Genomic DNA, 111,364 nt, shown 5'->3' with positions numbered 1-111,364 from the left:
ACGATGTCGGTGAGGACGGGCTGGCGGTCGACGATCGTCTCGTTGACGTAGGCGTGGGCGACCTTCAGGGCGAAGCCGGAGCGTTCGTCCAGGCCGTGGCCCATGGCGACCTCGATGATCGTCCGGAGCAGCGCGAGCTGGCCGGTCGTGGTGATCGCCGGGTCGAGCGGGTTGAGCCGGATGCCCATGTCCAGGGCGGCGGTCGGGTCGAGGCGGATGGGGGTGAGTCCCAGCGCCTGGGCGATGAGGTTCCACTCGCCGACCCCGTCCTCGCCCTGGGCGTCCAGGACGACGACCTGGCGGTCCTTGAACCGCAGCTGCCGCATGACGTACGTCTTCTCGAGCGCCGACTTGCCGTTGCCGGACTCGCCGAGGACCAGCCAGTGCGGCGCGGGGAGCTGTTGTCCGTACAGCTGGAAGGGGTCGTAGATGTAGCCCTTCCCCGAGTAGACCTCGCGGCCGATGATGACGCCGGAGTCGCCGAGGCCGGGGGCCGCGGTCGGCAGGTAGACGGCCTGGGCCTGGCCGGTGGAGGTGCGTACCGGCGGGCGGGTCGTCTCGACCTTGCCGAAGAGGAAGGAGGTGAAGCCCTCCGTGAGGACGGACAGCGGATCCCGCATAGAGTCCTACCTCCGGATGCCGGTCGCGAACGGGAGTGTGTTGACGAAGGCGCGGTGGTGCTCGCGGTCGCACCACTCCAGCTTCAGGTACGACTTTCCGGCCGAGGCCCTGATCGTCCGCTTGTCGCGGGCGAGTGCCTCGGGGTTGCGGGACGAGACGGTGATGTACCCGACGAGGTTGACGCCGGCGGCGCCGCTGGCGAGGTCCTGGCCGCGCTGGTCGACGCGGTTGTGGGAGGCGACGTCGCGGGGGTCGACGGTGCGGTTCATCTTGGCCTGGCGGTTGGCCTCGGCCTCGTCGTTCGTCTTCTCGGTCAGCATCCGCTCGATGGCGATCTCGGTGGGTTCGAGGTCCATGGTGACGGCGACCGTGCGGATGACGTCCGGGGTGTGGACGAGCAGCGGGGCGAGGAAGTTGACGCCGACCGGGGTCATCGGCCATTCCTTCACCCAGGCCGTGGAGTGGCACCAGGGGGCGCGGGTGGACGATTCGCGGGTCTTGGCCTGGAGGTAGGTCGGCTCCATGGCGTCGAGCTCGGCCGGCCAGGCGTTGCGCTTGGTCATCGCCTGGATGTGGTCGATGGGGTGGTCCGGGTCGTACATGGAGTGCACGAGGGAGGAGAGCCGGCCCTGGCCGAGGGGCTGGCGGACCCGGATGTCGGCCTCCTGGAGGCGTGAGCAGATGTCGGTGAGCTCGCGGGCCATGACGACGGCGAGGCCGGCGTCCTTGTCGAGCTTCTTGCCGCCCTTGGGGCGGGCGGCGCGGGCCATCGCCTGGCCCTCGGCGGCCAGTTCGCGGGAGTAGTGCATGCAGGCGACGAGGTAGGCGCGGTGCTGTTCGCTGCTCGTCGACACCATGGACTGGAGCTGCTCGTACGATCCCTGGAGCCAGCCGGGGGCCCGTTCGTCGCCGCGTACGGAGACGTCCTTGGCGTGGGCGTCCGGGTCGGCGGGGAGGGTGCGGGCGAGCATCTGGATGCGGGTGACGAAGCCGTCGCCGTTGGCGACGTGCTTGAGGAGCGTGCCGAAGCGGTCGACGAGGGCTTCCTGGTCCTCGCTGTCGCGCAGACCGACGCCGGGGCCCTCGATCTCGATGGCGGCGGTGACGGTCTTGCGGTCGGCGTGCAGGAGTACGGCGATCTCGTCCGGGCCGAACGGCGCGGCGAGCCAGGTGATGCGGCCGATGCCCGGGGGCGGGCCGACCTCGACCTCGCGGCCGTCGGCATGGGTGCCCGACTCCATGACGTTGCTGCGGTAGGCGGTGCCGCGGCGCAGGCTGCGCTTGTAACTGCGGTTGATCTCGAACCACTTGTAGAAGGTTCGCCGCTTGTACGGCACGTAGACCGCGGCGAGCGCGAGCATCGGGAAGCCCATGAGCAGCACGATGCGCAGGGAGAGCACGGGGACGATCAGGCCGCACATCATGCCGAGGAACGCGCCCACGATGATCAGGCCGATCTCGCCGGACTCGCGGTTCCGGCCGACGATCGCGTTCGGCCGGGCGCGGCCGATCAGATATGTACGGCGGGGCGTGACCGGATGGGACGTATGGGCCACATGGGAATCAGTCGTCAACGCCCTTCACCTCCCGTGCGGTTGTTGCTGCTGGTGCGGTTGTTTCCGGCGTGGGGGGTGTTCACGGGGCTGGAGCGGGGCGGGGGTGCGGCGGGGGGGACGGATCCGCCGCCGCCCTGGTTGCCGCGTGAACTGTGGGCCGCGACGCCCCCGGAGAGGGGGTTGGACGGGCGTCCGCCGCCTCCGCCGCCGCCGCCTCCGCCGCCGCCTCCTCCGCCGTTCTCGGCCCTGCTGCTGTGGGTCTTGATGCCCTGGGCGACGAGGGTGGCGGGGGAGCTGATGACGGCCGCGGCCTTGCCCTCGGCGCCCTGCATGATGCGGTTGTTGCGGCCGCCGGCGATCTCGTCGCCGAAGCCGGGGACGAAGCGGTAGATCATCGCGCTGGCGAAGATGGCGAGCAGGATGATGGCGAGGCCGGAGACGACGGCGGAGAAGGCGTCCGGGCCGTCCTCCGCGGACAGGGCGCCCGCGAGGCCCAGCACGATCACGATGACCGGTTTGACGAGGATGACGGCGATCATGATGCCCGCCCAGCGGCGGACGTGGCCCCAGAGGTTCTTGTCGACCAGGCCTGCGTAGACGACCGTGCCGAGGAGCGCGCCGACGTAGAGGAGGGCGGCGCGGATCACCAGTTCGAGCCAGAGGACGCCGGCGGCGAGGATCGACACGAGGGAGACCACGATCAGCATGATCGGGCCGCCGCCGATGTCCGTGCCCTTGTTCAGGGCGCCGGAGAAGTTGCCGAAGAAGGTGTCGGTCTGGTTGCCGGTCGTCTTGGCGAGGACCTCGGCGACGCCGTCGGTGGCCGACACGACGGTGTAGAGGATGAGGGGGGTGAAGGCCGAGGCGAGGACCGTCAGCCAGAGGAAGCCGATGGCTTCGCCGATGGCCGTGCCGAGGGGGACGCCCCGCACGGCGCGCTTGGCGACCGCGAGCAGCCACAGGAGGAGGGTGAGGATCGTCGACGCGGCGAAGACCACGGCGTACTGCTGCAGGAACGTGGTGTTCGTGAAGTCGACGGTCGCCGTGCTCTGGACCGCGTCGCTGAGCTTGTCGATGGTCCAGGAGGCGGCTTTCGCGCATCCCTTGGCGAGGGAGGCGAGGGGGTCCAGGGCGGTGGTGGGGTCGTCCAGGGAGGGGCCGTTGCGGTTGCTCTTGCCGGTGTTCTGTTCGCAGTAGTCCCTGGCGGGGCCCGAGATCTGTGAGCAGTTGTTCTCGGAGGGCGTCGGTGTCGGCGTCGGAGCTGCGTGGGCCTGCGAAGCCAGCAGTACGACCGTGGTCTGTACGGCTGCTACGGCGCCGGTGAGCTTGAGTGCGCGCTGCGGGCTACCGGGCATACGTGAACCCTCCGAACTCGTCGACCGCCTTGCCGATCTCCTCGGTCCCGGAGACCGGGTTGTCTCCATTGACGGGGGTCGGGCCGGTCTTCTGGCTGGTCTCCAGGACCTTCCAGTCTCCATCGGCCCAGTTCAGTTTCATGGTCACGGTGAACCAGCCGTTGGTCACGGGCTTGGTGGATGTTTCCCCAGTGAGCCCGAAGAGGCTGTTGCACCACACTTCGATCGTGGCCGCGTCCGCGCTGCTGGACGTGATCCTGGTGCCCACCGGCAGCGTGCGGTTGACGAAGGTGCTGCCGGAAGGCGCGCCGCCGTCCTCGCCGAGTCCGATGTTCTTCAGAAGCCCTGCCGAGTAGTCCGCGTCGAAGCCGGACTGGAGTCGTTCCACCGTGCTGCGGTCGGCGACGGTCTGCACGATCTCGTGCCGTTTGGCGGCGTTAAACATGCCGTCGGACCCCAGTGCCACGGCGTAGTTGGCCGCCGCGCTCTGCGCACCCTGCTCGGTGTGTGCGTATCCGGTCGGGATGCCGGCTGCCTTCGACTTCACCGGGGCGTCGCCGGACGCCGCCGTCGAGGCCGTTTCCGGTTTGTCGCCCGTGCCGGTGTCCGACGCGGAGTCGCTGTCGCCGCGGTTCGCGAAGGCGATGGCCGCGATGAGGAGGACCACGACACCCACCACCGTGACGAGGCTGCGGGAGGACGAACGGCCGCCGCGTCGTGGCCCGCCGTGGACGTCACCGGTGCTGTCGGGGAGCCGGGTGCGGGTCTGGCCGGTGCCTCCGTACCCGCGGTCCTCGCCGCGCGCTCCGTGCTCGTCACCGAGACTCATGCCGCGTACGCCCCCTCGACCTCTTGCTGAACCGCCTCGTACGACGGTAGCTCCGCTGGTTTCCGCGCAGGCACGGTGTGGTGACTCGACATCAGGGAAACGCAACCTCAGCCGGTGGGCGCGACGGACGGATGGGTGGACGGGGGATCGGACGTGCCCGGCCGGATCCGAGGGCACCGGGCCGGCGGCCGTCTACACGGCCATGCCGTACACGATGGTGAAGAGCGTGCCCAGTGAGCCGATGATGAAGACTCCGGTGAGGCCCGCGATGATCAGGCCCTTGCCCTGTTCCGCGCTGAAGGTGTCCCGCAGGGCAGTGGCGCCGATGCGTTGCTTCGCCGCTCCCCAGATCGCGATGCCGAGACACAGGAGGATGGCGACCGCCATCACGACCTCGATCATCACCCGGGCCTCGTTGCCCAGGGTGCCGAACGGGCCCCAGTCCGGAGCGATCCCGCCGATGATCGTGTTGATGTCGCCCTTTTCGGCTGCGAAAAGCATGTAAGTCACCGCCCCTAGTGGGTTGTTCTGCCTCCCCTGCCACTCTGCGCAGAGGTCACCGCCATTGTCGCTGACAATGACGCTCTCGCATGTCGACTTGGCGTCATTGGTTGGCGGATTTCGTACGAATCCCTTGTCACCGGCGTCCGCGGTACCCCTCGGGGGGCGCAGGGACGGTATACGAGGAGGGTCATCGTCACTCTGTGTATCACGGCAGGTCACGCCGGGCAATGAAGTGGAACCGGAACCTGTGGTTTGTTCCGTCGTTAACCCCTCTTGCGCGCCTGCCGCCCGATGATGGCCGACTCCGCCCGTCCATCGAGCCCGACTCCGTCCCGTGTGCGCCGGTCCGTCGTGCCGATGTCCTCCGGTCGTACGTCTCCTGGTGGGTAGACGTCATCCCTTTTGTGCTTGGTGAAGGCTATCCCGGACGGGGTGGTGGGGTGACGGGGGTGCCGGGGAGGGGAGGGGCGGGTGCGGACGGTGGGTAGCGGGCGGTCGGTGGGGTGCGGTGGTCCGCGGTGCCCGTTCGGTGTCGAGGCGCCTTCCTGGCGGCTGCGGCTACTGTCCAGTAACCTCGCTCCGCAGACTCCGCAGACTCCGCAGACTCCGCAGCCCCGCCGGTCCTCAGGGACCCCATGAGGAGGAACCCGTGCCCCGGTCGGAACGCTCACCCCTGTTGCTCGCGGGCCTGCTGGCCTCCGCCGCGGTCGCCCACTTCGCGGTGCCGCGGCAGTTCGACGCGACCGTCCCGCGTGCGCTGCCGGGCGAGCCCCGGACCTGGACGTACGCGAGCGGTGTCGTCGAGCTGGCGCTGGCGGCCGGGGTGGCGGTGCCCCGTACGCGGCGGGTGGCCGCACTGGCGACCGCCGCGTTCTTCGTCGGGGTGTTCCCCGCCAACGTCCAGATGGCCGTGGACTGGCGTCACCGGCCGGCGCCCCAGAAGGCCGCGGCGCTGGCCCGGCTGCCGCTCCAGGTGCCGCTGGTGCTGTGGGCGCGGCGGGTGGCCGAAAGCGGCTGAGGGCGGATGGGGACGGGGTCGGCGGGGCGGGCGGCTAGGACTCCTCCAGGCCTTCGACGCCTTCCACGAAGTGGTCGAACTCGCCTGCCTGTACGCCCAGCACGAAGGCGTCCCATTTCTTCTGGGTGGTCGTGACGACGGTCTCCGGGTCGCTGGTCTCGCGGATGTGGACGAGGCCGTCGTCGCCGAAGGCGAGCTCGATCCAGGGGCCGGGTCCCGTCGCGCCCTCGGGGGCGGCGCGGGTCCAGACGAGGTCGGGGGGCACGTCTGCCACGCTGCGTCTCCTTCTTGTGCTTCTTGCTTGTTCTTCTTGTTCTTCCCGGGTGCCGGATGTCCGGGGGTCAGGGATGGTTCCGGCCGAGTGTCGCAGGTCGGTGAGTGATCGTTCCGTGCCGGGGGCGGCACCTCTACACTGACGTTCGGATTACCGTGCGGCGAGGGGCGGTTGACGGTGCGTAAGGCCTGGATCTTGGCGACCGCCGCCGTGGGGGCGGGGCTCGCCTTCGCCATGGTGCTGGTGGTCGGCGTCTATCTGGTCGCCGGGAACCTCGCCAACGGGGTGGGGCAGGGAGCCGTCGGCCTGGCCAAGGGAGCCGTGCCCGCGAGCTACCAGGCGCTCGTACGGAAATGGGGCAATCTGTGCAGCGCCATCAATCCCGCACTTCTCGCCGCACAGCTGTACCAGGAGAGCGGGTTCAATCCCGACGCGAAGAGTCCGGCGGCCGCTCAGGGGATAGCGCAATTTATCCCGGGAACGTGGGCCACGCACGGAATCGACGGTGACGGGGACGGCGACCGCGACGTATGGGATCCGAATGACGCGATTCCATCGGCCGCCAAGTACGACTGCACGCTCGCGAAGTACGTCAAGGACGCGCCCGGCGATCCGACGGAGAACATGCTCGCCGCGTACAACGCGGGGGCGTACGCCGTCATCAAATACGGGGGCGTCCCGCCCTACAGGGAAACCCGGAACTACGTGAAGACGATCACGACGCTGGAGCAGAGTTTCGCCGCTCCGGTCGGTCGTGTGCAGCCCTCCCAGCAGGCCGCGGGCGCCATCGACTACGCGCAGAAGAAGCTCGGCACGCTGTATCTCTGGGGCGGCAACGGCACCCCTGAGCAGGGCGGACGCTTCGACTGCTCGGGGCTGACCAAGGCCGCGTACGAAAGCGTGGGGATCACCCTGCCCCGGGTGGCCAACGACCAGTACAACGCCGGTCCGCACCCCGCGCGCAGTGAGCTGCTGCCCGGGGACCTGGTCTTCTTCTCGGACGACCTCACCAACTCCCGGGCGATTCGGCACGTGGGCGTCTATGTCGGTGGCGGATACATGATCAACGCGCCCCGGACGGGCGCGGTGATCCGCTTCGACCCCATCGACACGCCCGACTACTTCGGGGCGACCCGGGTGACCGAAGATGGCGCGAAAGCATTGCCCACCGCTCTGTGAAACCCTCCCCTGAGCTGCGGCGATGTATCTCTCTTCGATAACGTCTGCGTGATCATTCGGTGGAGGGCGGAACGTATGGACGGGGAATGTGCGTTCCTGTTCGTGTAGCCGACGACGGGGGTTGATGGCGCGGCGCATCCGATGGGATGCGTCGGAAAGATGACGACGAAGGGCCGTAGCACCATGGCTGGACTCGCCGATTCCGGGTCGAACCCAGACGTCGACTTGCTTTACGACATCAATGGTCTCGCCAAAGACGCGCCGCACTGGTTCGACCGCGTCATGGAGTTCACGGGCGAATACGGGCTGCTGCTCGTCATGGTCCTGCTGGTGCTCGGGTGCTGGCTCGGCGTGCGGCGGCGGGGCGGTGACGACGCCGCGTCCTCCGTCGCCTCCCTGATCTGGGCGCCGCTCGCCGCCGGGGTCGCCGTACTCGTGAACGTGCCGATACGGGGTTTCGTGGAGCGGCCCCGGCCCTTCGTGGACCACGAGGGGCTGGAAGTCCTCATCGGCGGCAAGAGCGACTACTCGTTCGTGAGCGACCACTCGACCCTGATGATGGCCATGGCGGTCGGGCTGTTCGTGGCGAACCGGAAGGTCGGGCTCGTCGGGATAGGGCTCGCGCTGCTCGGCGGGTTCTGCCGGGTCTACATGGGCGTGCACTATCCGACCGATGTCGTGGGGGGATTCGCGCTCGGGACCGCGGTCGTCCTGCTGCTCTCGCCGCTCGCCGTCGGTCTGCTGACGCCCGTGGTGAAGGCCGTGGAGAGGTCGCCGCGGGTGGGGTGGCTGGTCCGGTCCCCCCGGGCCGCCGGGGCGCGGGAGAAAGTGATTCCGGGAGCGCGCAGTGAGGGTGATCCGGCGGAGCGGGATCTCGCCGCGTAGTCGCTCCGCGTAGTCGCTCCGCGTGGGCGCTCCGCTTGTGGGGTGGCGGGGTGGGGCGTTCGTGGTCGGGTGCGGGGCGGTGGGGGCTGGGTGCGCAGTTCCCCGCGCCCCTGAGGGGGCTTCTGCTGTGGGTTCCCGCGGGTGGGATCGGGCCGAGCGCGCAGTTCCCCGCGCCCCTGAGGGGGCTTCGGCTGTGGGTTCCCGCGGGTGGGATCGGGCCGAGCGCGCAGTTCCCCGCGCCCCTTGGGCCGTGCTCCTCAGGCCGCGTTCCCAAGCCGCGCCTCTTCAGCCGCGTTCCTCAAGCCGCGCCTCTCAGGTCGCGTTCCTCAGGTCGCGTTCCTCGGTCGTTACAGCGACTGGGGGGACTTGAAGAATTCGTTGGGGTCGTACTTCGCCTTCAGGGACTTCAGGTGGGCGGCCGCTGAACCGTAGTACGCCTTGCGCCAGTCGGTGAGGGTCGGGTCCGTGTAGTTCTGGTAGGCGGATCCCGAGGCGTGGGGGCGCATCGCGGTGTGCGTCTGCGTCAGCCAGGATTCCGACACCCTGCCCGAGGTGGCCGGGCGCCAGGCCGCTATGTACTGGGCCAGCATGCGCGAGCGGCGGTGGACGAAGGCCGTCGCCGTGGGGTCGACGCGGTTGACCGCGCCGCCCAGAGCCGTGAGCGCGATGCTGCCCGTACCGCCGCGTACCCCGGAGATGCGGGAGAGCAGCGTCCGTATGCCCGCCGCCGATATCGAACGGTCGAAGAAGTCCGAGCGGCCCGCGTACGTCTCCCGGCCCAGCGCGCCCCGCGCCGAGCGGCCCGGGGTCCCGCCCGGGAGGTGGCACTGGGCGTCCTCGGAGAAGCTCGAGCAGCCCGCGTACACCTCCATCGACTCCTCGTAGGAGCGGCGCCTGAGGGAGACGCTGCGGGCCGGGGCGCCGATCCGGTCGGCGAGGCGGTCGACGGCGTTCTGCAGTTCGCCGTACGTGCCGAGCGAGAACGCGGAGACGGAGACCGTCGGAGTGCCGCCGTCCGCGTTCTCGACGTGGACCGAGGACCAGATCTCGTCGGGCTGGTCGGGGCCCCACTCCTGCCAGGCCGCGAGGACCGCCGCCGCCCTCGGCCACGGCCAGGACATGTTCGCCGAGACGCCCTGCGGCGCCGGACGGGTCCTGAAGCGCAGTTCGGTGACGACGCCGAAGTTGCCGTTGCCCGCGCCGCGCAGCGCCCAGAAGAGGTCCTTGTGCTCGGTCGCGCTCGCGGTGAGCCGCTTGCCGTCGGCCGTGATCAGGGTCGCCTGGGTGAGGCTGTCGCACGTCAGCCCGTACGCCCTCGACACCACGCCGTGGCCGCCGCCCAGCGTCAGTCCCGAGATGCCGACCGTCGGGCAGGAGCCCGCCGGGACGGTCACGCCCTTCGCGGCGAGCCCGCGGTAGACGTCGATGAGCTTGGCGCCCGCGCCGATCACCGCCTCGTCGCCGGACGCCCGTACCCCGGACAGCTTCGACATGTCCAGGATCAGCCGGCCGTCCCCGGAGGACCAGCCGGCGTACGAGTGGCCGCCGTTGCGGATCGAGACGCGGACGCCGTGGTCGCGGGCGTACGCGAGCGTCGTGCGGATGTCGTCGGGGTGGGCCGCGTACGCGACCGCCGCCGGTTTCAGGGCGTCGAAGCGGGTGTTGTAGAGCTGGCGGGCCGCCGCCCAGTCGGTGTCGCCCGGGCGGACCAGGGGCCCGTCCAGGTCCTTGGCGAGGGCCTGCCAGTCGGCCGGCGCGGTGCCCTTGGCCGTCGTGCTCGCGCCGGTCGGTGTGCGCGGTGTGCGCGGTGTGCGTGACGCGTCCGTCCCGGCGGCCGGCCGTGGCCCGGAGTTCCCGCCGCCGCACGCCGAGACCGCCGCTGTCACCGTGACCGCGGCGCCGCCGCCGATGAACGTCCGCCGTTGCATGTGCGCCTCCCGTTGCCCCCGTGGTACGAGACGGGTCAACCGCCCGGCGGGTTCCACCGGCGGCGGCCGGCAATCCCACGAGGACGTAAAGGGCGAGGGCGCGTTTCGGCCAGGGAGGGGGCGGGGGCACGGAGCGGGGCATGCCGGGGCGTCGCGGTTGCGTAGGGGAGGCTTCCGGTCGTCGGTACCCTCACGTGTTCTCCCCGTGAGCGTTCCGTGACCTCACCGCACTGACGGCAGGGGTTCACCCTCCGTTCACTCATGGCAATCGGTGCCTTCACCTCATCTGCCTAATTTCGGCCTTACCCGGTGCGTGGTGCGGACGGAAGCGAGCGCCCACGCCGGTCGACGGACAGCACGACGAGCAGGACCCACTACATCGCACGCCGCCGGCAACGGCGGCTTCTGGAAGGAACACCCGAAAGTGAAGCTTCAGCGCAAGAACCGGCTTCGCGCCCTTTCCCTCGGTGCTGTCGCCGTCTCCGGCGCCCTGGCGCTGACGGCGTGCGGCTCCGACGACACCGGTAGCAGTGGGAACGGCGAGAGCACGACCGCGGCCAACAGCTCCATCAAGTGCGACGACGCCAAGGGCCAGCTGCTCGCCAACGGCTCCTCCGCGCAGAAGAACGCGATCGACGCGTGGGTCAAGGCGTTCGCGACCGCCTGCAAGGGCGTGCAGATCAACTACAAGTCCGAGGGTTCGGGCGCCGGTGTCACCGCGTTCACCCAGGGCCAGGTCGCCTTCGCCGGTTCCGACTCCGCGCTGAAGCCCGAAGAGGTCACGGCCTCCAAGGAGGTCTGCAAGGACGGCCAGGGCATCGACCTGCCGATGGTCGGCGGCCCGATCGCGGTCGGCTACAACGTCCCCGGTGTCGAGGGCCTGGTCCTCGACGCGAAGACCCTCGCGGGCATCTTCGACAGCAAGATCACCAACTGGAACGACGCGGCGATCAAGAAGCTGAACCCGGACGCGAAGCTTCCCGACCTCAAGATCCAGGCGTTCCACCGCTCGGACGAGTCCGGCACCACGGACAACTTCACCAAGTACCTGATCGCGGCCGCGCCCGACCAGTGGAAGTACGAGGGCGGCAAGGCCTGGCAGGCCAAGGGCGGCCAGTCCGCGGCCGGCTCCTCCGGTGTCGCCCAGCAGGTCAAGCAGACCTCCGGCGCCATCAGCTACATGGAGCTGTCGTACGCCAAGGACGGCATCGGCGCGGCCAAGCTGGACACCGGTGCCAGCGAGCCGGTCGAGGCCACCGTCGAGAACGCCACCACGGCCATCGCGGACGCCAAGGTCGTCGGCACGGGCGCGGACCTCGCGCTCGAACTGAACCGCGCGACCAAGGCCGACGGCGCCTACCCGATCACCCTGGTCACGTACGAGATCGTCTGCGACAAGGGCAACAAGGCGGAGACCCTGCCCGCCACGAAGGCGTTCCTCACCTACATCGCCAGCGAGGAGGGCCAGAAGATCCTTGCCGAGAACGACTACGCCCCGATCCCCGAAGAGATCATCGCCAAGGTCCGTACGACCGTCGCGAGCCTGAGCTGACCTGAGCGCGCGGTCCGGCCCCGCCCCGGGGCCGGACCGCGCGCCGTCCGGTGCACCGCCGCCTGGAGCCGCACGTCGCGTGCGGCTCCGCAGACCGGAGAATCTCATGGACATATCAACGAAAATCTCTGACGCGCCCCCCTCCTCCCCTCCTCCCCCCACGGCCGACCAGAAGCGTGCGGCCCGCGGGGCCACCCGTCCCGGTGACCGGGTCTTCCTCGCCCTGTCCCGCGGGTCGGGCATCTTCCTGCTCGTGGTCATGGCCGCCATCGCGGTCTTCCTCACGTACCGCTCCGTGCTCGCGATCAGCAAGGACGAGAGCAACTTCCTCACCACCCTCGAGTGGAACCCGACCGCCGCCGAGCCGAGCTTCGGCATCGCGGTCCTGGTCTACGGCACCGTCGTCTCGTCGATCATCGCGATGGTCATCGCGGTCCCGATCGCGGTCGGCATCGCCCTGTTCATCACGCACTACGCCCCGCGCAAGCTGGGCGGCACCATCTCCTACGTGATCGACCTGCTCGCCGCCGTGCCGTCCATCGTGTACGGCCTGTGGGGCGCCCTGGTCCTCGCGCCGCAGCTGGTCGGCCTCTACGGCTGGCTGGACGACTACTTCGGCTGGACCGGCATCCTGGACTGGCAGGGCGGCGCACCGCGCTCGCTGTTCACCGTGGGCGTCCTGCTCGCCATCATGATCCTGCCCATCATCACCAGCGTGAGCCGCGAGGTCTTCCGGCAGGCTCCGCTGATGCACCAGGAAGCCGCACTGGCCCTCGGCGCCACGCGCTGGGAGGTCATCCGCATGTCGGTGCTGCCCTTCGGCCGCTCCGGCGTCATCTCCGCCTCGATGCTCGGCCTCGGGCGCGCGCTCGGCGAGACGATGGCCGTGGCCACGGTGCTCTCCTCGAGCTTCGAGATCAACGCCAGCCTGCTCGACCCGGGCGGCGGCACGTTCGCACAGAACATCGCCAGCAAGTTCAGCGAGGCCAGCGAGATGGGCCGGGACGCGCTCATCGCCTCCGGTCTGGTGCTGTTCGTCATCACCCTGCTGGTCAACGGCGCGGCCCGCATGATCATCGCCCGTCGCGCGGAGTACTCGGGGGCCAACGCATGAGCCAGATCACGGACGCGCCGCGTCGCAGCTCCCTGCAGGGCGCGACGCTGCCCAGGTGGGCCCCGTGGGCTCTCGCCGCCGGCTCGGTCGCGCTCGGCCTCGGTATCAGCGCCGCGGCCGGACTGGACAGCGACATCCAGTGGGGCCTGATGGCCGCGGTCTTCTTCGTCGGCGGGACGTACGCCCTCGCCGCGCGCGTCGAGGGCCGCCGGCAGGCCAAGGACCGGGTGGCGACCAGCCTCGTCTGGGTCGCGTTCCTGCTCGCCGTCGTCCCGCTGGTCTCGCTCATCTGGGAGACCGTCGAGCGCGGTGTGAAGGTCCTCGACGGCTACTTCCTCACCCACTCGATGGGTCTGATCACCGACACCGAGCCCGGCGGCGGCATCTACCACGCGATCCTCGGCACCCTCGAGCAGGTCGCCATCGCCAGCGTCATCTCGGTGCCGATCGGCATCCTGACCGCGATCTACCTCGTGGAGTACGGGCGCGGCAAGCTCGCCAAGGCCGTCACCTTCTTCGTCGACGTCATGACGGGCATCCCGTCCATCGTCGCGGGCCTGTTCGTCCTCAGCTTCTGGATCCTCATCCTGGACATGGGCCCCTCCGGCTTCGCCGGCTCGATGGCCCTGACGATCCTGATGCTGCCGGTGGTCGTCCGCTCCACCGAGGAGATGCTCAAGCTCGTACCGAACGAGCTGCGCGAGGCCTCGCTGGCGCTCGGTGTGCCGAAGTGGCGCACCATCATGAAGGTGGTCCTGCCGACCTCCATCGGCGGCATCACGACCGGTGTGATGCTCGCGATCGCCCGCATCACGGGTGAGACCGCGCCGGTGCTGCTGCTGGTGTGGGGTTCGACCTTCATCAACACGGACCCCTTCGACGGCCCGCAGGCCTCACTCCCGATGTACATCTACCAGCAGTACACGAACAGCGGTGGCTCCGGTGCGGCGTACGACCGGGCCTGGGCGGCGGCTCTCACGCTGATCGCGTTCGTGATGATCCTGAACCTGGCGGCCCGCGGCATCGCCCGCTGGAAGGCCCCCAAGACCGGTCGCTGACGCGGCCACCCGGCGACCAGTCGTTCCCCCCGAAAGAAGCAGTGATCCCATGGCCAAGCGAATCGACATCAGCGGTCTCAACGCCTACTACGGCTCGTTCCGTGCCATCGAGGACATCTCGATGGCGATCGAGCCCCGTTCGGTGACGGCCTTCATCGGCCCTTCCGGCTGCGGCAAGTCCACCTTCCTGCGCACCCTCAACCGGATGCACGAGGTGACGCCGGGCGGCCGTGTCGAGGGCAAGGTCATGCTCGACGACGAGAACCTGTACGGCGCCGGCATCGACCCGGTGTCGGTGCGACGCGAGGTCGGCATGGTCTTCCAGCGTCCGAACCCCTTCCCCACGATGTCGGTCTACGACAACGTGGCGGCGGGTCTGCGGCTCAACGGCAACTACAAGAAGTCCGAGCTCGGTGACATCGTCGAGAAGTCGCTGAAGGGCGCGAACCTCTGGAACGAGGTCAAGGACCGTCTGAACAAGCCGGGTTCCGGTCTCTCCGGTGGTCAGCAGCAGCGGCTGTGCATCGCCCGCGCGATCGCGGTCGAGCCGAAGGTGCTGCTCATGGACGAGCCCTGCTCGGCGCTCGACCCGATCTCGACCCTGGCCATCGAGGACCTGATAGGTGAGCTGAAGGAGCGTTTCACGATCGTCATCGTGACGCACAACATGCAGCAGGCGGCGCGGGTGTCCGACCGGACCGCCTTCTTCAACCTCTCGGCGGTGGGGCAGCCCGGGAAGCTCATCGAGATCGACGAGACCGAGCGGATCTTCTCCAACCCGTCCGTGCAGGCCACCGAGGACTACATCTCGGGGCGCTTCGGCTGAGCCGGCGTCCTTCGTACACCTTCCGGACCCCTCGCGGTGCTGCATGGCGGTGCCACCGCGGGGACCGATAGGGCCCGCCTCCCGGTCAGCCGGGGGGTGGGCCCGTTGGTTTTTCTCGCGCCTCCGCCTCTGCCGCTGCCTCGGGGGCGGGGGCAGTGGCGCGAGGAGGTTTCTACAGGAACGCCACGTTCACGATGTAGAAGCTGACCGCCGCCACCAGCCCGGCCGCCGGCATCGTGATGAACCAGCCGAGGATGATGTTCTTCGCGACGCCCCAGCGGACCGCGTTCACCCGCTTCGTCGCTCCGACACCCATGATCGCCGACGTGATGACATGCGTCGTGGAGATCGGCGCGTGGAAGATGAACGCCGTGGAGAACATGATCGACGCCCCGGTCGTCTCCGCCGCGAACCCCTGCGGAGGATCCAGCTCGATGATCTTCCGCCCCAGCGTGCGCATGATCCGCCAGCCGCCGGCGTACGTACCCAGCGACAGCATCACCGCACACGCGATCTTGACCCAGACCGGAATCGGGTCGCCCGCGTCCTCGACGTCCGCGATGACCAGGGCCATCACCACGATGCCCATCGTCTTCTGGGCGTCCTGCAGACCGTGGCCGAGCGCCATGCCGGCCGCCGAGACGGTCTGCGCGATACGGAAGCCGCGCTTGGCCTTGTGCGGGTTGGAGCGGCGGAAGAGCCACATGATCGCGCACATCACCAGGTAGCCGGCGACCAGGCCGACGACGGGGGAGATGAACATCGGGATGACGACCTTCTCCAGGACGCCGGACCAGATGACGTCGATGCCGCCCGCGAGGGCCGCGCCCACCATGCCGCCGAACAGCGCGTGCGAGGAGGAGGACGGGAGGCCGAAGTACCAGGTGACGAGGTTCCACACGATGGCGCCGACGAGGGCGGCGAACAGGATCCACATGCCCCGGTTGCCGTGCGGTGTCTCGATCAGGCCTTCGCTGACGGTCTTGGCGACCCCGCTGCCCATGAAGGCGCCGGCGAGGTTCATCACCGCGGCCATCGCGAGCGCCGCCCGCGGGGTCAGCGCCCGCGTGGAGACGGAGGTGGCGATGGCGTTGGCGGAGTCGTGGAAGCCGTTGGTGTAGGTGAATCCGAGCGCGACGCCGATGGTCACGATCAAGGCGAAGGTGTCCATGAAAGGGTCAGGACTCCTTGACCGCGATGGTCTCCACCGTGTTGGCCACGTGCTCGAACGCGTCGGCGGCCTCTTCGAGGACGTCCACGATCTGCTTGAGCTTCAGCACCTCGATGGCCTCGTACTTGCCGTTGAAGAGCATGGCCAGCAGCTTGCGGTGGATCTGGTCGGCCTGGTTCTCGAGCCGGTTGACCTCGATCCAGTACTCGGTGAGGTTGTCCATCGTGCGCAGGTTCGGCATCGCCTCGGCGGTGAGCTCCGCGGCCCGGGCCAGCACCTCGATCTGCTGCTCGACGCCCTTCGGCAGCTCCTCCACGTTGTAGAGGACGACCAGGTCGACGGCCTCCTCCATGAAGTCCATGATGTCGTCGAGGGAGGAGGCGAGGTTGTAGATGTCCTCGCGGTCGAACGGCGTGATGAACGAGGAGTTCAACTGGTGGAAGATCGCGTGCGTGGCGTCGTCACCGGCGTGTTCCGCGGCCCGCATACGCTCTGCGATCTCGGCTCGGCCGGACGAGTCCGCCCCGAGCAGTTCCATCAGGAGCTTCGAGCCCGTGACGATGTTGTCCGCGGAAGCGGCGAACATGTCGTAGAAACTCGTCTCCCTGGGGGTCAGACGAAATCGCACGTGGGGTCCTCGGATTGCTTCGGTGTAGGTCAGGCTGATGCTAAGCGCATCATCCGGCCACGGCTAACCGGCCGCCCCCCAGTGTCGCCCATCGTGCACAGTGATCAGCACGGGGTCCCGCAAGGCCTTGGCCAAGGGCCCTATACCCAGCGAAGTTCGTTACCATATACCCGGTAGGGGTATCAGTCAGCAGGAGGACGCGATGACGACCACCGAGGCCGGCGCGACGGCGCCCTCCGGCAGGACCGCGCGGACGAGTACCGCGCGGGATACCGGTACCGAGACGGACGGCGGCGCGGCGGACGGCGCGGCGGCCCGGTTCGACGTGGAGGGTGCCGCGCGGATCGTCACCGACCACGACCGCGGGATCCACGGCTACCACCAGCAGAAGGACGAGCACCTCAAGCGGCTGCGGCGGATCGAGGGCCAGGTCCGCGGCCTGCAGCGCATGGTCGACGAGGACGTCTACTGCATCGACATACTCACCCAGGTCTCGGCCTCCACGAAGGCCCTGCAGTCCTTCGCCCTGCAGCTCCTGGAGGAGCACCTGCGCCACTGCGTCGCGGACGCCGCGGTCAAGGGCGGAGCCGAGATCGACGCCAAGGTGGAGGAGGCGACGAAGGCGATCGCGCGGCTGCTTCGTACGTGATCCCTCCGGGGGCGGGCGGAGACGTCGAGGTCGGTGTGCCGGTCCCGTTGCCGGCCGGTGGGGGCCGGGTGCGCAGTTCCGCGCGCCCCTTGCGGGGCGCCGGGTATCGGCCGCTGCCTCGTGTCATCTGGCCGCGTCGGCGCCGTGTTCCTCGAGGAAGCGTTCCTCCGCCGCCTTCAGGACCTCGTCGATGCGGTCGGGGCTGAGCCGGTCCTCATGGGCGGCCGAGGCCGCGATGATCAGGTCGCCGCACAGCTCGATCTCGGCGAGGGCCACGTGGTCCTGAACTGCCGTACCGCGCGCCGGAGCCACGTGCGTCACCTCTTCCTGCCGTCACCGACTTCCTAGAGTAGGGAGAGGCCGACGGACAGCGCATGGCACCAACGGACCATTTCCGACCCCGCACGTTCAGGTCTTCCGCCGTCCCGCCCGTGGTCCGCTCCGGATCTCCCGTACTCCTGCGCCGTTCCCTCACTCCGCGATCCGCCCGGCGTAGATGTCCCGCGCCTTCGGCAGGCGTACGTGCACGGCGGCCCCGAAGTCGTACAGCAGCGTGGTGGAGAACACCGCGACGGTGCCCTGCCGCTGCCCGTTGACGAAGCTGAACCGGTGGCGGACCTTGCGGATGCGCCCCTGGTCGTCGAGGTAGACGTCGAAGGGGACCGCCGCCGTCGCGAAGCCCTTCGCCGCCGCCCGCAGGACCGCCCGGTTGTGCCGGGAGGCGTCGCGCGCGGCCACCGTGAGGTCGGCGGTGCCCCGGTAGTGCCGTACCGCGATGCCCGCGACCGACGTCCGCCCCAGGTACGTCGCCCGCTGTGCGCCCAGCAGCAGTTCGGCGGCGGCGGACGGGTCGGTCGCGCCGCCCGTGACGAGGTTCCCGTCGGAGAGCGTGGCCGTGTCGACGCGCACCCACTTGTCGGCGGGCACGCCCGCACCGCGATTCTTCATGTAGAGGGCGCCCGGCGCGAGGAGTTCGGTGATCGGGCGGCGGTCGACGCCGGCCGGGTCCTGCGGGAGGAGCACCTTCAGCCGGCCCTCCCGGCCCCCGAAGTCGTAGACGCCCTCGCCCCGGATGGTCACGCGGGTGCCGCCGGTGGCCATCTCCATCGACGTGCGGACCTTGGAGGTGCCGGCGCGGACCAGCTTCCCGGCGGCCCCGTGGAGCACCCCGACCGGTTCGTCGGCGGCCCGGGCGTCGTCGGAGGCGGCCCCGCCGCCCGAGCAGCCGACGGCGCAGAGCAGCAGCCCCGTCGCCGCGGCGGCCAGGGCGACCGCGCCGTCCTTGCGTGTTCGGTGCCGCTCCACCATCGCCTGCTACCCCCAGCCGGGACGTCCTTGGGCGGGCTTCTTGCCCCGCCTAACGACCGGTGGGAGGTGTTGTCACGCCGGTACGCGCCATGGGGAATCGTTTACCCGGCATCGGTACCGTGGGGAGAGTGGCACAGCCGGAAGAGACCAGCGCCCAGGAACACCGCACGACGACGGCCGAGCAGGGTCGTTTCTGCGTGGCCCGCTGCGCCTGTGGCTGGAGAGGCCCGGCCCGCCGGGCCCGCAGCTCGGCCCGCCGGGACGCGGAGACCCACGAGACCGAAGGCGGCCTCTGAGGGACGCCCTCCGGGCACGCGGGAGCCGCTGGACAAGCCCTCAAGCACCAGCACCGGCACCCGCACCGGCACCGGCACCTGCGCCGGCACCTGCACCCGCGCCAGCGCCCGCACCCGCGCCGGCACCCGCACCCGCGCCGCCGGCACGTTCCGGCGGGGCGCCCGGCGCTAGACCCGCTTCAGCACGGCGAGAAGCTCGTCGACCAGCTCCCGGTCCCGGAGCTGCGTCACCCGCTCACGTGCCGCCGCGGGAGCCAGCCACAGCACCCGGTCCACCTCCCGGTTGGGCACGAACCGGCCCCCGGTCTCCTCGGCGGTCCAGTAGCTGACCTGCTTCGGCCGCCCGTTGGCCACGTAACGAAGGGTCGACAGGCCGGGCCCGGGGGCACAACGGTGCCCGGTCTCCTCCTCGACCTCGCGGAGCGCACCGGCGAGCGCGGTCTCCCCGCGCTTCAGCTTCCCCTTCGGGTGCGACCAGTCGTCGTACTTCGGCCGGTGGACCAGGCAGATCTGCAGTTCGCCGTCGTCGGGCGAGCGCCGCCACAGCACGCAGCCCGCCGCGAGCACCGGATCTGCGTCCACGAGCACGGGGTCTCCGTTCGCGTGCACGGGGCCTCCCTCCACGAGTACCGGTCTGCGTCGGTCACGCAGTGCCGACCGTCTCCCTCGTCCAGGTCCGCTGAAACGTGAACCTGGCCGCTTCCACCTCGTGCCGCTGGTCCGCGTGCAGCACCCCGAGGGCGTACGCCGTCGCGGGGGCGATGCGCGGCGTGCGGGCCGCGGCGGCGGCCGCCGCGGCCGCCTCCGACGCGTCACGGTGCCGGTCCAGGGCCTGTCCGGCGTTCAGCAGGCGGACATCCACCCGGACTTCGTCGCCGAACACCACCTCGCGCGCGTACCGGTGCAGGCGCAGCAGGAGGCGTACCTGGTGCCAGGGGGCGTCCTGGGGCTGCGGGGCCGTGTCGGTGGAGAGGCCGTGGACGAGGGCCTGCGAGTTGTAGGGGTGGCCCGCGGTGACCAGGGGCAGCCCGGTGACGGCGTCGCAGAGGCGGTCCTCCGCGGCGGCGGCCAGCGGCTTGAGTCCGGTGGCGGTGGCGGTGGCGACAGCGGTGGTCGTGGTGGCGGTGGCCGCGCTCGCCGTCGCGGCGGCGGACAGCGGGACCTCGCTGGCCAGCACGGCGACGTTGTCGGCGACGGCGTGGAAGCGGCTGGAGCCCAGGGCCTGTAGCGCGGCCGAGTGGGCGCGCGTCCGGGCGAGGGTCAGCTGGCGCTCCAGCAGGGCGCCCGCCCTGGCCGCGCCGACGGTCAGACCGCCTTTCTCCGTGCGTACCCCGGAGGTGACCTGGGCGGGGAACGCGGCCGAGCCCGACAGCCGCTGCAGCGCCGCGAGCAGCCGCTCCAGACGGGCCCCGTACGCGTGTTCGCGGGCCAGGGTCCCTGACAGCCAGGCCAGTTCGGGGCGCATGCCCTCCGACCAGTCCTCGTCGAGCAGGGGCCGGAAGGTGTGCAGGGTGCCGCTGATGCGGCGGGCCGAGCGGCGCAGCGCGCGCGCCGCGTCCACGGCCTCCCTGGAGCCGTTCCCCCCCACGCTCGACTGCGCTCGCGCGAGGGGACCCCCACCCGCCGCGCCGCCGGTCTCCCGGTGCTGGCGCAGCGCGCGGAGGAACTCCGTGGCCTGGGAACGGAGATACGCCGTGAGGACGTCCCCGGCCACGGGTCCGGCCGTCGGGTCAAGGTGTCGCTGTGCCACGCCGGCGCCTCCGGGCGTCTATGAGCATCTCCTGGACGTTGCGCAGCGGCTGGCCTTCGGCGTCGGCCGCGTGCCGGGTCCATTCGCCGTCGGGGCCGAGGTGCCAGGAGGAGGTGGAGTCGGACATGCCGGTCTCGAACAGGCGGGCGAGGGCCGACCGGTGGGCCGGGTCGGTGATCCTGACCAGGGCTTCGATACGGCGGTCGAGGTTGCGGTGCATCATGTCGGCGCTGCCTATCCACACCTCGGGCTCACCGCCGTTGCCGAAGCCGAAGACCCGCGAGTGTTCGAGGAAGCGGCCGAGGATGGACCGTACGCGGATGTTCTCCGACAGGCCCGTGACGCCCGGCCGCACCGCGCAGATGCCGCGCACCCACACGTCGACCGGCACACCCGCCTGCGAGGCGCGGTAGAGGGCGTCGATGAGTGCCTCGTCCACCATGGAGTTGACCTTGATGCGGACGTAGGCGGGACGTCCGGCACGGTGGTGCTGGACCTCCTTGTTGATGCGCGCTATCAGGCCGTCGCGCAGGGACTTGGGCGCGACGAGCAGACGGCGGTAGGTCTCGCGGCGGGAGTAGCCGGAGAGCCGGTTGAAGAGGTCGGAGAGGTCCGCGCCCACCTGCGGGTCGGCGGTCAGGAGCCCCAGGTCCTCGTACAGCCGGGCGGTCTTGGGGTGGTAGTTGCCCGTGCCGACATGGCAGTAGCGGCGCAGGGTGTCGCCCTCCTGGCGCACCACCAGCGACAGCTTGCAGTGGGTCTTCAGGCCGACGAGGCCGTAGACCACGTGGCAGCCGGCCTCCTCCAGCTTGCGGGCCCACTTGATGTTGGCCTGCTCGTCGAAGCGCGCCTTGATCTCGACGAGGACGAGGACCTGCTTGCCGGCTTCGGCGGCCTCGATGAGGGCGTCGACGATGGGCGAGTCGCCCGAGGTCCGGTACAGCGTCTGCTTGATGGCCAGCACGTCGGGGTCCGCCGCCGCCTGCTCCAGGAACGCCTGGACGGAGGTGGAGAAGGAGTCGTACGGGTGGTGCAGCAGGACGTCGCGTTCGCGCAGGGCCGCGAAGATGTCGGGCGCGGACGCCGACTCGACCTCGGCGAGGTCGCGGTGGGTGCCCGCGATGAACTTCGGGTACTTCAGCTCGGGCCGGTCGAGGGCGCCGATGCCGAAGAGGCCCGTGAGGTCCAGGGGACCCGGCAGGGGGTACACCTCGGCCTCGGAGATCTTCAGCTCGCGTACCAGCAGGTCCAGTACGTACCGGTCGATGGACTCCTCGACCTCCAGGCGCACCGGCGGCCCGAGGCGGCGGCGCATGAGCTCCTTCTCCAGGGCCTGGAGCAGGTTCTCGGCGTCGTCCTCCTCGACCTCCAGGTCCTCGTTGCGGGTGACGCGGAAGGCGTGGTGCTGGAGGACCTCCATCCCGGGGAAGAGCTCCTCCAGATGGGCCGCGATGACGTCCTCGATGGGGACGAAGCGGTCCGGGGAGGCCTCCAGGAAGCGGGAGAGCAGCGGCGGGACCTTCACGCGCGCGAAGTGGCGGTGGCCGGAGACCGGGTTGCGCACGACGACCGCGAGGTTCAGGGACAGCCCCGAGATGTACGGGAAGGGGTGCGCCGGGTCGACCGCGAGGGGGGTCAGGACCGGGAAGATCTGGTGGCGGAAGAGCGTGAAGAGGCGGGCCTGCTCCTTCTCGGACAGCTCGCTCCAGCGGACGAGGTGGATGCCCTCCTCCACGAGCTGGGGCGCCACGTCCTCCTGGTAGCAGGCGGCGTGCCGGGCCATGAGCTCGCGCGAGCGGGCCCAGATCATCTCCAGCACCTCGCGGGGCTGCAGGCCCGAGGCCGAGCGGGTGGCCACGCCGGTGGCGATGCGCCGCTTCAGGCCGGCCACCCGGACCATGAAGAACTCGTCCAGGTTGCTGGCGAAGATGGCCAGGAACTTCGCGCGTTCGAGCAGCGGCGTGCTCGGGTCCTCGGCGAGTTCGAGGACCCGCTCGTTGAAGGCGAGCCAGCTGCGCTCCCGGTCGAGGAAACGGCCCTGGGGAAGCTGGACGCCGTCCTGCACGGTGTCCTCGTACGCGTCGAGGTCGGCGTCGAGGTCGGGTTCCAGGTCGGAGACGTTCGCCGCCACGGTGTGCGGGCGGTGCGCGGCGATGGATCCGACGGACGGCTGCGGGTGCTGTGCCTGTACCTGTGCCTGTGCGTTGGGCTGGCTCATGAACCCATTCTTCCGTGCCGGGCCGGAAACAGGCGCGTCGGAGGCGGCGGGCGTGAGCGCCGCGCGGAGACGCGGGCCCCCGTTCCCCCTCTCGGGGGAGGGCTCGCGCTCGGGCGGAGGCGAGGGCTCGGGCGGGGCGGGGTTCATTGCCCGAGGGTCGCAAGCCAGTCTGAATCACTGGTTACGGAGACATGACGTGCGGGATATCGCAAGGCGGATCCCATGCGTCCGCGCGGGCGCCGCGCCGTGCCGTGCCGTCCTGACCGTGCGGTCGGGAGCTCCGGCGGTATCGGTCACCTGTTCGAGCGACAAGGTGCGTGATGGCGACGCCGATGACCGATGGCGACGCCGATGACCGATGGCGACGGCGATGCCCGGGGGCGACGGCGATGCCCGGGGGTGACGGTGAAGCCCGGGGGTGGGGAGCGTGCGGCTGTCGGCCAGGTCCGCGAGGGGTGTGCGGCCGTCGAGCAGGTCCGCGAGGGGCGGTGCCGGAGTTTTTCCGGGGGTGTGAACCGATCGGTGGGGCTCGTGCGATGAGGGGGTGTGAGGGAAACGAGAAGCGACGGGGATCTGCTGCGGGCCATCGCCGCGGACGGTGACCGGCGTGCCTTCGAGGAGCTGTACAGGCGGTATGCGCCCTGGCTCGGAGCGAGGCTGCGCGGCCGCTGTTCCGACGCGGGGACCGTCGACGACGTCGTGCAGGAGACCTTCCTGGCGGTGTGGCGGGGCAGCGCCCGCTACCGCGAGGAGGGGGACGTGGCCGGCTGGCTGTGGCGGATCGGTTCGCGACGGCTGATCGACACCCTGCGCGGCGACGGCGCCCGGGGAAGGCTGCGGCAGGCGCTCGGCCGGCTGCGGCACCGGGAGGAGGCGTCCGCGGAGGAGCGCGTGCTCGCGGGGGTGGAGCACGGGGACCTCGCGGGCGCCCTGGTCCGGCTGTCACCGGAACTGCGGTCGGTCCTGCAGGCCACGGTCATCGACGGGCTGACCACCCGCGAGGCGGCCGTCCTGCTCGGCATCCCGCCGGGGACGGTCAAGACACGGGCCCTGCGGGCCCGCAAGCAGCTGCGGGAGGAGTTGGCATGAGCGACCCGAACGAGATCCGCGACCCGGGCGTCCCGGCCTGGCACGTGGCGGAGGAAGACCTCCGGGCGTACGGGCGGGGCGAGCTGGCGCCACCGGTGCTCTGGTCGGCCGACACCCATCTGATGGCCTGCGCACGCTGCCGGGCGGTCCTCGCCGAAGTGAGCGACCCGGTTCCGCTCGACGATGGCTGGGAGCGGCTCGACGCCGAGCTGGACGCGCCGCGCCCCGGTCTCCTGGAGTCGCTGCTCGTACGGATCGGGGTGGCCGACCACACGGCACGGCTTCTCGCGGCCACTCCCGTGCTGCGGCTGTCCTGGCTGGGCGCGGTCGTCGCCGTCCTGGCCATGACGGTGATCGCGGCCAACTCCGTCCGGGCGCCGGGGACCATCTCGCTGTTCCTCGCCCTGGCCCCGCTGCTGCCCCTCGCGGGGGTCGCGCTGTCGTACGGTCCCGCGCTCGACCCGACCTACGAGATGGCCGTGGTGTCACCGATGCACGGGTTCCGGCTGCTGATGATCCGCACCGTTCCCGTGCTGGCCGTCGCTCTGGTGCTGAACGGCCTGGCGACGCTCGCGCTCCCCGCGTACGGGCTGCGGGCCCTGGCCTGGCTGCTGCCCGCGCTGGCGCTCACCGCGACCGGGCTCGCGCTGACGCCCCGGCTGGGTCCGGTCCTCGCGCCCGGGCTGGTCGGCGGGGCGTGGATCACCGTGCTGATGGTCGCCCGGGGGGCCGACGACGGCACCCTCGCGCCGTACACGGTGCCGGGGCAGGGGGCCGCCGCCGCGGTCGCCGTGCTGGCCGCCGGGTTCTTCTACCTCCGCCGCGACCGCTTCGACGCGGTCTCCGCGCATCCGCCGTTCACGGGCCTGCCGGGCGGGGGTGCGATGTGATGCCGATCGTCCGGTGCAGGCGGTTCAAGCTGTTCAGGGCGGGGCTGCTGATGACGGCCTCGGTGCTGTTGAGAGCGCTGCACGTCATCGGCGTGCTCCTCTCCAACTCCTCCGGCGGACGGGGTTCGTCCTCGTCCTCGTCGTCGTCCTCTTCCTCCGACGGAGGCGGCGAATGAGAGCCGCTGTCCCTGCCCGCACGCCGAAGCCGGAGCCGGAGCCGGAGCCGCGTCCCGGCCGCCGTCTCCTCCTCCGCTCCCTCCCGCTCCTCGCGTCTTCGCGCTCTTCCACTTCGCGCTCTTCCACTGGAGTCACGCATGTCTGACCTTCTTCCGGCGCCGACGGTGTCCGCCGCCGGGCTCACCCTCCGCTACGGGAGGACGGCCGCGCTCGACGACGTGTCGCTGCGGCTCGGCGAGGGCGTCACCGGGCTGCTCGGACCCAACGGGGCGGGCAAGACGACCCTGTTGCGGGTACTGGCCACCGCCGTACCGCCGGACCGCGGAGAGTTCTCGGTCCTCGGGAACGACCCGGGCACGTCGGCCGGCCGGCAGGAGGTGCGGCGCGTGCTCGGCTATCTGCCGCAGGCGCCCGGATTCCACCCGGACTTCTCGGCGTTCGAGTTCGTCGACTACGTGGCGATCCTGAAGGAGCTGACGGACCGCACCACCCGGCACCGCGAGGTGCGGCGCGTCCTGGACGCCGTCGCGCTCTCCGACGTACGGAGCAAGCGCCTGAAGAAGCTGTCCGGCGGGATGCGCCAGCGGGTCGCCCTGGCCGCCGCGCTCGTCGGCGACCCCGGATTCCTGGTCCTGGACGAGCCGACCGTGGGTCTCGACCCGGAACAGCGCATGCGTTTTCGCGAGCTGATCGCCCGGGCGGGGGAGGGGCGGACCGTCCTGCTGTCCACACACCAGACCGAGGACGTCGCGATGCTCTGCCACCGCGTGATCGTCATGGCCGGCGGCCGTATCCGCTTCGAGGGCACCCCGGCCGAGCTGGCCGCGTGCGCGGCGGGGCGGGTGTGGAGCAGCACCGAGCGCGACCCCGGCGCCTGGGCCGGCTGGCGCACCGGTACGGGGTCCTTCCGCAACGTCGGCGAACCTCCCGAGGGCGCCGACCTGCTCGAACCGACGCTGGAGGACGGCTACTTGCTCGCCCTCGACGGCGAGTCCCCGGAGGTGGCGGCGGCATGAGCATCACACTGGAGACACCCGCGTGGGCCTCCCTGGCGCCGCCCCCGCCGCGCTCCTGGGCAGCCGTGTTCGCCCTCGCCCGCGTCGAGGCGCGCGAACTGCGTATGACCGTCTCCTCCCTCGCCATAGCGGTCCTGTACGTGGCCTGGATCGTCTGGCAGGTCACGGAGCGCCAGGGCGACTACCCGATACTCCAGAACGTCGACCGCGGCACGCAGGCCATGCCGATGCTGGTGGGGCTCGCCGTCATGCTGGGCGTGAACCGCGCGGTCCTGCGCTCCCGGCGGCGCGGCACGGACCGGCACTTCGACGTCCTGGTCGTCGAGCCGTGGCGGCGCACGGCCGCCCATGTGCTGTCCGTCGTCCCGGCGGTCCTGTTCACGGCGGTCTGCGTCACCGCCGAGTTCACCTGGGCCGCGCTCAAGCCCGGTGCGGCGGGGCACGGTTCGCCCGCCGAACTGGCCGTCGGCCCGCTCACGGTGCTGCTGTGCGGTGCCGTCGGCGTGCTGCTGGCCCGGCTGGTCCCTTTCGTCACCGCCGCGCCGCTCTTCCTCGTCGTCCTGCTCTTCGGGCAGGTCTTCGTGGTGGCCCCGTCCGACTCCGACTGGACGACCTGGCTGATCCCGGTCGTCACCGAGACCGGCGGCAGTCCTTTCCCCTCCGACCTGCTGGGCCGCCCCGCCGCCTGGCACGCCCTGTACCTCGTCGGGCTCGCCCTGTGCGTGGCGGTGCTGGCGGTGCTGGTCGGCGGCGGACGTACGACGGCCGTCAAGGCGGCCGTCGCGGGGGCGCTCGCGCTGACGCTGGTGGGCGCGGTCGGTCAGTCCGGCGGCACCCCGGCCGCCACGACGGCGGCCCGCGAGCGGATCTCGACCACCCCGGAGAAGGTCCGCTCGTGCACCGAGCACGGCAGGTCCTCCTACTGCGCCTTCCCCGAGTGGACGGGCCGCGCCGCCGACTGGGCCGCCGTGGTCGACCGTGTCCAGGACCTCGCGGGCGGCGGGGCCGGCGGTGCGCGGCTGACCGTGGAACAGCGCATCGACGCCCGCTACGGGCCGTCCGCCGCCACCTCGCTCTTCCCGTCCACCGAACCCGGCCATGTGACGGTCGGCACGGACTGGGGCGGCAACCGTGTTCCCGAGTTCGCGGTGGGCGCCGCGTCGGTGCTGGTGGCGGGCGACGAGAAGGTGGGCAGTCAGGTGTGCGGCGCCCGCGTGGTGACGATCATGTGGCTGGCGCTGGGCGGGGAGTCCGACCCGATGGCCGCGTTCCGTGCCGTCCGCCTTGACGACAACGTCTCCGGTTCCTCTCTCATCCTGTCACCCACCGAACCCTTCCTCATGAGTGCCGAACAGACGCGGATCGTCGCGGAGTTGTTCCAGAGGCCGCGCTACAGCGTGGCGGGCAAGGTGAAGGCCAGGTGGACCCAGCTGACGTCGCCCGGGACCTCGACCGCGCGGGCGGCGGAACTGCTCGGGGTGCCGGCCTCGGCCAAGTCGGCTGCGGCGGAGACGGACGACGACTCGTGCAAGGAGCGACGGTCATGACCCGTGCCCTGCTCCCGGCCGTGTGGCGCACCCTGCCCCGGCGCGCGCTCATGGCGGCCGCGGCGGCGGGGCTGCTGCTGGCCTGCGCCCCGCGGATGCGGTCCGGCCCGCCCGCCCCGTGGCTCGGCCTCTTCGCACTGCGGGCTGCCGCACTCGCCTTCGCCCTGGGGCTGGCGTTCCTGCTGGACGACCCGGCCCGGCACCTCACCGCGGCGGTGCCGGTCCGCCGCCCGGTGCGCATCGGCCTGAGGGTGGCGCTGGTCGCCCCGTGGGCCGTCCTCTGCTGGACGGCGGCACTGCTCCTCGTACCGGCCCGGGCCCGTCCACCGGTCGGCGCCCTCACCCTGGAGGCGGCCGCCACCGCGGTGCTGGCCCTCACGGCGGCGGCTCTGGCGACCCGGCGCAGGCTCACCACCGAGCCGGGGGCCACGATATCGACCTGGCTCCTGTGCACGGCGGCCGCCGCCCAGCTCCTGCTCCCCCACGATTGGACCCTCCTGGTGACCCCGGACGATCCCCGCTGGTCAAGCACCCACACCCACTGGGCCCTGCTGCTGGCCGCGGTGACGGCGGTGGGCGCGAGGGCATGCACGGAGCCGATACGGGCAGGGCTCAAGCCGCGCCCCTCCTCTTGAGGGCGCAGCCCGAAGAGGAGGGGCGCGGGGAACCGCGCGACCGGCCCCCGCCGGGCCGCACTCCACAACGGGCCGCACGACCTCGTCTCCGTCCGTCTCCGTCCGTCCTCGTACGTCCCCGTCCGGTAAGGACCCCGTCAGGACTCCGTGCGATACATGAGGTCCGTCTCGTGGATCGCGAACCCCAACCGCTCGTAGACGGCCACCGCGGCCAAGTTGTCCGCATCGACGTACAGCATCGCCACCGGCATCCCGGCCTCCGCCAGATGCCGGAGGCCGACCGTGGTGAGGGCCTTCCCCAGGCCGCCCCCCTGCGACCCGGGCCGCACCCCGACGACGTACACCTCTCCGAGTCCCTCGGCCGCGTGCACCTTCGTCCAGTGGAACCCGACCAGTTCGTCCCCGCGGAAGGCGAGGAAGAACCCGGCCGGATCGAACCACGATTCGGCCTTGCGGTCGTCGAGGTCCCGCTGGGTGAGCGATCCCTGCTCGGGGTGGTGCGCGAAGGCGGCGGCGTTCGCGGCGAGCCAGGCGGCGTCGTCCTCGCCCGGCACGAACGTCCGCACTCGCACCCCGTCGGGGAACGTGGGCTCGGGCAGGTCGAGGCCGGTCAGGGGCCGCCGCATCTGGCGCAGTTCGCGGAACAGCGTCAGACCGAGGACCTGGGCGAGGTGGCGGGCAGCCGGGTGCCCGCCGTGGGCCCACACCCGCAGTCGTTTGCCGGACTCGGCGAGCAGCGCGTTGCCGAGCGCCCGGCCGTGGCCGTTGCCGCGGTGCGCGGGGTGGACGACCAGTTCGGCGGCCGGCGCTTCGACGGGGTCGGTGTCCTCCAGCTGGGCGTACCCGACGAGCTGGTCCTGGACGCTCAGCAGCAGGTGCCGTACCCCGGCCCGGGCGTCACCGCGCAGGCGCAGCCGGCCCTGTTCGGACACCGCCTGCTGTCCGTCGGCCCGGGCGGCCTCCGCGAGGAGTTCGAGCACGGACCCGGTCTGCTCGGGGCTCGGCGTGGCGAGGATGTCGATGGTGCGGGCCGTGGGGGTGCCGCCCTGGCCGAGCGAGGCCGAGAGCCTGCGGGCAGCCGGTGCGGTGTCGTCGCTGGTCATGGGTACGAGGGTACGGCGTGTCCGGTTCATGGCGAAGTGGCCCGCCGAGGGGAGTCGTGAGGGGTACGGGGCCCGTGCGCGGTCTGTCCGGTTCATGGCGGAAAACCCCTGGAGGCAACCAGTCCGTAACCCTGAACCCCCTGTCGCGCTACGCGCGTTGACTCTAGGCTGCGCCGGGACGGGGCCCACATTTCAGCCGACCCACAGGGGGGCGCATGTCAGCCACACCTCAGCCGTACCGAAGCAGACGCCGCACCACCCGCCTCCTCACGGCGGCCGCGGGTGTCGCCACCGCCGGCGCTCTGGTCGCGGCGCTTCCCGCGTCCGCGGGCGAGCCGGCGGGGAAGAAGCCCGGCCACCAGCAGCCGGGCCGCTACCAGGACGTCCAGCTGCTGTCGTTCAACGACCTGCACGGCAACCTGGAGCCGCCGTCCGGTTCCTCCGGCCGCGTCACCGAGAACCAGCCGGACGGCACCACGAAGACGATCGACGCGGGCGGCGTCGAGTACCTGGCGACGCATCTGCGCCAGGCCCGCCAGGGCAACACGTACTCGGTCACCGCGGCCGGCGGCGACATGGTCGGCGCCTCCCCGCTGATCTCGGGCCTCTTCCACGACGAGCCCACCATCGAGGCGCTGAACAAGCTCGACCTGGACGTGACGAGCGTCGGCAACCACGAGTTCGACGAGGGCGCCAAGGAGCTGGGCCGCCTGCAGAACGGCGGCTGCCACCCCACGGACGGCTGTTACGTGGCGGGCAAGAAGTTCAAGGGCGCCGACTTCCCGTACCTCGCGGCGAACGTCCTGGACGAGAAGACCAGGAAGCCGGTCCTGAAGCCCTACTGGGTGTGGAAGAAGAACGGCGTCAAGATCGGCTTCATCGGTGTCACGCTGGAGGACACCCCGGGTGTCGTCTCCGCCGAGGGGGTGAAGGGCCTCAAGTTCAAGGACGAGGTCGAGACGATCAACAAGTACGCCAAGGAGCTGGAGAAGCAGGGCGTCAAGTCGGTCGTCGCGCTGATCCACGAGGGCGGCCTCCCGGCCTCCTCGTCGTACAACTACGACTGTGACTCGCCCGGTGGCGGCGACGGGATCTCCGGCCCCATCGTGGACATCGCGAAGAACGTCACGCCGAAGGTCGACGCGCTGGTCACCGGCCACACGCACGCCGCGTACGCGTGCACGATCGACGACCCGTCGGGCAAGCCCCGCACGGTCACCTCGGCGGCGTCCTTCGGGCGGCTCTACACCGACACGACGCTGACGTACGACCGCCGGACCGGGGACATCGCCCGGACCGCCGTCGCCTCGGCGAACCACGTGGTGACGCGTGACGTGGCCAAGGCCCCGGACATGACCGAGCTGATCACCAGGTGGAACACCCTGGCGGCGCCGATCGGCAACAAGCCCATCGGGTACATCTCCGGTGACATCTCCAACGCCGGCACCGAGTCCCCGATCGGTGACCTGATCGCCGACGCGCAGCTCGCGTACGGCAAGGAGCTGGACCCAGGGACCGACCTCGCGCTGATGAACCCGGGCGGTGTCCGGGCGCCCCTGACCTACGCGGCCAAGGGCAGCGAGGGCGACGGTGTGGTGACGTACGCGGAGGGCTTCACGGTCCAGCCGTTCGCCAACACCGTGAACCTGCAGAGCTTCACCGGCGCCCAGCTCGTCCAGGTGCTCAAGGAGCAGGTCACCGGCGTGAACGCGGCCTCGCCGAAGGTGCTGCAGATCTCGTCGGGCCTCACCTACACGCTCGACCTGACGAAGAGCGGCGCCGACCGTGTCGTCACCGACTCGATCAAGCTGAACGGCGCCGCGATCGACCCGGCCGCCACCTACCGCGTCGCGACGAACAGCTTCCTCGCGGGCGGCGGTGACGGCTTCACCACGCTGGGTCTGGGCACCGACGACCTGGTGGGCGACGACGACCTCGCGGCCCTGGAGAAGTACCTGCTGGCCAACTCGTCGGCGACGAACCCGCTCGCGCCGCCCGCGGCGAACCGGATCACCGTCGTCCGGTAACCCGCCGGTCCCCGGCAGTCGCCGAGGGGGGTGCGCACGGCCGAACAGGCCTGCGCACCCCCCTTTCCGTAATAAGACCTGTGTGAAGAGGCAATTGGTTCCCGAACCCGTCTGAAAACCGTCTCAGACGCAATTCATCGAGGTCTCAGCGGATATGGCGATTTCTGCCTCTGCGCTCCCGTAGTGTTTTCCATGTCGAAGCCTGACAGGGCTTACGACGAAACGGAATCACCCGCAGAGGAAAACAGAGGAAAGAGGAAATCCCATGAGCTTCCACAAGGTCACCCCCGTCAAGAAGTCCCGCAAGCCCGCCCCGGCCGCCAAGAAGCAGGCCGCGAAGCCCGCGCCGAAGCGTGCCGCCAAGCAGCAGCAGCGCCGCCGCCCGGTCGGCAACAAGTAGGCGACGCCACGAGGCGGGGTTCCCGAATTCGATTCGGGAACCCCGCCTCGGCCATTTCTTGAACTTCCTGAACTTCTTGAAATTCTTGAGCTTATTGAAACGCGGAAGAACCGGGCGCGGAAAGGGGACGGAACGCCATGCGGGAAGTGAAGGAGGCGTTCGCGCGTTTCTGGCCGTTGACGCGCGGCGACCGCAGATGGCTGCTGCTGATCATCGCGTGCGTGATCGCGGCCGCGCTGGCCGAGACGGCCTCCATCCTCCTCTTCGCGGAACTCACCGACCACGCGCTGCAGGCCGGTTCGCTCTCCGCCTTCTGGGGCCCGGCCGGCGCCTGGCTCGCCGTTGCCGTGCTCGGCGCGGTCGTCGGCTACCTCGGCAACTCCCTCGCCGTCCGTACGGCCGAGAGATTCGTGCTGCGGCTGCGCGCGGGCGTCTTCCGCCACGTCCAGGACCTGCCCCCGGACTTCTTCCAGCGGTACCGCCGGGGCGACCTGGTGGAACGGCTCACGGGTGACGTCGAGGCCATCGAGCAGATGGTGGTCTCGGGCGCGGTCGGGGCCGTGTCCGCCGCGTTCTCGGCGGTCTTCTACTCGGCCGCCGCTCTCTGGCTCCGCTGGGACCTCGCTCTCGTCACCTTTCTCCTCGCACCCCTCTTCCTCGTGGCGGCCCGCCGGTTCGCCGGCCGCATCAGGTCGGCGGCCCAGGACGAGCGGACCGCCGACGGCGCGATCACCTCGGTCGTCGAGGAGTCCCTCGGCAACATCGTGCTCACCCAGGCGTACAACCGGCGCGGCGCGGAGGAGGAGCGCCTCGACCGCGAGGCGCGCGCCTGGCTGCGGGCCAGTGTGCGGGGAGCCCGCGCGAGCGAGATGTACGAGCAGTTCGTCGAGGTCGTCGAGACGCTCTGCGTCCTCACCGTGATCGGGCTTGGTGCCTGGGAGATTGCGCAGGGCCGGATGTCCCTGGGCCAGCTGCTCGCCTTCGCCGCCTTCCTCGGCTACCTCTACCCTCCGATCCGCGACCTCGGCCAGCTGGGCCTGACCCTGACCGCCGCGACCGCGGGAGCGCGGCGGCTCCAGGAGATCCTGGACGCCGAGCCGGCCGTCACCGATCCCGCCGCACCGGTCCGGGCATGGCCGGTGCGCGGCCGGGTCTCCTTCCACGGCACGTCCTTCCGTTACCCGGGCGCGGAGCGCGACTGCCTGCGGGACGTGACGTTCACGGCGGCGCCGGGAGAGTTCGTCCTGGTCACCGGGGTGAGCGGGGCCGGGAAGTCGACCCTCTCCACACTCCTGACCCGCTTCTACGACCCCTCGGCGGGCGTGATCCGGCTGGACGGCGTGCCGCTCACGGACGTACCGCTGGAGTTCCTTCGCGAGAACGTCGCCCTGCTGCCCCAGGAGACCCTCGTCCTGCACGGAACGATCCGGGAGAACATCGCGTGCGGACGGCCGGGCGCGACGGACGAGGAGATCGAACGGGCCGCGCGCGACGCGGACGCGCACGGGTTCGTCCGTACGCTGCCCGACGGATACGAGACGCTGATCACGCCCGGCACGGCCGTGCTCTCCGGCGGGCAGCTCCAGCGGGTGGCCATCGCCCGCGCGATGCTCCGGGCCGCGCCCGTCCTCGTGCTCGACGAACCGACGACCGGCCTCGACGCGCTCGCCGCACGCAGGGTCGTACAGCCGCTGCGGCGCCTGGTGTCCGGCCGGACGACCGTGATGATCACGCATGACCTGACGCTCGCCCCGGACGCCGACCGCATCCTGGTCGTGGACGGCGGACGCCTGGTGGAACAGGGCACGCACGAGGAGCTGCTGGCCCGCGGAGGCATGTACGCGCGGCTCGCGGGCCCGCTCCCGACGGACGCGACGCACGTTCCTGACGCGGAGACGACCATGCGGCTCGGGCTGCTGCAACCGAGCCGGTAGGCCGTCGGGGGTCGTGCCCGGCTTCGGGGGTCGTGCCCGGCCGGGGAGCGGCCCTCGGCTCGCGCTCCCCGGCCGGACGGTGTGCCGGCCGTCCGCCGGCGGCGTCAGGCGGCCGGGGTCCAGCCGCCCAGCCAGTCCGCGACCTCCTGGCCGGCGGCCTGGGCGTCGGTCAGCTGGGGACGGTTCGTGCTCGCGGCGCCCGAGCCGGGGCCGGTGTTGCGGTACTCGGCGAACCGGTCGTCCTTCCAGGAGAAGCCGCTCATGTCCACCCAGGGGGTCGACCTGATCGCGGCGCTCAGCGTGGAGTCGCGGACGGTGGCCTGCGGGTCGAGGGTCGCGTCGCCGCCCGCGTGCCAGTTGCGGCCGAGGTAGAAGGTCCCGGCGGACACGTCGCCGTTGACGGTCGAGCGGTTGATGAGGATGCCCTTGCGGTCGGCGGCGGTGCTGGCGGCGGTGATGTAGCCCGCCGAGGAGCCGTCCCAGCGCTTCTTCAGGGTGATCACGGACTTGTCGATCACCGCGGTCGCCCGGCCGAAGATGAAGTCGACGTTCCCGAGGACGTAGGAGTTGCTGACGTAGACGCGGCCGAGCTTCTCCTTGGCGGCGGTGTCCAGCAGCAGGGTGTCCTGGTCGCCCTCGACGATGACGCCGTCGAGGAAGACCTGGTCGGCGGCGGTGCGCAGGGCCACGGCCTGATGGCCGCTGAGGCTCTGGTTGGCGCCCTCGTCGAAGTCGTTGGAGAGCGTGAGGTTACGGGCCTGGAAGTCGTCGGCCTCGACGGCGACGGTGGCGCTGCCGCCGGTCCCGTACGTACCGCCGCCGGGCTTCGCCGTCCCGGCCGCGTTGTTGTAGACGATGACGGTGTCCTTGCGGCTGCCGCCCGAGCCCTGGATGGTCACGTGCGGCTTGTTCGAGGGCACCTTCACCAGCTCGCGGTACGTGCCCGGCTTGACGGAGATCACGACGCGCGAGGCGTTGTTCGCCGGCACGGCGTTCACGGCGGCCTGGACGGTCGTGTACGTTCCGGTGCCGTCCTTGGCGACGGTGAGGGTGGTGGCCGCGGCGGCGTCCGGATCGGCTTCCGCGGCGCTCGCGCCGCTCGCGGTGCAGGCGGCCAGGGCCAGCGTCACGCCGACGGCCACGGCGGTCCTGCGCCTGCGCAGGCGGGTCTTGCTGCGGTTCACAGTCACGGGCGGCTTCCGTTCATGTGGGGTGGGGGGACGGTCAGTTGCTGGTCGCCGCATGCGGGGGAAAGGTTGCCGTGAGGCTGGACCCGGTTCACGCGACCGTGCCGGCGAGAACCTCCGGAGAACGACCTCCCGGCCGCCACCCGGCCGCCACCCGGCCGCCACCCGGACGAGCACGGGCAGGACGTCCTGACGCGGAGCTACGGGGCGCGCCCGCAGTGCAGGCCCCAGGAGCTGGACATCCCCTGCCTCGTCCCCGTTCGCGACGGCGAGACCCCGGACGGTCCGGTCGTGCGGGGCGTCGGTCCGGAAACAGGCGTCGGGGCTCGCCGAGTGTCACAGTGGAGGCCCCCGCCCCGCCACCGTGGAGACAGACCCGTACCGATGCGCCTGCTGCTGATTCGTCATGGTCAGACCCCTTCCAACGTCAAGCACCTGCTGGACACGGCCGTACCGGGACCCGCGCTGACCCCTCTCGGACAGCGGCAGGCGGCTGCCCTGCCGGATGCGCTGGCCGGTGAGGAGATCGGCGCCCTCTACGCCTCCACCCTGATCCGCACCCAGCTCACCGCCGCCCCGCTGGCGGAGCGGACGGGGCTCGAGGTCCGCGTGCGGGACGGCCTCCGGGAGCTGACCGCCGGCGATCTGGAGATGCGCGGCGACGCGAACGCCGTGACGACGTACATGACCACCACCTTCGCCTGGTCCGCCGGAGACGTGGAGCTGCGCATGCCCGGCGGCGAGAACGGCGTCGAGGCCCTGCGGCGTATCGACGCCGTGGTCGCGGAGGCCGCGGCCGGCGGCGTACCGACGGTGGCCATGGTCAGCCACGGCGCCGCCATCCGTATGTGGGCCGCCGCCCGCGCCGACAACATCGACGTGGCCTTCGCGGCCGCCCACCCGCTGGACAACACCGGCGTCGTCATCCTCGACGGCACCCCCGCCGACGGCTGGCGGGTCCTGACATGGGCGGGCCGGTCCGTCGGGCCCGAGGACAGCACTCCCGAAGCGAGCGGGCCCACCGGAGAACCCGTGGACGGCGGTGTCGACGGCCGATCCGGTGAATGAGCGAGCGGGCGAGGGCGAGTGGGCGGGTGAAGGAGCGCGGGCCGGCCCGGACGGTGTGACGCACGTCATGGGAAGGCGACCCCCGCTGCCGTACAGCTCATAGAGGTGACCACTCATCTGCGCACCCGGGTACGGGCCGGGGATCCGCGCGCCTTCGCCGAGCTCTTCGACTCGTACTCCCGCGCCGTCTACAACCACGCCTTCCGGCTGACCGCGGACTGGTCGACGGCCGAGGACGTGATGGCCTCGACTTTCATGGAGGCCTGGCGGCTGCGGGACCGGGTCGACCCGGAGGGCGGTTCCCTGCGGCCCTGGCTGCTGGGCATCGCCACCAACACCGCGCGCAACCAGTTCCGCAGCAACCGGCGCTACCGCCGCGCCGCGGGCGCCGCCGCGGCGGCCGGGACGGCCGTGCCCGACCACGCCGACGAGGTCGCCGACCGGCTCGACGACCGCCGGCGCCTCGCCACGGCCCTCACCGCGCTCGCCACCCTGCGCAGACCGGAGCGCGAGGTCATCGCGCTCTGCCTGGGGGAGGGGCTGGACTACGAGGCCGCTGCGGAGGCGCTCGGCATCCCCGTCGGCACGGTCGCCTCCCGGCTCTCCCGGGCCCGCAAGAAGCTGCGGACCGCCGCCGGACAGCAACTAGCGCACTCAGAAAGGGAGTTGGGCCCTGCCACTCTCGGGGTCGCTCCGGAAAAAGATCGCGGGAATCGGGAAGGGCGCCGGCCCGTCCGACAGACAAGAGGCGATCACGCAAAAGCGATCCGGCCCGCACAGGAAGGAAACCGATGAACGCGAACACGCCCCGGCAGGGCTCTGCCGAGTCCGAATTCGGGCCCGAACCCGGGCCTGAGCGGGAGCAGGACGTACGACTCCTGTCACAGCTCCTGTCCCGTACGGCGCGTGACCTGCCGTCGGGCCGTCACCAGTTCCACAAGGAGCGTCTGATGGCCCAGATCCACGAGCAGGCACAGCAGGTGCAGCAGGAGCAGCAGACCCGGCGGGAGGAGCACACCGCGGCACGGCGGTTCCGGCTGCCGCGGCCCGCGATCATGCTGCCGGCGATGGCCGCCGCCCTGGCCGCGGTCGTCGTCGCGGGCGTGGTGACCAACGGCGGTCACGGCGACGGTGCCCGGGAGGGCGGCGTGGCCACCGGTCCCGCCCTGACCACCGACATCGGTGCCGCCACCACGAAGGGCGTGCCCCAGTTGCTCGACCAGATCTCGGTGGCCGCGGCGGAGGGCGAGCATCCGACCGTCAAGCCGGGCCAGTACGTCTACATCGAGTCCATGTCCGCCGACAGTTTCCTGAAGACCGTCGACGACAAGACCACCCTGGCCGGCCACGAACTGCACCGCCGGCAGATCTGGAAGTCCGCCGACGGCGTCAAGGGCTGGCTGATCGACCCCGCCGTCAACGACAGCCCGGAGGGCGAGACCCTGACCCTGCCCGACGAGCAGGGCAACACCCCGAAGGCGCACCTCGGCGGTCCGTCCTACGACTACCTGACCAAGCTGCCCACCGACCCCGACGCCCTGCTGGCCAAGATCTACAAGGAGACCGAGGGGCAGGGGAACTCGCCCGACCAGCAGGCGTTCACCACCATCGGCGACCTGCTCGTCGAGAGCTACCCGCCGCCGGAGCTCTACTCGGCGCTGTTCGAGACCGCCGCGAAGATCCCGGGCGTCGTCGTGGTCGACGACGCGGTGGACGCGACCGGCCGGCACGGGGTGGCGGTGGCCCGGCTGGACGAGACCAGCGGCCAGCGCGAGGAATGGATCTTCGACAGGAAGAGCCATGTCTTCCTGGGCGCGCGCAGTGTCCAGGTGCGGCAGCTCACCGGGGTGGACGCCCTGATGAAGCCCGGCACGGTGAGCTACACCAACGCCGTCGTCAAGCGGGCCGTGGTCGACGGTATGAAGCAGACCCCGTCCGGGGCCCAGGCGGGCTGAACCCTTCCGGAGGGCCGGAACCAGGAGAACCAGAACCAGGAGAACCAGAACCAGGAGAACCAGGGCCGGAACCAGGAGAACCAGAACCAGGAGAACCAGGGCCGGAACCAGGAGAACCAGGGTCAAGGCCAGGGCCAGAAGCAGGGCCAGGGGCCTAGTCCAAGGACGGTGGTGGGGTCGGGGCGCCGGGCAGCCGGATCGTGGCGACCGCGCCGCCGCCCTCCGCCGGGCCGAGCGCCACCTCGCCGCCCGACTCCTGCACCGTACGGGCCACGATGGACAGGCCCAGGCCCGAGCCGGGCAGTGCCCGCGCGCTCGGGGAGCGCCAGAACCGGTCGAAGACGTGCGGGAGTTCGTCGGCGGGGATACCGGGACCGTGGTCCCGTACGGTCAGTTCGCCGTCCTTCAGGCCGACGTCGATCACGCCGCCCCCGGGGCTGAACTTCACCGCGTTGTCGAGGATGTTGACGATGGCCCGCTCCAGCGCGGTGGGCTCCGCCCGGACGAACCAGGGGTGCACGTCGGCCGTGATCGTCAGCTCCGGGCCGCGCAGCCGGGCCCGGCGCAGCGCCGACTCCACGATGTCCTGCAACGCCACCACCTGCACGCGGTCGGCCGGCGTGCCCGCGTCCGACCGCGACAGCGTCTGCAGATCGCCGATCAGCGCGGCCAGTTCGGTCATCTGCGCCTTCACCGACGCGAGCAGCGCCTTGCGGTCCGCCGGGGGGATGGGCCGGCCCGTCTCCTCGCTGCGGGTGAGCAGCTCGATGTTCGTACGGAGGGAGGTGAGGGGGGTGCGCAGTTCGTGACCGGCGTCGGCGATGAGTTGTTGCTGCAGCTCGCGGGAGTTGGCGAGGGACGCGGTCATCGAGTTGAAGGAGCGGGAGAGGCGGGCGATCTCGTCCTCGCTCTCGTCCTCGACGGGGATGCGGACCGAGAGGTCCTCGGTGCGGGCCACGTGCTCGACGGCCTCGGTGAGCTTGTCGACGGGGCGCAGGGCCGCGCGGGCCACGGCGAGACCGGCGACCCCGGCCCCCACCACCCCGATGCCGGAGACCACGAGGAGCAGCAGGGCCAGCTCGTCGAGCGTGGACTGGGTGCTCTTCAGCGGATACGCGATGACCAGCGCGGTGTCCTCGACCATCGACTGCCCGGGACCGGCGACGACCACGGGCACGGTCAGCACCCGGACGGGCTTCCCGTCGCCGTCGGTGCCGTTGCGGTACACCTCGGTGTCGGAGGTGGGGTTCTCGGCCACCTCCGTGTCGCTGCCGGTGACCTCCACCACGCCCGCCGACCTGTCCAGGGCGCACGGCGTGCCGTCCGCCTTGACCAGCTGGAGGTAGTAGTCGGACGGCGGGCCGAAGGTGTTCTGACGGGACGGCGAGGAGTCGCAGTCGGCCAGTACCGACGCGATGGTGCCCCTGTCGATCGGACTGCTGACGCCTTGCAGGTCGTTGTCGACCTCGTCGTACAGCTTCCCGCTGACGATGAACCAGGCCGACACCGACACCGCCGCCACCGCGAACGCCACCGCCGCCGCGACCAGCAGCGCCAGGCGCGAGCGGATCGGCAGCGAGGTGAACCTGCGTACGACCCTCTTCACTCCGCCCCGCCCGACCGCAGCACGTACCCCACACCCCGCACCGTGTGGACGAGGCGCGGCTCGCCGCCCGCCTCCGTCTTGCGGCGCAGGTACATCACGTACACGTCCAGCGAGTTGGAGCTCGGCTCGAAGTCGAAGCCCCAGACCGCCTTCAGGATCTGCTCCCGCGTGAGGACCTGGCGCGGATGGGCCAGGAACATCTCCAGCAGGGTGAACTCGGTGCGGGTCAGCTCGACGGGCCGGCCGGCCCGGGTGACCTCGCGGGTGGCGAGGTCCATGCGCAGGTCGCCGAAGGTGAGCGCGTCGTCCGCCGGGGCACCGACCGCGGCAGCCGCGTACGAGCTGCGCCGCAGCAGGGCCCGTACGCGGGCGAACAGTTCGTCCAGCTCGAACGGCTTGACCAGGTAGTCGTCGGCGCCCGCGTCGAGCCCGGTGACCCGGTCGCCGACCGTGTCACGGGCGGTGAGCATGAGGATGGGCGTCGTGGTGCCCGCGCCGCGCATCCGGCGGGCGGCGGTCAGGCCGTCCATCCGCGGCATCTGGATGTCGAGGACGACCAGGTCGGGCTGGTACGCGACGGACTTCTCCAGGGCGTCCGCGCCGTCGACGGCGACCTCGGTGCCGTATCCCTCGAAGGCGAGGCTGCGCTGGAGTGCTTCGCGCACGGCCGGCTCGTCGTCGACGATCAGGATGCGCTGGGGTTCACGGTCGCCTTCGGCGGGGCTCATCGCGGTCAGTTCCTCGGGTGCGGTGGGATGGGGGCGGGGCGCTTTCAGCCTCGCACGTCCGCGGGCCGTTCTCGTAGCGTCGCCGGGCCCTGGAGGTCGGGGCGGTCGCGATCCCCGGGGGATCAGCCCCGCGCGGTACGGCGGGTGCGGGTGCGGGCCGCGGCGGAGCTTCGGCGGGCCGTACCGCGCGGCGCCCGCGCGGCGGCCAGCTCGGGCGCCCGGGGCGCCGGTGCGTGCAGCTCGTACGCCACCGCGAGGGCCAGCGCGAACCCTGCCGGATCGGACGGGCCGGCGGAGCCGCCGGGACTGCCGGGACCGGCGCTCACGAGGGTGTGGGACACGTTCTTGATCAGCATGACGGCCTCCGGAGTCTGGGACGGGGCGGGTCGGGTCGGGAGGGAGGAAGAGAACCGGGAGGGAGGAAGGGGTCGGGAGAAGAGGCGGGGATTCCGCTCAGCTGTCGGAACCGCCGGACCGGAGCGAGGCCAGGTCGGCCTTGACGGTGTTGACCGGGATGGCGAAGCCGAGACCGACGCTGCCGGCGCTCGACGAGGACGAGGAGTCCGTGGCGGCCGAGTACATCGCGGAGTTGATGCCGATGATGTTGCCGTTCATGTCGATCAGCGCGCCGCCGGAGTTGCCCGGGTTGAGGGATGCGTCGGTCTGGAGCGCCTTGTACGTCGTCGTGGACGAGCCGGTGTCGCCGTTGAACTGCTGCCCGCCGAACTCGAACGGCCACTGGTCGCTGCCGCCACCGCCCTGCTGCTGTTGCTGCTGCTGGCCCTGGCTCTCGTCGGTGGAGACGGTGACGTCCCGGTCGAGCGCGGAGACGATACCGCTGGTGACCGTGCCGGTCAGGCCCTCGGGGGAGCCGATCGCCACGACCTCGTCGCCGACCTTGACGGCGTCGGAGTCGCCGAGCGTCGCGGGCGTCAGACCGGACGGCGCGTCCTTCAGCTCGATCAGCGCCAGGTCCTTCTTGCTGTCGGTGCCGACGACGCTCGCGGTGTACGACTTGCCGTTGTGCAGCTGCACCTTTATCTGCGAGGCGCCGGAGATCACGTGGTTGTTGGTGATGATCTCGCCGCCGGTCGTGACGACCACGCCGGAACCGGTGGACGAGCCCGCGTTCGAGGTCGCGCTGATCTCGACGATGCTCGGGCTGACCGCCTCCGCGACCCCGGCGACCGTGCCCTTCCTGCTCGCGGCCACGACGCTGGTGCTCGTGCCGCTGCCGGCGGCCGCGGTGTCGTTGCCGGTCAGCTCCTGGAAGGCGTACGCGGTACCGCCGCCCACGGCCGCCGCGGCGATCGCGACGGCGGCCAGCAGCGCCAGCGGCCCCTTGGCGCGCTTGCGGGGTGCGGCGGGAGCGGCGGACACGGGCTCCGTGAGGAGGGCGGTGGGAGCGGAGCCGCCCTGCTGCCGGTCCGGCCGGTACGCCGGCGGGGGCGGCCACTCCGGGTTCACGGAGGAGGCGTGGGTCTGGTCGTGCGACTGCTCGTACGGCTGTCCTGAGTACGTGGACTGCTGGTGGTCGCCCTGGGGGTACTCGCCGCTGCGGCGGAAGCTCTCGGTCATGGGTCAGACTCTGTCGCCCGACCATGAGAGCTCCCTGAGTGCTCCCTGAGAAGCCCGACAGAACCTCGTATGCCCGATATAAAGGCGCCGGATCCCGGTGATACCGGGGAAACGGCGGGTTGCCGCGCCGTGATGTGACGGAAGCGGCGGACGAACACTTGTCGGTCTGCTGTGAAGTACGTGTGCAAGGAGGTTCGCGGGGCGCAGGCTTGGTGGGTTCACGACACATCGCCCTCGTGGGCGACCGCACGTCACCCTCATGTGCGACCGCACGTCACCGTCGTGGACGACCGCACATCACCGTCGTGGGCGACCACGCCCCACCATCTCGGGAGACCTGAGTGATACCTGCTCCGCGCAGCCGCTGGAGACGTCCGGCCACGGCGTTCCCCGCGGCCGCACTCGCGCTGGCGCTGAGTTGCGCCGGCGTCCTCGCGGCCCAGCCGGCCACCGCGGCCGACGGTCCCGCCGGGGGCCTGCCCGCCGCGGGCCTCGCACAGCCCGCCGCGCCGGTCGCCTCCAAGAGGGAACTGCGCGACCGCATCGTCGAGGCCGCGAAGGCGACCGGCGAGACCCCGGACGACGCCTCGCCGTCGAAGTCGCCGTTCATCATCGGCGGCGGCGAGACCACCATCGCCGGTGCCCCGTGGATGGTCCAGCTCGGCTACTACGAGCCGGCCACCGGCGACGGCTACTTCTGCGGCGGCGCCCTCGTCGCCCCGAACAAGGTCCTCACCGCCGCGCACTGCGTCGCGGGCCTGGACTGGGTGGGCAACGGCGCGGTCCTGGCCGGCACCACCGACCTCGACGACTACGCGACCGGCACCCCCGCGGGCGTACTGCGGCAGTGGAACCACCCGCGCTACGACGACGACACCGTCCAGAACGACATCGCGGTCCTCACCCTGGACCGCCCGCTGCTCGACCGGCCGACCCTGCCCCTGGCCGCGTCCGACGACAGCGCGCTCTACAAGGCCGGCACCACCGGCACCGTCTACGGCTGGGGCCTGACGTCGGGGGCCGAGGACGCCACCCTCTCGACGAAGCTGAAGAAGGCGAACCTGCCGCTGGTCGCCGACGCGACCTGCAAGAGCGCGATGGCGTCGGTCCTCGACGGGGACTACTTCATCGCCGGCTCGATGACCTGCGCGGGAAAGCCCGCCACCGGCGCCGACGAGGGGACCGACAGCACCTGCAACGGTGACTCGGGCGGCCCGCTCGTCGCCGGCGGCAAGATCGTCGGCATCGTCTCCTGGGGCGTCGCGGGCTGCACCGCGAAGGGCGCCTACCCGGTCTTCACCAAGGTGAGCTCGTACGCCTGGGCGGCCCAGCCGCGCGTCGACGACACCGACCTGTCGTACGACGGCCGCGCCGACCTGCTGGCCCGTACGCCCTCGGGCGGCCTCTTCCGGCAGAGCAGCAAGGGCACCTCGCTCGCGCAGCGCGCCTACCAGGGCGACGGCTGGCAGAACGCCTCCTGGGCCCTGCAGGCCGACCTGGACCGGGACTACTACCAGGACCTGGTCATCCGGGACAAGACCGACGGCAAGCTGTACCGCAGCTACCTGGACCACTCCGTCGGCGACTGGGCCTGGATGCAGATCAGCTCGGTCTGGGGCGGCTACAAGTCGTACGCGATCCCCGGCGACCTGACGGGCGACGCCCGCCCGGACCTGCTCGCGGTGGACGCCGACGGCTCGGTCTACCTCTACCCGGGCCGGGGCAACGGCCAGTTCCACGGCAAGGTCAAGGTCGTCAGCGGCGCCTGGAAGAACGTCAAGGTCTTCGGCCACGGCGACCTCTCCGGCGACGGCAGGCCCGACCTGCTCGTCCGCTCCACGGACGGCACCCTGTGGCTCTACCGCGGCACCGGCAAGGAGAAGACCCCCTGGTCGGCCCGGATCAAGGCCCGTACCGGCTGGAACTTCACGTCGTACGTCTCCAACGGCGACGTGACGGGCGACGGCATCGCCGACGTCATGACCCGTGACTCGGCGGGCAAGCTCTGGCTCTACAAGGGCACGAACAAGGCGAGCGCGGACCTGTTCGCGGCCCGTACCAGCCTGGGCACCGGCTTCAACCAGTACAACCTGCTGTTCTAGGGCGACTGTCCCGGCTTGACGGGAGCACGCGTCGGCCCCGCCACTCGGCGGGGCCGGCTTTCAGGGGCGCGGGGAACCGCGCGACCGGCCACGACGCACCCGCACGGCCACGACGCACCCGCACGGTCACCCACACCTGCACGATCACCCGCACCTGCACGGTCACCCGTACCCGCGCCTAACAGCCGCAGCTGCGCCGGACCACCAGAGAGGACGGGAACAGCTTCAACCGCTCCCGCCGCGCACCGGCGACCCGCAGCCCGTCGTCGAGCACCAGATCGACGGCCGCCCGGGCCATCGCGGACCGGTCGCTCGCGATGGTGGTCAGCGGCGGGTCGGTCAACGCCGCTTCCTTGATGTCGTCGAACCCGGCGACGGCCAGCTCGCCCGGCACGTCGATCCGCAGCTCACGGGCCGCCCGCAGCACCCCGATCGCCTGGTCGTCGGTGGAGCAGAAGATCGCCGGCGGCCGGTCGGGGCCCGCCAGCAGCCGCAGCCCCACCTGGTACGCGTCGTACCGGTTGTAGAGCGCCTCGAAGAGGCGGCCCTCGGTCGGGTGCCCCGCCCCGTGCATCGCCCGCCGCCACCCCTCGACGTGGTCGGAGACCGGGTCACCGACGGTCGGGGTCTCGGCGACACCGCCCAGACAGGCCACGTACGCGTAGCCGTGGTCCAGCAGGTGCTGCGTGGCGAGCTGCGCCCCGCCCACGTCGTCCGTGACGACCGCGACGTCGTCGATCGCCTCGGGCCGCTCGTGCAGCAGCACCACCCGGGCGTCCCACGCCTCGATCTCGGCGGCGGCCAGGTCGTTCAGCGCGTGGCTGACGAGGATGAGCCCCGAGACCCGCATACCGAGGAAGGCCCGCAGATAGTGGACCTCGCGCTCGCCGACGTAGTCGGAGTTGCCGACGAGCACCATCTTCCCGCGCTCGGACGCGGCCTGTTCGACCGCGTGCGCCATCTCCCCGAAGAAGGGCTGGCGCGCGTCCGGCACGATCAGGCCTATGAGGTCCGTGCGCCGCGACGCCATGGCCTGGGCGACGCGGTCCGGCCGGTAGCTCAGCTCCTTGATCGCGGCGAGGACACGCTCGCGCGTGGCCGGGGCGACCGGCCGGGGTCCGTTGTTGATGACATAGCTGACGACGGCGGTGGAAGTACCCGCCAGTCGCGCCACGTCATCCCGAGTCACCTTGGCCACGCGCGGAGTCTACGCGGATGGACCTACCGCCGGGCGGGTCGTACGGCTTCTTCCTGGGCCTTCGCGGGGGCCTTCGCCGCCGCCCCGTCGGCGCCGGCGGCGTCGAGGTGCGCCGTCTCGTCCGCATCCTCCGGCTTTGGCTGCGCGGCCTTGGTCTTCGTCTCGTCCGGGGTCCGCTCCGCCTTCTCCGGTGTAACGAATCGATAACCGACGTTCCGGACGGTCCCGATGAGCGACTCGTGCTCGGGGCCGAGCTTCGCGCGCAGCCGCCGTACGTGCACGTCCACGGTCCGAGTACCGCCGAAGTAGTCGTAGCCCCAGACCTCCTGCAGCAGCTGGGCGCGGGTGAAGACGCGGCCCGGGTGCTGGGCGAGGTACTTCAGGAGCTCGAACTCCTTGAAGGTCAGGTCGAGGACCCGGCCCTTGAGCTTGGCGCTGTAGGTGGCCTCGTCCACGGAGAGGTCGCCGTTGCGGATCTCCATGGGGGAGTCGTCGTTGACGATCTGCTGGCGGCCCATGGCCAGCCGCAGCCGGGCCTCGACCTCGGCCGGACCCGCCGTGTCCAGCAGGACGTCGTCGATGCCCCAGTCGGCGGTGACGGCCGCGAGACCGCCCTCCGTCACGACGAGGACGAGCGGACAGCCGGGCCCGGTGGAGCGCAGCAGCTGACAGAGGCTGCGGACCTGCGGGAGGTCGCGGCGGCCGTCGATGAGGATGACATCGGCACCGGGGGTGTCGACGAGAGCGGGCCCCTCCGCCGGAGCCACGCGCACGTTGTGCAGCAGCAGGCCGAGGGCGGGGAGCACCTCCGTCGACGGCTGGAGGGCATTGGTAAGGAGCAGCAGAGAGCTCATCGCGCCCCACCTGCCTGGGTCGTCATACGGTCACGCACGGTTCGCTCGCCCATAACGTCTGGTTCCTCCTCGGTCCCTGCGAGGACGTTTTCGGCACTGCTCAACGTCGTATACAGCGTTCGTATACAACGCTCCAGAAAGCGCAAAAGGACCCGGGGGCTTCACTGCCCGAGTCCTCTGCCCAGCAGAATAGCCCACATGAACCACGGTCCGGCAGGTCATGTGACGCGATCTTTCATTCGTCCAGAACCTGAGACGGCGAAAAGATGTACACAAGGGTGGCCGGAAGGAGCCCCGGGAGGGGCGCTGCGAAGATTTCTGCGCACCGTCGACGGTGTCACGATCGACGCCGCGTACCAGCCCCGAGCGGGCACGTCCGACATCTGCGCGGCCCCCGTCGTCGTCATGGCGCACGGCTTCACGGGCGACCTGGAACGCCCGCACGTCCGGCGGGCGGCGACCGCCTTCGCGCAGTACGCGGCCGTGGTCACCTTCTCCTTCCGCGGCCACGGAGCCTCCGGCGGGCGCTCCACGGTCGGCGACCGCGAGGTGCTCGACCTGGCGGCGGCCGTGGAGTGGGCGAGAGAGCTCGGTCACACCCGGGTGGCGACCGTCGGGTTCTCCATGGGCGGCTCGGTGGTGCTCCGGCACGCGGCGCTGCACCCGCGGAGCGGGGCGGAGCACGAGGGGCGCACAGGAGCGCATTCGGACGCGGTGGTGTCGGTCAGCGCCCCCGCCCGTTGGTACTACCGCGGTACGGCCCCTATGCGCCGCCTGCACTGGCTGGTAACGCGGCCGGTGGGCCGCGCGGTCGGCCGCTACGGGCTGCGCACCCGCATCCACCACCGCGACTGGGACCCGGTCCCGTCCTCCCCGGTGGAGTCGGTCCCGCTGATCGCGCCGACCCCCCTCCTCATCGTCCACGGCGACCGGGACGGCTACTTCCCGGTGGACCACCCGCGCATGCTGGCCGCCGCGTCGGGCGGCCACGCGGAACTGTGGCTGGAGCGGGGGATGGGCCACGCCGAGAACGCGGCCGACGACGAACTGCTGTCCCGCATCGGGGAGTGGGCCGCCCGGCACACCGGAATTTGACGGCGGGGCCTAGCCTGGCGGTGTCCGTCACCCGTTTTTCCACCGTTGATCGAGGAATCCAGATGGCAAAGGGCACGGTGCGTTACTGGGCCGCCGCCAAGGCCGCCGCAGGTGTGGCCGAGGAGCCGTACGAGGCGGAGACCCTCGCGCAGGCACTCGACGCCGTACGTGAGCGACACCCCGGCGAACTCTCCCGCGTGCTGCGGCGATGCTCGTTCCTCATCGACGGCGATCCCGCGGGCACCCGCGGGCATGAGACGGTACGGCTGGCCGAGGGCGGCACGGTCGAGGTGCTCCCGCCGTTCGCAGGAGGGTGACGGGACCATGAGCAACCAGCCGTATGAAGGCGCGTACGAGGGCTCGTACGAGGGCTCGCGTGAGGGCGGGGACAACGGCCCGTACGAGGTTCCGTACGAGGGCTACGACCCGTACCGGCAGCAGCAACAGCAACAGCAGCATCAGCAGCAGCAACCGCCGGTGTCCGGGTGGCCCGGGCAGCAGCAGTACGGCGAGGCCGCCGCGCAGCAGCAGTACACCCAGCAGTGGGAGGGCCAGACCTGGGAGACCCGGGTCCAGCCACCGGTGACACCGGCCGTGGACACGGCGTACCTGCCGCAGCAGGGCCCGGGCGAGGCGTCGTACGGCACGCATGGCGCGCAGTACGGAGTCGTGGGGCAGCCGATGCCGCAGTCGCAGCAGCAGCCGTACGGCCAGGCGCAGGGTCACCCGGCGCAGGAACCCGTCTTCGCGACCCCTGCTTCTCCCTCTCCCTCTCCCTCCGTCTCTCCCCCTGACCCCGCCTCCGGCTACGGTCCGGCCACCGTCACCGGCAACGCGCGGATCACCGACGCGCAACGGGCCCGCGCCGAGGGACGTTCGCCGATCATTGAGCCCGGCGGACAGCCGGCCGCGCTGACGGCCGTCCTCGCCCTGCTGCTCGCCGGCGCGGCGGCGGTCGGGCAGTACGCGCTGGTCGTGCCGCTGGTGGTCCTCCAGGCGGTGACCGCGGCGGGCTGGTTCCGGCTGAACGGGATGTGGCCGGCCCGGCAGGGCATCGCGCTCGCCTTCGCGGGTGCGCTCGTCGCGGACGTGGCCCTCCTCGCGGCCGGCCGGGAGAACGCGCCCGCCGCGATCCTCGGCACGCTCGGTGTCTGGGTGCTGCTGACCCTGGTCCTCCAGCTGCGCAGCCACGCCGAGCCCGACGAGCGGATGTACGGCCTGATGGCCACGGTCGTCTCGGCGGCACTGGCGATCATCGCGGCGGGGCATCTCGCCGCCGATCCGGACGCGGTGACCGTGGGCGGGGTGGCGGTCGCGGTGGCCGTCCTCGCGCGGGCGCTGCCGTTGCCGACGGCGGTGTCGGTGGTCGTGGCCGTGCTCGCGGCGGCGGGGGCCGGTATCGCCGTCGGCGGGCTGGCCGGAGTGGGTTCGGGCGGGGCTCTTCTCGGTGCCGGGGCGGGGGTCTGTGCGCTGGTCGGCCACCGGGTCGCCAGTTACGACTACCCGTCGAGGTTCGTCCACTTCACGGCGGGGGTGGCGCTCCCGTTGGCGGCGGCGGCCCCGGCGGTCTATGTCTTGGGCCGGGTCGTGGTCTGAGGGTTTCCCTCGAACGCTGGGGTCCGGGGGCGCAGCCCCCGGGGAACGCCTTCACCGGCCACCCACCTGTCACAGGTGATCGACAACAACCCCCTCCCCCGGCCGGAGGCCCTACCCGCGGGTTACCCTCGCGCACAGAAGACCGAAGGTGGGGAACACGAAGCCATGCGAGCACTGCGAATACTTCTGATCGTGACCGTCGTCCTGGGCGGACTGTTCGTCATCGCCGACCGCGTGGCCGTCGGCTTCGCCGAGGACGAGGCGGCGGACAGGCTGCGGACCAACGAGGGCCTGGCCAGCACCCCGGACGTGTCGATCAAGGGCTTCCCCTTCCTCACCCAGGTCGTCGGCGGCGAACTGGACGAGGTCGAGGTCGGCATCAAGGACTACGAGGCCGACACGAGCGGCGCCACGACCGGCGCGGGCTCCGGCGACGCGCCCGACAAGATCCTTATCGGCAACCTCACCGCCCATATGCGCGGCGTCGCGTTCTCCGGCGACTACAGCTCCGCGAAGGCCACCTCGGCCACCGGCACGGCCACGATCTCGTACGCCGAACTGCTCAAGGTGGCCAAGGGCGAACCCGTGGACGTGGCGACCGGGGTCACCGCCCAGGTGGTCGGCCTCTCCGACGGCGGCAACGGCAAGATCAAGGTCGAGGTGGAGGCCACCGTGCTCGGCCGGAAGCTTCCCCAGCCGGTCTCCGTACTCAGCTCGGTCAGGGTCAAGGGCGACACCGTGGAGGTGCAGGCCGACTCCCTCCCCAACCTGGGCGTGCGGCTCGCCGAGGAGAAGGTCCGCCTGATCACCGACTTCCAGCAGAAGATCGACGGTCTGCCGGGCGGCATCAAGCTCGACAAGGTGAAGGCGGCGGACAAGGGCGTCGACATCGACGTGAAGGGTTCGGACGTCAGCCTCGTCGGGTAGCCGACCACCAGTAGGCCGGTCGCTCGGCCACCCGGTGGCGGGACCCCCGGCATCCGCACATCCGTCCGAAAGGCGAGACGCCCCCGTCCGCCCAGCAGATGCGCGAGAGGCGCGACCGGGGTCACGCACGGCCCGCGGACCGCCACGGCAGGCCGGGCCCCTTCCTCGTATCACATCGCGGACGATCGCGTCTCAGCATGCGACACCCCGGTGACATGTCCGCCTGTCCGTCCTTACGATCGACCCATGAAGCGCCAGGCGGATCTCACGAAGCGGCGGGCAGTGGACCTGTGCCGCGTCGCCGCCATGCTCTGTCGCACTTTCTGAGCGGAAGCGCGGAAGCACCGTCCATCCGTCCTTCCGCGAGCCGGGCCCCCGACCTTCCTGTCAGGGCCGCCCCCGCGCCGCATACGCCCGCGCGGTCCCGGCCGCCGAGCGCGTATCCGCAGCCGCACCCGCATTGCGCACCGACGCACCGCCCCGCCGTAACTGCCCCGGAGGAGAACGAGCATGAGCCGCAGTGACGTCCTGGTAGACGCCGACTGGGTCCAGGAACACCTGGACGACCCGAACGTGGCCGTCGTCGAGGTCGACGAGGACACGTCCGCGTACGACAAGAACCACATCAGGAACGCCATCCGGATCGACTGGACCAAGGACCTCCAGGACCCGGTCCGCCGTGACTTCATCGACCAGGAGGGCTTCGAGAAGCTCCTGTCGGAGAAGGGCATCGGCAACGACACCCTGGTCGTGCTCTACGGCGGCAACAACAACTGGTTCGCGTCCTACGCCTACTGGTACTTCAAGCTGTACGGCCACGAGAGCGTCAAGCTCCTCGACGGCGGCCGCAAGAAGTGGGAGCTCGACTCCCGCGACCTGGTCGACGAGGTCCCGACCCGCGCGAGGACCGAGTACAAGGCCAAGCCGCAGAACAAGGCGATCCGCGCCTTCCGTGACGACGTCGTCGCCGCGATCGGTCAGCAGAACATCGTCGACGTCCGCTCGCCCGACGAGTTCTCCGGCAAGCTGCTCGCCCCCGCGCACCTGCCGCAGGAGCAGTCGCAGCGCCCCGGCCACGTGCCGTCCTCGCGCAACATCCCGTGGTCGAAGAACGCCAACGACGACGGCACCTTCAAGTCCGACGACGAGCTCAAGGCGCTCTACGAGGACGAGCAGGTCGACCTGTCGAAGGACACCATCGCGCTGTGCCGCATCGGTGAGCGCTCCGCGCTGACCTGGTTCGTGCTGCACGAGCTGCTCGGCGTCGAGAACGTCAAGAACTACGACGGTTCGTGGACCGAGTACGGCTCCCTCGTCGGCGTGCCGATCGAGCTCGGCGCCAACAAGTAACCCTCACGGCCTCAAGGACTCAAGGACGGAAACGAACATGTGTGGAGCGAAGGCCGGCGGCCCCGATGCCTCGACGATCAAGCCCGGTGAGACCACCATCCAGGGTCAGGTGACCAAGGACGGCGAGCCGGTGGTGGGCTACGTCCGCCTCCTGGACTCGACGGGCGAGTTCACCGCCGAGGTCCCGACCTCGGCGACCGGACAGTTCCGCTTCTACGCGGCCGAAGGCACCTGGACCGTCCGCGCCCTCGTTCCGGGCGCCACGGCGGACCGCACGGTCGTCGCTCAGACCGGCGGCCTGGCCGAGGTGGCCATCGCCGTCTGACCCGTCCGCATGAACCGTCCGTACGGTCTGAACCGTCCGGCGGTTCGCACCGTATGAACGGCCGAAGGGCCGCACCCCCGGGGGTTGGACGCTTTCCGGTACGGGGTGTGGCCCTTCGGCTTGCCCGGTCCGCAGGCAGGCGCTCTACGCTGGACGTATGTATGCGCGAAGGCGGCACGTCTACTTCGCCATGATGGGGACGTGCATCGGACTGTTCGTGCTGGCCTGGTCGGTCGTACGGCTCTGGTCGGTCCCCGTGGCCGTGGGCATGTGCGTCGTGGCGATGGTGATCCCGCCCCTCGCGGCGATGGTCGCCAACCGCCGCGGCCCCGACGACCGCTGGTGGGACGCCCCCTCCGGCGACGACCGCTCCGACGAGTGGTGGGACGAACTGGACGGCAAGAAGCGCCGCCGGCAGTGACAGTCGGCAGTGACAGGGAGAACCGGCAACCCTCAGTACCTCAGTAGACGAGCGCCTGGGTGTCGTCCGCGAGCGCCTCCTGCACGAAGAGCTGCGCGCCGGCGATCCGTACGCCGTCGATGACGTCCTTCTCCGAGATGTCGCGGCGGGCCGCGCACTGCGTACAGAGGGTGAGGCGCCCTCCGGCCAGGATCGATTCGAGCAGGCTGGGCAGCGGGGCCGCGTGCGGCAGTTCGAACTCGGCGGCACGCCCCGGCAGCGCGAACCACGCGGACTCCCCGGTCAGCCAGAGCGAGACCTCCACCCCGCTGGCCACGGCGACCGCCGCCACCGTGAAGGCCTGCGAACAGCGTTCGGGAGCGTCCGCTCCCGCTGTCACCTTGATCACGAGCTTCTTCGCCATGGCCGAATCGTAATCAACTCCGTGGCAACCCAAAGCGTTGGCCATGGGTCTCCTGTGCGCGCGGATACGGAATCCGCGCTTCGCGTTCTGTGGGGGACGACGTTTTGGAAGTACGTGAAGTACCTGAAGTGCTTGCAGTACCTGAAGTAGTTGAAACGCCTGAAACGTCTGAAACACCTGAAACGCCTGGAGCGCCTCCGGCCGCCCCGGCCGGGGAAGCGGTGCCCGCCGTACGGGGGCGCCGGCAGGGGCGTACGGCGCTCCTGATCGCCACGGCCGCCGTGCTCGGACTGGTCGCCGGTACCTGTGCCGGATACCTGGTCCAGGCCGACCGCGGGCCCACCGCGCTGCCGTCGCTCTCGCAGCCGGTTGTCGCGCAGGCCGAGGGCGCGGGGCCCGAGCCCCTGTCGGCCGCGCAGGACCCGAAGGTGCGGGCCGACGGCGACCTGCGCAAGCTGCTGGTCGAGCGGCCGAAGGGGGCCCGGGACAGCGCCTTCGCGACCGACGAGGAGGGCGACTGGATGTCACTCGCCGAGTACTCGTCCAACTTCACCGAGCCCGACGAGGCCTTCGACAGCCTCGTCGGGGACGAGTTCCGGCGGGCGGCCGTCACCGCATGGCGCGAGGGCAGCACCTACGAGGTCGAGATCAGGCTCGTGCAGTACCGCCAGGAAGAGGTCACCGGTGCGGGCAAACGCGCCGAGAGCGCGTACGGGTGGGCCGAGGAGCAGAGCAGCACCCGCAGCCGGCCCGTCCCGGGCACGGGCGACGGCATGGCGTACGTCCGGACCGAGCCCGACCAGGAGCCCGGCTACCTGCCGATGTACTCGGCGGAGGCGCACGCCTGGCGCGGCGACATCGCCATGGAGATCTGGGTCTACGACACGAAGCCGATCCCCGAGAAGAAGATCATGGACTTGGCCGAGCGGCAGATGAGGCGGCTGTGAACGAGAACCCCGACAGACCGGGACCCGACGGACAAGGCGAGCCCGCGCCTGCGGAGGCGCCGGCCGAGGTGACCACGGACGAGACCGCCGAGGTGATCGCCGAGGTCGCCACCGGTGAGACCGCCGGTGAGACAGCCGGTGAGACCGCCGGCGAGGCCGCCGGGACCGAGCCCACGAAGAAACCCGTACGACGCGGCCGCATCGCCGCCGTCGCTGCCTGCGGCGCCCTCCTTGCCGCCGTCGTCGCGGGCGTGGGCTTCACCGCCGTGACCGTCGACGGCGCCGACCGTGACGCGGGAGCCCCCGTCTGGCGTTTCCCGAAAGCGGCGCAGGACGACCGGCCCAAGGCGGAGACGAAGTCGAAGGCGAAGGCGAAGTCGGGAACGGCCTCGGGACTCGCCGCCATGCTGGTGCCCTACGCCCCCGCCGCGGACGGCTACTTCGACGCCGACGGTGCCGGCTACGGACGCGGTCCCGACATCGACGAGCTCGGCGCCGACTCCGAGCTCAGCGGCCGTCAGGCCGCCGAGCTGCGCAAGCAGTCGCTCCGTGACCTGCCCCGCTCCCAGCGCCTGCGCCTGGAGAAGCAGATCGACAAGGAGCGGATCAAGGGCATGGCGATGCGCAGCTACCTCAGCTCCGACACCCTCAACGGCACCGGCAATCTCTTCACGGCCGAGATCGTGCTGTCCCGGACGGACGCGAAGACCGTGCGCGACACCGCCACCTTCCAGAACGAGTTCCTGACCGCTCTGGACGTCTTCCGCGAGGGCCCGGAGATCAAGGGCCACAAGAACGCCCGGTGCTTCCTGCCGCCGAAGGACGCCGACGAGAAGCTCGACATGATGATCTGCTCCGCCTACAAGGGCGACGTGATGGTGAGCGCGACCGCGTACGGGGCCAAGCCACTCAACACCAAGGGCGCCGCGGAACTCCTGCGCGAGCAGCTCGACCGCATCGCCGAGCCGGGGGAGGCGGTATGACCGACCGAGACACCATGACCGACCCGACCGCACCGACCACAGCACCCGTACCGACCGCACCGACCACAGCACCCGTACCGACCGCACCGACCACAGCACCCGTACCGACCGCACCGACCACAGCACCCGTACCGACCGCACCGACCACCGCACCCGCACCGACCGAACCGGTCACCGCACCCGCGCCTCAGGTGAAGCCGGGCGGCCGGGGGGACCGGCGGCTGCTGCGCGCCGCCCTGCGCTGGACCGCCGCCGTCGTGGTCTTCGCGGCGGTCGGCGCGGCGTCCGCGTACGGCGTCACCCGGATGGAGCGCACGGACGTACCCGGTCTGGCGACCGCGTCGGACGGGCGCTGGGACTACCCGGCGATCAGCAGGCCGCCGGTGCCCGCCGGCAGCCCGGCCCCCCTGGCCGACGGGAACAGGACCGGCACCCACTACGCCGACCTGCGCAAGCTCGTACTGCCGGCCCCGCAGGGCGCGAAGGCGGACGCGGAGCTGCGCGGCGAGGACGGCTGGCTGGCGGAGAAGACCTTCCTGGCGGAGTACGCCTCGAAGGACGACCGCGAGACCGTCGGGCAGCTGCTCACCGACCGCGGCCTGCGGCACATCGCGGCGCGCGGCTGGACCATGCCGGACGGTACGCACGCGCGCGTCTACCTGCTGCAGTTCTCCACGGCCGCCGTCGTGGACGCCCTGTTCGCCGGTGAGCTCACCTCGTTCGACGTCCCGAAGTACGACCTGCGCGGAACCGAGGACGTCGTCGACGACGCGCGCTTCCCGGGGGCCTCCCAGGTCGACGGCGTCGTGCGGCTGGCCGCCGACGAGATGAAGCCGTACGGCACCGAGCAGGTCCGGCAGGCGTACCTGGGGGCGGGGGACACCGTCGCGGTGATCGTGCAGTCCCGCAAGGGCACCGCGGAGGCGGTCCCGTTCCAGCAGACGGTGGTCCTGCAGAGCCAGCTGCTGGGCTGATCTCGCACCGCCCGCGCACCGCCCGCGCACCGACCTCGGACCGGCCTTGGACCGATCGCGGACCGACCCTTGCGCTGACCGGCGGACCTCGGAGAGAGCACCGGTCCCCACCCCCACTAGAGTGGGGACCGGCTCTGTACCGCCCATCACCGTGTCACCCGAGGAGCACCCCGTGCTTGAGTACTTCTTCGAAGCTCTGCTGGTCCTGGTCTGTGTCGGCGTCCTCGCCTTCACCGGGCTCGCCGTGAAGAAGCTGTACCAGGGCCAGCGCTGACCCCCACCTAGGAACTGCCGACCTCATGATCGAGATCCCGTCCGACCTGCACAAGGACCTCGTCCCGCTCGTCTTCCTGCTCGGGCAGTGGACCGGCGCGGGCGTCCACGACTTCCCCGGCGACGAGAAGTGCAACTTCGGCCAGGAGGTCAGTTTCACCCACGACGGGCGGGACTTCCTGGAGTACCACTCGCACACCTGGGTCCTCGACGCCGAGGGCAACAAGGTGCGCCCGCTGGAGTCCGAATCGGGCTTCTGGCGCATCGACAAGGACCGCAAGGTCGAGGTCGTGATGGTCCGCGACGACGGCGTGGTCGAGGTCTGGTACGGCGAGCTGGCCGACAAGAAGCCGCAGATCGACCTGGTCACGGACGCGGTCGCCCGGACGGCCGCCTCGGGTCCGTACAGCGGCGGCAAGCGTCTGTACGGCTACGTGAAGAGCGATCTCATGTGGGTCGGCGAGAAGCAGACCCCCGAGGTCACCCTGCGCCCGTACATGTCGGCGCAGCTCAAGAAGGTCGTCAGCCCCGAGGACGTCGAGCGCTGGGCGAAGGCCCTCCCGGACGACATGCCGGACGACGGGATCGCTTTCTTCAAGTAGTCCTAGACTTCCGGGTGTGGTGAGCACTGGAAGCAGCACCGAAGGCACGGGCACCGGCACGGACACCGACTGGAAGAGCGATCTGCGGCAGCGCGGCTACCGGCTGACGCCCCAGCGGCAGCTCGTGCTCGAAGCGGTGGACACCCTGGAGCACGCGACTCCCGACGACATCCTCGTGGAAGTGCGCAGGACGGCGTCGGGGGTCAACATCTCCACGGTGTACCGGACCCTGGAGCTCCTGGAGGAGCTCGGGCTGGTCTCGCACGCGCACCTGGGGCACGGGGCGCCCACGTACCACCTCGCGGACCGGCACCACCACATCCACCTGGTCTGCCGGGACTGCACGAACGTCATCGAGGCGGACATCGAGGTCGCCGCCGACTTCACCGCCAAGCTCCGTGAGACCTTCGGTTTCGTCACCGACATGAAGCACTTCGCGATCTTCGGCCGCTGCGCGGACTGCGCGGCGGAGCCGGACGCCGCGGATGTCACGGGTGCCAAGAAATAAAAACGGCACCGGCGCGGTCGTAGGCTGTGTGGATATGAAGAGCCCTCTGCTGTCCCTGCCCGGTGCCGTTCCCGCCGAGGGAGTGGACGAAGGCGTAGCCGCGCACTACGGCGACCTGTTCCGCGAGCAGCGTGCCCTCGCCGACGGCACCGGTTTCGTGGACCTCTCGCACCGCGGGGTGGTCGCCGTCACCGGTGCGGACCGGCTGAGCTGGCTGCACCTGCTGCTCACCCAGCACGTCAGCGACCTCCCGGCGGGGCAGGCAACCGAGGCGCTGATCCTCTCCGCCAACGGCCACGTCGAGCACGCGCTGTACCTCGTCGACGACGGGACGACGACCTGGGCGCACGTCGAGCCCGGCACGCAGGAGGCGCTGATCGCCTACCTGGAGTCGATGAAGTTCTTCTACCGCGTCGAGGTCACCGACCGGACCGGCGAGTTCGCGGTCGTGCACCTGCCGGCCGGGTCCATCGCCGCGGCCCCCGAGGACGCCGTCGTGCGCGAGACGTCGTACGGGCGGGATCTGTTCCTGCCGCGCGCGGAGCTGGAGTCCTTCGCCCGGGACACCGGCAAGGACGCGGGCGGGCACGGTCCGGCGGTCGGGCTCCTCGCGTACGAGGCGCTGCGCGTCGAGCAGCACCGCCCGCGGCTCGGCTTCGAGACCGACCACCGCACCATCCCGCACGAGCTGGGCTGGATCGGCAGCGCGGTGCATCTGCAGAAGGGCTGCTACCGGGGCCAGGAGACCGTCGCCCGCGTCCAGAACCTCGGCAAGCCGCCGCGCAGGCTCGTCTTCCTGCACCTGGACGGCAGCGAGGTCCTCCTGCCGCCGCACGGCGCGGAGCTGCGCCTCGCGGACGAGGGACCGGAGGGACGCAAGATCGGCTTCGTCACGACCTCCGTACGCCACCACGAGCTCGGCCCGATCGCCCTCGGCCTCGTCAAGCGGAACGTCCCGCTGGACGCCCGGCTGGTCGCCGACACGACGGCCGCCGCCCAGGAGGTCGTGGTCGAGCCCTAGGCGGGCCCCCGCGGCACCCGCTGCTGCCCGGGACTCACATCTCGACGAGCACCGTGAACGGGCCGTCGTTCGTCAGCGAGACGCGCATCTTCGCGCCGAACCTTCCCGTGGCCACCGTCGCGCCCAGTGCACGCAGTTGCGCCACCACCTCGTCCACCAGGGGCTCGGCCACGTCGCCGGGGGCCGCCGCGTTCCAGGTGGGGCGTCGGCCCTTGCGGGCGTCCCCGTAGAGGGTGAACTGGCTGACGACGAGCAGCGGCGCGTCGATGTCGGAGCACGACCTCTCGTCCGTCAGCATCCGCACGGACCAGAGCTTGCGGGCCAGTTGGGCCGCCTTCTCCTTCGTGTCCTCATGGGTCACCCCGACGAGGACGCACAGCCCCTCGCCGTCGATCTCCCCGACCGTCTCGCCGTCCACGACGACGCTCGCGCCGTCCACCCTCTGCACCACCGCACGCATACGGACCATCATGCCGTGCGTCCGGTCGGCGCCCGTACGGCGTCCGTACAGGGTCTTTCGTATTGCTCCTTAACAGTCCATCTGGGGCCGATCGGGGGCACTCGGTCACATAGCGGCCACTTGGGGTGGCACGATGCTCACACACGCCGGTCGAGGGGACGGTCGAGGCACATGAGCACACCGAGTACGGGGCGGTCACCCGGGCCCGTTTCACTGACCCGGGTGGGTCCGCCGGCCCAGCGGACGGACAGCCCGATGCCGGAACCCGCGTCACCGCTGGGCGGCCTGCGGCTGCCGGAGCTGCGCGGTCTGCGCCGGGACGCGCACCGGGACGAGGCCGATCTGAGTTACGTACGACGGCTGCTGCAGGGCCGGATCGACATCCTGCGGGCCGAGCTGGGGCGGCGTACGGGTCCCCGGGGGGGCCGGGCCGGCGGCCCCGGGACCCCTGTCGTCGAGGAGGCGTCGGTCGTCGCGCGGCTGTCGGAGATCCTGACGGACGCGCCCGCCCGGCACCGCTCGTCGGCGCGGCACGTGACCGTCGGGACGCCGTACGGCGAGGAGTACCGGCTGCTGGCCGCCGACATGCTCGCCGAGGTCGAGCTGTCGGACCTGGAGGCGCGTACGGACGCGGAGCTGAACGCCGGGATGGCGCGGCTCGTGGGCTACGAGCAGCAGGTCTCACGACGGCGGCAGGAGCTGCAGCGGACGGCCGACGACTGCAGCGCGGAGATCGCCCGCAGGTACCGGGAGGGCGAGGCCCAGGTGGACGACCTGCTGATGTAGCCGGTTCCCGGGCCCGGCCGCGGAGCCGGTCCCGGGGTCCAGGGTCCGAGGTCCGGTCCCGAGTCCGGTCCCGAGGTCCGGTCCCGAGTCCGGTCCCGGGGTGTGAAATCCGCACGACACCTCCCGCGCCGTATGCCTAGCGTGACCCCATGAGTTCGCGCGACGACATCGACGTACGCCCCATCCGTGCCGACGAGATCCCCGACTGGATCCGCGCCATGAACACCGGGTTCCTGCGGCCGCCCGGCCCGTCGGAGGCGGAGATCGCGGACCGCAGCACCTACATCGTGCCCGAGCGGACGCTGGGGGCCTTCGACGGGCAGCGGTGCGTGGGGACCTTCCGGTCGTTCGCGCAGGAGATCACCGCGGTGGGCGGCACGGCCGTACGGGCCGACGCGATCTCGAACGTCACCGTGACCTCGACCCACCGCCGCCGGGGCATCCTCACGCGGATGATGGCCCAGGACCTGGCGGCCGCGCGGGAACGCGGAGACGTGGTGGCGACGCTGATCGCCGCGGAGTACCCGATCTACGGCCGGTACGGGTTCGGGGCGGCCACCACGACCGCCGAGTGGACGGTCGACGTCCCGCGGACGGGGCTCGACCCCCGGTGGGCCGGACCCGGCGACGGCGGCCGTGTCGACCTCGTGGACGGCGACGACGTACGGAAGAACGGGCCGGAGCTGCACGAGCGGCTCAGGCGTTCGCAGCCGGGCGCGATCGACCGGAGCGAGCGGTGGTGGCAGACGGCCACGGGCGGGCCGGTGCCGGACCGGGCGGCCTGGACCGAGCCGTTCCACGCCGTGTACCGCAACGCGCGGGGCGAGACGGAGGGCCTGCTCACGTACACGGTGGACGACCACTGGGGGGACGCGAAGCAGCCGCTGCAGACCGCGCAGGTCAAGGACCTGATCGCCGTCTCGCCGGCCGCGGAACGCGCCCTGTGGCAGCACGTCTGCTCGATCGACTGGGTCACGGCCGTCCGGACGGGCCGGCGTGCCGCCGACGACCTGCTGCCGCACCTGCTCCCCGACCCGCGCGCGGCGGCGATCACCACGCAGGCCGACTGGCTGTGGGTACGGATCCTGGACGTCGTGGCGGCGCTGGAGGCCCGGACATACGGGGCGACGGGCGCCCTCGTCCTGGAGGTGACGGACGCGGCCGGACTCGCCCGGGGCCGGTACCGGCTGGACGCCTCGCCCGAGGGAGCGAGCTGCGCGCGGACCACCGAGGAGGCCGAACTGGTCCTTCCGGTGGCCGGGTTGGGGTCGCTGTGGCTCGGGGACGAGTCGGCGGTCCGGCTCGCGGCGCTGGGCCGGGTCCAGGAGATACGAGAGGGCGCCGCCCGGCTGGCCGACGCCCTGCTGCGTACATCCAGGCGACCGTGGTGCCCGGACATCTTCTGAACATCCTCCGGTGTGTTTGCCGCGGTCTGCGTGCTGCGTGTGGTGCTCCGTAGCTGTTCAGTTGTTGTCGGTCCTGCTGTGTCGTCGGTCCTGCTTCCGCGGACGGCGGACCGTTCCGCGGTGGTGCGGCCGACCGGGCTCCCGGCTCCCCTCCGGAAGGGAACCCGGTCGGCCGGCTGCCGGACGGTGAGGTCCGATCAGCCGGACTGGGCGAGCAGCACCACGAGGATCACTGCCCCGATGCCGCCGATCATTGAGTTCTTGGCCTTGATTCCGATGGCGAGGGCGACGAAGGCGACGACGCCCATCACTCCGTACTTGACCTGGAGCAGCTGCTCCATGGCGATGGCGAGGACGGCGACGACGATGGCTACGAGCGGCATGCGGTCCCTCCTTCGGGACGGGGCGGCAACCCCCGCCGGGACCGAATCACCTGGTCGCCGTTCGCGACCCCGGTGGCCAACCCCCCGGAAGTTTGACCATGTTGCTGAAGTTGGTCACCAACTTCAATGAAGTTATCTCCGCTTGGATGCGTCTCATAACCACCTTCGCGGTAACTGCCCAAAGATGGCGCGAAGTTGTAGGGTTCGGTCGTGGACCCGGAACATGCCGCCGTCAACGGGCGGAACAGGGCACAGCAGACACAGCGTTCGCAGAGGTCGCACCACGAGGTGGCCGACGAGCTGCGCAGCCGGATCTTGTCGGGTGAGCTGCGGGCGGGAGCGCGCATGCCCACGCAGGCCAGACTGGCCGACGAGTTCGGGGTCGAGCGCGGGACCGTGCGGCAGGCGCTGCGCATCCTGCAGTCGGAGAACCTGCTGTCCAACGTGTCCAAGGGCAGCCCGGCGACGGTCGCGCAGGACGTGGACAAGGCGCTGACCGGGCCGGCGGCCCCGCCGCGGACCACCATGGTGGCGCTGGCCTCGCGCATCACGGACGCCTTCTCGGCGCCGCACGTGGCGATCGACGCGCTGTGCCTGACGGCCGTCTCGCTGACCCTCGCGATGGGCGAACCGCTGCGGCTCATCCACGAGGGGCGAATGAAACCGGCCAGGATCGACGTCCGCGTCCTGCTGCCGTCCCGTGACATCGACCTCGCCTTCCCGGCGGCGGTGGACGCGACGGGGGACGGGGCGCGGGTCCAGCGGCGCTGGCTGGCCCAGCGCAACGCCCAGGGCCAGGTCCTCAAGCACAACCTGCTGGCGTTACGGGCGACGCACGGCATCGACGTGCGCATCACGTTCCGGGCCCTGCCGTTCACCCCGCCGGTGAAGTTGTACCTGCTCAACGAGGCGGAGGCGCTCTTCGCGTACTACACGCTGGAGCGGCGGGGCGAGGAGATCGACCACGAGTACCTGGAGACGTACGACGCGGAGGGGACCCAGTCGATGCTGTTCGCCTTCGAGCCGGGCGAGGGGCTGCGCGCCGCGACGTTCGTGGAACAGTCGCACCTGTGGTTCAACGCGCTGTGGGAGACCATCAGCTCGGAGCTGGTGCTCACGGGCTGAGATCTCCCACGGGTGGTACGGCCTGCTTCGAGCTGGGCTCGCGCGGTGTGAGCTGCGGATGGTTCCCGCAGGTCACAGAGCCGGTCCTGTGAATATCAGGGCCAGGACGACGGCCCCGACGGAGCTGCAGGTGGGGCTTCTGACCTTGAGGCCCACGGTGAGCAGCAGCAGTCCTACGGCGCCGCCCAGGCCGAACCGCCACTCGACGAACTGTTCGAATCCGACGACGAGGAGGGCGGAGAAGAGGGCGATGGCGGGCATGGTGGATCCTCCTTCGGATCGTGCGGTACGGATGCGGAACCTTCCTACGTGCCAACTCCTTGCGAGAGGAGGCGGAACTTCCGCCATCTCTTTGAAGTTGGTTACCAACTATGCTTAAGTTATCCCCAGTTGGTACCTAGTCGCAAACAACTTTCAAACAAGTCCCTTTAGATGGGCCCAGGTTGTAGCGTTTGGTCGTGACCCAGGAGAACGTGGCAGTGAACGACAGCAGAAAGCTTTCGGCGCAGGAGATCGCCGACATCCTGCGCGACCGCATACGCGCGGGCACCCTGCGCGCCGGCGACCGCCTGCCCACCCAGGCCGAGCTCGCCGAGGAGTTCGGCGTGGAACGCGGCACGGTCCGCCAGGCCCTGCGCGCCCTCCAGGACGACGGCCTCCTCAGCAACGTCAGCAAGGGCAGTCCGCCCCGCATCGCGGACGTGCCCCCGACGCGGGACGAGCCCCAGCCGACGATGGTGGGGCTGGCGCCGCGGCTGGTGGAGGCGTTCGGCGCGCAGCGTGTGCGTATCGACGTCGTGTGCCACACGGCCGAGACGCTGATGCTGGCCATCGGGGACCCGGTCCGCCGGATCCACGACGGCACCCTGCGCCCCGAGTCGATCGACGTCCGCATCCTGGTGCCGTCCCGGGAGATCACCCTCGCCTTCCCCGTCTCCGTCGACAGCACCGCCGAGGACGACCCGGTCCACCAGCGCTGGCTGGACATGCGCAACGCGCAGGCCCATGTCCTGCGGCACAACCTCAACGCCCTGCGCTCCTCGCACGGCATCGACGTGAACGTCACGTTCCGCGCCCTGCCGTTCACCCCGCCGGTCAAGCTCTACCTGCTCAACGGAGCCGAGGCGCTGATCGGCTACTACGTCCTCACGCGCCGCGAGGAGCCGTACGAGAGCCGGACCCTGGAGATGTACGACGCGCTCGGCTCCAAGTCCCTCCTCTTCTCCTTCTGGACGCGGTCGGGGCAGCGCGACGCCGCGTTCGTGGAGGAGTCGCAGAAGTGGTTCGACGGCCTCTGGGAAACCATCACGACGGACCTGACACTCTCCTAGTGACTCCTGATACGAAGCAGACTGGTCCGGTGGCTACAGAGACAGAGAACCTGCGCGCGGTGATCGAGCGGGCCCGCTTCGTCCTCTTCGACTTCGACGGGCCGATCTGCCGGCTCTTCGCGGGGCATTCGGCGCAGGACGTGGCGAAGGACCTGGTGGAATGGCTCGAACGCCAGGGCCTGCGCGAACTGCTCACCGCGCAGGAACGCGTCCACCCCGACCCGATGGCGGTCCTGTACGCGGTCAACCGCCGCCATCCGCACAGCGACCTGGTGGTCGAGCTGGAGGACCGCCTCACCCAGCAGGAACTCAAGGCGGCGCCCTCCGCCTGGCCCACCGAGTTCGCGGACCCGCTGATACGGACCTGGAGCGCGGTGGGGGCGAGGCTGGCCGTGGCGACGAACAACTCGCCCCGCACGGCGGCGACCTACCTGGAGAGCCGGGGCCTGTCCGGCTGCTTCGCGCCGAACATCTACGGCCGCACCCAGGACCTGGACCACCTCAAACCGCACCCGCACTGCCTGAACCGGGCCCTGAACGCCCTCGGCGCCGCCCCGCGGTCCGCCCTCATGATCGGCGACGCCCCGTCGGACTACCTGGCCGCCGAATCGGCCGGAGTCCCGTTCCTGGGCTACGCGCGCAACGAGCGCAAGGAGAAACTGCTGCGGGACGCCGGGGCCCGGTACGTGGTGGCCTCGTTGGAGCCGGTGCTGGGGGTTCTCCGGAGCCGGTCGTGAGGTGGCTCAAGCCTGCAACTGGAGTGTCAGCAGGAAGAAGAGCCCGGCCGACCACCAGGCCAATCGCGGGTGGCCGGCCCGCACCCCCACCAGCAGGAGGGCCAGCAGGACCAGCCCGGTGAATCCGAGCCTCGACTGGACCAGCTGCGAGAGGGCGAGCCTGATGCAAGCGCCCAGTAGTTGGAAGAAGACCATGTTCCCCACCCCGTTTACTTCACTGAAGCGATCAACAAGCGGTCCAATTGGACTGGTTGCCTTGAATTTGGTGTCCCCGGGTGAGCAGATCCCTTAACCAACTTTCAAGTTGGACTGCCGATTTGACTGAAATCCGGTTTGTCGACAGGCCGGAAGAGGTACGTTCGCCGTGTGAGTGACGAGCGGAGCGGCGAGGGCGGCAGGGAATTCGTGCGCGTCCTGGAGGAACTGCGCAACCGCATGGTCGGTGGGACGTACGCCGTGGGTGCCCTTCTGCCGCCGCAGCGCGTGCTGGCCACGGAGTTCGGGGTCTCCCGCGACACCGTCCAACGGGTACTGAGGGAGCTCGTCAGCGAGGGCTGGATCGAATCCAGGCAGGGCAGTGGATCACGAGTGGTCAAGGTCCAGCGCATTCAGCCCGTGACGCCGAGGCCCTCGGCGCAAGGTCGGGCAGTCATGCTGGGACCGATCATCGCCGAAGCCTTCGAGGAGCCTGAAGTCTCGCTCGACGTCTACACCCTGACGTCGGAGTCCCTCGACGCCCACATCCGGGTCCAGGCGGAGCGGATCCGCGCCAAGCAGATCGCGCCACAGCGCATCTCACTGCGCATGTTGCTGCCCGCCGAGGAACTGGACCTTCCCTATCCCCGGTCCATGGAGACGCCGGACGATCCGCGGGTGAAGGCACGGTTGCTCTCCCTCACCCGCCGCCATGCGGCCTCGTTGCGGGAGGTGCTTCAAGAGCTGAGGGTCCAGCGTGCTGTCCCGGCCGTCGACCTGCAGATTCGCCACGCACCGCTGACGCCGGCCTTCAAGCTGTACATGCTGAACGGCTCGGCCGCACTGCACGGGCTGTACAAGGTGACCGAGCGGCGCATCGTCCTGGAGGACGGTGAGGAGATCGATGCCCTTGACGTGCTCGGTGTCGGAGCCACTCTCATGCACTACGCCGCGGACGATGATCCGAACTCGACCGGATCGGTTTACGTCGACACCATGCAGTCCTGGTTCGACTCCGTATGGAACTTGCTGGCGACCTGATCTCCGTTGGGCCGATAAGGGGCAATGTGAGGCGTACCGTTCCCTCGGGTCCTACCAGAGGTTTACCTCATTGAGACGAACCCGGCGCGTCAGCCGTATTCAACGGCGTTTAGGGTTTGCGCAACCTCAGTCACAGGAGTTGCCCGTGGGCACATCCACGGTTCCCAGCCATGCCCCATGGGAACCAAGCGTCGCCGATGCTGCCTACGACGAGTTCGTGGAACGGGCGAAACAGGTCGGAGTGGTGAGCAGTGGCCACCACAACCAGAATTATGTGCTGCCTCTGACCGAATCGATGGCGCGTCGGGTGGGGCGTGAACCGGGCACGAGCGTGACCGTCCGGATTCGCCGGCCGGAGGTCGTGCCGGTGGTCATCAGGACATGGGAGCACGAGGCGGAAATCCTCGCCGCCATCGGCGATGCCCTGCCGAACGTGCCGCAGTGTCTGGCCCAGCGGCACGACTCAGCCGTTCACAGCTATGTGGAGGGTGTCCCGCTCTCCATGGTCTGTCCCAACGGCAAGCCGGTCGATGGCATGTTGATCGGTGCCCTGGCCGGTCTCCTGGCGCAGATGTCCCAGGTGCGCAAGGAGGCGCTGCCCCCGTTGCCCGCCGACTGGCCGCCCAACGACAAGGACAGCCGGGCTTTTCTGCGCACGCTGGCGTATCTCGCCGACCGCCAGATCCGTCAGCCCAATTGGGCTGCCTTCGGCGGTCTGTTCGCCGCACTGGGCATCCCCGACGACGCCCTCGTCCGGCTGGCCGAGCGGGTCCCCGCCATGGCCCGGCGCCCGTACAGCCTGCTCCACGCTGACCTCCACCGGGACAACGTGATCGTCACCTACCGGGGCGAGCCGCCGCTGATCTGCGTGGACTGGGAACTCGCGACGTACGGTGACCCCCTTCACGACCTGGCCACGCATCTGGTCCGCATGCAGTACCCGGATTTCCAGTGGGACCAGGTCGTCGAAGCCTGGGTGACAGCCGTGCAGACCACTCGGCCCCTGGCTGCGAACGGCCTCTCCAAGGACCTCCGCCACTATCTGGCATTCGAGCGCGCGCAGTCCGTCTATCCGGACGTGATGCGGGCGGCGCGTTCACTGGAACACTCCCTCGACCAGCAGAATCTGGACCGGGCGACCGCATCGGTCACCAGGGCGCTGAGGGCCGCCGCCGATCCCCTGCGGCTCGTCCGAGTACCGGACGAAGCAGAGGTCGAACGCGTCCTTGTCCGGTGGCAGGCGTCCCGCCTCGGCCGTCGGCCGGGCACCGGCAGAACGGCCACGGTGTACCGGTGGACGCCGGACGAACGGATCCCCGAGCACCCTGATTTCCCTCGCTCGTCCGTGGTCGAGGCCCTGATCGCCGAAGGCGCGGCGCCGGCTCAACGGGTGTTCAAGGGAACGGCCCACCTCAACTCCGTCGTGCGCGTGCCAGGCGTGGAGTTCCCCGTCATGGTGCGGCGCAAAGTGGCATCGGTCTGCCGTCGTGAGCGTGGATTCCTGAGCGAGCATGCCGTCCTCGCGGCCATCGAGCGGTCCGGGATCGCAGCGACGGCCCCGAGGATCCTCGCGCTGGGCGAGAGCCATGTGAGGGACCCCTTCGCCATTCACACCTATGAAGGCGCACGCGACGACGACCAGCCCCCCAGTCACCCGGTGAACGGTCTCCTGCCCCGTGAGGCGGACGGTCTTGTCGACCAGCTCTGTGCGCTCACCCGGGTCGACCTCGTGTCGGTGGACCCGATTGCCACGGAGTGGGCGCAGGACGGGGACTTCTCCACCTGGCTGAACTGCCAACTCGTGCTGCTCGTCGATGGGTTGCCCAAGGAGTCCCAGCAGCTGGCCGGAGTGCTGGGGTTGCCGAACGCGCGGCGGCTGGGCGAGATCCTGTCGCGGCACCGGGTCACCCCGCGGCAGCCGACCCTGCTGCACGGCGACCTGAACCCCTGGAACCTCGTACGCCGCGACGACGCGTACGCGCTGACCATCATCGACTGGGAGATGGCTCTGGTCGGTGATCCCCTGTACGACCTCGTCCGGCACATGCACCTCACGCCAACCCGTCCCGAGATTCGCGACCGCATGTTCCGCCGCTGGGTCAAAGGGTTGCCGAGCACGTACACGAAGGGCTGGGAGAGCGACTGGCAGGTCTACCGGCGCATCGAGACGGTCCGCTCGGCCTACGTGGACCTCGACCGGTTGGTCACGGGCGCGAGTCTCGACGCCCCCAACGTCAGTCGAGCGGTGCAGTCGTACGGGATGACGTTGCGGGCGGCGAAGGGATCGCTCGGACTTCCCTCGCGTGAACTGTCGAACCCCTATCTTGTCCGTGCGCTGCCACATGGGGACGATGGCACCACCAGGCGGGTGAGGCTGTCGGTCGGAATGTGAAGCGGTGCGCCGGACCGGCCGGTTCAAAGGGGGACGCCGATGTCCGGTGCGCGGAATGATCCTGCACTACGTGGTGGCGAACGCCTGAGGCGTTTTCAGGCGCGCTTCGAGCCGGTCGTGACCCGCATCCTGCTTCTCGGGATGTTCGCCGTCGGGCTCGTGGCCCAGTTCTTCGAACCCGTCGGCGATGCGCTTGAGGGCAAGGCGGCCCTGGGCGGCTCCCTGCTCAGTCTGGTCGGCTACGTTCTGTACGACTCGGTACGGGAACTGGCCACGTCCCTCCGGCTGCCGCCACAGTCTCGCGTCCAGTCGCGGGAGCTCGGCGGCTTCGTGACCGCGGCGTTCCGTGCCAGGGAGGTGGAGATCCGGTTCCTCGGCTACACGGGGGAGACGCTTTACAACGAGCTGTATCACCGGCTGGAAGGCCTCCTGGACGATCCCGGGCCGACCAGGCACGTCTCCGTGCGGATCCTGATTCCGGACTTCGAGCAGCGGATGACCGTCCCCTCGCGTGTGGGACCCGACGGCGCACCGGTGGACGATCCGATGTTCCGCCGAGGCCTGGAGTCGAAGTGCGAGGTGTACGACCAGAGGCTGTCGGCGATCGTGGAGCGGCTCACGGTCGCGGGCCGGGTGACGGCGGAGTGCGAATATCGTCTCTACCCCGGTATACCGAGGGACAAGATCTGCATCTTCAACCGGGAACAGGTGTTGCACGGCCTCTACAACGTGGTCGCGCGAACCGTGGAACGGAGCACCGATCCCGAGTTCTACGATCCCAAGGGATACAACACGGAACTCAGTGTGTGGGCCCGGGGCGGCAATGACGACGCACGCGTCGTCGTGGAGACGTGGAACAAGCATCTCGACGACCTGTGGAGTCTGGCGGCAGTCCCGCGCTGGCGGCGAGGCGCCGCAGACTGAGCCGGATCAGCAGGGCGACCCGCCCGTAGCTCCGGTTTCCGGTTCGCTCCAAGGCGACGGCGGGGGTCCGGGAGGTGGCTAGGCTCGGGGCATGGGTGAGACGGGTGTGGCGGACGCCGGTGGTGCGGGTGGTGCCGGCGGTGTGAGTGGTGCCGCCGATGCGAGGGGTGTCTCCGGTGGGAGGGGCGCGGCGGGTGCCATGGGGCTGCGTGAGCGCAAGAGGCTCCGGATGTACCGCGACGTCTCCGACATCGCCATCTCGCTCTTCCTCGAGAAAGGGTTCGAGAAGGTCTCCGTCGCGGAGGTCGCCGCCGCCGCCGAGATCTCCAAGCCGACCCTCTTCCGGTACTTCCCCTCCAAGGAGGACCTCGTCCTGTACCGGTTCGCCGACCACGAGACCGAGGCCGCGCGCGTGGTCGCGGAACGGGCGCCCGGACGGTCCGCGATCGAGGCCCTGCGGCTGCACCACCTCGCCGGGATCGAGCACGGCGACCCGGTGACCGGCGTCAACGGTGACCCGCACGTCCTCGCCTTCCACCGGCTGCTGTACGGGACGCCGTCCCTCGTGGCGCGGCTCTACGAGTACCTGGAGCGGTCCGAGGCCGCCCTCGCCGCCGCGCTCGGCGGAACCCTCCGGGCGCGGCTCGCCGCCGGCCAGATCGTCGCCGTGCGGCGGATCCTGGCCATGGACAGCTGGCGGCGCATCGCGGACGGCGAGGACGTCACCGCGGTACGGCGGGACGCCGTCGCCGCGGCGGAGGGCGCCTTCGCGCGGCTGGCACAGGGGCTCCCGGAGTACGCGACGCCCGGCACATGACCGCTCACTCCGTTACGGAGTAAAAACTTTAACTTGGTTACGTTATTCGCGTACCCTCGGTCGAATGACGTCCACCGACCCCTCCCTCGCGGATGCCCCCACCGCCCGGCTCCGCCATGAGCGCGTTCACCACGACCTCTGCCGCGCCGCCCTCGCCGCGATGGTCGACGGAGCGCAGGAACACGTCGTCACCGGAGAGGACGTGTCCGCGTCCGGCGCCGACGCCGAAGTGCTCGGGTACGTGCTCCGGAGCCGGGCGAAGGAGATGCGGGAACTGCCCGAAGGGCCGCTGTTCTTCGGACGGCTGGACTTCGGGACGGACAGCGGGACCGCCGGCGACCACGCCGGGCAGAGCTATCACGTCGGACGTCGGCGGATCAGCGAGCATCCCGCCGCCCCGCCCCTCGTCGTCGACTGGCGTGCCCCCGTCTCCCGCGCCTTCTACCAGGCGAGCACCCGTGATCCACAGGGCGTGGACGTGCGGCGGCGCTTCGGCTGGGCCCCGGGCAGCCGCGGGGAGTCGGCCGACCTCACCGGGCTGGAGGACGAGCACCTCACGGGCCGCCTCCCCCGGCACCGCAGCCCGGAGAGCCGCATCCTCGCCGACGAGATCGAGCGCCCCCGCGTCGGCCCGATGCGTGACATCGCCGCGACCATCCAGCCCGACCAGGACGACCTCGTACGGGCCGGCCTCGCCGTGTCCGTGTGCGTGCAGGGCGCTCCTGGCACCGGCAAGACGGCCGTCGGGCTGCACCGGGCCGCGTACCTGCTCTACACCCATCCGCAGCGCATCCGGCGCGGCGGACTGCTGATCCTCGGACCGAACCCCACCTTCCTCTCCTACATCTCGGAAGTGCTCCCCGCGCTCGGCGAGACCGGCGTACGGCAGTCGACGATCGGCAACGAGATCAGCAATGAGATCGGCATCGACATCGGCAAGGGCATCGGCAACGACAGCGACATCGGCATCGGGATCGGCCGGCATCCGGTGGGTGGCGAGGACGGCGAGCGCACCGCCGTCGTCAAGCACGACGCCCGTATGGCGGAGGTGCTGCGGCGCGCGCTGTACGCCCGCGTGAACCCGGCCGCCGTGCGCGACGACCTCACCGTGCCCGACGGCACGTACCGCTGGCGGGTGCCCGCCGCCGTGCTCACGCGGATCGTGGCCGACGTACGGGCCGAGGAGCCGCCGTACGCCACCGGGCGTGAGCGCGTACGGACCCGCGTCGTGCGGTACGTGCAGGAGCGGGCCGAACGCCGGGCCGGACCCCGGACCGGCGCCTGGCTGCAGAAGGTCTCGCGGGCGCGGCCCGTCAGCGCGTACGTCGACGCGGTGTGGCCCGGGGTGCGGCCGCAGGAGGTCGTCGCCGGGCTGCTGGCCGAGCCGGCCGCGCTGGCCGCGGCGGCGGACGGGGTGCTGGACGCGGACGAGCGGCAGGCGCTCCTGTGGACGAGGCCGCCCCGGTCGTGGAAGTCCGCCCGCTGGTCGGCGGCCGACCTGGTCCTGCTCGACGAGGTCGCAGGACTGATCGGACACCCGGCCCAGTACGGCCACTTGGTGGTCGACGAGGCACAGGACCTGTCACCCATGGAGTGCCGCGCGATCGGCCGCCGCGCCGTCTTCGGGTCGGTCACGGTCCTCGGTGACCTCGCTCAGGGGACCACGCCGTGGGCCGCCCGGGAGTGGGGCGAGCAGCTCGCGCACCTGGGGAAGCCGGAGGCGTCCGTGGTGCCGCTGACCACCGGGTTCCGGGTGCCGGAGGCGGTCGTCGAGCTGGCGAACCGCGTACTGGCCAAGCTGGACGTGGGGGTGCCCCCGGGCCGGTCGCTGCGCAGGGACGGCGAGTTGCGGATCCGCCGCACGGACGACGTGCCGCACGGGACGGTCGAGGCCGTCCGCCGCGCGCTCACGTACGAAGGGTCCGTGGGGGTCGTCACGGCGGACCCGGACGTCGCACGGGTGCGGGAGGCGCTCGGTGCCGCCGGCATCGAGGCCGGCCGGGTGGAACAGCTCGGCTCACGGGTGACCGTGTTGGCAGCCGGTGCGGCGAAGGGGCTCGAGTACGACCACGTCGTCGCCGTGGAGCCGGCCGCGATCGCGGAGGGGTGCGGGGGAGGGCGGGGCCGGGGGCGCGGGTTGCACCTGTTGTACGTGGTGCTGACGCGGGCGGTGTCCAGGCTGGACGTCGTCCACGCCCGCCCGCTGCCGTTCTAGCGAGGGCCGGCCCGCACGCCCCCCCCAGTCCGGACGGGTCGTGCGGGGCGTGCGGGCCGGGCAGGCGGCGGCGGTCCTAGTGGACGGCTCCGGTCGGCAGGTCGAGCACGGGGATCAACTGCTCCTCCTCGTACGTCAGATGGGCCTCCAGCGCGGTGCTGAGCCGCTCCACCTCGTCGCGCACGTGCCGGGGATCCGCCGACTCCGTACCGATGACCTGCTTCAACTCCGCCGTCAGGGCGGCGATCCGCACGTGTTCCTCGCGCAGGCGGTCCAGGACCGGGGCGAGCTCCGGACGGCGTTCGGCGAGGAACGGGAACATGGCGATGTCCTCGCCGGTGTGGTGGTTGTGCAGGCCCTGGCAGAAGGTCAGGCAGTTGATGCGCAGCTGGGCGCCGAGGGTGGGGCCCGCGTCGCCGATCTCCCGCCGCACGATGGCGAGTTCGCGACGGAAGGCGTCGTGGATCGCCTTGACGTACTCGCCCATGGAGGAGGTGCTGACGTTCGGCGGCCCGCCGGTCGCGATCTCGTGCAGCACGACCACCGGAATCACCCGGCTGGTCTTCGCCTGGTACTCCGCCCAGCCGGAGTCGGCCTCGACCGCGCGGGCGAAGGCCTCGTCACGTGCGGTCCCCTTCAGCACCTCGGCCTCGGCCCCGTACGTGAACACGCCCGTCTCGACGTTGACGTGCGGATGCGCGACGAGGTTGTGGAACCAGTCCGGATGCTTCGGCGCACCGCCGGCGGAGGCGATGACCAGCACGCGGCCGTCCCCGTCGGGGTAGTAGCCGACCGGGGTGGTGTGCCGCTCGGCGGAACGGGCTCCCGTGGTGGTGAGCAGGAGCAGCCGGGCGCCCTCGAAATAGCCGCCGACCTTTCCGGAGTTGGCCCGGAATTCCTCGATGACCTGCTGGTTGAAGTCGGTGGGCATTCTTTTCTTTCTGCTGGATGAATTCTGCAAAAGGGCAGGGGGAATCGCCGCGGGGGGATCGGGCCCGCCCGCGGGAGGGGGTGCGGTCTGCGTGTGCGTATGCGTATGCGTATGCGGTGTGCGCGCTCGGTGTGCAGCGGCGTGGTGCACCGCGACGGTGGTGGTGGTACGCCGTAACGGGGTGGTGCACCGCGACGGGTGCGCGCACACGCGGATACGCCTCGGCGCGCGGCTGCTTCACGCGCGCTCGAGAAGAAGAGCTTGAGAAGAAGGGGGCGGCCCTCTGGCCCGCCCGGGCCTCACTCGGAGGCCGGGAACCCTACTGTTCGTTGGCCAATGGCCGACCCGGCAGTCACGGAGAAAAGGGTAGGGGAATTCGTGCGTACAGGCAATGTATTTGTCTTTCCATTCCGGACCGGAGGGGGACGGTGGACCTCCGGCCCCCGTCCGTGGTCGACTCTCTGACATGAGTCTCGCGGTCGATGTGTACGTGCCCCGTGCTGAGGGCGGCATCGAGGTGCTGGACGTTCCGCCCGGATGCTCCGACGCGGCGGGCCGGGAACGGTGGCGCACCGAGGTGTGGGGGTCCGGGCCGGTCCGTTCGCTGGGCGCGCGCTTCCTTCCCCGGCTGGCCACGGAGGACCTCGCCGTGGCGCCGCACGAGGTGGCCGCCCTCATCGCCGAGTGCGATCTGATCCGTACGGATCTGGCGCGGATCGCGGAGCACATGCGCGCGGAACCGGAAACGGGGACGGAGCCGGGAGCGGGGGCGGAGACGGGGCCTGGGACAGGACCGGGCAAGTCCCTCTCCCCGCACGCCGACGACGTGAGCCGGTGCCTGGACAACATCGTGGACGCGGCGCGGCGTGCGCTGGCCGTCGGCGGCGGGATCATCATCTGGTAGCCGACTCCCGTACGGCGACGGCGCACCATCCTGAGGCCGCCCGGGACTCCGGGAACCTGGGCAGCGGCATCGCCGGATGGAGCATGGCCGACGAGGGCCTCAAGACGTTCGCGCACATGGCGGTGGCCGCGCAGGTGGGCTGCGGTTGGTGCCTGGACGTCAACTACTTCCAGGTGTTGGGCAAGAACCTGGACCTGGCCAAGGCGAGCCAGGTGCCGCGCCGGCGGGAGTCGGAGGCGTTCACACGGTTGGAGCGGGACGTGCTGGAGTACGTCGACGCCATGACGAGCACGCCGCCGACCGTGACCGACGAGCTGTACGCGGGCCTGCTCGACCGCCTGGGTCCGGCGTCACCGTCACCGTCACCGGGATGGCCGGTGAAGCCGATGGCGATCCCTTCGTCGTCCACCGCGCCCTACTGTTCACCGTCGCCTACGAGATGCTCGGATCGGCGGCCGACGCGGAGGACGTACTGCAGGAGCCCTGGCTGCGGTGGTCCGGCGTCGACCGGTCGCAGGTGCGCGATCCGCGGGCGTGCCTCGTCCGGATCGTCACCAGGCAGGGGCTCACCCGGCAAGGGCTCACCCGGCTGCGGACGGTGTCGCGCAGCCGTGAGGAGCACGTGGGGGAGTGGCTGCCGGAACCGCTGCTGACCAGCCCTGATGTCGCCGAGGACGTCGAACTCGCGGAGAGCGTCTCGATCGCGATGCTGACCGTGCTGGAGACGCTCGGCCCGACGGAGCGGGCGGTGTCCGTGCTCCACGAGGTCTTCGAGACGCCGTACGGCGAGATCGGTGAGGTCGTCGGGAAGTCCGTGGCGACGGTACGGCAGGTCGCGCGGCGAGCCCGCGAGCACGTGGCGGCCCGGCGGCCGAGGGCGCGGGTGAGCAGGTCGGAGCAGCAGGCCGTGGCGGAGCGGTTCCTGGCGGCGCTGCGCACCGGGCGGTTGCTGGAGCTGATGGACGTCATGGCGCCGGACGTGGTCCTCGTCGCCGACGGCGGCGGGCGACCGGGACATCACCGGGGGAGTACCGCAGGCGACTACAGCGGTCGTAACCGCTGTAGTGGCTGTGGCTGTGGCTGTGGCGGTCGCAGGGGTGCCGGTGCGTCAGAGGGCTTCGCGTCAGGAATGGGCGAGTACGCAGAACTCGTGGCCCTCGGGGTCGGTCAGGCACGTCCACGGCACGGCGCCCTGGCCGAGGTCGAGGTCGGTGGCGCCGAGGGACCGCAGCCGGGCCACCTCCGCCTCCTTGTCGTCACCGGGGTACGGCAGCAGGTCGAGGTGGACGCGGTCCGGCCCGGTCTTCGCGCCGGGCGTGCGCAGGAACTCGAGATACGGTCCGACACCCTCGGCGGAGCGCAGCACCGCGTGCTCGTCGGACACCTCCTGCAGGGTCCAGTCCAGCGCCGCGTCCCAGAAACGGGCCATGGCCCGCGGATCCGCGCAGTCGACCACCACCACGGCGATCGGCCCGGTGTCCCGGTGGACCTCCCGCGGCTCCAGCACACAGAACTCGTTGCCCTCCGGGTCGGCGAGGACCGTCCACGGCACCTCGCCCTGGCCCACCTGGGCGGGCGTCGCCCCGAGGGCCCGGAGACGCGCGACCAACTCCGCCTGGTGGGCCGCGGAAGAGGTGGCGAGATCGAGGTGCACACGGTTCTTCGTGCCCGTCCCGGGCTCCGGGACGGGCACGACGTCGATGCCGACGACGACGGGGTCCGGCCACACCAGGCCGCCGGCGGGTCCGACGTAGGTGGTCACACCGGGGCTGTAGGCGCTCCAGCCGAGCGCCTCCGCCCAGAACCGGCCGACCGCCGAGTGATCGACAGCCTTGATGTTCACCTGAACGGGTCGTAGCGCCATGCCGCCGATCCTATGCAACCGCTCCCCGCACGGAGTGGCGTGGCGCACTTTTGCAAGCACGTGCTTGCAAAAGTTAGCGGGGATGGTGCACCGTAGGGGCATGGCATCGCTCAACGTCGGCAATCTCGGTGAGTACCTGCGGGACCAGCGGCGCAACGCGCAGCTGAGTCTGCGGCAGCTCGCCGAGGCCGCCGGGGTGTCCAATCCGTATCTGAGCCAGATCGAGCGCGGGCTGCGCAAGCCGAGCGCGGAGGTGTTGCAGCAGGTCGCCAAGGCCCTGCGGATCTCCGCCGAGACGCTGTACGTCCGTGCCGGGATCCTCGACGCCGAGCGAGACCGGGACGAGGTGGAGACGCGTGCCGTCATCCTCGCCGACCCGACGCTCACCGAGCGGCAGAAGCAGGTGCTGCTTCAGATCTACGAGTCCTTTCGCAAGGAGAACGGGTTCGAGATCAATGCTGCCGAGGATGCTCCGGACGACGTCCCGGAGACGGAGACGGAAACCGGGACGGAGACCGAGAGCGAGGCGGAGGCCGGCGCGGACGCGGGAGGCCTCGTGGAGGACAGACCCCGCACGGCCGACGGCAGCGGTGCCGCGCAGAGCGACTAGCACGACCCGCACGACCCGCACGACCCGCACGACCCGCACGACCCGCACGACCCGCACGAAAACCCTCACGTACCACGTCACAGCGATTCCGGGAGGACCATCACCATGGCCATCACCGACGACCTGCGCAAGACCTTCAGCGACCCGACCCCGCTCTACTTCGCCGCCGGTACCGCCGATCTGGCCATCCAGCAGGCCAAGAAGGTGCCGGGTCTCGTCGAGCAGCTGCGCGCCGAGGCGCCGGCCCGCATCGACGCCGTACGGGGCATCGACCCGAACGCCGTCCAGGAGAAGGCCACCGCCCGCGCCAAGGGCGCGCAGGAGACCCTCCAGACCAAGGTGAACGGCTTCATCAGCAACCTGGACACCGACCTGAAGAAGATCGGTGAGACCGCCCAGGACCTCGCCCTGCGCAGCGTCGGCGTCGCCGCCGAGTACGCCGTGAAGGCGCGCGAGACGTACGAGAAGGTCGCCGAGCACGGCGAGCAGACCGTGAAGACCTGGCGCGGCGAGGCGGCCGAGGAGATCGAGGAGCTGGCCATCGCGGTCGAGCCGAGCCCCGAGCCGGGCGAGGGCACGATCGAGAAGCCCGTCGCGGCCGAGGCCGAGGCCGCCGCGCCGAAGAAGGCCCCGGTCAAGAAGGCCCCGGCTGCCCGCAAGACCACCACGACGGCCAAGAAGAGCACGCCGCCCGCGAAGTAGGGCGGGCGAGCGGCGGACGCGCGATGCGTACGCCGCCGCGCGGATCCGTGCCGGCGAACGGGCCGGGCACTCCGGGCACTATCGGAGTTCCCGGCCCGTTCTGCGGGTACGGTGACCGCGTAGCGACGACAACCAGACTCGGGTGGTGGGCACAGTGCTCCTGACGGCATTCGGCGGCCTCATGTGGCTGATCTTCACCGCCATGCTGGTGCTTGCGGTGGCGGCGCTGGTCCTCGCCGTGCTGGCCCGTGAGGACGCCTACCGCGCCGCGAACAAGCAGAACAAGATGTTCTGGCTGATCATCCTGGGTGTCACGGTGGCCGTGAACCTGCTGGTGCCGATCGTCTTCCTGCAGATCGCGGGCCTCGTCGCCACGATCGTCTTCTTCGTGGACGTCCGGCCCGCCCTCAGGCAGGTGTCGGGCGGCGGCCGGGGCGGCCGTCGGGGCGGAGGAAGCAGCAGCGACGGTCCGTACGGGCCCTACAACGGCGGGCGCTGACGCTCCCCTCCTCCTCTCCCCCCCCCCCCCGCGGCCGCCTGCACCTTGCGTCCGCACCCCGCACCCCGCGTCCGCACCTCCGTGCCTGCATCTCCGCGTACGCACCTCCGTGCCTGCATCTCCGCGTACGCACCTCCGTGCCTGCATCTCCGCGTCCGCATCTCCGCGTCCGCACCCCGCGAATAACGGGCTCTAGGCCACGCGGTCCAGCAGCAGTACCGCCACGTCGTCCGTCAGCTCGCCGCCGTTGAGGTCCCGTACCTCGTTCACGGCGGCCCGCAGCAGTTCCTCGCCGCGCAGGCCCTCCGCCAGCTGGCGGCGGACCATGTCCACCATCCCGTCCTGGCCGAGCCGTTCCCTGCCCTCACCGGTCCGGCCCTCGATCAGGCCGTCCGTGTACAGCATCAGGCTCCACTCGCCGCCCAGTTCCACCTGCTGGCGCGGCCACCGCGCGTTCGGCAGCAGACCGAGTGCCGGGCCGCCGTTCTCGTACGGCAGCAGTTCGGCGACGGGAGGCGCGCCGGCGACCTCGGTCCCGCCGGTCCGGGCGCCGCCGGCCGGGGTCCGGGACCTGGCCGGGCGCGAGATCAGCGGAGCGGGGTGGCCCGCCAGGCACAGGCCCGCGCGGCGGCCGTCCGGTGCGATGTCCACCGTGCAGAGCGTCGCGAAGATCTCGTCGCTGTCGCGCTCGTGCTCCAGGACCTGCTGGAGTGTCGACAGCAGCCGGTCGCCGCACAGGCCCGCCAGGGTCAGCGCGCGCCAGGCGATCCGCAACTCCACACCGAGGGCGGCCTCGTCGGGACCGTGCCCGCAGACGTCGCCGATCATGGCGTGCACGGTGCCGTCGGGTGTGCGGACCGTGTCGTAGAAGTCGCCGCCGAGCAGCGCGCGCGAACGGCCGGGCCGGTAGCGCGCGGCGAACCGCAGCGACGAGCCCTCCAGGAGCGGCGTGGGCAGCAGGCCGCGCTCCAGCCGCGCGTTCTCCTGCGCCCGCAGTCTGGACTCGGTCAGCCGTCGCTCGGCCCGGTCGGAACGCTTGCGCTCCACCGCGTAGCGGACGGCGCGGCTCAGCAGCCGGCTGTCCAGCTCGTCGCGGAAGAGGTAGTCCTGGGCGCCGGCGCGTACGGCCGCCATGCCGAGGTCGGTGTCCTCGGCCGGGGTGAGCGCGAGGACGGCGTGCCGGGGAGAGAGCCGCAGCACGTGCCGGAGCGTGGCCAGCTCGTCGTCCGTGGCCGCGTCCGTGGCCGCGTCCCCGTTCGCCTTCGCCGCCTGTTCCGGCCGCTCCGCCATGGCCGCGGTCGTGATCGCAGCGGCGGTCGCGGCCGTGAAGCCTGTCGGCGGGCCGGGCGTCCGCAGCGCGAGGTCGAGCAGGACGCACTGGACGTCGTCGGTGAGCAGCCGCTCGGCCTCGGTGAGGTTGCGGGCGGTACGCACACGGATCTGTCGGCCGGTCGCGTCCCGCAGCTCGGGCACGGTCAGCGCGCCGGCCGGGTCGTCCTCGATCACGAGCAGCGTCAGCGGGGCGGTGTCGGCGTCGGTGCCGCGCCTCGCCGAGGACAAGGAGGACGACTCCGGGCCGGGCGGGGTGCCAAGGGCGCCGGGTGTGCCGGGTACGCCGGGTGTGCCGGATACGGGCGCGGCCTGCGCCGGTCCGCCGGGTGAAGACGCGGCGTGAGCCTGACCACCTTCCACGGCGGGGATCGCTCTCTGCCGCGGTACGGGTACGGGCATCGTCTTGGGTTCCTTCCCTCCCCCCGAGGGCATGGCGGGTCGAGGGATCTCGATCCACCGACGGGGACCATAGCGTCAGGCGCCGTCACAAAGGAATGACGGCGGACCGGACGCGTGCGGAACAGCCGCTGTCATATGCCGCATCCTGTACCGCAATTGGGCAGGATGCGCGCTTGCACGGGATGACGTACATCACGCCCCAGGGGTTGAGCCCCGTACCGGAAAGTGCCACGGATCACGTGCTGCAGGTCACGCCGACGAGGTCGGCGAGGGGTTGGCAGGGGTCGGCGCCGGGACAACCCCGGTCGGGCAGACCAGGCCGGGCGGGCCGGGCCACGCGTACGGGGGTGACGTACGGCGCTCCCCGCAGTCGCCCGGCGCGTGCACAGGCGGGACGGCGCACCCACCGGACGCGCGCCCCGGCACCGGCAAGCCCTGCTAACCGGGCCGTACGACCCCGAGTATCGGCATCGAGCCAGCCCCTGCGATCGTCACCGTGCGGCCGGGGCGGGGGGCGTGCACCATCGCGCCGTCGCCCAGGTACATCGCCACATGGCTCGCGTCGGAGTTGTAGATGATGAGGTCGCCGGGGCGCATGGCCTCGACGGCGACGCGGTCGAGCTGCTTCCACTGCTCCTGCGAGGTGCGGGGGATGCCCTGCCCGGCGGCCGCCCACGCCTGTGAGGTGAGCCCGGAGCAGTCGAACGTCTTCGGCCCCTCGGCGCCCCACTCGTACGGTTTGCCGATCTGCGCCGTCGCGTACTCCACGGCCTTCTTGCCCCGGGCGGAGGCCTTCCGGCTGATGTCGTCCAGGACCCCCGAGTCCAGCCAGGTCGTCTGCGCCCGCCGCGCGGCCTGCTGCTCCAGCTTCGCCAGCCGCTTCCTCTCCTCCTTCTGCAGCGCCGACTCGAGCTTCTCGGCGGCGGCGATCTGTTCCTTGACCTTCTTCTTGGCCTTGGCCCTGGCCTCGCGGTTGGCCTCGAGCTTCTTCCACTGGGCCGCCGCGTCGCGCGCGTACTGCTCCAGGTCCTGCTGGGTGCGCCGCATCTCGGCGAGGAGGCCCTTGGTCGCCTGCGCACCCTGGCGGGCCCGGCCCGCGCCCTCCAGGAAGTCCTGCGGATCGTCGCTGAGCACCAGCCTGGCCTCGTCCGGCAGGCCGCCGCCGCGGTACTGCGCGCGGGCGGCGGCGCCCGTGCGCTCCTTCAGCTTGTCCAGCCGGGCCTTGCCCTCGACGATCTCGCGGGCGAGCCCGACGATCTGGGTGGACTGCTGCTCGGTCCGCTCCTCGGCGAGGTTGTACGCGTCCGTGGCGACCGCCGCGTCGTGGTAAAGCGTGTCCAGGTCCTCGCGGACCGCTTCGAGCTGCTCGTTGCTCACCGGTGTCGCGCCGGGAGCCGGAGTCAGGTCCGGGTCCGTGGTGGGGGCCGTGGAAGGGGCCGGGGCGGGTGTCGGCGTCGGGGCCGCGTACGCCACGCCCGGCGCGGACAGGATGACTGCCGCGCAGGCCAGCGCCATGGCCGCAGTGGTCGCGCTCCGCACGCCGGATCCCATGGACCGACCCCCTAACTGATACACCGTCAGTAACTTACGAACGCTCCGGGGATCGTGCCATACCGGCGCACAGCAGGACAGAGATGGGCGGGAACTTCCACCCGTCCACCACCTGTTCGCCGCCCGCCCGCTCCCCCTCACTGCCCAGCCGGTCGCGATCTCCCTCGCGTTCCCCGCCAGTGTGACGAACGACTCAGCGAGATCGTTCCCTTTTCCCGACAGCCCGACAGCCCGACAGCCCGACAGCCCGGCGCCTCCGTCCTCGTCGAGTACCTTCGCTTTCCGGCGAGCGTCCCCGGCCGGCGCCCCCGTCAGGCGATCCCGTCAGCGATCCCGGCCCTACGCGACCGGCGCCAACGCCTGCCACCGCACGGTCACTTCGCCCTGCCGCCAGCGCGGCAGGGCGTCCGCGACCGGCCAGTCGGCCGCCAGATCGCGGACCGCCCTGATCCAGCGCTGCCGGGCGCCGTACGAGGCGTACGGCGCGGCGGCCGCCCACGCGCGGTCGAAGTCGCGCAGGAACGCGTGCACGGGCTCGCCCGGGACATTGCGGTGGATGAGGGCCTTGGGGAGGCGTTCGGCCAGGTCGGACGGGTGCTCCAGGGAACCGAGGCGGGTGGCGAACGTGACGGTCCGCGGACCTTCGGGGCCGAGCGCGACCCACACGTGCCGGCGGCCGATCTCGTCGCACGTCCCCTCGACGAGGAGTCCGCCGCGCGAGGTGGCGTCCGCCGGTGCCAGCCGCCCGCACAGCCGTGCCCACACCGCGGCGACCTCGGCCTCGTCGTACTGCCGCAGGACGTTCGCCGCGCGGATCAGCGACGGGCGGCCGGGCAGCGGGACCTCGAAGCCGCCGTGCCGGAACTCGAGGCCGTCGCGCTCGTACGGCTTCGCCGCCGCGACCCGGGCGGGGTCGATCTCGACGCCCACCACGCGCGCGCGTGGGTCGGCCCCGCGCAGGCGCTGGAGCAGTTCGACCGCGGTCCAGGGGGCCGCCCCGTATCCGAGGTCGACCGCCACGGGGTGGTCGGCGCGGCGCAGCTCGGCGCCGTGGGTGGCCGCGATCCAGCGGTCCATGCGGCGCAGCCGGTTGGGGTTGGTGGTCCCGCGCGTGACCGTCCCCACGGGTTTCGCTGCGCGGGCGTTCATGAGGTCAAGGGTATGCGGCGCCCTTGCGCTCACCCGGACCGGTGGGTACCCGGTGCTGACGGGTACCCGGCGCTGACGGGCACTTGGTGCCGATGGGTGCCGATGGGTGCCGGTGGGCGCCGACGGGTGCCGGTGGGGACCGAGGGGACGGCACGCAGAAGCGCATCGAACGGTTGAGCGACTTGCGGTAATGATTCGGCAAAGAGGAAATGGAGCAGGATCCTCCGATGTTCAGGACTTGAAGGGTGCTCCACGCCCCGCCGCCGGTATGCCCGCAGCACGGTCCGTAGAAGGAGGAAGGCCACGTGAGCCAGTACGTGAGCAGGCTCGGGCGCCGCTCCCCGGCGGCAGCGACGAGGCTCCGCCCGTACCGCAGGCCCCGCCGGGTGGCGATGCTCTCCGTGCACACCTCGCCGCTGCACCAGCCCGGCACGGGCGACGCGGGCGGCATGAACGTCTACATCGTGGAGCTGGCCCAGCGCCTCGCCGCGATCAACATCGAGGTGGAGATCTTCACGCGCGCGACCACCGGGGCCCTGCCGCCCAAGGTGGAACTGGCGCCCGGCGTCCTCGTCCGGCACGTCGACGCGGGACCCTACGAAGGACTCGCCAAGGAGGAGCTGCCCGCCCAGCTGTGCGCCTTCACGCACGGGGTGATGCAGGCCTGGGCCGGCCACCGCCCCGGCTACTACGACCTGGTGCACTCGCACTACTGGCTCTCCGGCCACGTCGGCTGGCTGGCCGCCGAACGCTGGGGCGCCCCCCTGGTGCACGCGATGCACACCATGGCGAAGGTCAAGAACGCGGCGCTGGCCGAGGGCGACACCCCCGAGCCGGCGGCCCGCGTCATCGGCGAGACCCAGATCGTGCGCGCCGCCGACCGCCTCATCGCCAACACCTCGGAAGAGGCCGACCAGCTCGTACGGCACTACGAGGCCGAGCAGGGCAAGGTCGCGGTCGTCCATCCGGGCGTGAACCTCGACCGGTTCCGCCCGGCCGACGGACGCGCCGCCGCCCGCGCCCGCCTCGGCCTCCCGCAGGACGCCCTGATACCGCTCTTCGCGGGCCGCATCCAGCCCCTGAAGGCGCCCGACGTGCTGCTGCGCGCGGTCGCCGTTCTCCTGGAGGAGCGGCCCGAACTCCGTTCGAACATCGTCGTCCCCGTGGTGGGCGGCCCGAGCGGCAGCGGCCTCGCCAAGCCCGAGGGCCTGCAGAAGCTCGCCGCGCGGCTGGGCATCGCCGACGTGGTGTGCTTCCGGCCGCCGGTCGGCCAGGAGCAGCTCGCGGACTGGTTCCGGGCCGCGTCCGTCCTGGTGATGCCCTCCTACAGCGAGTCCTTCGGGCTCGTCGCCATAGAGGCGCAGGCCGCCGGCACACCGGTGCTCGCGGCCGCGGTGGGCGGCCTGCCGGTCGCCGTGCGCCACAAGGAGACGGGTTTCCTGGTGCCCGGCCACGATCCCGTCGACTACGCGCGCGTGCTGCGCGACTTCGCCGACAACCCGGCGCTCGCGGACCGGATGGGCGCGGCCGCCGCCTGGCACGCCCAGTCCTTCGGCTGGGACACCGCCGCCGCGGCCACGGCCGACGTCTACACGGCCGCGATGCTCGAACACCGCCGTCACGTACGCTCCCACCATGGCTGAGACGACGGACGTGGAGCGGGCGGCGGGGACCGTCGAGGAGTTCTTGAAGGACGCCGAACTGGAGTGGGAGAGCCCGCGGGCCGGCCACTACGTGGTGAAGCTCCCCGGCACCCGGAAGCTGTCGACGACCGTCTCGCTCATCGTCGGCAGGCACTCCCTGTCGCTCAACGCCTTCGTCGTCCGGCACCCGGACGAGAACGAGGCCGGGGTGCACCGCTGGCTCCTGGAGCGCAACCTCAAGCTCTACGGCGTGAGTTACGCCGTCGACCCGCTCGGCGACGTCTACGTGGCGGGCAAGCTGTCGCTGGCCGCCGTGACCGCCGACGAGATCGACCGGCTGCTCGGCTCGGTCCTGGAAGCCGCGGACGGCAGTTTCAACACGCTCCTGGAGCTCGGTTTCGCGTCCGCGATCCGCAAGGAGTACGCGTGGCGGGTGTCGCGCGGCGAGTCCACGCGCAACCTGGACGCGTTCAGCCACCTGTTCGAGCGCCCGACCGACTGACCCCATGGTCCATACCAACTGACCCCTGCACGACCCTTCTCCGCCGTGAGGTTGTCGTGTCATGCTCACCGCCGACGCACATCTGAACTTCGTTCACATCCATGGAATTTCCCCTCCCTGGAAGGCGGTTCGGGCATGAGTGACCGTGGCAGTGACCGTGGCAGCAATGGTGGCAGTGACCGTGCCAGCAATGGTGGCGGCGACCGTGGCAGCAACGGTGGCGGCGACCGTGACAGGGACCATGACGCGGACATCACCAGACGAGCCCTGCTCGCCGGCGCGACAGCCGTCGCGGCGCTCGCCGTGACCGGCGCACCCGCGGCGGCCGGGGCCCCCGGGCCGGGCGCGTCCCCCACGAGGGGCGCCGGCCCCCGGGCCGGTACCGGCCCGGGGGCGAGCCCCGGCCAGGTGCCCGAACTGTGGCGGCAGTACGCCCGCGCCCCCTTCGCTCACCCGCAGATCCCCTACGTCGGCCGCGCCGGGCAGCGCGCCGGAGCGGCCCGCCCGCCCCGCCGTCCCGTCGTGGCCGACGTCCGCGCGTACGGCGCCACGGCGGACGGCTCGGCCGACTCCGCACCCGCGATCAACCGTGCCGTCGCCGCCGCCGGAAGGGCCGGCGGCGGCACGGTACTCGTCCCGCCCGGCACCTACCGCCTCGACGGCCTGATCCACGTCGGGCACTCGAACGTCGTCCTGCGCGGCGCCGGCAGCGCCCGTACGAAGCTCCGTGCGACCCGCAGTCTCACCGAGCTGATCGGGGCCTACGGCTCGCGCTACGGCGGCGACAAGTCGTCCTGGTCCTGGGCGGGCGGCCTCATCTGGTTCTGCCCCGCGGACCGTTTCACGAGCCTGACGGACGCGATCCGCGCCGGGCGGTGGCCCTTCGAGGGCTGGACGGGCAACGAGCGGGACGAGTGGCGGACGCTGACCACGGTCGAACCGGCCCGCCGGGGCTCCTGGTCGGTAGCCGTGGCGGACCCAGGCCGCCTCGCGCCCGGCGACCTCGTCCTGCTGCGCCTCGCCGACGACGCGGACCACACCCTCCTGGAGCACATGGCGGGCGGCGGTCCGGGCCCGGAGGCGTACCACTGGGACGACAAGACGAAGCTGACCAGCTACGTCCCGTACGAGTGGCCGGTACGCGTCACGCGCGTGCGGGGCCGGCACATCACCCTGGAGCGGCCGCTCCCGCTCGACGTGCGCCCGCAGTGGGACCCGCGCCTGACCACGCACGTGAAGGCGCTGACGGGATCCGGCGTCGAAGGGCTCACCCTGGAGGCCGTCGAGACCCCGCAGGGCCCGCACCTCCTGGACCGGGGGTACAACGGCGTCACCTTCCAGTGCGCGTACGACTGCTGGGCCGACGACGTCGTCGTACGGCACATGGACAACGGCTTCGGCCTGGTCGCCGCCTCGGCCTGCACCCTGCGGGACACCCGGGTCGCGGGGCGCGGCTCCCACCACCCGTACTTCTGCCGCGAGGGCTCGCACGACAACCTCGTCGACCGCTTCACGATCGAGGAGCGCACGACACCGGCGCCCGCGGGGACCCAGCTGCACGGCATCAACGTGGAGGGGCTGTCCTCGTACAACGTCTGGTCGCGCGGTGACATGCGCATGGGCACGTTCGACTCGCACCGCGGCATGCCCTTCGCGAACGTCCGCACCGACATCACGGTCACCAACGACGGCCGCCACGGCGGCGACGCGAGCGCCGGACCGCTCTTCGGCGCGCGCTTCACCCACTGGAACATCCGCGTCACCAACGGCCGCGCCGGCCTGATGAAGATCGACGCACTGGCCCCGTACAGCGCCACCGTCGGCATCAACGAGGTGACGGAGTCCGGCCAGACCGACGTACCCGACTTCACCGGGCCGCTGCACTCCCGCCTTGAGCTGTACGGGACGGCGCACGCGGTACGCCCCCGGAACCTGTACGACGCTCAGCGCGAGCTGTCGCGGTAGCGGCCCGGCGCCACCCCGACCAGCCGTTTGAAGTGGCGGGTCAGATGCGATTGGTCGTAGAAGCCGGTCTCCGCGGCCACCTCGCCCGGCGTGCGGCCCTCCAGCAGCATCCGGCGGGCGCGTTCCACCCGGCGCGACATCAGGTACTGGTGCGGCGGTATGCCGTACGCGCCGCTGAACGCCCGCACCAGATGCGCGGGATGCGCGTGCACGAGACCGGCCGCCTCCTGGAGGGTGACGCCCCGCAGGAGGCGTTCGTCGAGGAGTTCGCGCAGCCGGTGGGCGAGCGGGTGGTCGGCGCCGCGACCGTTCGCGACGGGGCCGGGCGCGGGGCGCAGGTGGCCGCGCAGCCGCTCGCCGATCAGGGTCAGCCTGCTCTCCGCCTCCAGCTCGTCGCCGGGGCGGGCCAGGACGGTGTGCAGTTGCCCGACCCGCCGCCGCAGCACGGGGTCGACGAGGTCGGGGGTGTCCACGGCCGGGCCGATGTACGTCTCGTCGAGCCGGCTGAGGTCCAGGTACAGGACCCGCTTGCGGAAGCCGTCCGCGGTGATCGGCGAGCCGTTGTGCGGGACGTGCGGCGGGAGCAGCGAGACCGTGCCGTCCGGGGTGCCGCGCTCGTGCCGGTCGAGGTCGTAGCGCACCGCGCCGGCGTCGACGATCAGCAGGGTCCACGCGTCATGGACGTGCATCGGGTACGCGTACTCCGTGAAGTGGGCGTGGAACACCTCCACGACACCCGGCACGCTCGGGCGCCACGCGGAGACCTCACGCTGGGCGACCATGCAAAGAACGTACAAGACGGACGCGTACGGGGCTCGGCAGTCTCAGTGCATGAACGCTGAACCTCTTCCCACCGGCCCCGGCCCCGGCCACGCCGAACCCCCCGGCCACGCCGAACCCCCCGTCCGTTTCGACACCAAGATCGCTGTCCTGCTGCGGGACGACCTCGAGCCGTGGCAGCGGCTGAACGTGACCGCGTTCCTCGTGAGCGGGCTCGGCCCGTCGGTCCCCGAGGTGGTCGGGGAGCCGTACGCGGACGCCGACGGGGTCGGGTACCTGCCGATGTTCCGCCAGCCGGTGCTGGTCTTCGAGGGGACGAAGGAGACGCTGAAGGCGGCCCACGGCAAGGCCCTCGCGCGCGCCCTGCCCCGCGCGCTGTTCACGTCCGACCTGTTCACCACCGGCAACGACCGGGACAACCGGGCGGCGGTACGGGCCGTACCGACCGCGGAGCTGGATTTGGTGGGCCTCGCGGTGTACGGCGCGCGGGGCGCGGTGGACAAGGTGGTGAAGGGGGCGCGGATGCACCACTGAGGCGTACGCGCTCAGCTTGCGGGGGTGATGTCCCGCGCGGTGCCGATCTCGGACTTGGCGGTGGTCGGCAGGGGCACCTCGGTGACGGGCACGAGGGGTTCCTCGTCGGGGAGCGACCGCATGAGCGCCCCGTACCCGACGCCGGCCACCGTGCCGACGACCGCGCACAGGCCCCACAGCCACGCGGCCCCGTACCGGTCGATGACGACGCCGGACATCAGGGGCGCGACGAGGGCGGCGACGGACCAGGACATCGTGTACATGCCCTGGTACCGGCCGCGGCCCTGCACGGGGGAGAGGCGGACGACGAGACCGGTCTGGGTGGGCGCGTTGACGATCTCGGCGAGGGTCCAGACGCAGATGGTGAGCATGAAGACGCCGACCGAGCCGGCGAAGGCGGTGAGCCCGAACCCGTACCCGGCGAGGAGCGACGAGACGACGAGGAGACGCCGCGGGTCCCGGTCCTGGATGAACCGGGTGACCGGGATCTGCAGTACGACGATCAGCACGCCGTTGACCGCGATCACCAGGCCGTAGTCGGCGGGCGTGAACCCGGCCGCGCCCATCGCCACCGGCAGGCCCACGAACCCCTGCTGGAAGATCACCGCGACCAGGAAGGACAGCCCGACGACGCTCATGAAGCGCCCGTCGCGCAGGACCGTCCGCAGACCCACCTCGGGTTCACCGGCCACCCTCTCCACCGGCTGGGGCCGTGACTCGGGAAGCTTGGCGAAGACGACGACCGCGCAGGCCATCGTCATCCCGGCTTCCAGGAGGAAGCCGGCGAGGTAGCTGTACTGCGCGATGAACCCGGCGGCGGCGGAGGAGACGGCGAACCCGAGGTTGATCGCCCAGTAGTTGAGTGAGAAGGCCCGGACCCGGTCCTCGGGCCGCACGATGTCGGCGATCATCGCCTGCACGGCGGGGCGGGAGGCGTTGCTGGCCATGCCGACGAGGAAGGCGACGGCCGCGATGGCCACCGGGTGGTGCATGAAGCCGAGCAGCGCGACGGAGACGGCGGTGGACGACTGGGCGACGAGGAGGGTGGGCCGCCGCCCGAGCCGGTCCGTCAGCACGCCCGCGCCGAGGGAGGAGATCACGCCGCCGAGCCCGTGCAGCGAGGCGACGAGCCCGGCGTACGAGGCGGAGTAGCCGCGGTCGAGGGTGAGGTACAGCGCCATGAAGGTGGCGACGAAGGCGCCGAGCCGGTTGACGAGCGTGCTGGTCCACAGCCACCAGAACTCGCGGGGGAGCCCGGAGACGGTCTCGCGGGCGGCACGCCTCACGCTCAGGGACGTGAACGGCATCGGGACCCCCAGGTTCCAGTTTTTCGCGCGCCTCGTGTGCGCCTCGTGCGCGCCTTGTGTGCGCCTCGGGTAAGCGGTGCTTACGGCGAGCACAACTTACGAGGACGGCTTCGGCGGAGGCCACTCAATTAACAGAAGTCGTCAAGTGTCGAGCCGGGGCGGACGGCACTCCCCTGATCGCCCGCCCGACGGGTGTCCGCCTTCCGGGCGGGCGAGCGAACGCCACAGGGCGTCGATTACGCTCGGGACCATGGCCGACGCACCGTACAAGCTGATCCTCCTCCGCCACGGCGAGAGCGAATGGAACGCGAAGAACCTGTTCACCGGCTGGGTGGACGTCAACCTCACCGAGAAGGGCGAGAAGGAGGCAGTCCGCGGCGGTGAGCTGCTCAAGGACGCCGGCCTGCTGCCCGACGTGCTCCACACCTCCCTCCAGAAGCGCGCGATCCGCACGGCGCAGCTCTCCCTCGAATCGGCGGACCGCCACTGGATCCCGGTCCACCGCAGCTGGCGCCTGAACGAGCGCCACTACGGTGCGCTGCAGGGCAAGGACAAGGCGCAGACCCTCGCGGAGTTCGGCGAGGAGCAGTTCATGCTGTGGCGCCGCTCGTACGACACGCCGCCCCCGCCCCTCGAGGACGGCACGGAGTTCTCGCAGTCGGACGACCCGCGCTACGCGACGATCCCGCCGGAGCTGCGCCCCCGCACGGAGTGCCTGAAGGACGTCGTCGTCCGCATGCTCCCGTACTGGTACGACGGCATCGTCCCGGACCTCCTGGCGGGCCGCACGGTCCTGGTCGCGGCCCACGGCAACTCCCTCCGAGCCCTGGTCAAGCACCTGGACGGCGTCTCGGACGAGGACATCGCGGGCCTGAACATCCCGACGGGCATCCCGCTCTCGTACGAACTGGACGCAGAGTTCAAGCCGCTGAACCCGGGCGGCACATACCTGGACCCGGCGGCGGCCGCGGCGGCGATCGAAGCGGTAAAGAACCAGGGCAAGAAGAAGTAACGCGACGCTGACGAGCCCCCGACCTGCGAGTTTTCCGCGGGTCGGGGGCTTTTTGTTGAGGCCGGGCCGTCTGTGGGCCGTCAGGAGGATTGACAAGCGGGTTCTGAGGGCGACTCGCTTGAGTACACTTGCAACTGGCTACTGAACGAAGGCGGGCCGTTAAAAAAAAGCCCCCTGAGGATCACTCTCCGTCGCGTGATATGAGACCGGCGATGACTACTACACGTAGTGATTTCTTCAGGGTGCTACCGGCATAGACCCGCTACGTGAGCAGGGTCTTCCTTCGAGGTAAGGGCCCGCAGTGACCTTGCATGTTCCTCTGGTCAATGGCTTCGTTGTGATGGTTAGCATCGTCGTCGCATGCATCGTGTTCCACCGGAGTCGTAGTACGCATGACGGTCGAGCGACCAAGGGCGACCTTGCAATGGCGATCACCGCTGCGGGTGCCTGCGTGCTGATTCTGGGATTTCTGTTTGGTCTAGGGGATGGGGCGGCAGCGACGTCAGACCCGCCAACTGCACCTACGGCACCGGTTCTCGACCCGCTGAGCCCGTCGTCACACCCATCGAGCGATGCGCCGCATGAATGAGTCCAGTCCACTGCAGTGCATTCCGCAGACTGCATAGTCGTGGGTGGCCCCTGCAGTTGGGGGCCACCCACGTGCTCACTTGCTTGGATGGGAGGGCGAGGCTGCGCTGAAGAGCCTGGCAACAGCTTTGCGCGTGCGTTCCTGGCTGGACGGCATCAGATGCGCGTACACCCGCAGCGTCAGCCCTGGGTCCGAGTGGCCCAGGTACTCGGCGAGGGCCTTGACGTTCTCTCCCGCGTCCAGGAGCACCGAGGCGTAGAAGTGCCGCAGCGCGTGCATGCCGTTCTCGCGCGACTCGACGTAAGGCCGGCCACGCTCAGGCACCGGGATCACTCCGGCACCAGCCAACGCCCGCTTCCACGCCTCCTCGTTCAGCGAGGTACGCCAGACATGACCGCCCCGGGGCCCGGTGAAGATCAGCCGCTTTGTCACAGGCGGCCCGTCCGCGACCTTCCAAGGCAACGTGATCTCGACAGGCGGGAACCGCTGCAGGTGGGCACGGAGCGCGTCTGCGACCGGACCGGGAAGCGGTACGTCCCGGAGCTTGCCGCCCTTGGGTGGAGCGAACACGGCCTTGCTGCGGCTCAGCTTGAGTTGCTGGACCACGTGCAGCGTGTCCGACTCGAAGTCGATCGCGTCGACGGCGACACCGAGGATCTCCCCGCAGATGGTCGCCCTGTCGGTCACGGACGACGGAGGCACCGGCCGGGCCCCGAAGGTCGAGCACCAGGACTAAGACGCCGAACACGGCCAGGGATTGGGCATGGTCAACGCGCTCGCGCACCGGGTGGTGGTCCACAACAGCAACGGCGGCCACACGGTCACCGCGGAACTCTTCACAGGCGTCCGCCCAAAAGGCCATCCATGCTGACGACCAAGCCTCAGCGGGGCTACTGGTGCGAGTGCTGGACAGAAGACCTCGCCGTGGGAACGGCGCCGGAGCTCCGAGGATCCTTCGACGCGTACTCAGCGCCGCAGGCCGACAGGTAGGTAGCGGTTGCTCTGCACACAATCTCACCGGCACTCGACGCCGACGCATCCGACGAGGCATGAGGATGGCTGTATGAGCGCCGCATCCAGACTCGACGAGCCCTCTTAGAGATGCAGCCCTGCACAGTCTCGGTAACTCACGTGAGTACCCGCATCACCTGGACGATCCGCCCAGCCCTTTTTCTGCCGCTTGCACACCGACAGGGCACCGAAATCCCAGCCTGCGCACACGACTTCAAGCCTCAGTAGACCGACTGAGTTACAACTTTCTCTACTGGTTCAAGGCGGCTCGCTCCGCTCCCCGCGCGCGGCCCGGCCCCCGGCCGGCGCCCGTACCGCACCAGAGCAACCAGCCGTCTGATGCCAGAGCGGGGTTACGTCGTGGCTGAGGCGGTCAGTTCCGCTACTTTACGGAGCCGCATTGACGCGAGCCTCGAAGAGCGCGGCCCTAAACACGATCAGAAGTTGCGAGAGATATGTGAAAGGAACTCGTCAGTTTTCATTTCGTTTGTTGATGCACCGACTCTCACGAAGAACCTATTTTTGTACGAGATGGGCTTGCCAAGCGATCGAGGCTTCATAATCCAAAGCACTCTTCCGTCGCAGACGAGCGGACTAAAGCTGTGCACGAGGTCAGCCGAAAAAGCAGGGTCCACTGGGGAGGCCTTGATCTTTGCCTGCCATTTTAGCCACCAGGAGTCGATGTCGTGGCCCAAGTGAGCGATCTGCTCCTCAGTCCCCATTACATGCTGCCCGTGAATTTCTACTGGAGTCACGCCGAAGATTTCAGCTGAGCGTTTTGCCGCCGATGGTTTGTCTGCGACTCCGATCAGAATGAGACCGGTTGCGTCGCGGCTCCAGTTCGCCATGCCGACTGCGGTCTGCATTACTTCGTCAAATAGATCCACATTTTCGGTGGGCGGGTTCGAGAGTACGCAAAACCCCTGCTTAAGCTCGACGAGGGGGTCCTCGTTAACTGGGCCCTGCAGGTAACTTTCGATCAGCAAGCGCGCATTAAGCTGCTTGGTGATACTTTTAGGCTCGGGCTTGAAGAAAGCCTTCTTGATGCGACGCTTCACTTGCGGGTAGAGTTTGGCCTTTTCATCTTTACCCCATGCGCTTCCGCCGGTTGGAATGGCGAGGTCGCGCCCCCAGAAGTTATCCAAGATATTTCGAACGGCCTCCAATGAGAGAGGCTGCATCCCATCGATAAAGATGAGTTCGTAGAGGATGGAAAATACTGCTTGAAACTGCCGTCTTGTGCCCTTCTCGTAGGTCTCCAGGTGGACCATATGGCGACCGAGAGGACCGTGGTCACGCATGGCTTCATCTAACATCTCGATCACTGCCACGATGCGTTGTTGCAGATTTTCAATGCCAACTGCCGTAATAGCCAAGCTGACTTCTTCCGCGGAGGCCGACCTGATTTTCCGCGGCAATCCGTATGCCACATCTCGATTCTGCCAACCGCTCGTAGGCCAGGGAGTAAGAATGGCATCAAGGACCAAGTCCAAAACCATTTCCTCGTCACCAGACGAGCGAATATCGTCTGCGCCAATAATATTGTGTCGCGTCCAGAAAATGCGCTCGAGGTCTAGGCCGTATTCGAGATCCTTCCGCGAGATAGAGAGCTTTTCCATCTCGCTCAGAGTCAAAGTCTCAGCGAAGGTTCCGTCGCCCCGGATGGTGGCACTAGTGCGTCGCACTACATCTGACAGCGGTCCCATTACGCCTGCCTGACGAATCTCGTGCAGGCTCAAACGCCTTCCGCCGCTATTAATTCGACGAAACACCTCATCGATCGACGAGGTTGCCGCATCACGATAAATCGAGACGGGGATTTGATAGTTGGCAATTTCCAAGGAAATGTCACGCGACAGCATAGGCTCTTTTTGCGTGAGCTCTCCCGAGTGGAGCTTAGCCAAAGTGTCGCCCGTCGTAGCCAAATCGAAGTATTCACCTTTATATGGATACTTGTTTTCCATGAATGAGAAGAATGCTTCGAGTCGCTGAAGTCCATCGATTAGCTCATAGATTTCCATCCCTCCCTTTCTCCTCTGAGCGAGGAGGATTAGCGGGATCGGTAGCTTGTTGACGGCGGAGTCAATGAGCTTTTCCTTTTCGTCACGCGTCCAGACGAGCTTTCGTTGGTAGCGACGGTCAACGAGAAGTTTATTCCTGTAGTACTGATTGTAGAGCTGGTGGAGGTTCTGTCCTTGGACGGATAGCTCTGAACTCTGCATACGTATCACCGTAGTCGACGTGATTGGGGTTGGTCCCAAATATCAAACAACTGGGCTGCCTGTAGGTGAGATCGCGGTAGTGCGTTCCTGGTACTGCCAGCTGACCTCGATCAAGCATGCACTGCATGCAGAGGTCATCGCCGAAAGTCAGCCACGCACCCGCCGTCGAAGCTTGCACTCACGGACGTTGTCGAGCAGCGTGGCTGAGGCCGGTGGGGGTGCAGCGAGGCATACGCGCGCGTGCGTGGTCGGCCGCCTCGCCGTCGTGACTGGCTGTCGTCGGCTGAGGTAAGAATCAACCCGTATCTAGATCCGGGCGGTTCATCGGCCACCCACCTGCGGCCGACGCGTCGGGGTTCTGCATCCTGAGCACCATGACGAACCCCGAGGGCCCGTACGTGAAGGTGCACTTCCGGATGGAGATCGAGGACGACTGGCCCCCGGCCTCCGTGGAGAGCCTGTGGGCAGTCGACCAGGGCGACGGCACCGCACGGCTCGACAACACCCCCTGGTTCGTTCGAGGCGTTGCCTGCGGGGACATTGTGGCCACCGAGCCCGACGAGGAGGGCGTGCGATGGGCCGGCGAGGTAATTCGTCACTCGGAGAATTGCACCATACGCCTCATTGTGCTCCGTGACGGCGGTTCAGGAGCCGCACGGCAGAGCGTGCTCAACGCGTTTCACGAACTCGGAGTCTGCGGCGAGGGCATAGAACGGTTCCGGATGGTCGCTCTGGACGTCCCGCCCACCGTCGATCTCGCCAAGGTGCAGAAGCTGCTCAACCATGGTGTGGCCAAGGAGTGGTGGCATATGGAAGAGGGGTGCATCACCGAGCAGTGGCGGGCTGCATCCGCCGGTTGAGGCCGCTTACGTGATCCATTGCTGGGCCGTCCCTGGGCCGTCCGAGGCCGCTCTGCAGTGGCCAATGACCACCAACGACGACCTCCAGGCGCACAAGCCGACCGTCTCTGAGCAGCAAAAACCCAACTCACCAAGATTCCCGGCAAGACCCAGGGCAAGAAGAAGTAACGCGACACTGACAAGCCCCCTGTCTGCGGGTTCTCCGCGGGTAGGGGGTTTTGCGGATGTCCACAGCGACACCTGCGCGCCTTGGTGTCGACACGGGCCTGGAGTGCGACTTGTGCGACCGTCACCGGGCCTGTCCATCCAGGGTTACGGATCAGAAGGCACGCCGTTCCTTCCGGCAACGCTGTTCGTGGCGTTCGCCGTTCCCTTTTCAGGACAGGGAGAACTCCTGCGTCGGCCTGGCGCTCTTCGCGTTGCTGACGGTCGGTGGAATGTGGCTCATCATCCGAGCCGGCCGTGGAATTTCTCGATTGCGGGCGGGGTGACAGGGGTGAAGAAGTTGATGAGGTTGCCGTCCGGGTCGCGGAACAGGAGGGCGCGGTTTCCCCAGGGCATCGTGGTGGGCTCGTTGACGAAGTCGTCCACGAAGGCGCTCAGGTTCTCGTACGCGGTGTCCACGTCGTCGACGAGGAACTCGAGGACGACGCTGTGGTTGTCGGCCGGGCGGGCGGCGCCGGGTGCGAAGAGGGGGACGGTGCGGGTGCTGCCGATCGCGAGGGTGGCCGAGCGGGTCCTCAGTTCGGCGAAGTCCTCGTTCGCCCAGGTGGCGGATGCCCCGGTGGCGCGCTCGTAGAAGGCGACCAGGCGGGTGATGTCGCTCGTGATGATGCGGGCGGAGACGAAGTCCATGGGGTTTCTCCTCGGGGCGAGTGCCGTTCGCAGGTGCTGTGGGCGCACGCTACGACCTATACCGGGCGGAATCCGTCCGGTATGTGCGAGAGACTTCTTCCCATGCCTCGCCCTCTTGGCCGCGTCCTCACCCTGCTGGAGCTTCTGCAGTCGGGCGGCCTGCGGACCGTGCCCGAACTCGCCGACCGGCTGGACGTCGACGAACGCACCGTGCGGCGCTACGTACAGCAGCTCGTCGATCTCGACGTGCCCGTCGAGTCGGTGCGCGGCCGCTACGGGGGCTACCGGCTCGGCCCCGGCTACCGCATGCCTCCGCTCATGCTGAGCGACGACGAGGCGCTCGCCGTGCTGCTCGGCCTGGTCGCGGGCCGGCGATCGGGCCTGACGGCGGCCACCGGCGCGGCGGGGGAGACGGCGGCGGCCAAGATCCGGCGTGTGCTGCCCGAGCGGCTGCGGAGCGGACTCGACGCCGTGCTCGGCTCCCTCGCCTTCACGGATCCGTCCGGCGGCGCGGCCCCGTCCGAGGCGACCGGCCCGGGACCGGGAGTCCTCCTGCCGGTCGCCGACGCGGTGCGGCACCACCGGCCGCTCTCGGTCCGGTACACCGCGGGCGACGGCGGGCGCAGCGAGCGCGTCCTCCACCCGTACGGGATCGTCGCCCACTCGGGCAGGTGGTACCTGACGGCCGCGGACGTCTCGGCAGGTGAGGACCGGACCTTCAGACTGGACCGCATCACCGGTGTGCGGGTCCTGGCCGGCTCGTTCGAGCCGCCCGTCGGCATCGATCCGGCGCGGCGCGTCCTGACCGGGCTCGCCACGGTCCCGTACCGGCATGAGGTGGTCCTGCGCGTCCAGGGGACGGCCGAGCACATCCACAAGCGGCTGCCCGCCGGTCTCGCGGTCGTGACGGAACTGCCGGCCCCGGGCGGCGGACAGGCGGAGCAGGCGGACACCGGGCCCCGCTGCCAGGTCGAACTGCGGGTGGAACGGCTCGACTGGCTGCCCGCCGTACTCGCCTCGCTGGACCGGCCCTTCGTCGTCGAACGCCCCGGCGAACTGCGCGATCTCGTCGTGGCCTTCGCCGAACGGCTCGCGAGTTCCGCCCGGAAAACTGTTTCTTCCTGATCATCCGTGCCGTTACAGTGACCCAGCTGTCGTAGAGGAACGTGAGGTTGCCGTTCCGCGTCGGGGAGACGAACGACAGCTCTTTCGACTCTTTTGTGGGGGCACATGAAGATTCACAGACGCCGCGTGCTCGCGGCGCTGGGCACCGTCGTGGCCGTGGCCGCGGGCATGGTCACCGCCGCGCCCGGCGCGGTGGCCGCGGAACCGGTCACGTGGCAGGCCGCGGACGGCAAGCTGACGTTCGTCAACGGCGCACGCAACGTCATACAGACGCAGGAACCCGGCGGCAGCACCTACAGCGACTTCCTCGCCGACGCGCGCCAGCCGTCCTGGTCGCCCGACGGCAGCCGGGTCGCGTACGTGAAGGGCGGCAGGGTCGAGACCCGCCGCTACACCGGCTCCACCCTGGTGAAGATCCAGGAACAGGGCTCCATGAGCAGCGTCGGCGACCCGACGTTCCTGCGCTCCGGCAACACAGTGGTGTACTCCGGCGGCGGCCGGCTGCGGTACGCGTCCTCGGACGGCTCCCGCTACGCGCAGCCGCTGTTCTCCACCGCGGAGGACGGCTGCGACCGCCAGCCCAGCGCGTCCGTCAACGGCCTGGTCGCCTTCGTCCGTACCGGTGACACCTGCGGATCGCCGACCGGGTCGGCGATCTGGCTCTGGGAGGACACCACCGGCGGCTTCACGAAGCTGACCGACGAAGGCACCAACCCGGCGATCTCGCCCGACGGCACCCAGGTCGCCTTCGTGCGCGAGGCGGACGGCCTCAGCCGGCTCTTCGTCATCAACGTCGACGGCACCGGTGAGCGCCAGCTGACCTTCACCGACGCCGCGTACGCCCCGGCCTGGTCGCCCACCGGCACCCGGATCGCCGTCACCAACGGCACCGACGAGGACGTGGCCGTCCCGCGCATCGTCGACGTCGCCACCGGTGACGTCACCAAGATGCCGCTGCCCGCGGGCACCTCCTCGGTCCTCGACCTGGCGTGGCAGCCGCTGCGCAGCCAGAGCACCGGCCGGGTCTGGGGCGCCGACGCGTACGGCACGAACGTGGCCGCGTCCCGCTGGACCTGGAACACCACCGGCCAGAGCGAGCCCGGCCTGATCAACGCCAAGACCGCCGTCCTCATCAGCAAGGACAGCCCGTCCTACGCCCTGACCGGGCAGACCCTCGCCGGTCAGAAGCAGGGCCCCCTGCTGATGACCGCGAAGACCTCGGTGTCGAGCGCCGTGCAGAGCGAACTGAAGCGCACGCTCAAGCCCGGCGCCACGGTCTACCTGGTGGGCGGTACGGACATCCTGTCCAGCGCGGTCGCGACCAAGGTCGGCTCGCTCGGTTTCACCCCGAAGCGGCTGGCGGGCACCTCGCGCTACTCCACGTCCGTGGCGGTCGCCAAGGCCGTCACGAGCGCTCCGGAGTACGTGTTCGTCGCCACCGGCACCGACTACCACTCGGCGCTCGCGGCCTCCGCGGCGGCCGGTGCCCTCGGTGTCGGTGGCAAGGGCACGGTCGTCCTCAACGAGGGCAACAAGCTGTCGTCGTCGGTGAAGTCGTACCTCAACTCGGTCGACCCCGACCGGACCGTGGTCGTGCCGGTCGGCGCCTCGGCGACGTACGCGCTCACGCACACCGCCTTCTCCAACTGGCCCAGCACCTGGTCGTACTACCCGATCAGCGGCAGCGGCCACGACGGTACGTCCGCCGAGCTGGCCCGGTTCTGGTGGAGCTCCCCGTTCCAGGTGGGTCTGGCCTGGACGGACAGCTGGCGCGGTGGCGTCTCCGCGAGCACCGGCATGCTCTCCTACGGCCCGGTGCTGTGGACCGACGAGACGACCCTGTCGGAGACGACCGCCACCTACCTGCGTCAGCAGGCGGCCGGCGTCAACTCCGTCATCGCCTACGGCGGAACCGGGTCGGTCTCCGCGGCCGAACTGACCGCGGCGGGTTCCGCCATCAGCGCGGGCAGCTCACTGGTCGAATACCGGCCGTACTACAACGGCACCGCCCCGGCCGCCCGCCAGTCGGCGCGCTCGGCCGCGGGTGACACCGGTACGGGCGCGGCCAGGACCGGGTCCCCGGCCCCGCGGCCCGACCTGGACGCGGTGCGGACCACGAACCGCTGATCGGACGAAGCTGAACGAACGAAGGGGCCCCGCACCTGAAGCGGGGCCCTTTCGCGTTCGTGCGTCAGCCGCACTGACTCAGCCGCACTGACAGGGATTGCCGGACTGGCACCCGCAACCGCAGCCCGAGCCGCAGCCGCAGGCGCCGAAGAGCGGCAGGCTCTTGATCTCGACGGGCTGCTGCGTCTCGCGCTCCTGGGTCGGGTCGGGCGTGGTGGGGGAATCTGCCATGGGTCCCTCCTCGAAGGCCTGTGCCTGCTCCCATTGCATTCCCACGGAGGCGGGCGCATCAACGGCGCACTGAGGCTTTCGCGCCCCTGCGAACGCCCGATGCGCCCCCTCGCGGACAACCGCCCGGCTGCCGGAGGCGGAGGCCTACACCCCTTCGACCGGCGACGACGCCTGCAGCTCGTCGGCGTGCTCACCCGTCACCAGGTACACGACCCGCTTCGCGACCGACACCGCGTGATCCGCGAAGCGCTCGTAGTAGCGGCCCAGCAGCGTCACGTCCACCGCCGTCTCGATGCCGTGCTTCCAGCGGTCGTCCAGGAGGTGCTGGAAGAGCGTGCGGTGCAGGAGGTCCATCGCGTCGTCGTCCTGCTCCAGCTGGAGCGCGAGGTCGACGTCCTTCGTGACGATGACCTCGGCCGCCTTGGCCATCAGGCGCTGCGCGAGCTGCCCCATCTCCAGGATCGTGGCGTGCAGGTCCTGCGGGATCGCCCGCGCGGGGAAGCGCAGCCGCGCCAGCTTCGCCACGTGCTGGGCGAGGTCGCCGGAGCGTTCGAGGTCGGCGGACATACGGAGCGAGGTGACGACGATCCGCAGGTCCGTGGCGACCGGCTGCTGCCGGGCCAGCAGGGCTATCGCCTTCGCCTCCAGGTCGTGCTGGAGATCGTCGACCTTCTGGTCGGCCGCGATCACGCTCTCGGCCAGCTTGAGGTCGGAGTCGAGGATCGAGGTCGTGGCGCGACCGATCGCCGACCCGACGAGGCGAGCCATCTCGACCAGGCCCTCGCCGATCGAGTCAAGTTCCTCGTGGTACGCGTCCCGCATCAGGATGTCCCTTTCCTACGTCTTCTTCGGGGGGTCACAGGGGCTCGTGAACCCCACGTTCCCACGCTCCGGCCTGAACGCGACGGTTTCCGCCACCTAGAGTGAACCGTCACAAACGCCCAGGTGAATTCTGGGCGACCTCGCCTCTTACCGCCGGTGGAGAGGCCGCCCCGTCCGGTCGCACGAAGTGAACCGGTACGGTCCCCAGGGTGAACTCTGGGCGACGAGTGTTCGAGTCCACCCTCGGACGGCTGTGACCGGGGCGTACGGCATGCCTAACCTGGAGCCATGGACGTGAACGCGGCGGTCGCCGCAGCGGCAGCGATCGCCGGTGTACTCACCGGCGTCATCGCCGTGCTGGCGTTCCGCTGGAGTGAGCGGGATCAGAAACGCCCCACCCGCACCTCTCTGCACACCGACCCGGTCCTTCCGCCGGGCGTCGACACGGTCCTGTCCGTGCTCCGCTCCTCCGCGGTCGTGCTCGACGAGTCCGACGCCGTGGTCAAGGCCAGCTCGGCCGCGTACGCCCTCGGGCTCGTGCGCGGCGGGAAACTGGCCGTCGAGCCGATGATCGTGATGGCCCGCGACACCCGCAGGGACGGTGAGATACGCCAGGCCGAACTGGATCTGCCCCGGCGCGGAACCGGCCGGGGCGAGGCGCTCGCCGTGTCCGCCCGCGTGGCACCGCTCGGCTCCCGGCTCGTACTGCTCCTGGTCGAGGACCTCACCGAGGCCCGCCGGATCGAGGCCGTACGGCGCGACTTCGTCGCCAACGTCAGCCATGAGCTCAAGACCCCGGTCGGCGCCCTCTCCCTGCTCTCCGAGGCCGTCATGGGCGCCTCGGAGGACCCCGAGGCCGTCGAGCGCTTCGCGGGGCGCATGCAGATCGAGGCGACCCGCCTCACCAACCTCGTACAGGAACTCATCGACCTCTCCCGGGTCCAGAACGACGACCCGCTCGAGGACGCCGAGCCCGTACGCGTCGACGAACTGGTCGCCGAGGCGATCGACCGCTGCCGCCACCAGGCCGGCACCAAACAGATCACCATGGCCGCCGGCGGCACCGCCGACCTGCGGCTGTGGGGCAACCGGGGTCAGCTGGCCGCCGCGCTGGGCAACCTCGTGGAGAACGCCGTCAACTACTCGCCCGCCCGCACCAGGGTCGGCATAGCCGCGCGCCGGGTGACCGCACCCGGCGGGGACCTCGTCGAGATCGCCGTGACCGACCAGGGCATAGGGATCTCCGAAAAGGACAAGGAGCGCGTCTTCGAGCGCTTCTACCGCGTCGATCCGGCCCGTTCCCGTGCCACAGGCGGTACGGGGCTCGGGCTCGCGATCGTCAAGCACGTGGCCGCCTCGCACAGCGGGGAGGTCACGGTGTGGAGTTCCGAGGGTCAGGGCTCCACCTTCACCCTGCGGCTGCCGGAGGCGGGCGCGGTCCGCGACCGCTCGGCCGGCACCCGGACACCCGGACTCGACGATGACGACGAGACCGGACAGACCGACGGGACGACCACCGTCTCATCCCCGTACGAACCCTTTTCTGCCCCGGAGGTCCATCCGTGACCCGAGTGCTCGTCGTCGAGGACGAGGAGTCCTTCAGCGACGCCCTGTCCTACATGCTCCGCAAAGAGGGCTTCGAGGTCGCCATCGCGGCCACCGGGCCCGACGGACTCGACGAGTTCGAGCGCAATGGCGCCGACCTCGTCCTCCTCGACCTGATGCTGCCCGGCCTGCCGGGCACCGAGGTGTGCCGTCAGCTGCGCAGCCGTTCGAACGTCCCGGTGATCATGGTCACCGCCAAGGACAGCGAGATCGACAAGGTCGTGGGGCTCGAAATAGGAGCCGACGACTACGTCACCAAGCCCTTCTCGTCGCGTGAGCTGGTGGCCCGTATCCGGGCCGTCCTGCGCCGCCGCGGCGAGCCCGAGGAGGTCAGCCCGGCCGCTCTGGAGGCGGGTCCGGTCCGTATGGACGTAGACCGTCACGTGGTCACCGTCTCCGGCTCCAAGGTCGACCTCCCGCTCAAGGAGTTCGACCTCCTGGAGATGCTGCTGCGCAACGCGGGGCGCGTCCTGACGCGTATGCAGCTCATCGACCGGGTGTGGGGCGCCGACTACGTCGGTGACACCAAGACGCTGGACGTCCACGTGAAGCGCCTGCGGGCGAAGATCGAGCCGGACCCGGGGGCGCCCCGCTACCTGGTCACGGTCCGCGGTCTCGGCTACAAGTTCGAGCCGTAGACCGCACATGACGAAGGGCGGGACCCCGCAGGAGGGGTCCCGCCCTTCGTCATGCGTACGCCGGCAGCGGTGGCCCGCTGCGAACTACGAGGCGCTGGCGGAGGCGGCGTCCGTGGCCCGGTTGCCCGCCTCGCCCGTCTCCTCGCCCGTCTCCTCGCCCGTCCCCCCGGTCTCACCCGAAGCGGACTCGGAGGAGGAGGCCGACGGCGACCCGGAGGCCTCACCGGACTTCGAGGCCGACGCGGAGGGCTCGGTGCTCGGCGTCGGGACCTCGCTCGGACCCCAGCTGGAGAAGTAGCGCTCGGCCGGGACGACGAACGCGTCCAGTTTCACGTCACCGGTCCTGCTGAGGGTGAAGGTGACCGGCTGGGCGTCGCCGTCCTTGAAGGCCTCGCGGCTGTTCTGCAGTACGGCGGAGGCGTTGTCCTTGCCGCCGAGGATCAGCGAACCGCCGGCCGGGACCGTCAGCTTCCCCGAACCCTTGGCGGGCTTGAGCTCAACGGCCCCGCTGACGCCCTCGACCTTGACGGACTCCAGGGTCTGGTCGGTCGGACCCATGTTGAACAGGGTCGCGGCGACCGCGGCCGGGCCGGTCGACTTCACATCGGGCTGGGTGATGACCACGGCGTTCTGAACCTTGATCTTGCCTACGGTGACGGCGGCGTTGTCCGGCTTGATCTCCAGGGACTGGGCCTTGTTGCCGGCGCCGCACGCGGCGAGCGAGGCGATCGAGAACGCGATGGCGGCGGCGGCGAGGGCGCCGCGTCGAAGGCTGCTGCTCACGGCGGCGGCAACTCCTAGAACGTGGGCGAAACAGAGCGGCTCCTCGTGAGAGCCGCTCCAGAGGTCGGTCAGCGGCCTCAGGTTACCGAGCCGTTGCCGAGCCGCCGCACCCGACCCGCCCCTATGGCTCGCCGACTGGCTCGCCGACCGCGGCCGGACACCTGCTTCCCCGTCTCCCGCCGGCTCGCCCGTCACGCACTCGTCCGTCTTTCACATAAGAACCCCCGGTAAGCCTCCGGCGCCGTCCCGTGGCTTTTCCGTAAGGAATACATGGCGGTCCGGAGAATTGATCTTCTGACGATCTCCGGTCGATCTCCGGTCGATCTCCGGCACATCTTCCGCGGATCTTCCGTGGATCTCCGGCCCTCGTGATCAATTCCGGATTCGGCTCGTACGTGGCTGCGATCACCGAACGGAGTAGCGGAAGATGGGCTCCCCGAACCCGACAAATCCGGACGTTCGGGTACGTGAGCGAGCTTGCGGAGTGTTGTAACGTGCGCGTTTCTCCCTGCCGGGGAAGCCGCTCCGACCTGCGAATACCGTCGTCCGCGCCCCCTCCGCAGCACGTTCCTGTTGCGATTGTCAAGCCCCGAGATATGCCCTGACCTGCGAAAACGCCATTCAGAACACGCGGTTTCCGTGTTACCCTGGATAGCCACGGAAGGGGTACCTGTCACATGACGTTCAAGGTTGGCGACACCGTGGTCTATCCCCATCACGGGGCCGCGCTGATCGAGGCTATCGAAACTCGCCAGATCAAAGGCGTGGACAAGACCTACTTGGTGCTGAAGGTCGCTCAGGGCGACCTGACAGTGCGTGTGCCAGCGGACAATGCGGAGTTCGTCGGCGTGCGTGATGTGGTCGGTCAGGACGGGCTGGACCGGGTCTTCGAGGTACTGCGCGCGCCGTACGCCGAGGAGCCCACGAACTGGTCCCGTCGTTACAAGGCAAATCTTGAGAAGCTCGCCTCCGGCGATGTCATCAAGGTGGCGGAGGTAGTCCGTGACCTGTGGCGTCGTGAGCGCGAGCGTGGACTCTCCGCCGGCGAGAAGCGCATGCTCGCCAAGGCCCGCCAGATCCTGGTGAGCGAGCTCGCCCTCGCGGAGAACACGAACGAGGACAAGGCCGAGGCCCTGCTCGACGAGGTCCTCGCGTCCTGACGCCCAGCACGCTCTGATCGCGCCCTCTGCATCACCTCGCGTGACCAGAAACGAAACGAGCGGTCCGGCGCCATGAAATGCCGCGGTGCCCGATGACATATCCACTGTCGCCGGGCGCTGCGGCATGTCCGCACCCGAGCGCGGCACATTCCGATTCCGAAGGAACGAACCTCCGAAGGAACGAACCTCCGGGAGAACGGCTGTCCCGCACTCCGGTACGGGGAATGCCGGGCCCGGACAACTGGCTCGACCATCTTCACGGAAGGGTCCGGTCGAGGCGTCGCGCCCGGCACTGCCCCAGCCCTTCGGCCGGGGTACGCCCAGGCCATACCCACGTCGGCCGAGCATACAAACCTGACAGGAACCGATGTCTGACGATTCGCGCCCCACGTCTGCCGGGGCCCGTACGGCGGCCGTGATTCCGGCCGCCGGCCGGGGCGTACGCCTCGGCCCGGGCGCTCCCAAAGCGCTCCGCGCGCTGAACGGAACCCCCATGCTCATCCACGCGGTGCGCGCCATGGCCGCGTCGCGTGCCGTCTCCCTGGTGGTCGTCGTGGCTCCGCCCGACGGAGCCGCGGAGGTCAGGACACTGCTCGACGCGCACGCGCTGCCCGAGCGGACCGAGTTCCTCGTCGTGCCCGGCGGCGACAGCCGGCAGGAGTCCGTACGGATCGGACTCGACGCGCTGCCCGCCGGTATCGACATCGTGCTCGTGCACGACGCGGCCCGTCCGCTCGTCCCCGTCGACACCGTCGACGGCGTCATCGAGGCGGTACGGGGCGGGGCTCCCGCCGTCGTGCCCGCGCTGCCGCTCACCGACACCGTCAAGCAGGTCGAGCCCGCGGGGGCCCCCGGCGAGCCCGAGCCGGTGGTCGCCACGCCGGAGCGGTCGCGGCTGCGTGCCGTACAGACCCCCCAGGGCTTCGAACGCGACACCCTCGTACGGGCCCACGCGACGGTCACGGAGAACGTCACCGACGACGCGAGCATGGTCGAGCAGCTCGGACTGCGGGTCGTGGTCGTGCCCGGGCACGAGGAGGCGTTCAAGGTGACCCGTCCGCTGGATCTGATCCTGGCGGAGGCGGTCCTGGCGCGGCGGAGGCTGACCGATGGGTTCTGAGAACTCCGCGGCGCCCCTGTTGCCGCAGGTCGGCATCGGTACCGACATCCACGCCTTCGAGGAGGGCCGTGAGCTGTGGTGCGCCGGGCTGAGGTGGGAGGACGAGGGGCCGGGGCTCGCCGGACACTCCGACGCGGACGTCGTCGCGCACGCGGCGTGCAACGCGCTGTTCTCCGCGGCGGGACTCGGTGACCTGGGCCAGCACTTCGGTACGGGGCGGGCCGAGTGGTCCGGGGCGTCCGGGGTGACGCTCCTGACGGAGGCGGCGCGCATCGTGCGGGCGGCCGGGTTCACGATCGGCAACGTGGCCGTGCAGGTCGTGGGACCGCGGCCGAAGATCGGGAAGCGGCGGGACGAGGCACAGAAGGTGCTGTCGGAGGCGGTGGGGGCGCCGGTCTCGGTGTCCGGCGCGACGACCGACGGGCTCGGGTTTCCCGGGCGGGACGAGGGGCTGATGGCGGTGGCGACGGCGTTGGTCGCGCGGGTGGGCTGAGCGGACCTCTTCCCGCCCCCGCTCCTCGAACGCCGCAGGGACCGGGGATTCGGCCTCTGCGGCGTTCGGGGAGCGGGGATTCGAGGGTGGGAAACACCGTCGGGGGCTTCGCCGGGGCACGGACGTCACGAATACGTGTCCCATGCGGCAGAAGGGTCGCGGGGCACTGGTCGTCGCCCACTACCCTGGTGTGGTGACTATTCGCCTGTACGACACCAGCGCCCGGCAGATTCGCGATTTCACCCCGATCACGCCGGGTTGTGTCTCGATCTACCTGTGCGGCGCCACGGTGCAGGCGGCCCCGCACATCGGGCACATCCGGTCCGGGCTCAATTTCGACATCATGCGCCGCTGGTTCGAGTACCGCGGCTACGACGTCACGTTCATCCGCAACGTGACGGACATCGACGACAAGATCATCCGGAAGGCCGCGGAGCAGGACAGGCCGTGGTGGTCGATCGGCTACGAGAACGAGCGCGCGTTCAACGACGGCTACACCGCGCTGGGATGCCTCCCGCCCACGTACGAACCGCGGGCCACCGGTCACATCACCGAGATGGTCGAGATGATGCGCACGCTCATCGAGCGCGGCCACGCGTACGAGGCCGACGGCAACGTCTACTTCGACGTACGGTCCCTGCCCGGCTACCTCTCCCTGTCCAACCAGGACCTGGACGAGCTGCGGCAGCCCGCCGAGGACGGCGAGACCGGCAAGCGGGACCCGCGCGACTTCGCCATGTGGAAGGCCGTCAAGCCCGGCGAGCCGTCCTGGGAGACGCCCTGGGGGCGGGGCAGGCCCGGCTGGCACCTGGAGTGCAGCGCGATGGCGCACAAGTACCTGGGCTCCGCCTTCGACATCCACGGCGGCGGCATCGACCTGATCTTCCCGCACCACGAGAACGAGATCGCCCAGGCCGTGGGCTTCGGCGACGAGTTCGCGCACTACTGGGTGCACAACTCGTGGGTGACCATGAGCGGCGAGAAGATGTCGAAGTCGCTCGGCAACAGCGTGCTCGTCAGCGAGATGGTCAAGGCGTGGCGGCCCATCGTGCTCCGCTACTACCTGGGCACTCCGCACTACCGCTCCACCATCGAGTACAGCGAAGAGGCGCTGCGCGAGGCCGAGTCGGCGTTCGCGCGGATCGAGGGCTTCGTGCAGCGCGTGGTGGAGAAGGCCGGGGGGCCGGTCGAGCCCGCGGCCGAGGTGCCGCCGGCGTTCGCCGAGGCGATGGACGACGACCTGGGCGTCCCGCAGGCCCTCGCCATCGTGCACACCACGGTCCGGCAGGGGAACTCCGCGCTGGCGGCCGACGACAAGGAGGCGGCCGTCGCCCGGCTCGCCGAGGTCAGGGCCATGCTCGCCGTGCTCGGCCTCGACCCGCTCGACCCGCACTGGGCCGGCGAGAGCGACCGCGGCGAAGACCTCCACGGGGTCGTCGACACGCTGGTACGGCTGGTGCTGCAGCAGCGCGAGTCGGCCCGTACGCGCAAGGACTGGGCCACCGCCGACGCCATCCGCGACCAGCTCAACCAGTCCGGGCTCGTCATCGAGGACGGCCCCCAGGGGCCGCGCTGGACCCTGGGCCCGCGCTGAGCTTTCCTTGATCGATTGTGCCGTCCGGGTGTCCGGGCGGCACACTGCACAGAGGTACATCCGTACGCGTCATCCGTACGCGTCCACACAGACAGGTAGGTCATGGCCGCTCACAACCGCCGCATGTCCGGCAAGAAGGGCGCGCAGGTCGGCAGTGGCGGCCAGCGGCGCAGGGGTCTCGAAGGCAAGGGCCCCACCCCGCCCGCCGAAGCGCGCAAGGGACACAAGAAGAACCGCATCGCCGGCGCCAAGGCCAAGCAGATCGTGCGCAAGCCCTCGCCGCGCGGCGGCCGGGGCGGCAAGGGCACGTCCGAGATGGTCGTCGGGCGCAACTCCGTCGTCGAGGCGCTGCGCGAGGGCGTGCCCGCGACGATGCTGTACGTCCAGCAGTTCATCGACAACGACGAGCGGGTGCGCGAGGCGCTCAAGCTCGCCGCGGACCGCGGTGGCATCCACCTCATGGAGGCGCCCCGCCCCGAGCTGGACCGCATGACCAACGGCCTCAACCACCAGGGGCTCGTCCTGCAGGTCCCGCCGTACGAGTACGCGCATCCGGAGGACCTCACGGCCGCCGCGTACGACGAGGGTGCGCAGCCGCTGATCGTCGCGCTCGACGGGGTGACGGACCCGCGCAACCTCGGGGCCGTCGTGCGGTCCGTCTCCGCGTTCGGCGGACACGGGGTGGTCGTGCCGGAGCGGCGCGCCGCCGGCATGAGCGCCGGTGCCTGGAAGACGTCGGCCGGCGCCGCGGCCCGTACGCCCGTCGCCCGCGCCTCCAACCTGACGCGGGCCCTGGAGGCCTACAAGAAGGCCGGGCTCGTCGTGGTCGGTCTGGCCGCGGACGGGGAGGCCGAGGTCGGTGACCTGGAGGCGCTCGGCGGTCCCGTCGTCATCGTGATCGGCAGTGAGGGCAAGGGACTGTCCCGGCTGGTGGGGGAGACCTGCGACTTCCGGGTGCGGATCCCCATGCCGGGCGGGACGGAGTCGCTCAACGCGGGCGTGGCCGCGGGCGTCGTGCTGTACGAGGCGGCTCGGCGCCGGGCCTGAACGGGTGCGGCCGCGGCCCTGACGAGGCGTCCTCCGGGCCCTGTTTGATCTTGACGGGGTCCGGACAGATCGGGGCGGTCAAAGCAGTGTCCTAAGTACATGTCACTCGGTTAGATGAGTGTGGACACCAGAACACCCCGCACACCCACGGGGGACCACTCGTCGGGGTTCGACGACGTTCCCGCGCTGAACATGGTGAAGGTGCCGAGCGATCCGGCGCAGGTCATCGTCAACCATGCGAGCTTCCGCGTGCAGTTGGGCGCCGCGCCCCGGGCCCGGGCGGCGCACGCCGGGCGGCACCTGGGTGCCGGCGACGGCACCACGCGCGTGCCCGTCGCCGCAACCGCCGCCGGGGCCGCCGCGGGCGCCCGCCGCCGCGCGCCCGTCGTCTGGAGCGGGAAGTCCGCCCCCGACGACACGGGCGCCACCCGGCTGTTGCAGGCCGCGCGCAGCACGAGCCTGCGGCACGGCGACGGGGAACCGGCGGGCGAAGGCGGCTCGACCCAGGTCATCCCGCGCGTCGGCGGCGACGGCTCCGCCGGGTTCGACGTCGACGCCACCGTCGAGACCCCGGCCGTCCCCGGCCCCGGGACCCGCATCCTGCCGCAGCAGCTGCGCAGCACGGGCAGCGCCTACGAAGAGCTCGACGAACGCCCGTACGCGGACGGCGGGTTCGAGGACAGCCCCTACGACGACGAGTACGACGACGCGTACCAGGACGAGGACGGCGGCGCGTCCAAGCGGCACGGCGCCGCCCCCGTCCGGCACGGGTACTACCCCGGCCGCCGGATGAACCTCGGCGTCGTCCTGCTCCCGATGCGCGTCTTCCTCGGCTTCATCTCCATCTACGCCGGCATGGGCAAACTCTGCGACCCCGTCTACTTCGACGGCGGCAAGCGCGGCTCCATGGTCAAGTGGCTCAACTCGCTGCACCCCTGGGAACTGGCCGAGCCGCTGCGCGAGTTCGCGCTCCAGCACCCCGTCGGCGCCGGACTCCTCATCGCCTTCTTCCAGGTGATCGTCGGCGTCCTCACCGTCCTCGGCCTGTGGCAGCGGGTCGCGGCCGTGGTCGGCGCCCTGCTGTCGGCCGCGCTGCTGCTCACCGTCAGCTGGAAGTCCGTCCCCGCCTACGACGCGCCCGACATCATCTACCTGGCCGCCTGGTCGCCGCTGATCATCGCGGGCGCCCCCGTCTACTCCGTCGACGGGCGCCTCGCGGGCGAGGCCTGGCGCACGCTCGGGCCGCGTACCGAGATCTGGGAGCTGCGCCGGCGCGTACTGCGCCGTGGCGCGCTCGTCGCGGCCGTCGTCGTCGGACTCACACTGCTCATCGGTTCGTTGCTCGGCGGCGCCGTCCGCGACTCCGACCGCGTGGTCGTCCCCGGCCCGGGCGAGGCCCCGCGCAACGAACTGCCCGGCTCGCCGCTCCCGGAGGAGCCCGGCGCACGCCGCGACAGGCAGAGCCCGTCGGCGTCGTCCGACGCGCCCACCAAGGGCGCGACCCCGGCGAGCCCGTCGGAGGCCGCGACCTCGCCCGGTGCGGCGGCCCGCGAAACGGCCGGCGCGGGTGCCGGCCGGCCCAGCCAGACGCAGGGCTCCGGTCAGGCACCGCCCCAGCAGCAACAGCAGCCGGCACCGCCGCCGCAGGCGCCCAGCACCACCGCGGGGCCGTCCTCCACGGGCGGCAGCGGTGCGGGCGGCAGCACCGGTACCGGCGGTGGCACGGGCACCGGTGGCGGCACGGGCGGCTCCGGCGGCTCCGGGGGCTCCGGAGGTTCCGGCGGCGGCTCCGGGCTCGTGGGCGGCCTGCTGCACTGAGCCCCGTACGCAGCCGTCGGGCGCTGTCACGCCGATGGGGCCCCGCACCACTCAGGTGCGGGGCCCCATCGGCGTACGGACGGATGCGAGGTCTGCGGGCGGGTGCGGGACATCCGGGCGGGTGCGTAGTACGCGGGTGGCGGCGGGTCCCAACGGCCCGGGGACCTCAACGGCCCAGGAACCTCAACGGCCCGGGGACCTCAACGCTCCAGGAACCTGAACGGCCCAGGAACCTCAACGGCCCAGGGCCGCCAGCTCCTTGGCCGCCTCCGTGAGGTCCTTCGCGGTGTCGATGGCGCGCCAGTAGGCGCCCTGCGGGATCGGGTAGCCGGCCAGGCGGCGCTCGCGGGCCAGGCGCGGGAACGTCGAGCGCTCGTGGTCACCGAGGGCCGGCAGCAGGTCGGCGAACCCGGGGGAGAACACGTACACGCCGGCGTTGATGCCGTGGGTGGTGGGCGGGGCCTCGATGAAGTCCGTGATGCGCCCGAAGTCGTCGGTCTGGACGGCGCCCCACGGGAGACGGGGGCGGGCCAGCGCGAGGGTCGCCACCGCGTCGCGCTCGGTGTGGAAGTCCGCCATCTCGCGCAGCGAGAAACGGGTCCAGATGTCACCGTTGGTCGCGTACCAGGGGCGGTCGGGGTGGGGCAGGTGTTTGGCGGCGTACTTGAGACCGCCGCCACGGCCCAGGGGCTCCGACTCGACCACGGTGGTCACGGAGACGGGCAGGTCCGCCGACTCCAGCCATTCCTGGAGGACTTCGGCGAGATGACCGCAGGAGACGACGACATCGGTGACGCCCTCCTCGGCGAGCCAGGCCAGCTGGTGGCCGATGATCGGGGTCCCGGTGCCGGGGATCTCGACCATCGGCTTGGGTCGGTCGTCGGTGTAGGGACGCAGCCTTGAGCCCTGGCCGCCGGCCAGGACGACGGCTTGGACGGGACGCGACGCTGCGTTCGGATCGGTCATGCCCGAACTTTACGTCGCGCTCCGCGGGATCGGCCGTCGGGGTTTGTGCGGGGCACGGCCGGTGCGTGTCCGCGGGCCGGTGGGAGCCGGCCGCGCCGTTCCCCGCGCCCCCACACGGGCTCAGGTGAGCTGGGCTGCCACGCCCGTGGCGAAGGACGTGTCGCAGACCGGGCGGGCGAACGACTGGGCCCGGACCGGACCGTAGGCGCGGACCGCCGCGCGGCCCAGGGCACGGGCGATGGACGCGCAGTGCCTGCCGAGGGACGGACGGTCGTTCACCGCTTCCTGGAGATGGGTCAGGGCGACCCCCGGACTCTTCTCCTTGAGCTCCACCAGGAGCCGGTCGCGGAGCACGTCCTGCGGGGTGCGGGACGTGGCGCGCCGGGAGACCTCCTCGGAGGAGGCGGCGAGTGCCGATGTCGAGGAGTCGTTCCCCGACCAGCTGACCCGGGTGACCGCGAGCGTCCCGGACAGCACCAGGACGACGGGCAGAACGAAGGCGAGGGTACGGCCGATCCGGCGGGCCGGACCGCGGCCGTGTCGTGTCGGTCGGTCGGCGGAGCCGCGGCCGTGTCGCGTCGAGTGGTTAGTGGAGTGCTTCACGCGAGTGAGGGTAGCGCGGGGTGATGATTTGGCGACATTTAGTAATCAGTTCGGGGGACGGGGCGTTGCCCTTTTTTGAGTTTGATGTTGACGAACAGCAGTCGAAACGACCGGTATGCCGGGGTATTTGTCGACAACGAAGAGGGCCCCGCAGGTGTCTGCGGGGCCCTCTTCGTCAACTCGGGTGAATTCTCCGGGATTCTCCCGGCCGGGCGGGAGAGTTGCGGATCAGTCGGTGAGGCGCTCGCCGGTGGAGGTCGAGAACACGTGGGTCTCGCCCGCGCGCGGCACGACGTGCAGCGTGGCGCCCTTGTCCGGGACCGCGCGGCCGCTGACGCGGACGACCAGGTCCTTGGTCTCGTCGCCGAGCTTGGCGCTGCCGTAGACGTAGCCGTCGGCGCCGAGTTCCTCCACGACGTTCACGGTGACGGCGAGGCCGGCCGGGGCGTCCGCGGTCTCCTTCGACAGGGACGCCGCGGCGCCGCCGTTGTGCTCGACGATGTCGAAGTGCTCGGGGCGGACGCCGACCGTGACCGTGCGGTCACCCTTGTCGGAGGCGGCCTTGAGGGCCTCGCGGTTGACGGGCACCACGCTGTTGCCGAACTTCACGCCGCCGTCGGTGATCGGGACCTCGACGAGGTTCATCGCGGGGGAGCCGATGAAGCCGGCGACGAAGAGGTTCTTCGGACGGTCGTACATGTTGCGCGGCGAGTCGACCTGCTGGAGCAGACCGTCCTTGAGGACCGCCACGCGGTCACCCATCGTCATGGCCTCGACCTGGTCGTGGGTGACGTACACGGTGGTGATGCCGAGGCGGCGCTGCAGCGACGCGATCTGCGTACGGGTCGAGACGCGGAGCTTGGCGTCGAGGTTCGACAGCGGCTCGTCCATGAGGAACACCTGGGGCTCACGCACGATGGCGCGGCCCATGGCGACACGCTGGCGCTGACCGCCGGAGAGC

107 protein-coding genes and 5 pseudogenes (2 of these 112 running past the window's edge) are annotated in these 111,364 nt (G+C 70.5%); 69 read left to right on the top strand and 43 right to left on the bottom strand.

The window, feature by feature from the left end:
* The 5 genes from QFZ75_RS18095 to QFZ75_RS18075 form a co-directional block, all read right to left on the bottom strand.
* On the bottom strand, positions 1-620 hold the 5' portion of the coding sequence (locus tag QFZ75_RS18095; protein ID WP_307538206.1) for an ATP-binding protein. Its footprint begins 805 nt before the window's first position; 620 of the gene's 1,425 nt are visible here — the first part of the coding sequence; the start codon lies at positions 618-620; the stop codon falls past the left edge of the window.
* A 6-nt stretch (positions 621-626) separates the two neighbouring features.
* Positions 627-2,195 carry an SCO6880 family protein gene (locus QFZ75_RS18090; RefSeq protein WP_307538204.1) on the bottom strand — a complete coding sequence of 523 codons (1,569 nt, stop codon included), beginning with the start codon at positions 2,193-2,195 and terminating at the stop codon, positions 627-629.
* Positions 2,192-3,532 carry a hypothetical protein gene (locus QFZ75_RS18085; protein ID WP_307538202.1) on the bottom strand — a complete coding sequence of 447 codons (1,341 nt, stop codon included), beginning with the start codon at positions 3,530-3,532 and terminating at the stop codon, positions 2,192-2,194. Before QFZ75_RS18085 ends, QFZ75_RS18090 begins: the two co-directional genes overlap by 4 nt.
* A complete protein-coding gene (locus tag QFZ75_RS18080; protein WP_307538200.1) occupies positions 3,522-4,361 on the bottom strand; it encodes a hypothetical protein in 840 nt (279 codons plus the stop codon). The genes QFZ75_RS18085 and QFZ75_RS18080 overlap by 11 nt, the downstream gene beginning before the upstream one ends.
* 192 nt (positions 4,362-4,553) lie before the next feature.
* On the bottom strand, positions 4,554-4,862 hold the full coding sequence (locus QFZ75_RS18075; RefSeq protein WP_107015212.1) for a hypothetical protein: 309 nt from the start codon (positions 4,860-4,862) through the stop codon (positions 4,554-4,556).
* 652 nt (positions 4,863-5,514) lie between these two features.
* Here QFZ75_RS18075 and QFZ75_RS18070 point away from each other — a divergent pair.
* A complete protein-coding gene (locus tag QFZ75_RS18070) occupies positions 5,515-5,883 on the top strand; it encodes a hypothetical protein (RefSeq protein WP_307538198.1) in 369 nt (122 codons plus the stop codon).
* Positions 5,884-5,917: 34 nt separating this feature from the next.
* On the opposite strand, the gene QFZ75_RS18065 is transcribed toward QFZ75_RS18070, so the two are convergent.
* On the bottom strand, positions 5,918-6,157 hold the full coding sequence (locus QFZ75_RS18065; RefSeq protein WP_307538196.1) for a DUF397 domain-containing protein: 240 nt from the start codon (positions 6,155-6,157) through the stop codon (positions 5,918-5,920).
* Between the two features lie 171 nt (positions 6,158-6,328).
* On the opposite strand from QFZ75_RS18065, the gene QFZ75_RS18060 reads away from it, so the two are divergent.
* Together QFZ75_RS18060 and QFZ75_RS18055 are read left to right on the top strand one after the other, a co-directional pair.
* Entirely contained in the window at positions 6,329-7,336 is a 1,008-nt protein-coding gene (locus QFZ75_RS18060) for a bifunctional lytic transglycosylase/C40 family peptidase (RefSeq protein ID WP_307538194.1), read from the top strand.
* A 183-nt stretch (positions 7,337-7,519) separates the two neighbouring features.
* Entirely contained in the window at positions 7,520-8,221 is a 702-nt protein-coding gene (locus QFZ75_RS18055; protein WP_307538192.1) for a phosphatase PAP2 family protein, read from the top strand.
* A 347-nt stretch (positions 8,222-8,568) separates the two neighbouring features.
* On the opposite strand, the gene QFZ75_RS18050 is transcribed toward QFZ75_RS18055, so the two are convergent.
* A complete protein-coding gene (locus tag QFZ75_RS18050; RefSeq protein WP_307538190.1) occupies positions 8,569-10,149 on the bottom strand; it encodes an FAD-binding oxidoreductase in 1,581 nt (526 codons plus the stop codon).
* Positions 10,150-10,573: 424 nt separating this feature from the next.
* On the opposite strand from QFZ75_RS18050, the gene pstS reads away from it, so the two are divergent.
* The 4 genes from pstS (at position 10,574) to pstB (ending at position 14,699) form a co-directional block, all read left to right on the top strand.
* A complete protein-coding gene (gene pstS / locus QFZ75_RS18045) occupies positions 10,574-11,701 on the top strand; it encodes a phosphate ABC transporter substrate-binding protein PstS (protein ID WP_307538189.1) in 1,128 nt (375 codons plus the stop codon).
* A 106-nt stretch (positions 11,702-11,807) separates the two neighbouring features.
* Entirely contained in the window at positions 11,808-12,815 is a 1,008-nt protein-coding gene (gene pstC, locus QFZ75_RS18040; RefSeq protein ID WP_307538188.1) for a phosphate ABC transporter permease subunit PstC, read from the top strand.
* Complete coding sequence (gene pstA / locus QFZ75_RS18035; RefSeq protein ID WP_307538187.1) at positions 12,812-13,873, top strand: phosphate ABC transporter permease PstA; 1,062 nt, start codon at positions 12,812-12,814, stop codon at positions 13,871-13,873. The genes pstC and pstA overlap by 4 nt, the downstream gene beginning before the upstream one ends.
* A gap of 49 nt (positions 13,874-13,922) precedes the next feature.
* Positions 13,923-14,699 (top strand): phosphate ABC transporter ATP-binding protein PstB, encoded by a 777-nt coding sequence (pstB, locus tag QFZ75_RS18030; protein ID WP_307538186.1) that lies wholly within the window; start codon positions 13,923-13,925, stop codon positions 14,697-14,699.
* Between the two features lie 172 nt (positions 14,700-14,871).
* On the opposite strand, the gene QFZ75_RS18025 is transcribed toward pstB, so the two are convergent.
* Positions 14,872-15,870 (bottom strand): inorganic phosphate transporter, encoded by a 999-nt coding sequence (locus tag QFZ75_RS18025; protein WP_307538185.1) that lies wholly within the window; start codon positions 15,868-15,870, stop codon positions 14,872-14,874.
* A 7-nt stretch (positions 15,871-15,877) separates the two neighbouring features.
* A complete protein-coding gene (locus QFZ75_RS18020) occupies positions 15,878-16,498 on the bottom strand; it encodes a DUF47 domain-containing protein (protein ID WP_107015224.1) in 621 nt (206 codons plus the stop codon).
* A gap of 202 nt (positions 16,499-16,700) precedes the next feature.
* On the opposite strand from QFZ75_RS18020, the gene QFZ75_RS18015 reads away from it, so the two are divergent.
* A complete protein-coding gene (locus QFZ75_RS18015) occupies positions 16,701-17,147 on the top strand; it encodes a metal-sensitive transcriptional regulator (protein WP_307538183.1) in 447 nt (148 codons plus the stop codon).
* Positions 17,148-17,270: 123 nt separating this feature from the next.
* Here QFZ75_RS18015 and QFZ75_RS18010 read toward each other — a convergent pair whose 3' ends face one another.
* Positions 17,271-17,459, bottom strand: a complete 189-nt coding sequence (locus QFZ75_RS18010; protein WP_307538181.1) for a hypothetical protein — start codon at positions 17,457-17,459, stop codon at positions 17,271-17,273.
* Between the two features lie 159 nt (positions 17,460-17,618).
* Entirely contained in the window at positions 17,619-18,455 is an 837-nt protein-coding gene (locus QFZ75_RS18005) for a hypothetical protein (RefSeq protein WP_307538179.1), read from the bottom strand.
* 89 nt (positions 18,456-18,544) lie between these two features.
* Here QFZ75_RS18005 and QFZ75_RS18000 point away from each other — a divergent pair, with 89 nt between their 5' ends.
* The gene (locus QFZ75_RS18000) at positions 18,545-18,751 is read left to right on the top strand and encodes a hypothetical protein (protein ID WP_373465895.1); all 207 of its coding nucleotides are present in this window, start codon (positions 18,545-18,547) and stop codon (positions 18,749-18,751) included.
* A 168-nt stretch (positions 18,752-18,919) separates the two neighbouring features.
* Here QFZ75_RS18000 and QFZ75_RS17995 read toward each other — a convergent pair whose 3' ends face one another.
* From QFZ75_RS17995 to QFZ75_RS17985, 3 genes are read right to left on the bottom strand one after another with little or no spacing between them, the layout of a single operon-like run.
* Positions 18,920-19,360 (bottom strand): NUDIX hydrolase, encoded by a 441-nt coding sequence (locus tag QFZ75_RS17995; RefSeq protein ID WP_307538176.1) that lies wholly within the window; start codon positions 19,358-19,360, stop codon positions 18,920-18,922.
* A 34-nt stretch (positions 19,361-19,394) separates the two neighbouring features.
* The gene (locus tag QFZ75_RS17990) at positions 19,395-20,501 is read right to left on the bottom strand and encodes a CHAD domain-containing protein (RefSeq protein ID WP_307538174.1); all 1,107 of its coding nucleotides are present in this window, start codon (positions 20,499-20,501) and stop codon (positions 19,395-19,397) included.
* Positions 20,482-22,866: an RNA degradosome polyphosphate kinase gene (locus tag QFZ75_RS17985; RefSeq protein ID WP_373465894.1), complete on the bottom strand. Its 2,385-nt coding sequence runs from the start codon at positions 22,864-22,866 to the stop codon at positions 20,482-20,484. The genes QFZ75_RS17990 and QFZ75_RS17985 overlap by 20 nt, the downstream gene beginning before the upstream one ends.
* A gap of 399 nt (positions 22,867-23,265) precedes the next feature.
* Here QFZ75_RS17985 and QFZ75_RS17980 point away from each other — a divergent pair, with 399 nt between their 5' ends.
* The 6 genes from QFZ75_RS17980 (at position 23,266) to QFZ75_RS17955 (ending at position 28,073) form a co-directional block, all read left to right on the top strand.
* Positions 23,266-23,808: an RNA polymerase sigma factor gene (locus QFZ75_RS17980; protein ID WP_307538172.1), complete on the top strand. Its 543-nt coding sequence runs from the start codon at positions 23,266-23,268 to the stop codon at positions 23,806-23,808.
* Positions 23,805-24,698, top strand: coding sequence for a zf-HC2 domain-containing protein (locus QFZ75_RS17975; protein WP_307538170.1), 894 nt, complete (start codon positions 23,805-23,807; stop codon positions 24,696-24,698). The genes QFZ75_RS17980 and QFZ75_RS17975 overlap by 4 nt, the downstream gene beginning before the upstream one ends.
* Positions 24,698-24,874 (top strand): hypothetical protein, encoded by a 177-nt coding sequence (locus tag QFZ75_RS17970; protein WP_307538168.1) that lies wholly within the window; start codon positions 24,698-24,700, stop codon positions 24,872-24,874. The genes QFZ75_RS17975 and QFZ75_RS17970 overlap by 1 nt, the downstream gene beginning before the upstream one ends.
* A 138-nt stretch (positions 24,875-25,012) precedes the next feature.
* Entirely contained in the window at positions 25,013-25,891 is an 879-nt protein-coding gene (locus tag QFZ75_RS17965) for an ABC transporter ATP-binding protein (protein ID WP_307538166.1), read from the top strand.
* Positions 25,888-27,438, top strand: a complete 1,551-nt coding sequence (locus tag QFZ75_RS17960; protein ID WP_307538164.1) for an ABC transporter permease — start codon at positions 25,888-25,890, stop codon at positions 27,436-27,438. The genes QFZ75_RS17965 and QFZ75_RS17960 overlap by 4 nt, the downstream gene beginning before the upstream one ends.
* Positions 27,435-28,073 carry an ABC transporter gene (locus tag QFZ75_RS17955; protein ID WP_307538162.1) on the top strand — a complete coding sequence of 213 codons (639 nt, stop codon included), beginning with the start codon at positions 27,435-27,437 and terminating at the stop codon, positions 28,071-28,073. The genes QFZ75_RS17960 and QFZ75_RS17955 overlap by 4 nt, the downstream gene beginning before the upstream one ends.
* 137 nt (positions 28,074-28,210) lie before the next feature.
* Here QFZ75_RS17955 and mshD read toward each other — a convergent pair whose 3' ends face one another.
* Complete coding sequence (mshD, locus tag QFZ75_RS17950) at positions 28,211-29,176, bottom strand: mycothiol synthase (protein ID WP_307538160.1); 966 nt, start codon at positions 29,174-29,176, stop codon at positions 28,211-28,213.
* 215 nt (positions 29,177-29,391) lie between these two features.
* On the opposite strand from mshD, the gene QFZ75_RS17945 reads away from it, so the two are divergent.
* The 3 genes from QFZ75_RS17945 to QFZ75_RS17935 all read left to right on the top strand — a co-directional run bounded on the left by QFZ75_RS17945 (position 29,392) and on the right by QFZ75_RS17935 (position 33,537).
* Positions 29,392-31,203, top strand: coding sequence for a bifunctional UDP-sugar hydrolase/5'-nucleotidase (locus tag QFZ75_RS17945; RefSeq protein WP_307538158.1), 1,812 nt, complete (start codon positions 29,392-29,394; stop codon positions 31,201-31,203).
* A 265-nt stretch (positions 31,204-31,468) separates the two neighbouring features.
* Complete coding sequence (locus QFZ75_RS17940; RefSeq protein ID WP_307538157.1) at positions 31,469-31,603, top strand: hypothetical protein; 135 nt, start codon at positions 31,469-31,471, stop codon at positions 31,601-31,603.
* 137 nt (positions 31,604-31,740) lie between these two features.
* Positions 31,741-33,537, top strand: a complete 1,797-nt coding sequence (locus tag QFZ75_RS17935; protein WP_307538154.1) for an ABC transporter ATP-binding protein — start codon at positions 31,741-31,743, stop codon at positions 33,535-33,537.
* Between the two features lie 104 nt (positions 33,538-33,641).
* Here the strand turns inward: QFZ75_RS17935 and QFZ75_RS17930 are convergent, their stop codons facing one another.
* A complete protein-coding gene (locus QFZ75_RS17930; protein ID WP_373466049.1) occupies positions 33,642-34,721 on the bottom strand; it encodes a pectinesterase family protein in 1,080 nt (359 codons plus the stop codon).
* A 387-nt stretch (positions 34,722-35,108) separates the two neighbouring features.
* Between QFZ75_RS17930 and QFZ75_RS17925 the strand changes: the two genes are divergently transcribed.
* The 3 genes from QFZ75_RS17925 to QFZ75_RS17915 all read left to right on the top strand — a co-directional run bounded on the left by QFZ75_RS17925 (position 35,109) and on the right by QFZ75_RS17915 (position 37,747).
* Positions 35,109-35,792, top strand: a complete 684-nt coding sequence (locus QFZ75_RS17925; RefSeq protein ID WP_307538150.1) for a histidine phosphatase family protein — start codon at positions 35,109-35,111, stop codon at positions 35,790-35,792.
* 105 nt (positions 35,793-35,897) lie between these two features.
* On the top strand, positions 35,898-36,587 hold the full coding sequence (locus tag QFZ75_RS17920; protein WP_307538149.1) for an RNA polymerase sigma factor: 690 nt from the start codon (positions 35,898-35,900) through the stop codon (positions 36,585-36,587).
* The gene (locus QFZ75_RS17915; protein ID WP_307538148.1) at positions 36,584-37,747 is read left to right on the top strand and encodes a CU044_5270 family protein; all 1,164 of its coding nucleotides are present in this window, start codon (positions 36,584-36,586) and stop codon (positions 37,745-37,747) included. Before QFZ75_RS17920 ends, QFZ75_RS17915 begins: the two co-directional genes overlap by 4 nt.
* Before the next feature lie 154 nt (positions 37,748-37,901).
* Here the strand turns inward: QFZ75_RS17915 and QFZ75_RS17910 are convergent, their stop codons facing one another.
* From QFZ75_RS17910 to QFZ75_RS17895, 4 genes are all read right to left on the bottom strand, one after another.
* Positions 37,902-39,353: a cell wall metabolism sensor histidine kinase WalK gene (locus QFZ75_RS17910; protein ID WP_307538147.1), complete on the bottom strand. Its 1,452-nt coding sequence runs from the start codon at positions 39,351-39,353 to the stop codon at positions 37,902-37,904.
* Positions 39,350-40,081, bottom strand: a complete 732-nt coding sequence (locus QFZ75_RS17905; protein ID WP_307538146.1) for a response regulator transcription factor — start codon at positions 40,079-40,081, stop codon at positions 39,350-39,352. Before QFZ75_RS17905 ends, QFZ75_RS17910 begins: the two co-directional genes overlap by 4 nt.
* Before the next feature lie 122 nt (positions 40,082-40,203).
* Positions 40,204-40,437 carry a hypothetical protein gene (locus QFZ75_RS17900; protein WP_307538144.1) on the bottom strand — a complete coding sequence of 78 codons (234 nt, stop codon included), beginning with the start codon at positions 40,435-40,437 and terminating at the stop codon, positions 40,204-40,206.
* 97 nt (positions 40,438-40,534) lie between these two features.
* Positions 40,535-41,659, bottom strand: coding sequence for a S1C family serine protease (locus QFZ75_RS17895; RefSeq protein WP_307538142.1), 1,125 nt, complete (start codon positions 41,657-41,659; stop codon positions 40,535-40,537).
* Between the two features lie 341 nt (positions 41,660-42,000).
* On the opposite strand from QFZ75_RS17895, the gene QFZ75_RS17890 reads away from it, so the two are divergent.
* Positions 42,001-43,761 carry a trypsin-like serine protease gene (locus tag QFZ75_RS17890; protein WP_307538141.1) on the top strand — a complete coding sequence of 587 codons (1,761 nt, stop codon included), beginning with the start codon at positions 42,001-42,003 and terminating at the stop codon, positions 43,759-43,761.
* 178 nt (positions 43,762-43,939) lie between these two features.
* On the opposite strand, the gene QFZ75_RS17885 is transcribed toward QFZ75_RS17890, so the two are convergent.
* Positions 43,940-44,959: a LacI family DNA-binding transcriptional regulator gene (locus tag QFZ75_RS17885; RefSeq protein WP_307538140.1), complete on the bottom strand. Its 1,020-nt coding sequence runs from the start codon at positions 44,957-44,959 to the stop codon at positions 43,940-43,942.
* A 23-nt stretch (positions 44,960-44,982) separates the two neighbouring features.
* Positions 44,983-45,813 carry a response regulator transcription factor gene (locus QFZ75_RS17880; protein ID WP_307538138.1) on the bottom strand — a complete coding sequence of 277 codons (831 nt, stop codon included), beginning with the start codon at positions 45,811-45,813 and terminating at the stop codon, positions 44,983-44,985.
* Positions 45,814-46,011: 198 nt separating this feature from the next.
* On the opposite strand from QFZ75_RS17880, the gene QFZ75_RS17875 reads away from it, so the two are divergent.
* The 7 genes from QFZ75_RS17875 to QFZ75_RS17845 all read left to right on the top strand — a co-directional run bounded on the left by QFZ75_RS17875 (position 46,012) and on the right by QFZ75_RS17845 (position 51,527).
* Positions 46,012-46,908 carry an alpha/beta hydrolase gene (locus tag QFZ75_RS17875; RefSeq protein WP_307538136.1) on the top strand — a complete coding sequence of 299 codons (897 nt, stop codon included), beginning with the start codon at positions 46,012-46,014 and terminating at the stop codon, positions 46,906-46,908.
* Between the two features lie 62 nt (positions 46,909-46,970).
* Positions 46,971-47,225 (top strand): MoaD/ThiS family protein, encoded by a 255-nt coding sequence (locus tag QFZ75_RS17870; protein WP_307538134.1) that lies wholly within the window; start codon positions 46,971-46,973, stop codon positions 47,223-47,225.
* A 7-nt stretch (positions 47,226-47,232) separates the two neighbouring features.
* Positions 47,233-48,504 (top strand): hypothetical protein, encoded by a 1,272-nt coding sequence (locus tag QFZ75_RS17865; RefSeq protein ID WP_307538133.1) that lies wholly within the window; start codon positions 47,233-47,235, stop codon positions 48,502-48,504.
* Between the two features lie 165 nt (positions 48,505-48,669).
* The gene (locus QFZ75_RS17860; protein WP_307538132.1) at positions 48,670-49,431 is read left to right on the top strand and encodes a DUF2993 domain-containing protein; all 762 of its coding nucleotides are present in this window, start codon (positions 48,670-48,672) and stop codon (positions 49,429-49,431) included.
* Positions 49,432-49,941: 510 nt separating this feature from the next.
* Positions 49,942-50,781: a sulfurtransferase gene (locus QFZ75_RS17855; protein WP_307538131.1), complete on the top strand. Its 840-nt coding sequence runs from the start codon at positions 49,942-49,944 to the stop codon at positions 50,779-50,781.
* A 37-nt stretch (positions 50,782-50,818) separates the two neighbouring features.
* Entirely contained in the window at positions 50,819-51,106 is a 288-nt protein-coding gene (locus QFZ75_RS17850) for a DUF1416 domain-containing protein (RefSeq protein ID WP_010985465.1), read from the top strand.
* A 157-nt stretch (positions 51,107-51,263) separates the two neighbouring features.
* On the top strand, positions 51,264-51,527 hold the full coding sequence (locus QFZ75_RS17845; RefSeq protein ID WP_307538128.1) for a DUF3099 domain-containing protein: 264 nt from the start codon (positions 51,264-51,266) through the stop codon (positions 51,525-51,527).
* Positions 51,528-51,567: 40 nt separating this feature from the next.
* On the opposite strand, the gene QFZ75_RS17840 is transcribed toward QFZ75_RS17845, so the two are convergent.
* A complete protein-coding gene (locus QFZ75_RS17840; protein WP_307538126.1) occupies positions 51,568-51,930 on the bottom strand; it encodes a DsrE family protein in 363 nt (120 codons plus the stop codon).
* 221 nt (positions 51,931-52,151) lie between these two features.
* Here QFZ75_RS17840 and QFZ75_RS17835 point away from each other — a divergent pair, with 221 nt between their 5' ends.
* The 6 genes from QFZ75_RS17835 (at position 52,152) to QFZ75_RS17810 (ending at position 57,238) form a co-directional block, all read left to right on the top strand.
* The gene (locus QFZ75_RS17835) at positions 52,152-52,877 is read left to right on the top strand and encodes a hypothetical protein (RefSeq protein ID WP_307538124.1); all 726 of its coding nucleotides are present in this window, start codon (positions 52,152-52,154) and stop codon (positions 52,875-52,877) included.
* Positions 52,874-53,860 (top strand): hypothetical protein, encoded by a 987-nt coding sequence (locus QFZ75_RS17830; protein ID WP_307538123.1) that lies wholly within the window; start codon positions 52,874-52,876, stop codon positions 53,858-53,860. Before QFZ75_RS17835 ends, QFZ75_RS17830 begins: the two co-directional genes overlap by 4 nt.
* Complete coding sequence (locus QFZ75_RS17825; RefSeq protein ID WP_307538121.1) at positions 53,857-54,834, top strand: hypothetical protein; 978 nt, start codon at positions 53,857-53,859, stop codon at positions 54,832-54,834. The genes QFZ75_RS17830 and QFZ75_RS17825 overlap by 4 nt, the downstream gene beginning before the upstream one ends.
* 299 nt (positions 54,835-55,133) lie before the next feature.
* On the top strand, positions 55,134-55,709 hold the full coding sequence (locus QFZ75_RS17820) for an FABP family protein (RefSeq protein WP_307538119.1): 576 nt from the start codon (positions 55,134-55,136) through the stop codon (positions 55,707-55,709).
* A gap of 16 nt (positions 55,710-55,725) precedes the next feature.
* Positions 55,726-56,217: a Fur family transcriptional regulator gene (locus tag QFZ75_RS17815; RefSeq protein WP_307538118.1), complete on the top strand. Its 492-nt coding sequence runs from the start codon at positions 55,726-55,728 to the stop codon at positions 56,215-56,217.
* A 34-nt stretch (positions 56,218-56,251) separates the two neighbouring features.
* Complete coding sequence (locus QFZ75_RS17810) at positions 56,252-57,238, top strand: folate-binding protein YgfZ (protein ID WP_307538116.1); 987 nt, start codon at positions 56,252-56,254, stop codon at positions 57,236-57,238.
* Positions 57,239-57,272: 34 nt separating this feature from the next.
* On the opposite strand, the gene dtd is transcribed toward QFZ75_RS17810, so the two are convergent.
* On the bottom strand, positions 57,273-57,698 hold the full coding sequence (gene dtd, locus QFZ75_RS17805; RefSeq protein ID WP_307538114.1) for a D-aminoacyl-tRNA deacylase: 426 nt from the start codon (positions 57,696-57,698) through the stop codon (positions 57,273-57,275).
* A gap of 171 nt (positions 57,699-57,869) precedes the next feature.
* On the opposite strand from dtd, the gene QFZ75_RS17800 reads away from it, so the two are divergent.
* Together QFZ75_RS17800 and QFZ75_RS17795 are read left to right on the top strand one after the other, a co-directional pair.
* Positions 57,870-58,484 carry a hypothetical protein gene (locus tag QFZ75_RS17800; protein ID WP_307538112.1) on the top strand — a complete coding sequence of 205 codons (615 nt, stop codon included), beginning with the start codon at positions 57,870-57,872 and terminating at the stop codon, positions 58,482-58,484.
* Between the two features lie 149 nt (positions 58,485-58,633).
* Positions 58,634-59,890: a GNAT family N-acetyltransferase gene (locus QFZ75_RS17795; RefSeq protein ID WP_307538111.1), complete on the top strand. Its 1,257-nt coding sequence runs from the start codon at positions 58,634-58,636 to the stop codon at positions 59,888-59,890.
* Between the two features lie 197 nt (positions 59,891-60,087).
* Here QFZ75_RS17795 and QFZ75_RS17790 read toward each other — a convergent pair whose 3' ends face one another.
* The gene (locus QFZ75_RS17790) at positions 60,088-60,273 is read right to left on the bottom strand and encodes a hypothetical protein (protein WP_307538109.1); all 186 of its coding nucleotides are present in this window, start codon (positions 60,271-60,273) and stop codon (positions 60,088-60,090) included.
* Positions 60,274-60,483: 210 nt separating this feature from the next.
* Between QFZ75_RS17790 and QFZ75_RS17785 the strand changes: the two genes are divergently transcribed.
* Positions 60,484-61,398: a winged helix-turn-helix domain-containing protein gene (locus QFZ75_RS17785; protein ID WP_307538107.1), complete on the top strand. Its 915-nt coding sequence runs from the start codon at positions 60,484-60,486 to the stop codon at positions 61,396-61,398.
* A gap of 72 nt (positions 61,399-61,470) precedes the next feature.
* Here the strand turns inward: QFZ75_RS17785 and QFZ75_RS17780 are convergent, their stop codons facing one another.
* Positions 61,471-61,659 (bottom strand): hypothetical protein, encoded by a 189-nt coding sequence (locus QFZ75_RS17780; protein WP_307538105.1) that lies wholly within the window; start codon positions 61,657-61,659, stop codon positions 61,471-61,473.
* 218 nt (positions 61,660-61,877) lie between these two features.
* On the opposite strand from QFZ75_RS17780, the gene QFZ75_RS17775 reads away from it, so the two are divergent.
* Together QFZ75_RS17775 and QFZ75_RS17770 are read left to right on the top strand one after the other, a co-directional pair.
* On the top strand, positions 61,878-62,729 hold the full coding sequence (locus QFZ75_RS17775; RefSeq protein ID WP_307538104.1) for a GntR family transcriptional regulator: 852 nt from the start codon (positions 61,878-61,880) through the stop codon (positions 62,727-62,729).
* Positions 62,729-63,466 (top strand): HAD family hydrolase, encoded by a 738-nt coding sequence (locus QFZ75_RS17770; protein ID WP_307538103.1) that lies wholly within the window; start codon positions 62,729-62,731, stop codon positions 63,464-63,466. Before QFZ75_RS17775 ends, QFZ75_RS17770 begins: the two co-directional genes overlap by 1 nt.
* Before the next feature lie 6 nt (positions 63,467-63,472).
* Here the strand turns inward: QFZ75_RS17770 and QFZ75_RS17765 are convergent, their stop codons facing one another.
* Positions 63,473-63,670: a hypothetical protein gene (locus QFZ75_RS17765; RefSeq protein WP_307538102.1), complete on the bottom strand. Its 198-nt coding sequence runs from the start codon at positions 63,668-63,670 to the stop codon at positions 63,473-63,475.
* A gap of 162 nt (positions 63,671-63,832) precedes the next feature.
* On the opposite strand from QFZ75_RS17765, the gene QFZ75_RS17760 reads away from it, so the two are divergent.
* The 5 genes from QFZ75_RS17760 (at position 63,833) to QFZ75_RS17740 (ending at position 71,050) form a co-directional block, all read left to right on the top strand.
* A complete protein-coding gene (locus tag QFZ75_RS17760) occupies positions 63,833-64,702 on the top strand; it encodes a winged helix-turn-helix domain-containing protein (RefSeq protein ID WP_307538100.1) in 870 nt (289 codons plus the stop codon).
* A gap of 145 nt (positions 64,703-64,847) precedes the next feature.
* Positions 64,848-67,094, top strand: a complete 2,247-nt coding sequence (locus QFZ75_RS17755) for an aminoglycoside phosphotransferase family protein (protein WP_373465892.1) — start codon at positions 64,848-64,850, stop codon at positions 67,092-67,094.
* Between the two features lie 39 nt (positions 67,095-67,133).
* Positions 67,134-68,018 (top strand): hypothetical protein, encoded by an 885-nt coding sequence (locus QFZ75_RS17750; RefSeq protein ID WP_307538097.1) that lies wholly within the window; start codon positions 67,134-67,136, stop codon positions 68,016-68,018.
* A gap of 199 nt (positions 68,019-68,217) precedes the next feature.
* Positions 68,218-68,835, top strand: a complete 618-nt coding sequence (locus QFZ75_RS17745) for a TetR/AcrR family transcriptional regulator (protein ID WP_307544579.1) — start codon at positions 68,218-68,220, stop codon at positions 68,833-68,835.
* Between the two features lie 64 nt (positions 68,836-68,899).
* Positions 68,900-71,050, top strand: a complete 2,151-nt coding sequence (locus QFZ75_RS17740) for an AAA family ATPase (protein WP_307538094.1) — start codon at positions 68,900-68,902, stop codon at positions 71,048-71,050.
* 76 nt (positions 71,051-71,126) lie between these two features.
* On the opposite strand, the gene QFZ75_RS17735 is transcribed toward QFZ75_RS17740, so the two are convergent.
* Positions 71,127-71,981 carry a nitroreductase/quinone reductase family protein gene (locus QFZ75_RS17735; protein ID WP_307538091.1) on the bottom strand — a complete coding sequence of 285 codons (855 nt, stop codon included), beginning with the start codon at positions 71,979-71,981 and terminating at the stop codon, positions 71,127-71,129.
* Positions 71,982-72,447: 466 nt separating this feature from the next.
* On the opposite strand from QFZ75_RS17735, the gene QFZ75_RS17730 reads away from it, so the two are divergent.
* The 3 genes and pseudogenes from QFZ75_RS17730 to QFZ75_RS17720 all read left to right on the top strand — a co-directional run.
* Positions 72,448-72,885, top strand: coding sequence for a hypothetical protein (locus QFZ75_RS17730; RefSeq protein ID WP_307538090.1), 438 nt, complete (start codon positions 72,448-72,450; stop codon positions 72,883-72,885).
* Positions 72,886-72,962: 77 nt separating this feature from the next.
* A pseudogene (locus QFZ75_RS17725) lies at positions 72,963-73,238 on the top strand (carboxymuconolactone decarboxylase family protein); the annotation flags it as partial.
* Between the two features lie 17 nt (positions 73,239-73,255).
* Positions 73,256-73,891, top strand: a pseudogene (locus tag QFZ75_RS17720) (sigma-70 family RNA polymerase sigma factor); the annotation flags it as partial.
* Positions 73,892-74,008: 117 nt separating this feature from the next.
* Here QFZ75_RS17720 and QFZ75_RS17715 read toward each other — a convergent pair.
* Positions 74,009-74,749 carry a VOC family protein gene (locus QFZ75_RS17715; RefSeq protein WP_307538088.1) on the bottom strand — a complete coding sequence of 247 codons (741 nt, stop codon included), beginning with the start codon at positions 74,747-74,749 and terminating at the stop codon, positions 74,009-74,011.
* A 100-nt stretch (positions 74,750-74,849) separates the two neighbouring features.
* Here QFZ75_RS17715 and QFZ75_RS17710 point away from each other — a divergent pair, with 100 nt between their 5' ends.
* The 3 genes from QFZ75_RS17710 (at position 74,850) to QFZ75_RS17700 (ending at position 76,560) form a co-directional block, all read left to right on the top strand.
* Entirely contained in the window at positions 74,850-75,359 is a 510-nt protein-coding gene (locus QFZ75_RS17710; RefSeq protein WP_307538087.1) for a helix-turn-helix domain-containing protein, read from the top strand.
* 105 nt (positions 75,360-75,464) lie between these two features.
* A complete protein-coding gene (locus tag QFZ75_RS17705) occupies positions 75,465-76,061 on the top strand; it encodes a hypothetical protein (protein WP_307538085.1) in 597 nt (198 codons plus the stop codon).
* A gap of 154 nt (positions 76,062-76,215) precedes the next feature.
* Complete coding sequence (locus QFZ75_RS17700) at positions 76,216-76,560, top strand: DUF2516 family protein (protein ID WP_307544577.1); 345 nt, start codon at positions 76,216-76,218, stop codon at positions 76,558-76,560.
* Between the two features lie 192 nt (positions 76,561-76,752).
* Here QFZ75_RS17700 and QFZ75_RS17695 read toward each other — a convergent pair whose 3' ends face one another.
* From QFZ75_RS17695 to QFZ75_RS17685, 3 genes are all read right to left on the bottom strand, one after another.
* Entirely contained in the window at positions 76,753-78,291 is a 1,539-nt protein-coding gene (locus tag QFZ75_RS17695; protein ID WP_307538083.1) for a PP2C family protein-serine/threonine phosphatase, read from the bottom strand.
* Positions 78,292-78,729: 438 nt separating this feature from the next.
* Positions 78,730-79,842 (bottom strand): C40 family peptidase, encoded by a 1,113-nt coding sequence (locus QFZ75_RS17690; RefSeq protein ID WP_307538082.1) that lies wholly within the window; start codon positions 79,840-79,842, stop codon positions 78,730-78,732.
* A gap of 339 nt (positions 79,843-80,181) precedes the next feature.
* The gene (locus QFZ75_RS17685) at positions 80,182-80,991 is read right to left on the bottom strand and encodes a class I SAM-dependent methyltransferase (RefSeq protein ID WP_307538080.1); all 810 of its coding nucleotides are present in this window, start codon (positions 80,989-80,991) and stop codon (positions 80,182-80,184) included.
* 305 nt (positions 80,992-81,296) lie between these two features.
* On the opposite strand from QFZ75_RS17685, the gene mshA reads away from it, so the two are divergent.
* From mshA to QFZ75_RS17670, 3 genes are all read left to right on the top strand, one after another.
* Entirely contained in the window at positions 81,297-82,634 is a 1,338-nt protein-coding gene (gene mshA / locus QFZ75_RS17680) for a D-inositol-3-phosphate glycosyltransferase (protein ID WP_307538078.1), read from the top strand.
* Positions 82,627-83,136: a YbjN domain-containing protein gene (locus tag QFZ75_RS17675; RefSeq protein WP_307538076.1), complete on the top strand. Its 510-nt coding sequence runs from the start codon at positions 82,627-82,629 to the stop codon at positions 83,134-83,136. Before mshA ends, QFZ75_RS17675 begins: the two co-directional genes overlap by 8 nt.
* Positions 83,137-83,271: 135 nt before the next feature.
* A complete protein-coding gene (locus tag QFZ75_RS17670; RefSeq protein WP_307538074.1) occupies positions 83,272-85,101 on the top strand; it encodes a glycosyl hydrolase family 28-related protein in 1,830 nt (609 codons plus the stop codon).
* On the opposite strand, the gene QFZ75_RS17665 is transcribed toward QFZ75_RS17670, so the two are convergent.
* Complete coding sequence (locus tag QFZ75_RS17665) at positions 85,080-85,883, bottom strand: AraC family transcriptional regulator (RefSeq protein WP_307538073.1); 804 nt, start codon at positions 85,881-85,883, stop codon at positions 85,080-85,082. The genes QFZ75_RS17670 and QFZ75_RS17665 overlap by 22 nt on opposite strands.
* Before the next feature lie 49 nt (positions 85,884-85,932).
* On the opposite strand from QFZ75_RS17665, the gene QFZ75_RS17660 reads away from it, so the two are divergent.
* Positions 85,933-86,415: a DUF2000 domain-containing protein gene (locus tag QFZ75_RS17660; RefSeq protein WP_307538071.1), complete on the top strand. Its 483-nt coding sequence runs from the start codon at positions 85,933-85,935 to the stop codon at positions 86,413-86,415.
* An 11-nt stretch (positions 86,416-86,426) separates the two neighbouring features.
* On the opposite strand, the gene QFZ75_RS17655 is transcribed toward QFZ75_RS17660, so the two are convergent.
* Entirely contained in the window at positions 86,427-87,722 is a 1,296-nt protein-coding gene (locus QFZ75_RS17655) for an MFS transporter (RefSeq protein WP_307538069.1), read from the bottom strand.
* A 250-nt stretch (positions 87,723-87,972) separates the two neighbouring features.
* Between QFZ75_RS17655 and QFZ75_RS17650 the strand changes: the two genes are divergently transcribed.
* Positions 87,973-88,734, top strand: coding sequence for a phosphoglyceromutase (locus tag QFZ75_RS17650; protein ID WP_307538067.1), 762 nt, complete (start codon positions 87,973-87,975; stop codon positions 88,732-88,734).
* A gap of 664 nt (positions 88,735-89,398) precedes the next feature.
* Here QFZ75_RS17650 and QFZ75_RS17645 read toward each other — a convergent pair.
* A pseudogene (locus QFZ75_RS17645) lies at positions 89,399-89,986 on the bottom strand (tyrosine-type recombinase/integrase); the annotation flags it as partial.
* Here QFZ75_RS17645 and QFZ75_RS17640 point away from each other — a divergent pair.
* A pseudogene (locus QFZ75_RS17640) lies at positions 89,979-90,194 on the top strand (ATP-binding protein); the annotation flags it as partial. The pseudogenes QFZ75_RS17645 and QFZ75_RS17640 overlap by 8 nt on opposite strands.
* Positions 90,188-90,562, top strand: a pseudogene (locus tag QFZ75_RS17635) (hypothetical protein). The pseudogenes QFZ75_RS17640 and QFZ75_RS17635, both read left to right, overlap by 7 nt.
* A 209-nt stretch (positions 90,563-90,771) precedes the next feature.
* Here QFZ75_RS17635 and QFZ75_RS17630 read toward each other — a convergent pair.
* A complete protein-coding gene (locus QFZ75_RS17630) occupies positions 90,772-92,556 on the bottom strand; it encodes a DUF262 domain-containing protein (RefSeq protein WP_307538065.1) in 1,785 nt (594 codons plus the stop codon).
* Between the two features lie 374 nt (positions 92,557-92,930).
* Here QFZ75_RS17630 and QFZ75_RS17625 point away from each other — a divergent pair, with 374 nt between their 5' ends.
* Positions 92,931-93,416 (top strand): DUF4265 domain-containing protein, encoded by a 486-nt coding sequence (locus tag QFZ75_RS17625; RefSeq protein WP_307538063.1) that lies wholly within the window; start codon positions 92,931-92,933, stop codon positions 93,414-93,416.
* A gap of 447 nt (positions 93,417-93,863) precedes the next feature.
* On the opposite strand, the gene QFZ75_RS17620 is transcribed toward QFZ75_RS17625, so the two are convergent.
* Positions 93,864-94,271, bottom strand: a complete 408-nt coding sequence (locus tag QFZ75_RS17620) for a VOC family protein (protein WP_307538061.1) — start codon at positions 94,269-94,271, stop codon at positions 93,864-93,866.
* 102 nt (positions 94,272-94,373) lie between these two features.
* Here QFZ75_RS17620 and QFZ75_RS17615 point away from each other — a divergent pair, with 102 nt between their 5' ends.
* Both QFZ75_RS17615 and QFZ75_RS17610 read left to right on the top strand, forming a co-directional pair.
* On the top strand, positions 94,374-95,396 hold the full coding sequence (locus QFZ75_RS17615; protein ID WP_307538059.1) for a YafY family protein: 1,023 nt from the start codon (positions 94,374-94,376) through the stop codon (positions 95,394-95,396).
* A 105-nt stretch (positions 95,397-95,501) separates the two neighbouring features.
* Positions 95,502-97,523 carry a cell wall-binding repeat-containing protein gene (locus QFZ75_RS17610; protein ID WP_307538057.1) on the top strand — a complete coding sequence of 674 codons (2,022 nt, stop codon included), beginning with the start codon at positions 95,502-95,504 and terminating at the stop codon, positions 97,521-97,523.
* 78 nt (positions 97,524-97,601) lie between these two features.
* Here the strand turns inward: QFZ75_RS17610 and QFZ75_RS17605 are convergent, their stop codons facing one another.
* Both QFZ75_RS17605 and phoU read right to left on the bottom strand, forming a co-directional pair.
* Positions 97,602-97,754 carry a hypothetical protein gene (locus tag QFZ75_RS17605; RefSeq protein WP_188113919.1) on the bottom strand — a complete coding sequence of 51 codons (153 nt, stop codon included), beginning with the start codon at positions 97,752-97,754 and terminating at the stop codon, positions 97,602-97,604.
* Positions 97,755-97,898: 144 nt separating this feature from the next.
* Positions 97,899-98,576, bottom strand: coding sequence for a phosphate signaling complex protein PhoU (gene phoU / locus QFZ75_RS17600; protein ID WP_307538055.1), 678 nt, complete (start codon positions 98,574-98,576; stop codon positions 97,899-97,901).
* A gap of 288 nt (positions 98,577-98,864) precedes the next feature.
* On the opposite strand from phoU, the gene QFZ75_RS17595 reads away from it, so the two are divergent.
* Together QFZ75_RS17595 and QFZ75_RS17590 are read left to right on the top strand one after the other, a co-directional pair.
* Positions 98,865-100,142, top strand: a complete 1,278-nt coding sequence (locus tag QFZ75_RS17595; protein ID WP_307538053.1) for a cell wall metabolism sensor histidine kinase WalK — start codon at positions 98,865-98,867, stop codon at positions 100,140-100,142.
* Positions 100,139-100,819, top strand: a complete 681-nt coding sequence (locus QFZ75_RS17590; protein ID WP_307538050.1) for a response regulator transcription factor — start codon at positions 100,139-100,141, stop codon at positions 100,817-100,819. The genes QFZ75_RS17595 and QFZ75_RS17590 overlap by 4 nt, the downstream gene beginning before the upstream one ends.
* A gap of 84 nt (positions 100,820-100,903) precedes the next feature.
* Here the strand turns inward: QFZ75_RS17590 and QFZ75_RS17585 are convergent, their stop codons facing one another.
* Entirely contained in the window at positions 100,904-101,602 is a 699-nt protein-coding gene (locus QFZ75_RS17585) for a DUF461 domain-containing protein (protein WP_307538048.1), read from the bottom strand.
* Positions 101,603-102,279: 677 nt separating this feature from the next.
* Between QFZ75_RS17585 and QFZ75_RS17580 the strand changes: the two genes are divergently transcribed.
* From QFZ75_RS17580 to QFZ75_RS17555, 6 genes are all read left to right on the top strand, one after another.
* On the top strand, positions 102,280-102,762 hold the full coding sequence (locus QFZ75_RS17580; RefSeq protein ID WP_003953493.1) for a CarD family transcriptional regulator: 483 nt from the start codon (positions 102,280-102,282) through the stop codon (positions 102,760-102,762).
* A gap of 367 nt (positions 102,763-103,129) precedes the next feature.
* On the top strand, positions 103,130-103,882 hold the full coding sequence (gene ispD / locus QFZ75_RS17575) for a 2-C-methyl-D-erythritol 4-phosphate cytidylyltransferase (RefSeq protein WP_307538047.1): 753 nt from the start codon (positions 103,130-103,132) through the stop codon (positions 103,880-103,882).
* Positions 103,872-104,375, top strand: a complete 504-nt coding sequence (gene ispF, locus QFZ75_RS17570) for a 2-C-methyl-D-erythritol 2,4-cyclodiphosphate synthase (protein ID WP_307538045.1) — start codon at positions 103,872-103,874, stop codon at positions 104,373-104,375. The genes ispD and ispF overlap by 11 nt, the downstream gene beginning before the upstream one ends.
* Before the next feature lie 193 nt (positions 104,376-104,568).
* Entirely contained in the window at positions 104,569-105,969 is a 1,401-nt protein-coding gene (gene cysS / locus QFZ75_RS17565; protein WP_307538043.1) for a cysteine--tRNA ligase, read from the top strand.
* 102 nt (positions 105,970-106,071) lie between these two features.
* Complete coding sequence (gene rlmB / locus QFZ75_RS17560; protein ID WP_307538042.1) at positions 106,072-107,016, top strand: 23S rRNA (guanosine(2251)-2'-O)-methyltransferase RlmB; 945 nt, start codon at positions 106,072-106,074, stop codon at positions 107,014-107,016.
* Between the two features lie 114 nt (positions 107,017-107,130).
* The gene (locus tag QFZ75_RS17555; RefSeq protein ID WP_307538040.1) at positions 107,131-108,834 is read left to right on the top strand and encodes a DoxX family protein; all 1,704 of its coding nucleotides are present in this window, start codon (positions 107,131-107,133) and stop codon (positions 108,832-108,834) included.
* 234 nt (positions 108,835-109,068) lie between these two features.
* Here QFZ75_RS17555 and QFZ75_RS17550 read toward each other — a convergent pair whose 3' ends face one another.
* The 3 genes from QFZ75_RS17550 to QFZ75_RS17540 form a co-directional block, all read right to left on the bottom strand.
* Positions 109,069-109,800 carry a nucleotidyltransferase family protein gene (locus QFZ75_RS17550; RefSeq protein ID WP_307538039.1) on the bottom strand — a complete coding sequence of 244 codons (732 nt, stop codon included), beginning with the start codon at positions 109,798-109,800 and terminating at the stop codon, positions 109,069-109,071.
* A 120-nt stretch (positions 109,801-109,920) separates the two neighbouring features.
* Complete coding sequence (locus QFZ75_RS17545) at positions 109,921-110,403, bottom strand: hypothetical protein (RefSeq protein WP_307538038.1); 483 nt, start codon at positions 110,401-110,403, stop codon at positions 109,921-109,923.
* 228 nt (positions 110,404-110,631) lie between these two features.
* Positions 110,632-111,364, bottom strand: partial view of an ABC transporter ATP-binding protein gene (locus QFZ75_RS17540; protein ID WP_307544575.1) — the 3' portion only. The gene runs 404 nt beyond the window's last position; the window shows 733 of its 1,137 coding nt (coding positions 405-1,137); the start codon falls outside the window, past its right edge; the stop codon is at positions 110,632-110,634.

This window comes from Streptomyces sp. V3I8, from assembly GCF_030817535.1.
GTDB lineage: Bacteria > Actinomycetota > Actinomycetes > Streptomycetales > Streptomycetaceae > Streptomyces.
This window is presented reverse-complemented; position numbering and strand designations above follow the sequence as displayed.

Coding starts and splice junctions, on each gene's coding strand:
- QFZ75_RS18085 (WP_307538202.1), bottom strand. CDS start 3,532: ATGCCCGGTAGCCCGCAGCGCGCACTCAAGCTCACCGGCGCCGTAGCA.
- QFZ75_RS18080 (WP_307538200.1), bottom strand. CDS start 4,361: ATGAGTCTCGGTGACGAGCACGGAGCGCGCGGCGAGGACCGCGGGTAC.
- QFZ75_RS18075 (WP_107015212.1), bottom strand. CDS start 4,862: ATGCTTTTCGCAGCCGAAAAGGGCGACATCAACACGATCATCGGCGGG.
- QFZ75_RS18055 (WP_307538192.1), top strand. CDS start 7,520: ATGGCTGGACTCGCCGATTCCGGGTCGAACCCAGACGTCGACTTGCTT.
- QFZ75_RS18050 (WP_307538190.1), bottom strand. CDS start 10,149: ATGCAACGGCGGACGTTCATCGGCGGCGGCGCCGCGGTCACGGTGACA.
- pstC (WP_307538188.1), top strand. CDS start 11,808: ATGGACATATCAACGAAAATCTCTGACGCGCCCCCCTCCTCCCCTCCT.
- pstA (WP_307538187.1), top strand. CDS start 12,812: ATGAGCCAGATCACGGACGCGCCGCGTCGCAGCTCCCTGCAGGGCGCG.
- pstB (WP_307538186.1), top strand. CDS start 13,923: ATGGCCAAGCGAATCGACATCAGCGGTCTCAACGCCTACTACGGCTCG.
- QFZ75_RS18025 (WP_307538185.1), bottom strand. CDS start 15,870: ATGGACACCTTCGCCTTGATCGTGACCATCGGCGTCGCGCTCGGATTC.
- QFZ75_RS18015 (WP_307538183.1), top strand. CDS start 16,701: ATGACGACCACCGAGGCCGGCGCGACGGCGCCCTCCGGCAGGACCGCG.
- QFZ75_RS18005 (WP_307538179.1), bottom strand. CDS start 18,455: ATGGTGGAGCGGCACCGAACACGCAAGGACGGCGCGGTCGCCCTGGCC.
- QFZ75_RS18000 (WP_373465895.1), top strand. CDS start 18,545: ATGGGGAATCGTTTACCCGGCATCGGTACCGTGGGGAGAGTGGCACAG.
- QFZ75_RS17985 (WP_373465894.1), bottom strand. CDS start 22,866: ATGAACCCCGCCCCGCCCGAGCCCTCGCCTCCGCCCGAGCGCGAGCCC.
- QFZ75_RS17975 (WP_307538170.1), top strand. CDS start 23,805: ATGAGCGACCCGAACGAGATCCGCGACCCGGGCGTCCCGGCCTGGCAC.
- QFZ75_RS17970 (WP_307538168.1), top strand. CDS start 24,698: ATGCCGATCGTCCGGTGCAGGCGGTTCAAGCTGTTCAGGGCGGGGCTG.
- QFZ75_RS17965 (WP_307538166.1), top strand. CDS start 25,013: ATGTCTGACCTTCTTCCGGCGCCGACGGTGTCCGCCGCCGGGCTCACC.
- QFZ75_RS17960 (WP_307538164.1), top strand. CDS start 25,888: ATGAGCATCACACTGGAGACACCCGCGTGGGCCTCCCTGGCGCCGCCC.
- QFZ75_RS17955 (WP_307538162.1), top strand. CDS start 27,435: ATGACCCGTGCCCTGCTCCCGGCCGTGTGGCGCACCCTGCCCCGGCGC.
- mshD (WP_307538160.1), bottom strand. CDS start 29,176: ATGACCAGCGACGACACCGCACCGGCTGCCCGCAGGCTCTCGGCCTCG.
- QFZ75_RS17945 (WP_307538158.1), top strand. CDS start 29,392: ATGTCAGCCACACCTCAGCCGTACCGAAGCAGACGCCGCACCACCCGC.
- QFZ75_RS17940 (WP_307538157.1), top strand. CDS start 31,469: ATGAGCTTCCACAAGGTCACCCCCGTCAAGAAGTCCCGCAAGCCCGCC.
- QFZ75_RS17935 (WP_307538154.1), top strand. CDS start 31,741: ATGCGGGAAGTGAAGGAGGCGTTCGCGCGTTTCTGGCCGTTGACGCGC.
- QFZ75_RS17925 (WP_307538150.1), top strand. CDS start 35,109: ATGCGCCTGCTGCTGATTCGTCATGGTCAGACCCCTTCCAACGTCAAG.
- QFZ75_RS17915 (WP_307538148.1), top strand. CDS start 36,584: ATGAACGCGAACACGCCCCGGCAGGGCTCTGCCGAGTCCGAATTCGGG.
- QFZ75_RS17905 (WP_307538146.1), bottom strand. CDS start 40,081: ATGAGCCCCGCCGAAGGCGACCGTGAACCCCAGCGCATCCTGATCGTC.
- QFZ75_RS17900 (WP_307538144.1), bottom strand. CDS start 40,437: ATGCTGATCAAGAACGTGTCCCACACCCTCGTGAGCGCCGGTCCCGGC.
- QFZ75_RS17895 (WP_307538142.1), bottom strand. CDS start 41,659: ATGACCGAGAGCTTCCGCCGCAGCGGCGAGTACCCCCAGGGCGACCAC.
- QFZ75_RS17880 (WP_307538138.1), bottom strand. CDS start 45,813: ATGAGCTCTCTGCTGCTCCTTACCAATGCCCTCCAGCCGTCGACGGAG.
- QFZ75_RS17875 (WP_307538136.1), top strand. CDS start 46,012: ATGAACCACGGTCCGGCAGGTCATGTGACGCGATCTTTCATTCGTCCA.
- QFZ75_RS17870 (WP_307538134.1), top strand. CDS start 46,971: ATGGCAAAGGGCACGGTGCGTTACTGGGCCGCCGCCAAGGCCGCCGCA.
- QFZ75_RS17865 (WP_307538133.1), top strand. CDS start 47,233: ATGAGCAACCAGCCGTATGAAGGCGCGTACGAGGGCTCGTACGAGGGC.
- QFZ75_RS17860 (WP_307538132.1), top strand. CDS start 48,670: ATGCGAGCACTGCGAATACTTCTGATCGTGACCGTCGTCCTGGGCGGA.
- QFZ75_RS17855 (WP_307538131.1), top strand. CDS start 49,942: ATGAGCCGCAGTGACGTCCTGGTAGACGCCGACTGGGTCCAGGAACAC.
- QFZ75_RS17850 (WP_010985465.1), top strand. CDS start 50,819: ATGTGTGGAGCGAAGGCCGGCGGCCCCGATGCCTCGACGATCAAGCCC.
- QFZ75_RS17845 (WP_307538128.1), top strand. CDS start 51,264: ATGTATGCGCGAAGGCGGCACGTCTACTTCGCCATGATGGGGACGTGC.
- QFZ75_RS17840 (WP_307538126.1), bottom strand. CDS start 51,930: ATGGCGAAGAAGCTCGTGATCAAGGTGACAGCGGGAGCGGACGCTCCC.
- QFZ75_RS17825 (WP_307538121.1), top strand. CDS start 53,857: ATGACCGACCGAGACACCATGACCGACCCGACCGCACCGACCACAGCA.
- QFZ75_RS17820 (WP_307538119.1), top strand. CDS start 55,134: ATGATCGAGATCCCGTCCGACCTGCACAAGGACCTCGTCCCGCTCGTC.
- QFZ75_RS17810 (WP_307538116.1), top strand. CDS start 56,252: ATGAAGAGCCCTCTGCTGTCCCTGCCCGGTGCCGTTCCCGCCGAGGGA.
- dtd (WP_307538114.1), bottom strand. CDS start 57,698: ATGCGTGCGGTGGTGCAGAGGGTGGACGGCGCGAGCGTCGTCGTGGAC.
- QFZ75_RS17800 (WP_307538112.1), top strand. CDS start 57,870: ATGAGCACACCGAGTACGGGGCGGTCACCCGGGCCCGTTTCACTGACC.
- QFZ75_RS17795 (WP_307538111.1), top strand. CDS start 58,634: ATGAGTTCGCGCGACGACATCGACGTACGCCCCATCCGTGCCGACGAG.
- QFZ75_RS17790 (WP_307538109.1), bottom strand. CDS start 60,273: ATGCCGCTCGTAGCCATCGTCGTCGCCGTCCTCGCCATCGCCATGGAG.
- QFZ75_RS17780 (WP_307538105.1), bottom strand. CDS start 61,659: ATGCCCGCCATCGCCCTCTTCTCCGCCCTCCTCGTCGTCGGATTCGAA.
- QFZ75_RS17750 (WP_307538097.1), top strand. CDS start 67,134: ATGTCCGGTGCGCGGAATGATCCTGCACTACGTGGTGGCGAACGCCTG.
- QFZ75_RS17745 (WP_307544579.1), top strand. CDS start 68,218: ATGGGGCTGCGTGAGCGCAAGAGGCTCCGGATGTACCGCGACGTCTCC.
- QFZ75_RS17740 (WP_307538094.1), top strand. CDS start 68,900: ATGACGTCCACCGACCCCTCCCTCGCGGATGCCCCCACCGCCCGGCTC.
- QFZ75_RS17735 (WP_307538091.1), bottom strand. CDS start 71,981: ATGCCCACCGACTTCAACCAGCAGGTCATCGAGGAATTCCGGGCCAAC.
- QFZ75_RS17730 (WP_307538090.1), top strand. CDS start 72,448: ATGAGTCTCGCGGTCGATGTGTACGTGCCCCGTGCTGAGGGCGGCATC.
- QFZ75_RS17715 (WP_307538088.1), bottom strand. CDS start 74,749: ATGGCGCTACGACCCGTTCAGGTGAACATCAAGGCTGTCGATCACTCG.
- QFZ75_RS17710 (WP_307538087.1), top strand. CDS start 74,850: ATGGCATCGCTCAACGTCGGCAATCTCGGTGAGTACCTGCGGGACCAG.
- QFZ75_RS17705 (WP_307538085.1), top strand. CDS start 75,465: ATGGCCATCACCGACGACCTGCGCAAGACCTTCAGCGACCCGACCCCG.
- QFZ75_RS17695 (WP_307538083.1), bottom strand. CDS start 78,291: ATGCCCGTACCCGTACCGCGGCAGAGAGCGATCCCCGCCGTGGAAGGT.
- QFZ75_RS17690 (WP_307538082.1), bottom strand. CDS start 79,842: ATGGGATCCGGCGTGCGGAGCGCGACCACTGCGGCCATGGCGCTGGCC.
- QFZ75_RS17685 (WP_307538080.1), bottom strand. CDS start 80,991: ATGAACGCCCGCGCAGCGAAACCCGTGGGGACGGTCACGCGCGGGACC.
- QFZ75_RS17675 (WP_307538076.1), top strand. CDS start 82,627: ATGGCTGAGACGACGGACGTGGAGCGGGCGGCGGGGACCGTCGAGGAG.
- QFZ75_RS17670 (WP_307538074.1), top strand. CDS start 83,272: ATGAGTGACCGTGGCAGTGACCGTGGCAGCAATGGTGGCAGTGACCGT.
- QFZ75_RS17665 (WP_307538073.1), bottom strand. CDS start 85,883: ATGGTCGCCCAGCGTGAGGTCTCCGCGTGGCGCCCGAGCGTGCCGGGT.
- QFZ75_RS17660 (WP_307538071.1), top strand. CDS start 85,933: ATGAACGCTGAACCTCTTCCCACCGGCCCCGGCCCCGGCCACGCCGAA.
- QFZ75_RS17655 (WP_307538069.1), bottom strand. CDS start 87,722: ATGCCGTTCACGTCCCTGAGCGTGAGGCGTGCCGCCCGCGAGACCGTC.
- QFZ75_RS17650 (WP_307538067.1), top strand. CDS start 87,973: ATGGCCGACGCACCGTACAAGCTGATCCTCCTCCGCCACGGCGAGAGC.
- QFZ75_RS17630 (WP_307538065.1), bottom strand. CDS start 92,556: ATGCAGAGTTCAGAGCTATCCGTCCAAGGACAGAACCTCCACCAGCTC.
- QFZ75_RS17625 (WP_307538063.1), top strand. CDS start 92,931: ATGACGAACCCCGAGGGCCCGTACGTGAAGGTGCACTTCCGGATGGAG.
- QFZ75_RS17620 (WP_307538061.1), bottom strand. CDS start 94,271: ATGGACTTCGTCTCCGCCCGCATCATCACGAGCGACATCACCCGCCTG.
- QFZ75_RS17615 (WP_307538059.1), top strand. CDS start 94,374: ATGCCTCGCCCTCTTGGCCGCGTCCTCACCCTGCTGGAGCTTCTGCAG.
- QFZ75_RS17610 (WP_307538057.1), top strand. CDS start 95,502: ATGAAGATTCACAGACGCCGCGTGCTCGCGGCGCTGGGCACCGTCGTG.
- QFZ75_RS17605 (WP_188113919.1), bottom strand. CDS start 97,754: ATGGCAGATTCCCCCACCACGCCCGACCCGACCCAGGAGCGCGAGACG.
- phoU (WP_307538055.1), bottom strand. CDS start 98,576: ATGCGGGACGCGTACCACGAGGAACTTGACTCGATCGGCGAGGGCCTG.
- QFZ75_RS17595 (WP_307538053.1), top strand. CDS start 98,865: ATGGACGTGAACGCGGCGGTCGCCGCAGCGGCAGCGATCGCCGGTGTA.
- QFZ75_RS17580 (WP_003953493.1), top strand. CDS start 102,280: ATGACGTTCAAGGTTGGCGACACCGTGGTCTATCCCCATCACGGGGCC.
- ispD (WP_307538047.1), top strand. CDS start 103,130: ATGTCTGACGATTCGCGCCCCACGTCTGCCGGGGCCCGTACGGCGGCC.
- ispF (WP_307538045.1), top strand. CDS start 103,872: ATGGGTTCTGAGAACTCCGCGGCGCCCCTGTTGCCGCAGGTCGGCATC.
- rlmB (WP_307538042.1), top strand. CDS start 106,072: ATGGCCGCTCACAACCGCCGCATGTCCGGCAAGAAGGGCGCGCAGGTC.
- QFZ75_RS17555 (WP_307538040.1), top strand. CDS start 107,131: ATGAGTGTGGACACCAGAACACCCCGCACACCCACGGGGGACCACTCG.
- QFZ75_RS17550 (WP_307538039.1), bottom strand. CDS start 109,800: ATGACCGATCCGAACGCAGCGTCGCGTCCCGTCCAAGCCGTCGTCCTG.